General features: G+C 74.2%; 94 protein-coding genes and 1 pseudogene (2 of these 95 running past the window's edge). 48 read left to right on the top strand and 47 right to left on the bottom strand.

Translation table 11 applies throughout. The features are described 5' to 3' along the window. The 7 genes and pseudogenes from paaD to PUR71_RS41375 form a co-directional block, all read right to left on the bottom strand. Nucleotides 1-229 carry the beginning of a 1,2-phenylacetyl-CoA epoxidase subunit PaaD gene (paaD, locus tag PUR71_RS32230; protein WP_329930891.1) on the bottom strand. It extends 341 nt beyond the left edge of the window, so only the first 229 of its 570 coding nucleotides appear in the window; the start codon lies at nt 227-229; its stop codon lies beyond the left edge, outside the window. Between the two features lie 50 nt (nt 230-279). Continuing rightward, the gene (gene paaC / locus PUR71_RS32235) at nt 280-1,224 is read right to left on the bottom strand and encodes a 1,2-phenylacetyl-CoA epoxidase subunit PaaC (protein WP_329930710.1); all 945 of its coding nucleotides are present in this window, start codon (nt 1,222-1,224) and stop codon (nt 280-282) included. Between the two features lie 13 nt (nt 1,225-1,237). Beyond that, on the bottom strand, nt 1,238-1,549 hold the full coding sequence (gene paaB / locus PUR71_RS32240; RefSeq protein WP_329930711.1) for a 1,2-phenylacetyl-CoA epoxidase subunit PaaB: 312 nt from the start codon (nt 1,547-1,549) through the stop codon (nt 1,238-1,240). Further along, nucleotides 1,546-2,613 carry a 1,2-phenylacetyl-CoA epoxidase subunit PaaA gene (paaA, locus tag PUR71_RS32245; RefSeq protein WP_329930712.1) on the bottom strand — a complete coding sequence of 356 codons (1,068 nt, stop codon included), beginning with the start codon at nt 2,611-2,613 and terminating at the stop codon, nt 1,546-1,548. The genes paaB and paaA overlap by 4 nt, the downstream gene beginning before the upstream one ends. 260 nt (nt 2,614-2,873) lie before the next feature. Beyond that, nucleotides 2,874-4,187 carry a M20/M25/M40 family metallo-hydrolase gene (locus tag PUR71_RS32250; RefSeq protein ID WP_329930713.1) on the bottom strand — a complete coding sequence of 438 codons (1,314 nt, stop codon included), beginning with the start codon at nt 4,185-4,187 and terminating at the stop codon, nt 2,874-2,876. 901 nt (nt 4,188-5,088) lie between these two features. Beyond that, a pseudogene (locus PUR71_RS32255) lies at nt 5,089-5,600 on the bottom strand (LuxR C-terminal-related transcriptional regulator). Beyond that, nucleotides 5,597-6,676, bottom strand: a complete 1,080-nt coding sequence (locus PUR71_RS41375) for a sensor histidine kinase (RefSeq protein ID WP_443077646.1) — start codon at nt 6,674-6,676, stop codon at nt 5,597-5,599. Before PUR71_RS41375 ends, PUR71_RS32255 begins: the two are co-directional and overlap by 4 nt. On the opposite strand from PUR71_RS41375, the gene PUR71_RS32265 reads away from it, so the two are divergent. From PUR71_RS32265 to PUR71_RS32285, 5 genes are all read left to right on the top strand, one after another. Then, entirely contained in the window at nt 6,612-6,914 is a 303-nt protein-coding gene (locus PUR71_RS32265; protein ID WP_329930715.1) for a GNAT family N-acetyltransferase, read from the top strand. The two genes, PUR71_RS41375 and PUR71_RS32265, sit on opposite strands and share 65 nt — an antisense overlap. Then, entirely contained in the window at nt 6,914-7,363 is a 450-nt protein-coding gene (locus PUR71_RS32270) for a (4Fe-4S)-binding protein (RefSeq protein ID WP_329930716.1), read from the top strand. The genes PUR71_RS32265 and PUR71_RS32270 overlap by 1 nt, the downstream gene beginning before the upstream one ends. Nucleotides 7,364-7,491: 128 nt before the next feature. Next, the gene (locus PUR71_RS32275; protein ID WP_329930717.1) at nt 7,492-8,514 is read left to right on the top strand and encodes an aldo/keto reductase; all 1,023 of its coding nucleotides are present in this window, start codon (nt 7,492-7,494) and stop codon (nt 8,512-8,514) included. Between the two features lie 109 nt (nt 8,515-8,623). Then, entirely contained in the window at nt 8,624-9,211 is a 588-nt protein-coding gene (locus PUR71_RS32280; RefSeq protein ID WP_329930718.1) for a TetR family transcriptional regulator, read from the top strand. Between the two features lie 110 nt (nt 9,212-9,321). Continuing rightward, nucleotides 9,322-10,245: an ADP-ribosylglycohydrolase family protein gene (locus tag PUR71_RS32285; RefSeq protein ID WP_329930719.1), complete on the top strand. Its 924-nt coding sequence runs from the start codon at nt 9,322-9,324 to the stop codon at nt 10,243-10,245. Between the two features lie 58 nt (nt 10,246-10,303). Here the strand turns inward: PUR71_RS32285 and PUR71_RS32290 are convergent, their stop codons facing one another. Beyond that, complete coding sequence (locus PUR71_RS32290; protein ID WP_329930720.1) at nt 10,304-10,570, bottom strand: GlsB/YeaQ/YmgE family stress response membrane protein; 267 nt, start codon at nt 10,568-10,570, stop codon at nt 10,304-10,306. A gap of 157 nt (nt 10,571-10,727) precedes the next feature. Here PUR71_RS32290 and PUR71_RS32295 point away from each other — a divergent pair, with 157 nt between their 5' ends. Further along, nucleotides 10,728-10,889 (top strand): hypothetical protein, encoded by a 162-nt coding sequence (locus tag PUR71_RS32295; protein WP_329930721.1) that lies wholly within the window; start codon nt 10,728-10,730, stop codon nt 10,887-10,889. Between the two features lie 74 nt (nt 10,890-10,963). Here the strand turns inward: PUR71_RS32295 and PUR71_RS32300 are convergent, their stop codons facing one another. The 4 genes from PUR71_RS32300 to PUR71_RS32315 form a co-directional block, all read right to left on the bottom strand. Then, entirely contained in the window at nt 10,964-12,505 is a 1,542-nt protein-coding gene (locus tag PUR71_RS32300) for an NCS1 family nucleobase:cation symporter-1 (protein ID WP_329930722.1), read from the bottom strand. A gap of 101 nt (nt 12,506-12,606) precedes the next feature. Next, entirely contained in the window at nt 12,607-13,620 is a 1,014-nt protein-coding gene (locus PUR71_RS32305) for a TIGR03842 family LLM class F420-dependent oxidoreductase (protein WP_329930723.1), read from the bottom strand. Nucleotides 13,621-13,746: 126 nt separating this feature from the next. After that, nucleotides 13,747-15,177 carry a dihydropyrimidinase gene (gene hydA, locus PUR71_RS32310; protein ID WP_329930724.1) on the bottom strand — a complete coding sequence of 477 codons (1,431 nt, stop codon included), beginning with the start codon at nt 15,175-15,177 and terminating at the stop codon, nt 13,747-13,749. Between the two features lie 11 nt (nt 15,178-15,188). Next, a complete protein-coding gene (locus tag PUR71_RS32315; protein WP_329930725.1) occupies nt 15,189-16,031 on the bottom strand; it encodes a nitrilase-related carbon-nitrogen hydrolase in 843 nt (280 codons plus the stop codon). A gap of 504 nt (nt 16,032-16,535) precedes the next feature. Here PUR71_RS32315 and PUR71_RS32320 point away from each other — a divergent pair. The 8 genes from PUR71_RS32320 (at nt 16,536) to PUR71_RS32355 (ending at nt 25,774) form a co-directional block, all read left to right on the top strand. After that, nucleotides 16,536-19,799, top strand: a complete 3,264-nt coding sequence (locus PUR71_RS32320) for a hypothetical protein (protein ID WP_329930726.1) — start codon at nt 16,536-16,538, stop codon at nt 19,797-19,799. Nucleotides 19,800-20,144: 345 nt separating this feature from the next. Beyond that, nucleotides 20,145-20,699, top strand: a complete 555-nt coding sequence (locus tag PUR71_RS32325) for a cysteine dioxygenase (protein WP_329930727.1) — start codon at nt 20,145-20,147, stop codon at nt 20,697-20,699. Further along, nucleotides 20,693-21,079: a rhodanese-like domain-containing protein gene (locus PUR71_RS32330; protein WP_329930728.1), complete on the top strand. Its 387-nt coding sequence runs from the start codon at nt 20,693-20,695 to the stop codon at nt 21,077-21,079. The genes PUR71_RS32325 and PUR71_RS32330 overlap by 7 nt, the downstream gene beginning before the upstream one ends. Before the next feature lie 345 nt (nt 21,080-21,424). Beyond that, entirely contained in the window at nt 21,425-22,621 is a 1,197-nt protein-coding gene (locus PUR71_RS32335; RefSeq protein WP_329930729.1) for an ABC transporter ATP-binding protein, read from the top strand. Continuing rightward, complete coding sequence (locus PUR71_RS32340) at nt 22,611-23,279, top strand: ABC transporter permease (RefSeq protein ID WP_329930730.1); 669 nt, start codon at nt 22,611-22,613, stop codon at nt 23,277-23,279. Before PUR71_RS32335 ends, PUR71_RS32340 begins: the two co-directional genes overlap by 11 nt. Continuing rightward, the gene (locus PUR71_RS32345; RefSeq protein ID WP_329930731.1) at nt 23,276-23,965 is read left to right on the top strand and encodes an ABC transporter permease; all 690 of its coding nucleotides are present in this window, start codon (nt 23,276-23,278) and stop codon (nt 23,963-23,965) included. Before PUR71_RS32340 ends, PUR71_RS32345 begins: the two co-directional genes overlap by 4 nt. Before the next feature lie 135 nt (nt 23,966-24,100). Next, nucleotides 24,101-25,063: an ABC transporter substrate-binding protein gene (locus tag PUR71_RS32350; protein ID WP_329930732.1), complete on the top strand. Its 963-nt coding sequence runs from the start codon at nt 24,101-24,103 to the stop codon at nt 25,061-25,063. A gap of 141 nt (nt 25,064-25,204) precedes the next feature. Beyond that, nucleotides 25,205-25,774 (top strand): hypothetical protein, encoded by a 570-nt coding sequence (locus PUR71_RS32355; protein WP_329930733.1) that lies wholly within the window; start codon nt 25,205-25,207, stop codon nt 25,772-25,774. Between the two features lie 110 nt (nt 25,775-25,884). On the opposite strand, the gene PUR71_RS32360 is transcribed toward PUR71_RS32355, so the two are convergent. Next, entirely contained in the window at nt 25,885-27,327 is a 1,443-nt protein-coding gene (locus tag PUR71_RS32360) for a hypothetical protein (RefSeq protein ID WP_329930734.1), read from the bottom strand. A gap of 459 nt (nt 27,328-27,786) precedes the next feature. Between PUR71_RS32360 and PUR71_RS32365 the strand changes: the two genes are divergently transcribed. Next, the gene (locus PUR71_RS32365) at nt 27,787-29,532 is read left to right on the top strand and encodes a glycosyl hydrolase family 18 protein (protein ID WP_329930735.1); all 1,746 of its coding nucleotides are present in this window, start codon (nt 27,787-27,789) and stop codon (nt 29,530-29,532) included. Nucleotides 29,533-29,670: 138 nt separating this feature from the next. Here PUR71_RS32365 and PUR71_RS32370 read toward each other — a convergent pair whose 3' ends face one another. From PUR71_RS32370 to PUR71_RS32380, 3 genes are all read right to left on the bottom strand, one after another. Continuing rightward, nucleotides 29,671-31,026: a multidrug effflux MFS transporter gene (locus tag PUR71_RS32370; protein ID WP_329930736.1), complete on the bottom strand. Its 1,356-nt coding sequence runs from the start codon at nt 31,024-31,026 to the stop codon at nt 29,671-29,673. 132 nt (nt 31,027-31,158) lie between these two features. Continuing rightward, nucleotides 31,159-31,641, bottom strand: a complete 483-nt coding sequence (locus PUR71_RS32375) for a hypothetical protein (RefSeq protein ID WP_329930737.1) — start codon at nt 31,639-31,641, stop codon at nt 31,159-31,161. Nucleotides 31,642-31,973: 332 nt separating this feature from the next. After that, complete coding sequence (locus PUR71_RS32380) at nt 31,974-32,852, bottom strand: alkaline phosphatase family protein (protein ID WP_329930738.1); 879 nt, start codon at nt 32,850-32,852, stop codon at nt 31,974-31,976. Nucleotides 32,853-33,062: 210 nt separating this feature from the next. On the opposite strand from PUR71_RS32380, the gene PUR71_RS32385 reads away from it, so the two are divergent. Further along, nucleotides 33,063-34,268 (top strand): IS110 family transposase, encoded by a 1,206-nt coding sequence (locus tag PUR71_RS32385; RefSeq protein ID WP_329930739.1) that lies wholly within the window; start codon nt 33,063-33,065, stop codon nt 34,266-34,268. Between the two features lie 267 nt (nt 34,269-34,535). Here PUR71_RS32385 and PUR71_RS32390 read toward each other — a convergent pair whose 3' ends face one another. Continuing rightward, on the bottom strand, nt 34,536-34,916 hold the full coding sequence (locus PUR71_RS32390) for an ADP-ribosylation/crystallin J1 (protein WP_329930740.1): 381 nt from the start codon (nt 34,914-34,916) through the stop codon (nt 34,536-34,538). A gap of 123 nt (nt 34,917-35,039) precedes the next feature. Next, a complete protein-coding gene (locus PUR71_RS32395) occupies nt 35,040-36,227 on the bottom strand; it encodes an acyl-CoA dehydrogenase family protein (protein ID WP_329930741.1) in 1,188 nt (395 codons plus the stop codon). A 104-nt stretch (nt 36,228-36,331) separates the two neighbouring features. Here PUR71_RS32395 and PUR71_RS32400 point away from each other — a divergent pair, with 104 nt between their 5' ends. Next, nucleotides 36,332-36,706, top strand: coding sequence for a GNAT family N-acetyltransferase (locus tag PUR71_RS32400; RefSeq protein ID WP_329930742.1), 375 nt, complete (start codon nt 36,332-36,334; stop codon nt 36,704-36,706). Nucleotides 36,707-36,821: 115 nt separating this feature from the next. Here PUR71_RS32400 and PUR71_RS32405 read toward each other — a convergent pair whose 3' ends face one another. Together PUR71_RS32405 and PUR71_RS32410 are read right to left on the bottom strand one after the other, a co-directional pair. After that, on the bottom strand, nt 36,822-37,130 hold the full coding sequence (locus tag PUR71_RS32405; RefSeq protein WP_329930743.1) for an AzlD domain-containing protein: 309 nt from the start codon (nt 37,128-37,130) through the stop codon (nt 36,822-36,824). Continuing rightward, nucleotides 37,130-37,882, bottom strand: a complete 753-nt coding sequence (locus tag PUR71_RS32410; RefSeq protein ID WP_329930744.1) for an AzlC family ABC transporter permease — start codon at nt 37,880-37,882, stop codon at nt 37,130-37,132. The genes PUR71_RS32405 and PUR71_RS32410 overlap by 1 nt, the downstream gene beginning before the upstream one ends. Before the next feature lie 144 nt (nt 37,883-38,026). Here PUR71_RS32410 and PUR71_RS32415 point away from each other — a divergent pair, with 144 nt between their 5' ends. Then, complete coding sequence (locus PUR71_RS32415; RefSeq protein WP_329930745.1) at nt 38,027-38,686, top strand: helix-turn-helix domain-containing protein; 660 nt, start codon at nt 38,027-38,029, stop codon at nt 38,684-38,686. A gap of 34 nt (nt 38,687-38,720) precedes the next feature. Here the strand turns inward: PUR71_RS32415 and PUR71_RS32420 are convergent, their stop codons facing one another. Further along, entirely contained in the window at nt 38,721-40,652 is a 1,932-nt protein-coding gene (locus PUR71_RS32420; RefSeq protein ID WP_329930746.1) for a cholesterol oxidase substrate-binding domain-containing protein, read from the bottom strand. 366 nt (nt 40,653-41,018) lie between these two features. Between PUR71_RS32420 and PUR71_RS32425 the strand changes: the two genes are divergently transcribed. Both PUR71_RS32425 and PUR71_RS32430 read left to right on the top strand, forming a co-directional pair. Then, nucleotides 41,019-41,738 (top strand): carbon-nitrogen hydrolase family protein, encoded by a 720-nt coding sequence (locus tag PUR71_RS32425; RefSeq protein ID WP_329930747.1) that lies wholly within the window; start codon nt 41,019-41,021, stop codon nt 41,736-41,738. 115 nt (nt 41,739-41,853) lie between these two features. Continuing rightward, nucleotides 41,854-43,287, top strand: a complete 1,434-nt coding sequence (locus tag PUR71_RS32430) for a class II fumarate hydratase (RefSeq protein WP_329930748.1) — start codon at nt 41,854-41,856, stop codon at nt 43,285-43,287. 147 nt (nt 43,288-43,434) lie between these two features. Here the strand turns inward: PUR71_RS32430 and PUR71_RS32435 are convergent, their stop codons facing one another. Beyond that, on the bottom strand, nt 43,435-43,905 hold the full coding sequence (locus PUR71_RS32435; RefSeq protein WP_329930749.1) for an SPW repeat protein: 471 nt from the start codon (nt 43,903-43,905) through the stop codon (nt 43,435-43,437). A 185-nt stretch (nt 43,906-44,090) separates the two neighbouring features. On the opposite strand from PUR71_RS32435, the gene PUR71_RS32440 reads away from it, so the two are divergent. After that, nucleotides 44,091-44,690 (top strand): PadR family transcriptional regulator, encoded by a 600-nt coding sequence (locus tag PUR71_RS32440; RefSeq protein ID WP_329930750.1) that lies wholly within the window; start codon nt 44,091-44,093, stop codon nt 44,688-44,690. Nucleotides 44,691-44,839: 149 nt separating this feature from the next. Beyond that, a complete protein-coding gene (locus PUR71_RS32445; protein WP_329930751.1) occupies nt 44,840-46,540 on the top strand; it encodes an acyl-CoA dehydrogenase family protein in 1,701 nt (566 codons plus the stop codon). Between the two features lie 595 nt (nt 46,541-47,135). Here PUR71_RS32445 and PUR71_RS32450 read toward each other — a convergent pair. Next, the gene (locus PUR71_RS32450) at nt 47,136-47,777 is read right to left on the bottom strand and encodes a response regulator transcription factor (RefSeq protein WP_329930892.1); all 642 of its coding nucleotides are present in this window, start codon (nt 47,775-47,777) and stop codon (nt 47,136-47,138) included. A 431-nt stretch (nt 47,778-48,208) separates the two neighbouring features. On the opposite strand from PUR71_RS32450, the gene PUR71_RS32455 reads away from it, so the two are divergent. Further along, nucleotides 48,209-50,485 (top strand): GAF domain-containing sensor histidine kinase, encoded by a 2,277-nt coding sequence (locus tag PUR71_RS32455; protein WP_329930752.1) that lies wholly within the window; start codon nt 48,209-48,211, stop codon nt 50,483-50,485. Between the two features lie 181 nt (nt 50,486-50,666). Here the strand turns inward: PUR71_RS32455 and PUR71_RS32460 are convergent, their stop codons facing one another. From PUR71_RS32460 to PUR71_RS32470, 3 genes are all read right to left on the bottom strand, one after another. Next, a complete protein-coding gene (locus PUR71_RS32460; RefSeq protein WP_329930753.1) occupies nt 50,667-50,858 on the bottom strand; it encodes a hypothetical protein in 192 nt (63 codons plus the stop codon). Nucleotides 50,859-51,014: 156 nt separating this feature from the next. Beyond that, complete coding sequence (locus PUR71_RS32465) at nt 51,015-51,677, bottom strand: cupin domain-containing protein (protein ID WP_329930754.1); 663 nt, start codon at nt 51,675-51,677, stop codon at nt 51,015-51,017. Between the two features lie 45 nt (nt 51,678-51,722). After that, entirely contained in the window at nt 51,723-52,145 is a 423-nt protein-coding gene (locus tag PUR71_RS32470) for a hypothetical protein (protein WP_329930755.1), read from the bottom strand. Between the two features lie 709 nt (nt 52,146-52,854). Here PUR71_RS32470 and PUR71_RS32475 point away from each other — a divergent pair. From PUR71_RS32475 to PUR71_RS32505, 7 genes are all read left to right on the top strand, one after another. Then, a complete protein-coding gene (locus PUR71_RS32475; RefSeq protein WP_329930756.1) occupies nt 52,855-54,198 on the top strand; it encodes a phosphoribosyltransferase family protein in 1,344 nt (447 codons plus the stop codon). 207 nt (nt 54,199-54,405) lie between these two features. Then, entirely contained in the window at nt 54,406-55,620 is a 1,215-nt protein-coding gene (hppD, locus tag PUR71_RS32480; protein ID WP_329930757.1) for a 4-hydroxyphenylpyruvate dioxygenase, read from the top strand. Between the two features lie 90 nt (nt 55,621-55,710). After that, nucleotides 55,711-56,913, top strand: coding sequence for a homogentisate 1,2-dioxygenase (locus tag PUR71_RS32485; RefSeq protein ID WP_329930758.1), 1,203 nt, complete (start codon nt 55,711-55,713; stop codon nt 56,911-56,913). After that, on the top strand, nt 56,910-57,764 hold the full coding sequence (locus tag PUR71_RS32490) for a hypothetical protein (protein ID WP_329930759.1): 855 nt from the start codon (nt 56,910-56,912) through the stop codon (nt 57,762-57,764). Before PUR71_RS32485 ends, PUR71_RS32490 begins: the two co-directional genes overlap by 4 nt. Continuing rightward, the gene (gene fahA / locus PUR71_RS32495) at nt 57,761-58,981 is read left to right on the top strand and encodes a fumarylacetoacetase (protein WP_329930760.1); all 1,221 of its coding nucleotides are present in this window, start codon (nt 57,761-57,763) and stop codon (nt 58,979-58,981) included. The genes PUR71_RS32490 and fahA overlap by 4 nt, the downstream gene beginning before the upstream one ends. Before the next feature lie 188 nt (nt 58,982-59,169). After that, nucleotides 59,170-60,216 (top strand): enoyl-CoA hydratase/isomerase family protein, encoded by a 1,047-nt coding sequence (locus PUR71_RS32500; protein WP_329930761.1) that lies wholly within the window; start codon nt 59,170-59,172, stop codon nt 60,214-60,216. A 153-nt stretch (nt 60,217-60,369) separates the two neighbouring features. Next, the gene (locus PUR71_RS32505) at nt 60,370-61,155 is read left to right on the top strand and encodes an enoyl-CoA hydratase (RefSeq protein ID WP_329930762.1); all 786 of its coding nucleotides are present in this window, start codon (nt 60,370-60,372) and stop codon (nt 61,153-61,155) included. Between the two features lie 120 nt (nt 61,156-61,275). Here PUR71_RS32505 and PUR71_RS32510 read toward each other — a convergent pair whose 3' ends face one another. After that, the gene (locus tag PUR71_RS32510) at nt 61,276-63,141 is read right to left on the bottom strand and encodes an NAD-binding protein (protein WP_329930763.1); all 1,866 of its coding nucleotides are present in this window, start codon (nt 63,139-63,141) and stop codon (nt 61,276-61,278) included. A 223-nt stretch (nt 63,142-63,364) separates the two neighbouring features. Between PUR71_RS32510 and PUR71_RS32515 the strand changes: the two genes are divergently transcribed. Beyond that, nucleotides 63,365-63,964, top strand: a complete 600-nt coding sequence (locus tag PUR71_RS32515; protein WP_329930764.1) for an HdeD family acid-resistance protein — start codon at nt 63,365-63,367, stop codon at nt 63,962-63,964. Nucleotides 63,965-64,038: 74 nt separating this feature from the next. On the opposite strand, the gene PUR71_RS32520 is transcribed toward PUR71_RS32515, so the two are convergent. Continuing rightward, entirely contained in the window at nt 64,039-64,680 is a 642-nt protein-coding gene (locus PUR71_RS32520) for a DUF6461 domain-containing protein (RefSeq protein WP_329930765.1), read from the bottom strand. A 40-nt stretch (nt 64,681-64,720) separates the two neighbouring features. Next, nucleotides 64,721-66,277 carry a CoA transferase gene (locus PUR71_RS32525; protein WP_329930766.1) on the bottom strand — a complete coding sequence of 519 codons (1,557 nt, stop codon included), beginning with the start codon at nt 66,275-66,277 and terminating at the stop codon, nt 64,721-64,723. A 243-nt stretch (nt 66,278-66,520) separates the two neighbouring features. On the opposite strand from PUR71_RS32525, the gene PUR71_RS32530 reads away from it, so the two are divergent. After that, a complete protein-coding gene (locus PUR71_RS32530) occupies nt 66,521-67,216 on the top strand; it encodes an N-acyl homoserine lactonase family protein (RefSeq protein WP_329930767.1) in 696 nt (231 codons plus the stop codon). Nucleotides 67,217-67,238: 22 nt separating this feature from the next. Here the strand turns inward: PUR71_RS32530 and PUR71_RS32535 are convergent, their stop codons facing one another. After that, entirely contained in the window at nt 67,239-68,543 is a 1,305-nt protein-coding gene (locus PUR71_RS32535; protein WP_329930768.1) for a cytochrome P450, read from the bottom strand. A 372-nt stretch (nt 68,544-68,915) separates the two neighbouring features. On the opposite strand from PUR71_RS32535, the gene PUR71_RS32540 reads away from it, so the two are divergent. Further along, nucleotides 68,916-69,890, top strand: coding sequence for a hypothetical protein (locus PUR71_RS32540; protein WP_329930769.1), 975 nt, complete (start codon nt 68,916-68,918; stop codon nt 69,888-69,890). Between the two features lie 282 nt (nt 69,891-70,172). Here the strand turns inward: PUR71_RS32540 and PUR71_RS32545 are convergent, their stop codons facing one another. Further along, complete coding sequence (locus tag PUR71_RS32545; RefSeq protein WP_329930770.1) at nt 70,173-70,415, bottom strand: zf-HC2 domain-containing protein; 243 nt, start codon at nt 70,413-70,415, stop codon at nt 70,173-70,175. A 91-nt stretch (nt 70,416-70,506) separates the two neighbouring features. Here PUR71_RS32545 and PUR71_RS32550 point away from each other — a divergent pair, with 91 nt between their 5' ends. From PUR71_RS32550 to PUR71_RS32565, 4 genes are all read left to right on the top strand, one after another. Further along, nucleotides 70,507-71,070, top strand: coding sequence for a sigma-70 family RNA polymerase sigma factor (locus tag PUR71_RS32550; RefSeq protein ID WP_329930771.1), 564 nt, complete (start codon nt 70,507-70,509; stop codon nt 71,068-71,070). A 278-nt stretch (nt 71,071-71,348) separates the two neighbouring features. Beyond that, complete coding sequence (locus PUR71_RS32555; protein ID WP_329930772.1) at nt 71,349-72,743, top strand: MFS transporter; 1,395 nt, start codon at nt 71,349-71,351, stop codon at nt 72,741-72,743. A gap of 61 nt (nt 72,744-72,804) precedes the next feature. Further along, on the top strand, nt 72,805-74,226 hold the full coding sequence (locus PUR71_RS32560; RefSeq protein WP_329930773.1) for a cytochrome P450 family protein: 1,422 nt from the start codon (nt 72,805-72,807) through the stop codon (nt 74,224-74,226). 109 nt (nt 74,227-74,335) lie between these two features. Continuing rightward, the gene (locus PUR71_RS32565) at nt 74,336-75,295 is read left to right on the top strand and encodes an isocyanide synthase family protein (RefSeq protein WP_329930774.1); all 960 of its coding nucleotides are present in this window, start codon (nt 74,336-74,338) and stop codon (nt 75,293-75,295) included. Here the strand turns inward: PUR71_RS32565 and PUR71_RS32570 are convergent. From PUR71_RS32570 to PUR71_RS32580, 3 genes are all read right to left on the bottom strand, one after another. Next, nucleotides 75,280-76,107 carry an ABC transporter ATP-binding protein gene (locus tag PUR71_RS32570; protein ID WP_329930775.1) on the bottom strand — a complete coding sequence of 276 codons (828 nt, stop codon included), beginning with the start codon at nt 76,105-76,107 and terminating at the stop codon, nt 75,280-75,282. The two genes, PUR71_RS32565 and PUR71_RS32570, sit on opposite strands and share 16 nt — an antisense overlap. Then, nucleotides 76,104-77,138 carry a FecCD family ABC transporter permease gene (locus PUR71_RS32575; RefSeq protein WP_329930893.1) on the bottom strand — a complete coding sequence of 345 codons (1,035 nt, stop codon included), beginning with the start codon at nt 77,136-77,138 and terminating at the stop codon, nt 76,104-76,106. The genes PUR71_RS32570 and PUR71_RS32575 overlap by 4 nt, the downstream gene beginning before the upstream one ends. Before the next feature lie 120 nt (nt 77,139-77,258). After that, on the bottom strand, nt 77,259-78,362 hold the full coding sequence (locus PUR71_RS32580; protein ID WP_329930776.1) for an ABC transporter substrate-binding protein: 1,104 nt from the start codon (nt 78,360-78,362) through the stop codon (nt 77,259-77,261). Between the two features lie 161 nt (nt 78,363-78,523). On the opposite strand from PUR71_RS32580, the gene PUR71_RS32585 reads away from it, so the two are divergent. Then, nucleotides 78,524-79,369, top strand: a complete 846-nt coding sequence (locus PUR71_RS32585) for a helical backbone metal receptor (RefSeq protein ID WP_329930777.1) — start codon at nt 78,524-78,526, stop codon at nt 79,367-79,369. A 50-nt stretch (nt 79,370-79,419) separates the two neighbouring features. Then, nucleotides 79,420-80,469 carry a lytic transglycosylase domain-containing protein gene (locus PUR71_RS32590; protein WP_329930778.1) on the top strand — a complete coding sequence of 350 codons (1,050 nt, stop codon included), beginning with the start codon at nt 79,420-79,422 and terminating at the stop codon, nt 80,467-80,469. An 80-nt stretch (nt 80,470-80,549) separates the two neighbouring features. Here PUR71_RS32590 and PUR71_RS32595 read toward each other — a convergent pair whose 3' ends face one another. From PUR71_RS32595 to PUR71_RS32605, 3 genes are all read right to left on the bottom strand, one after another. Beyond that, complete coding sequence (locus PUR71_RS32595; RefSeq protein WP_329930779.1) at nt 80,550-82,808, bottom strand: hypothetical protein; 2,259 nt, start codon at nt 82,806-82,808, stop codon at nt 80,550-80,552. A 204-nt stretch (nt 82,809-83,012) separates the two neighbouring features. Beyond that, a complete protein-coding gene (locus tag PUR71_RS32600) occupies nt 83,013-84,584 on the bottom strand; it encodes a lipase maturation factor family protein (RefSeq protein WP_329930894.1) in 1,572 nt (523 codons plus the stop codon). A gap of 284 nt (nt 84,585-84,868) precedes the next feature. Next, complete coding sequence (locus PUR71_RS32605; protein WP_329930780.1) at nt 84,869-85,933, bottom strand: GAF domain-containing protein; 1,065 nt, start codon at nt 85,931-85,933, stop codon at nt 84,869-84,871. Between the two features lie 424 nt (nt 85,934-86,357). On the opposite strand from PUR71_RS32605, the gene PUR71_RS32610 reads away from it, so the two are divergent. The 5 genes from PUR71_RS32610 (at nt 86,358) to PUR71_RS32630 (ending at nt 91,871) form a co-directional block, all read left to right on the top strand. Next, a complete protein-coding gene (locus tag PUR71_RS32610) occupies nt 86,358-87,635 on the top strand; it encodes an acyl-CoA dehydrogenase family protein (protein ID WP_443077647.1) in 1,278 nt (425 codons plus the stop codon). Nucleotides 87,636-88,177: 542 nt separating this feature from the next. After that, nucleotides 88,178-90,433 (top strand): sensor histidine kinase, encoded by a 2,256-nt coding sequence (locus PUR71_RS32615; RefSeq protein WP_329930781.1) that lies wholly within the window; start codon nt 88,178-88,180, stop codon nt 90,431-90,433. After that, nucleotides 90,433-90,864 (top strand): roadblock/LC7 domain-containing protein, encoded by a 432-nt coding sequence (locus PUR71_RS32620; RefSeq protein ID WP_329930782.1) that lies wholly within the window; start codon nt 90,433-90,435, stop codon nt 90,862-90,864. Before PUR71_RS32615 ends, PUR71_RS32620 begins: the two co-directional genes overlap by 1 nt. Then, the gene (locus PUR71_RS32625) at nt 90,861-91,241 is read left to right on the top strand and encodes a DUF742 domain-containing protein (protein WP_329930783.1); all 381 of its coding nucleotides are present in this window, start codon (nt 90,861-90,863) and stop codon (nt 91,239-91,241) included. Before PUR71_RS32620 ends, PUR71_RS32625 begins: the two co-directional genes overlap by 4 nt. 57 nt (nt 91,242-91,298) lie before the next feature. Continuing rightward, on the top strand, nt 91,299-91,871 hold the full coding sequence (locus tag PUR71_RS32630) for a GTP-binding protein (protein WP_329930784.1): 573 nt from the start codon (nt 91,299-91,301) through the stop codon (nt 91,869-91,871). 7 nt (nt 91,872-91,878) lie between these two features. Here PUR71_RS32630 and PUR71_RS32635 read toward each other — a convergent pair whose 3' ends face one another. From PUR71_RS32635 to PUR71_RS32670, 8 genes are all read right to left on the bottom strand, one after another. Beyond that, the gene (locus PUR71_RS32635; protein ID WP_329930785.1) at nt 91,879-92,334 is read right to left on the bottom strand and encodes a MarR family winged helix-turn-helix transcriptional regulator; all 456 of its coding nucleotides are present in this window, start codon (nt 92,332-92,334) and stop codon (nt 91,879-91,881) included. Nucleotides 92,335-92,537: 203 nt separating this feature from the next. Next, a complete protein-coding gene (locus PUR71_RS32640; protein WP_329930786.1) occupies nt 92,538-94,508 on the bottom strand; it encodes a hypothetical protein in 1,971 nt (656 codons plus the stop codon). Next, nucleotides 94,505-98,404 carry a DUF5682 family protein gene (locus PUR71_RS32645; RefSeq protein ID WP_329930787.1) on the bottom strand — a complete coding sequence of 1,300 codons (3,900 nt, stop codon included), beginning with the start codon at nt 98,402-98,404 and terminating at the stop codon, nt 94,505-94,507. The genes PUR71_RS32640 and PUR71_RS32645 overlap by 4 nt, the downstream gene beginning before the upstream one ends. Before the next feature lie 4 nt (nt 98,405-98,408). Beyond that, nucleotides 98,409-99,572 carry an ATP-binding protein gene (locus PUR71_RS32650; RefSeq protein ID WP_329930788.1) on the bottom strand — a complete coding sequence of 388 codons (1,164 nt, stop codon included), beginning with the start codon at nt 99,570-99,572 and terminating at the stop codon, nt 98,409-98,411. Further along, nucleotides 99,569-104,875 carry a hypothetical protein gene (locus PUR71_RS32655; protein WP_329930789.1) on the bottom strand — a complete coding sequence of 1,769 codons (5,307 nt, stop codon included), beginning with the start codon at nt 104,873-104,875 and terminating at the stop codon, nt 99,569-99,571. The genes PUR71_RS32650 and PUR71_RS32655 overlap by 4 nt, the downstream gene beginning before the upstream one ends. Further along, nucleotides 104,872-105,729 (bottom strand): DUF4132 domain-containing protein, encoded by an 858-nt coding sequence (locus PUR71_RS32660; protein ID WP_329930790.1) that lies wholly within the window; start codon nt 105,727-105,729, stop codon nt 104,872-104,874. Before PUR71_RS32660 ends, PUR71_RS32655 begins: the two co-directional genes overlap by 4 nt. 328 nt (nt 105,730-106,057) lie before the next feature. Continuing rightward, nucleotides 106,058-106,186: a hypothetical protein gene (locus PUR71_RS32665; protein ID WP_329930791.1), complete on the bottom strand. Its 129-nt coding sequence runs from the start codon at nt 106,184-106,186 to the stop codon at nt 106,058-106,060. Nucleotides 106,187-106,196: 10 nt separating this feature from the next. Next, nucleotides 106,197-107,063, bottom strand: coding sequence for a zinc-dependent metalloprotease (locus PUR71_RS32670; RefSeq protein ID WP_329930792.1), 867 nt, complete (start codon nt 107,061-107,063; stop codon nt 106,197-106,199). Nucleotides 107,064-107,271: 208 nt separating this feature from the next. On the opposite strand from PUR71_RS32670, the gene PUR71_RS32675 reads away from it, so the two are divergent. Further along, nucleotides 107,272-108,135, top strand: coding sequence for an MBL fold metallo-hydrolase (locus PUR71_RS32675; RefSeq protein ID WP_329930793.1), 864 nt, complete (start codon nt 107,272-107,274; stop codon nt 108,133-108,135). A gap of 435 nt (nt 108,136-108,570) precedes the next feature. Here PUR71_RS32675 and PUR71_RS32680 read toward each other — a convergent pair whose 3' ends face one another. Beyond that, nucleotides 108,571-109,737 carry a CapA family protein gene (locus PUR71_RS32680; RefSeq protein ID WP_329930794.1) on the bottom strand — a complete coding sequence of 389 codons (1,167 nt, stop codon included), beginning with the start codon at nt 109,735-109,737 and terminating at the stop codon, nt 108,571-108,573. Between the two features lie 362 nt (nt 109,738-110,099). On the opposite strand from PUR71_RS32680, the gene PUR71_RS32685 reads away from it, so the two are divergent. The 3 genes from PUR71_RS32685 to PUR71_RS32695 all read left to right on the top strand — a co-directional run bounded on the left by PUR71_RS32685 (nt 110,100) and on the right by PUR71_RS32695 (nt 113,071). Beyond that, nucleotides 110,100-111,314 carry a M48 family metalloprotease gene (locus PUR71_RS32685; RefSeq protein WP_329930795.1) on the top strand — a complete coding sequence of 405 codons (1,215 nt, stop codon included), beginning with the start codon at nt 110,100-110,102 and terminating at the stop codon, nt 111,312-111,314. A 29-nt stretch (nt 111,315-111,343) separates the two neighbouring features. Further along, nucleotides 111,344-111,766: a MarR family winged helix-turn-helix transcriptional regulator gene (locus tag PUR71_RS32690; RefSeq protein WP_329930796.1), complete on the top strand. Its 423-nt coding sequence runs from the start codon at nt 111,344-111,346 to the stop codon at nt 111,764-111,766. Nucleotides 111,767-111,880: 114 nt separating this feature from the next. After that, nucleotides 111,881-113,071 (top strand): PP2C family protein-serine/threonine phosphatase, encoded by a 1,191-nt coding sequence (locus PUR71_RS32695; protein ID WP_329930797.1) that lies wholly within the window; start codon nt 111,881-111,883, stop codon nt 113,069-113,071. Nucleotides 113,072-113,120: 49 nt separating this feature from the next. On the opposite strand, the gene PUR71_RS32700 is transcribed toward PUR71_RS32695, so the two are convergent. After that, nucleotides 113,121-114,366, bottom strand: the 3' portion of a protein-coding gene (locus PUR71_RS32700) for an ABC transporter substrate-binding protein (protein WP_329930798.1). 131 nt of this gene lie beyond the right edge of the window; the window shows 1,246 of its 1,377 coding nt (coding positions 132-1,377); its start codon lies beyond the right edge, outside the window — the gene reads right to left on this strand; its stop codon occupies nt 113,121-113,123.

Below are 114,366 nucleotides of genomic sequence, written 5' to 3' on the forward strand. Positions count from 1 at the left end.
GGCGGTCGACGTCGGCGGCCATCTCGGCGACGGCCGGGCAGCCCGAGTAGGTCGGGGTCAGCCAGGCGGTCACCGCGCCCGTGGCGCCGTCCACCTCGACGCCGGCCAGTACGCCCAGGTCGGCCAGGGTGAGCATGGGCAGCTCCGGGTCCGGGACGGCCGCGGCGACCGCGCGGGCCAGGTCCCGGACGGTGGGCTCCGCCGGCGCGCCGACCGACACGTCCGCCAACCCGTCCGCCGGCGCACCCGTAGGCACGCCCGCCGACACGCCCGCGCCGGTCACCACGTCGCCCCCGGGTGGGCGCGGGCCACCACCTGGAGCTCCGCGAGCAGCGGGCCCAGCACCTCCGTGTGCACGCCGTCGCGGCCCGCGCGGCCCAGGACGGTGGCCAGCGGCGGCACCTCCGGCACGGTCAGCCCGGCCTCGGCGAGGACGGCGGCGAGCGAGCGCAGCACCGGTTCGCGCAGCGCCGCCGGGTCGGCGCCCACGCGCAGTTCCACCGGGTGCGCGGTGAACAGCTCCTCCAGCAGCGGCCACACCGCGTCCAGCCCGGCCTGCATGCGCGCCGACGAGTACGGCGTGCCGTCACCGAGGCGCAGCGTCCAGGCGGTCGCGTACTCGCGGTGGTACGCCAGCTCCTTGACGCCGCGCGCGGCGACGGCCGCGAGCACCGGGTCCGGGTGGTCGCTCAGCGCCTCGTACAGCGCGCCACGGGCGGTCGCGAACACGAGCAGGCGGGCGACCGAGTACGCGAAGTCGCCGTTCGGCGTCTCGACCAGGCGGACGTTGCGGAACTCGTGCTCCTCGCGCCAGTACGCGAAGTCGTCCTCGGTGCGCCCGGTGCCGTCCGCCTGGCCGGCCCGGCTGAGCAGCAGGCGGGCCTGGCCGAGCAGGTCGAGGCCGAGGTTGGCGAGCGCGACCTCCTCCTCCAGCTCGGGCGCGCGGGTGCACCACTCGATCAGCCGCTGGGAGAGGATCAGGGCGTCGTCGCCGAGCATCAGGCAGTAGGCGGCGAGGTCGGCGCCGTCCACGCCCTCGGGCAGGGCGGTGTCCACGCCGAGCAGCGGGTCGGCGAAGCCCGTGCCGTACGCCCAGCGGCCCTCGCCCTCGGGGCCGGGGGCGGCCTCGGAGAGGCTGAGGTAGACGTGGTCGTCGTCCGCCGAGGCGCCGTGGACGGCGGTGGTGGCGGGCGCGGTGCCGGCGGGTGCGGTGTGGTCGTGCACGGTGGTTCCCCCGTCAGATGTGCGGGACATCCTCGGGGATGTCGTAGAAGGTCGGGTGGCGGTAGACCTTGTCGCCGCTGGGCTCGAAGAACGGGTCCCGCTCGTCCGGGGTGGAGGCCGTGATCGCGTCGGAGCGGACCACCCACAGGCTCACGCCCTCGTTGCGGCGGGTGTAGAGGTCGCGGGCGGCGAGCAGGGCCATCCGGTCGTCGGAGGCGTGCAGCGAACCGACGTGGACGTGGTTCAGGCCGCGCCGGGGGCGCACGAACACCTCGTACAGCGGCCAGCCGGCCTTGCCGGCGTCGTCGACGTTGGACTCGGTCACTTTCCGTTCTCCTGTTCGGTGCTGCTGGGCTGCTGCTCGGCGGGCCGGGTTCCCGTGGCCCGGTGCTCGACGGCGCGCTTCTCGCCGGCGGCCTTCTCGGCGGCGCGCTTCTGCGCGTAGGCGGCGGCCGCCTCACGGACCCAGACACCGTCCTCGTGGGCGGCCCGGCGGCGCTCGACGCGCTGGGCGTTGCACGGGCCCTGGCCCTTGATCACGCGGGTCAGCTCGGCCCAGTCGGGCTCGCCGAAGTCCCAGCCGCCGCGCTCCTCGTTCCAGTGCAGCTCGGGGTCGGGGAGGGTGACGCCGAGGTGCTCGGCCTGCGGGACGGTCATGTCCACGAAGCGCTGGCGCAGCTCGTCGTTGGTGTGGCGCTTGATCCGCCAGGCCATCGACCGGGCCGTGTTCGGGGAGTCGGCGTCCGAGGGGCCGAACATCATCAGCGACGGCCACCACCAGCGGTCGACGGCGTCCTGGACCATCCGGCGCTGGGCCTCGGTCCCGCGCATGAGGGTCATGAGCAGCTCGTAGCCCTGGCGCTGGTGGAAGGACTCCTCCTTGCAGACCCGGACCATCGCGCGGGCGTACGGGCCGTAGCTGCAGCGGCAGAGCGGGACCTGGTTGCAGATCGCGGCGCCGTCGACCAGCCAGCCGATCACGCCGACGTCGGCGAAGGTGAGGGTCGGGTAGTTGAAGATCGAGGAGTACTTCTGGCGGCCGGAGATCAGCTTCTCGGTCAGCTCGGCGCGGTCGACGCCGAGGGTCTCGGCGGCGGCGTAGAGGTAGAGACCGTGGCCCGCCTCGTCCTGGGCCTTGGCGAGGAGGATCGCCTTGCGGCGCAGCGACGGGGCGCGGGTGAGCCAGTTGCCCTCGGGCTGCATGCCGATGATCTCGGAGTGCGCGTGCTGGGCGATCTGGCGGATCAGGGTCGCCCGGTAGGCGTCGGGCATCCAGTCGCGGGGCTCGATCCGCTGCTCGGCGGCGATCACCGCCTCGAACTGGTCCTCCTGCGTCTGCGCGGGGACCGGCTCGGCCACCTCTGCTGTCACCACGGTCCCCTCTCGCATGCCTTCGCCGTGCGTCAACCGACTGACCGTTCGGTCGGTACCATTCTGCGCGGGGAGGCGGGGCCCTGGCAAGGGATGAAGGTGGAGGGGGAGCGGGGACGGCGGGGTGTGGGGGTGCGGGAGCTTGGGTGGATGAGGCGGGAGGGCGGCGAACAGATGACAGCGAACAGATTTCAAAATCTGTTCGCTGTCATCTGTCATCCGTTCGCCGTTATCTGTTCGCCGTCATTCGTCCACTGCCGACCGCCCGCTCTCGGCCGTCAGCCCTCCGCCCGGTCCCGCAGCCGCGGGAGCGGCACCGCGAGGAGCGCGGCGAGCAGGGCGATACGGGGAGCGAGCTGATCGATCCGGATGTACTCGTGCCGGGCGTGCGCCCCGGCGCCGACCGCGCCGAAGCCGTCCAGCGTCGGGAGCCCTCGCGAGCCGGGCAGGTTGGTGTCCCCGGCACCGCCCGCCGGACCCCCGTCGAGCTGCTGCCCCAGCACCGCCGCGAGCGACCGGACGTGCCTCAGCAGCGGGTTGCCCGAGCGCTCCGGCCACGCCGGTCGGCTCGACAGCACCTCGGTGCGCACCCGCGCCCCCGGCCGCAGAGCGGTCAGCCGGGCCAGGTTGTCGAGCGTCCGGCGCTGCGCCTCGGCGGTGGAGAAACGCAGGCCGAGCTCGGCCTCGGCCCGCCCCGCGACGACGTTGGCACGCGAACCGCCGCTGATCCGCCCGGCGTTGAGCTCCGTCCCGGGTTGGCCGGCGAGTCCGCGGACCACGACGAGCTGGTCGACGAGTTCGTCGACGGCCGACACCCCGTCGCGGGAGTCGTTACCCGCATGGGCCTCCCGTCCGGTGACGGTGAGCCGCACCCGGCTGCTGCCGCGCCTGGCGGTCTTGAGCCGACCGTCCGGGTGCGGCGGTTCGAGACCCAGGACGGCCCCGGCGCCGCGCAGTTGGCGCTCGACGAGGCGCCGCCCGTCCGGGCTGCCGACCTCTTCGTCGGACACCACGACCACCCGCACGGTGCGGTGCGGTCGTTGTCCGAGGTCGGCGAGCAGCGCGAACGCGCCTTCCAGGACGGCGAGTCCGCCCTTCATGTCGACGACGCCGGGACCGGTCAGCGTGCCGTCCCGTTCGGCGACGGGCCAGTCGGCGAGGGTGCCGACGGGCCAGACGGTGTCGTGGTGGCCGACGATGAGGAGGTGGGGCAGGCTCTCGTCCTGTCCCTCCCACTCCAGGACGAGATGGTCGCCGGCCGGTCCGGGTTCGCGGCGCGCGGTGGCCCCGGTGGCACGGAAGCCGGAGGCCAACTCCTCGGCGAGGGCGTCGAGTCGGGGAGCATCGCCGCTCGGGGACTCGATCCGGGCGAGGTCGGCGCAGCGGCGCCGGACGCCGCCGGCGAGGGTCCGGGCGCGGGTGCTGAGGGCCTGCGGGAGTCCGGGGAGGGCCGTTGTGGAGGCGGGTTGGGCAACGGCTCCGGGCCGGGCCTCGGTGGCGGGGGCCTCGGTGACGCGAGCCTCGGCGCGAACCTCGACACGGGCCTCGGACCGAACCTCGGACCGGGGCTCGCCCTCGGTGGCGCCGGGCACGATCGCCCTCCCGGTGGCCCGCACGGAGGAGGCCGCCTTGGGTGCCGGCGCGGAGGCTGCCGTGGACGTCGCCCTTGGCGCGGACTTCGGGGCGGTCGCGGCAAGTGCGGTCGCGGTGGGAGAGACCGTGGCCGATGCAGGTACGGGTGCCGCGGGTGCTGGCGCGGCCGACCCGGTCGTGGCGGACGTGGTCATGGCAGGTGCGGTCGTGGCGGACCCGGTCGTGGCGGACCCGGTCGTGGCGGACGCGGTCGTGGCGGACGCGGTCGCGCGCGGCGACCCGACGATCTGGGGACTCAACGCTCGCCTCCTCGGCCGCCGCCGGTATTCAGCGGCCGCACCGGCCGGCCGGTCCATCCGGCGTGCCGGACCCGGGCGGGTCGGGCCGGGCGGCCGCGATGGCGGGCGATCCGTCCGGACGGCCCGTCCGGCCCAAGTGCGGTGGAACGGCTGGTCGGCATGCTTGGCATTGCGTCCTCCTCGCTCGATCCGGTGGCTCCGGGTCGCCCGGTGCCCCGTGGACGGCGGCTTCGTTGCGGCGGGCGCGGAGAGCGCCCCGCAGGGAAGCCGAGATGTGAGCCTAGAAGAACCGTTCGGTTTCCTGCGAGGTGGCCCTGCTCCCAGCGTGCCGGGCCGGTCCCAGCCCCGGGCACCCGTCGGGGAGGCGGCGGACGCTCGGCGTGCGGGCCCGGTTCGGCGCGCGGACACGGTCGCCGGATCGCGTCCACCTCCACCATGGACCCGCCGCCGCGCTTCGGCAGCGCAAACCGCCAAGGCGCCGCATTTCCACGCCGGATGGGTGACCCGGGCTCAGCGCACGGTACGAATCCGGGGCGCGACCAGGGGCATCGGGGTCACCCGCCGGGCCGGGAGCCGGAGGCGGTGCCGGGACGCGCCCGGCTCAGGCGCCGTCCGCCACCAGCCCTGCGTCGCGTGCGATCAGTGCGGTCTGGACGCGGTCGCCGACGCCGAGGGCGGTGAGGATCCGGCTGACGTGCGCCTCGACGGTGCTCTCCCGCATCCCGAGGACGCCAACGATCTCGGCGTTGGAGAGTCCGTCGGCGAGTTCGCGCAGCACGTCGGTCTCGCGCGGGTGAGCCCGGCGACCCGGTTGCGGGCGGCGACGGACCGGGGCGCGGCCGCGCGGTGGTAGCGGTCGATGAGACGGCGGACGGCGGACGGGTGGAGCACGCCCTGACCGTCGGCGACGACGTGGATGGCCGGGGTGATCTCGGTCGTCGCGGTGTCCTTGAGCAGGAAGCCGTCGGCGCCCGCGGCGAGCGCCCGGTAGACGTATTCGTCCAGGTCGAAGGTGGCGAGCGCGATGACGCGCAGGGCGAGGTCCTGGACGAGCAGGTCGACGAGGCCGAGCCGGACCAGCACGTCGTCGACGACTACCCTCGTGCGGATCACGGACGTCCTCGGGCAGCGGGATCGGGGCGGGGGACGGACCGGCCGGTCCCTTTGTCCGGATCCGGTCTGCCTGGCACGGGCCCGGCCGAAACCCACCCGGCGGAATCCAGCCCTTCGGCGCCCGGCTCGGCCGAAACACGACAGTCCGGACCCCGTCCGTCCGCAGCCGTCGTGACCACTGCGACCGCTCCGACCTCGGCGGCCTGCTCGGCCTCGCCGAGCCGTTGGGCGCTGCTGCACCCGGACCGTTGCGGACCTCGACAGTGGTGGCCGGGGCCCCGATAGCCGAACCGGACGGTGACGGGCGCGGTGTCCCCGCGCTTGCGGGCGTTCGTCAGCGCCTCCTGGACCGGCCGGTGCACGGCCAGCCGGTGGGTGGTCGGGATGCTCTCGGGGTCGCCGAGGAGGGCGAGTTCGACCTCATGCCCGGCCTCGACGACCTCGCCGACCAGTGCGGTGAGATCGCGCAGGACGCCGGCGTGCAGCACGAGGAGGCTCAGGCGGTGGGCGAGTACGTCGTGCATCTCCCGTGCGATGCGGGCCTGTTCTGCGGATCTGGTCCGCTCGGCGTGCAACTCCCGTTCACGACTGAGTGTTTCGACCAGCTCGCGCAGGGTTCGAATCACGAAGCGGCGCCCGTTCCGCCAAAGTCCGACGGACAGCGCCGCGGCCTGGAAGGGGAGTTGGGATCCGGCGGTGACGACCCGGCCGACCAGCGTGTCGGGCAGTGTCGCGTCGAGGACGGAGATCGTGGCACCACCGGCGACGACTGGCCCTACCCGACCGAGACAGGCGAGGCAGTAGACGCTGCCTCGGGACGACCTTCGTCCGCGCCCTCGATTCCGGACGGACGGCCCGGAGGACGGCACCGCACCCCGGACCGCGCCCTGCGGCCGGCGAGGAGGACACGGCCGCCGGATCCGGCGAACCGACGGGCGACGCGGCTCCGGCCGCTCGATGATGGACCGGGGCCGCGCCCGGCCCCGCGATCCCGGCAGCGAGGAGCCCACGATGACCCTGTCCGTACGTGACGCCGAGGAGCGGAACCGCTTCGAGGCCTGGGTGGACGACCGCATGGCGGGCTTCGCCGAGTACCTGCGCAGCGACAACCTGGTGGTGTACCCGCACACGCTGGTCGAACGGGACTTCGAGGGACAGGGCGTCGGGGGTGCGCTGGCCCGCGCCGCCTTGGACGACGCCCGCGCCCGGAACCTGCCGGTGCTGGCGACCTGCCCGTTCATCAAGGCCTGGATGCTCCGCCACCCCGAGTACGTGGACCTCGCGTACGAGAACCGCAGCCGGGTGAGCGACTGATGGGCGGCGACGGAACCGCTGCGCGCGGCCCGAAGGCCTACGAGGCAGCGGGAATCACGGTGACGTTCGACGCGGGGATCTGCCGGCACGCCGCCGAGTGCGTGCACGGGCTGCCGGCGGTCTTCGACACCGGCCGGCGGCCGTGGATCTCCCCGGGCGCCGCGCCTGCCGGGGAGGTCGCCGAGGTCGTGCGACGCTGCCCGACCGGGGCGCTGCGCTATCGGCTCGCGGACGGTGGAGCGGAGTCGCCGGACCGGCCGACAACGGTGGTGCGGACTGCGGACGGGCGGTTGCTGCTGCGCGGTGAGCTGCGCGTGGCGGGCCCGGACGGCGCGGTGCGGGAGACGCCTCGGGCGATGTTGTGCGGCTGCGGACGCAGCGCCGAGCAGCCGCACTGCGACCGGAGCGGCGCGTGCGGGGGCGGGGGCGGGGCGGCGGGTGACGAGTAACAGATGACAGATTTCAGATAACAGATGACAGCGAACAGATTTTGAAATCTGTTCGCTGTCATGCCATAGTGGCACCCGGGTCATTTCGTCCATCGCCTCCCGGCGCCGTACCGACCCTTGGAGCCCTCATGTCTGCTTCCGACCGCACCCCGAAGCCCGCGCAGCGCGCCCTCGGCGCCTCCGGCCCCGTCACCTCCGCCCTCGGTCTCGGCTGCATGGGCATGTCCGACCTCTACGGCCCCGCCGACGAGTCCGAGAGCATCGCCACGATCCACGCCGCCCTCGACGCGGGGATCACGCTCCTCGACACCGGCGACTTCTACGGCATGGGCCACAACGAGCTGCTGATCCACGACGCCCTGCGCGGCCGCGACCGCTCGGACGTCCAGATCAGCGTCAAGTTCGGCGCCCAGCGCGACCCGGCCGGCCAGTGGGTCGGCTACGACACCAGCCCCGCCGCCACCAAGACGGCACTGGCCTACACCCTGCGCCGTCTGCGCACCGACTACGTCGACATCTACCGCCCGGCCCGCCTGGACCCGAACGTCCCGATCGAGGAGACGGTCGGCGCGATCGCGGACCTCGTCAAGGCCGGCTACGTCCGCCACATCGGCCTGTCCGAGGTCGGCGCCGACACCCTGCGCCGCGCCGCCGCCGTGCACCCGATCAGCGACCTCCAGATCGAGTACTCGCTGCTCTCCAGGTCCCCGGAGGCCGCCGTCCTCCCCACCGCCCGCGAGCTCGGCATCGGCATCACCGCCTACGGCGTGCTCTCGCGCGGCCTGCTCAGCGGCCACTGGAACTCCGACCGCAGCCTGACCGGCACCGACTTCCGCGGCCGCAGCCCGCGCTTCCAGGGCGACAACCTGACCCACAACCTCGCCCTCGTCGAGGCGCTGCGCGCCGTGGCGACGGCGAAGGGCGCGAGCGTCGCACAGGTCGCCATCGCCTGGGTCGCCTCGCGCGGCGAGGACGTCGTCCCGCTGGTGGGCGCCCGCCGCCGGGACCGCCTCACGGAGGCGCTCGGCGCGCTCGAGGTCGAGCTCACCGCCGCCGACCTCGCGGCCATCGAGGCGGCCGTCCCCGCCGGCTCGGCGGCCGGCGACCGGTACGCCGCCGACCAGATGGCCAGGCTTGACAGCGAGCGCTGACCGGCCGAACACCCCCGGCCGGACCGCCGCACGCCGCCCCCACCCCGCCCGCACCGCCGCCGCCGCCCACCCCCACGGCGGGCGGCCCTCCCGTAAGGACGTACCTCCCGTGACGACGGACACCACCCTCACCGCCGAGCAGATCCTGATCGCGGCGGAGGACGTCCTGCGGCGGTTCGGCCCGGCCAAGGCCACCGTCGTGGACGTCGCCCGGATCCTCGGCGTCAGCCACAGCAGCGTCTACCGCCACTTCCCCAGCAAGGCCGCCCTGCGCGAGGCGGTGACCCAACGCTGGCTGGACCAGGCGCACTTCGCGCTCGCGAACGTCTCGATCGAGGGCGGCCCGGCCGAGGAGCGCCTGCACCGCTGGCTGGTGACGCTCTTCGCGGCCAAGCGGAAGAAGGCCCTCGACGACCCGCAGCTGTTCGCGACCTACATGGTGCTGGTCGAGGAGAACAGCGGGACGGTCGAGGCGCACATCGAGACGATGGTCGGCCAGATCGCGCAGATCGTCCAGGACGGCATGGAGAAGGAGGAGTTCAAGCTCGCCCACATCCTGACGACGGCGCGCGCCGTCTTCGACGCCACGGCGCACTTCCACGACCCCGCCTATGCGGGCGAGTGGTCCGACCCGAAGGCGAACGAGCGCTTCGAGGCCCTCTGGACGCTCATCCTCAACGGCCTGCGCGCCAGGTGAAGGCGCACGTCCGGGCCCGGGCGGGCCGGCGCCGAAACGTAAACCGGTGGCCGGTCCGCCCGGCCTTCGGGCAGACTGCCGCGCATAGTTGATCTCACCTGGAGGACGACATGCGCGGGGACACCACCGGACCCGCTCTGGACAGCCTGCACGGCCTCGCCCTCGGCGACGCCTTCGGCGACCGCTGGTTCTCGGTGCCGCTCGACGAGGCGCCCGCCGCGTTCGCTGCGCGCCTCGCCCGGCCCGCGCCGTGGCGCTGGACGGACGACACCGCGATGGCCCTCGTCCTCGTGCGCCATCTGGCGACTCATGGCGAGGTCCGGCAGGACGTGCTGGCAAGGGACTTCGCTGCGGAGTACGCCCGCGAGTACGGGCGCAAGTACGGCCCGTCGATGCACCGGGTCCTGCGCGCCATCGGTGAGGGCGAGGACTGGCGCACCGTCACCTCGGCCCAGTTCGACGGCCAGGGCTCACACGGGAACGGCACCGCCATGCGGGTCGCACCGCTCGGCGCGTGGTTCGCGGACGACCTGGACGAGGTGGCCCGGCAGGCCGAACTCCAGGCGCTCACCACGCACTTCCACCCGGAGGCCGTCGCGGGCGCGGTGGCCGTCGCACTCGCCGCGGCGCTCGCCGCCCGCAGCCGGGGCCAGAACCCGCCCTACCGCGCCGAGTTGCTATCCGAGATCGCCGGGCGACTGCCGGACAGCGACGTGCGGTCCGGCCTGCGGATCGCCGCCCGGCTGCCGGAGCAGACCAGTGTCCGGCACGCCGCGAACGTGCTCGGCTCGGGTTTGCGGCTGTCCGCGCCGGACACCGTGCCGTTCGCGCTCTGGTCCGCCGCCGGGCACCTGGACTCGCTGCCCGACGCCATCTGGCACACCCTCGAAGGCTGGGGCGACAGGGACACCACCTGCGCCATCGCCGCCGGGGTGGTCGCCGCCCGGACCGCTCTCGCCGGTGTCCCCGCCGCCTGGCTCACCGCCCGCGAGGACCTGCCGGACTGGGTCGCCGAGTTGGCGGCGACCCTCTGAACGGCTCGACACCCGGCCGCCGGATGGCGCCGCTCGGCGGCCGTCGGGCCGGGTCACGTCAGCGCCGGGAATTGCCGAACAGCAGCCGGTAGGCGATCAGCAGCACGAGCGCGCCGCCGATAGCCGACGCCCAGGTGGCCAGGTCGAAGAAGTGCGTGGCCACCGGCCGGTGCAGGAATCGCGAGGAAATCCAGCCGCCGACGAAGGACCCGGCGATGCCGATCAGGGTCGTCACGATCAGGCCGCCCGGGTCCCGCCCCGGCAGCAGCAGCTTGGCGAGTCCTCCCGCGATCAGGCCCAGCACGATCCAGGCGACGATGCTCATGTGCCCTCCCGTTCTCCAGCGGACGGCCCCGTCCGACCGCTCTGCCCGTACGGACGCGTGAGGACGGTCCGCCGGTTCCATCACACGCGAGCGGCCGCAGGGTGGGCACGCGGGCTCGACACCCTCCCGGCAGGGCGGCCGCGCCGGGATACTGCCCATGCGCATCCTGATCGCCACCGCCGCTCCCGGGGCGACGCCGCCCCCCTTCACGGGGCTCGGCACCCGCCTGCAGGCGGCCGGTCACACGGTCGCCGTCGCCACGCACACCCGATTCGCCGACCAGGTGCGCGCCGCCGGGCTCGAATTCGCCCACTGGTGACCCGGGCGGCAGGCGACGGAGGACGGCCGACAGGCGACAACTGACAGATAACAGATTTCGAAATCTGTTATCTGTCAGTTGTCGGCTGTCAGTTGTTCGCCGCCGACCGGCCGGCCCCTCCCCCGCCACCCCAGCCCCACGTACAGCACGAACGACACCGCGAACCCGACCGCCCACCCGTAGTCGGCGAGCGGCTTGAGCACCGGCACCAGCCCGTCCGCCGGGAACGGCCCACCGTGTGACCCGCCGACCGCCAGCAGGCCGCCGACCACGAGCGCGGCCACGGCCCGCCAGTTCCACCCGCCCGCGTACCAGTACGCCCCGCCCGGTCGGTACAGATCGGCGAGCCGCAGCCGGGTGCGGCGCAGCACCCAGTAGTCGGCGATGAGCACCCCGGCGACCGTGCCGAGCAGGCCGCCGACCACCCCGAGCCAGGTGTAGATGTACACGTGCGGGTCGGAGATCAGCTTCCACGGGAAGATCGCGATCCCGACGACGCCCGTCACGAGTGCCCCGGTCCGGAAGCCTACGTACTTGGGGGCCAGATTGGAGAGGTCGTAGGCGGGCGAGACGACGTTGGCGGCGATGTTGACCGACAGCGTCGCGACCAGGACGGTGAGCAGCGCGAAGAGGAGGCCGACGGGGTTCTCCATCTTCGCGGCGAGTTCGATCGGGTCCCACACCGGCTTGCCGTAGACGGCCTGCGAGCCCGAGGTGACGAGGACGGAGAGCAGCGCGAAGAGCGTCATCGTCGTGGGCAGCCCGAGGGCCTGGCCGCGGATCTGGGCGCGCTGGCTGCCGCCGAAGCGGGTGAAGTCGGGGATGTTGAGCGAGAGCGTCGACCAGAACCCGATCATGCCCATCAGTGCCGGGAAGAAGACCTTCCAGAAGCCGCCGCCCCAGCCGAGTTGGGACGGCTGGTCGAGCAGTGGCCCGAGCCCGCCGGCCTTGAGGGCCATCCAGGCGAGGAGCGCGAGGGCGCCCACGATGACGAAGGGCGCGGCCCAGTTCTCGAAGCGCCGAAGCGTTTCCATGCCCCGGGCGATGATGGCCATCTCGATCAGCCAGAAGGTGAGGAACGAGAGCCACTGCGTCCACGGGTAGCCGCCGAACTCGCTCGCGGTGCGCCAGGATTCGCCCAGGAGTTTGCCCGCGAGCAGGAAGATGCCCTCGCCGCCGATCCAGGTCTGGATGCCGAACCAGGCGCACGCGACGGCGGCCCGGATGAGGGCGGGCAGGTTGGCGCCGCGCAGTCCGAAGGAGGCGCGGGCGAACACCGGGAACGGGATGCCGTACTTGGTGCCTGCGTGTCCGGTGAGGAGCATCGGCGCGAGCACGATGAGGTTGGCGAGGGCGATGGTGAGGACGGCCTGCTTCCAGTCCATGCCGAGTGCGACGAGGCCGGAGGCGAGCGTCCAGGAGGGGATGTTGTGGGCCATGCCGACCCAGAGGGCGAGGAAGGTGTAGGTGGTCCAGGTGCGCCGCGCCACCGGGACGGGGCGCAGGTCGTCGTTGGTGAAGCCGTTCGGCGGCAACTCTCCGGCGGACGGGTCGAGTTCGACCCGTCCGTCGGAGTGCCGCAGTTGTCCGCCGCCGGTGGTCGCGGTGTCGGCCATGGGTGACTCCCCTATCCCGTTCCCGGTGTGGTCCGTGCAGGGCGCGACAGCCTTCAGTGCGCTGACTCGACGGCGCGACGGCGCGACGGCGCGGCCACGCGTCACAACTGCGGGATGACGTCCGTCCCGTAGGCGTCGATGGTGGCCTCGACGGCGTCGTGCATCGCGTAGACGGCGAACTGGTCGACGCCCAGCGAGCGGAGTTCCTCCAGCCGCGCGAGTTGCGCCGCCGGGGGCCCGATGAGGCAGAAGCGGTCGACGATCCCGTCCGGCACGAAGGCGGTGTCGGGGTTCCCGGCCCGGCCGTGGTGGCTGTAGTCGTAGCCCTGGCGGTCCTTGATGTAGTCGGTGAGGGCGTCGGGGACGACGTCGGAGTGCTCACCGTAGTGGCCGACGAGGTCGGCGACGTGGTTGCCGACCATGCCGCCGAACCAGCGGCACTGCTCGCGGGCGTGGGCGAGCGCGGCGGGCGAGTCGTCGGCGGTCACGTAGGCGGGCGCGGCCACGCAGATGGTGACGCCGTCCGGGTCGCGTCCGGCCTCGACGGCGGCGGCCCGCACCGCCTTCACCATGTACTCGGTGAGGTAGGGGTCGGCCAATTGCAGGATGAATCCGTCGGCTTGACGCCCAGTCAGTGCCAGCGCCCTGGGTCCGTACGCCCCCATCCAGATCGGCAGGGACGCGCCGGGCTGCACCCACGGCAGGTGCATCTCGGTGCCGTCCACTTCGACGGTGCGGCCTTCGGCCAGCTCCTTGATGGCGTACATGGCGTGGGAGAGCCGGTCAAGGGTGGCGGGGCGGCGGCCGGCGACGCGCATGGCGGAGTCGCCGCGTCCGATGCCGCAGACGGTGCGGTTGCCGTACATGTCGTTGAGGGTCGCGAAGAGGGAGGCGGTGACCTCCCAGGTGCGGGTGGAGGGGTTGGTGACCATCGGGCCGACGGTCAGCCGTTCGGTCTCGGCGAGGATGCGGCTGTAGATGACGAAGGGCTCCTGCCACAGGACGCAGGAGTCGAAGGTCCAGCCGTGGCTGAACCCGGCCCGTTCGGCGCGGATCATCCGGTCGACGAGCAGGCGGGCGGGCGGATCGGTCTGCAGGACGAGGCCGATGTCCATCGGTGGCTCCAGGAATGGGACGGGGCCGCCGCCCGGGGCCGGAAGGGGCCCGGGCGGCGGCGGACGGACCGGAGAACGGGGAACGGGGAACAGGGAAGGAGAGGGGAGGCCGGGAAGTGGGCGGTGTCAGACCAGGTACTGGCAGGTGTCGCGGCGCAGGAAGGTGCCGTGTCCGGCGCGCCCGAGCCATCTGCCGCCGTCGAGGACGACGGTGCCGCGCGAGAGCACCGTCCGCGCCCGGCCGGTGAGTCGGCGCCCCTCGTAGGCCGAGTAGTCGACGTTCATGTGGTGGGTGGCGGCGGAGACGGTCTGCACCGCAGTGGGGTCGTAGACGACGATGTCGGCGTCGGCGCCGGGCGCGATGGTGCCCTTGCGCGGGTGCAGGCCGAACATGCGGGCCGGCGTGGTGCACGCGATCTCGATCCAGCGGCGGCGGGTGATGTGCCCGTCGACGACGGCCTGGTGGAGGAGGTCCATCCGGTTCTCCACGCCCGGCAGGCCGTTGGGGATCTTCGAGAAGTCGCCGCGCCCGAGTTCCTTCTGCCCGGAGAAGCAGAACGGGCAGTGGTCGGTGGAGACGACCTGGAGGTCGTTGGCGCGCAGCCCCCGCCACAGCGCCTCCTGGTGCTCGCGCGGCCGCAGCGGCGTGCTGCACACGTACTTGGCGCCCTCGAAGCCGTCCGCGCCCTCTTCGGCGAGGTTGTCGGTGGAGAGGAACAGGTACTGGGGACAGGTCTCGCCGAAGACGTTGAGCCCGGCGTCGCGGGCCCGGGCGATCTCGGCGAGGGCGGAGGCGGCGGAGACGTGGACGACGTAGAGCGGGCTACCGGCCACCTGCGCGAGCTTGATGGCCCGGTGGGTGGCCTCGGCCTCCAGGAGTTCGCGGCGCACCTCCCCGTGGTAGCGGGGCGCGGTGTGCCCGGCGGCGAGCGCCTGTTCGACGAGGACGTCGATGGCGATGCCGTTCTCGGCGTGCATCATGACGAGTCCGCCGTTGGCGGCGCCGCGCTGCATGGCGCGCAGGATGCGGCCGTCGTCGCTGTAGAAGACGCCGGGGTAGGCCATGAAGAGCTTGAAGGAGGTGGACTCGCCGGAGTCGACGAGCGCGTCCATCTCCTTGAGGACGCCGTCGGTGACGTCGGAGACGATGGTGTGGAAGGCGTAGTCGACTGCGCAGTTGCCGTCGGCCTTGGCATGCCAGGCGTCCAGGCCCTCGCGCAGGGAGCCGCCGACGGGCTGGACGGCGAAGTCGACGATGGTGGTGGTGCCGCCCCAGGCGGCGGCGCGGGTGCCGGTCTCGAAGGTGTCGGAGGCCGCGGTGCCGCCGAAGGGCAGTTCCATGTGGGTGTGGGCGTCGACGCCGCCCGGGATGACGTAGTGGCCGGCGGCGTCGATGACGGTGTCGGCGGTCCAGTCCTCGGCCGCCGAGCTGCCGGTGGTGGCGAGGGCGGCGACGCGTTCGCCCTCGACGAGGACGTCGGCGTGGAGTTCTTCGGTGGCGGTGATGACGAGGCCGCCACGGATCACGGTTCGGCGGCGGGGGTCGGGAGTGGTCATCGGGATGCTCCTCAGGCCTCGGTGAGCGGTCCGTAGGCGTCGGGGCGGCGGTCGCGGTAGAAGGCCCACTGCTGGCGGACCTCCTCGATCAGGCCGAGGTCGAGGTCGCGGACGACGAGTTCCTCCTCCTTGTCGGAGGCGACCTCGCCGACGAACTGGCCGCGCGGGTCGACGAAGTAGGAGGTGCCGTAGAAGTCGTTGTCGCCGTACTCCTCGGTGCCGACGCGGTTGATGGCGGCGACGAAGTACTCGTTGGCGACGGCGGCGGCGGGCTGTTCGAGCTGCCAGAGGTAGGCGGACAGGCCGCGGCTGGTGGCGGAGGGGTTGTAGACGATCTGGGCGCCGGCGAGGCCGAGGGCGCGCCAGCCCTCGGGGAAGTGCCGGTCGTAGCAGATGTAGACGCCGACCTTGCCGACGGCGGTGTCGAAGACGGGCCAGCCGAGGTTGCCGGGCTTGAAGTAGTACTTCTCCCAGAAGCCCTTGACCTGCGGGATGTGGTGCTTGCGGTACTTGCCGAGGTAGCTGCCGTCGGCGTCGATCACGGCGGCGGTGTTGTAGTAGACCCCGGTCCGTTCCTCCTCGTAGACCGGGACGACGATCACGAGGCCGAGCTCGCGGGCCAGGTCCCGCATGCGGCGGACGGTGGGGCCGTCGGGCACCGCCTCCGCCCAGCGGTAGTGCTCCGGCTCCTGGACCTGGCAGAAGTAGGGGGCGTTGAAGACCTCCTGGAAGCCGATGATCTTCGCGCCCCGGGCGGCGGCCTCGCGGGCGTACCGCTCGTGGAGGGCGACCATGCTCTCTTGGTCGCCGGTCCAGCGGGTCTGGACGAGCGCGGCACGGACGATCTGCGACATGGGTACCTCCGCAACTCCGCGGTCCGGCGGGGAGCCGGGCCTGCGGTCTGAGGGTTGACGGGGTGGCTCTGGCCTGCGGCACGCAGGCTGGTCCGCGGGGTCGCGGCACGGTCTCCGCGCGCCTTCCCGCGCACGCTCGGCAGGCGTGGCAGGGCGTCCGCGTGCGTCCACGCGGAGCCGCGTGCGGCGGCGTGCGTCTACGTGCGTAGAAAGAGCGATCTGTCGACCGTAGGCCGGGTTCGGTGGCCTGACAATACGTTGGGGCCAACCCGTCCGGGGCGATCTCGTTGCGCGGACACGCGGGTCCCCCTGGACGGGATGAACCGGTCATCTACCCCGGGAGTGCGCTCCTTACTCATTCGAGTGAATCCGGGCGTTCCGGGTGCCGGTTCCGGCCATGGTGGGTAAAACGCGCGTGGACGCCGCCTCGGACCGTTACGGCGCGGCGGCGCAGCGCGACTTCGCCCGCCGGCGCGGGGCCCGGGGATCAGGGGGGTGGCAGGCATGACGACGGCTCTCGGGAGGGCGGTGCGCAAGGCGCCGCCCGGGCGTGGTCCCGGCCGTCTGCTCGCGTGGGCGCGGCGGGCGGATCCGCCGGCCGCCCCGCCCGCCGTGCCGGCGTGGGCGGGGCTGCTGCTGGCGCTCGGCGCGCCGGTTCCCGTCGCGCTCGGCGGCCTGCTGTTCCGCCGGGTGGCGCCGCCCGATGGGGTGGTGACACTGCGGCTGGCGGGTTCGCGGGCGGGCGCGCTGGCGGCGCTCGGCGGCCGGGCCGAGGACGGGCCGGCCGCGCTGCGGGCCGACGCCTGGCTCACCGGGGGCGCCGCTCTGACGCTGGCCGCCGCCGCGCTGCTCGGCCTGTACGTGTTCGGGCGGGCGCGCTGGCGGCTGACGGCGCTCGCCGCCGGGGGCGCCGGGCTGCTCGCGGCGGGCTGCGCCTTCGCGGCGGACGTACTGCTCGCCCGCGCCCTGGACCGCCCGGACGGCTCGGACGCGCCGTTCGCCGTCGCCTCCGGGCTGGCCACCACGGCGTGGCTGCTGCTCCTGCCGGCCGGAGCCGTGGCGGCGGGTGCGGTCGCCGTCACCGCCGTCCGCGCCGTGCGCGGGCTGCGGGTCCGTCCGCCCGCCCCGGACCCGGAGGCCGATGCCGGAGCGACCCCCGACGACTCCCCCGATTCCCCCGACCGCCCCGCGCTGATCCCGCCCCGGCCGGTCGTCACCGCGCACGGCGCGCTCTGGCCGGCGCCGCACACCGTCGCACCGGCCCCCCGTCGCGAGGGGCTCGCGGACGCCACCACCCGTACGGGCCAGTCCCGTTGGCGCGACGGCTCCCGGGTTCCGCCGGGGCGCGAGCCCGCCGAGCTCGGCTTCTGCGCCTCGGGCGGCGGCATCCGCTCGGCCTGCGTCACCCTCGGCGCGCTCCAGTCGCTTCGGCCCTGGCTCGGACGGGCGCGGTACCTGGTCTCCGTCTCGGGCGGCGGCTACGCGGTCGGCGCGATGCAGCTCGCGCTCTGCGACTCCGCGCCCGGCGCCCCGGTGCACGCCGTCTCGGGCCTGACGGCCGACACCGTGCTGGAGCCCGGCTCCCCCGAGGAGGACCACCTCCGCCGCCACAGCAAGTACATCGCCGACGGCTCGGGCGAGTGGCTGATAGCCCTCGGCACGCTGCTGCGCGGCGTGATCTCGGCGTTCACGCTGCTGCTCGCCGCCGTCCTGGTGGTCGGCCTCGGGCTCAGCCGGTTCTACCGGCTCGTGCCGCTCACCCCGCTGGACGGCCTGGCGGCGGCCGGACTGCGCACCGGCGCACCGGGATCGCCGGGAGCGCTCGTCCTCCGCGCGCCCGCCATCGCCGCCCTTGCCGCCCTGCTCGTCGCCGCCGCCACGTGCTGGCTGCTCTCGGTGCTCCTGTTCCCCCTGCTCGGCTGGGACGCCGCGCTCCCGCGTGTGCTCCGCCGGCTCTTCCAGGGCAGCCTCGCGCTGGCCGCGCTGGTGGCCGTCGGCGTCCTCGTGGTGCCCGCGCTGGCGTGGAGCGCCGTGCGCCTCCGGACGGCGCTGGCCGCGGGCCCGCGGCTCACCGGGGCCGGGCTCGGCCTCACCGTCGCGCTCAGCTACCTCGCCCTGCTGCTCGGCATACTCTGGCGCGACCGCCGGACGATCCGCCGGGGCGCGGCGGCGGTCGCCGGGGCGCTGCGCGGGGTGGGCCGGTTCGGCGCCGGCCTCACCGCCGACCTCCCCCAGTACGTGGTGGTCTGGGCGGCGCTGGCCGCCCTGTCGGCCGGATCGCTGCTCGCGCTCGGCTGGGCGGTCGCGACCGGGTACGCGTGGCCGACGGCCGTCCAGGTGGCGCTGCCGCTGGTGCTCGGCGCGGTCGGGCTCAACCTGGACCAGACGTGGATGAGCCTGCACCCGTTCTACCGGCTGCGGCTGGCAAGGGCGTTCGCGGTCCGCCGGGTCTCCGAGGGCGGCGCGGTGGTGGCCCGGCCTTACGACTTCTTCCGCGAGGAGACGTGGCTCAGCCACTACGGCGCCCGGCACCCGGACTTCCCCCAGGTGATCTTCTCGGCGGCGGCCAACCTCTCCGGGGACACCCGCACCCCGCCGGGCCGCCGGGCGGTGTCCTTCACGCTGTCGCACGACTACGTGGGCGGTCCGGACGTCGGCTACGCCCGCACCGACCTGCTGGAGCGGCGCACCCGGCGGCACATCGCCCGGGACCTCACCGTGCAGTCGGCGATGGCCGTCTCCGGGGCGGCGTTCTCGTCGGCGATGGGCCGTCAGTCCAAGGCCTACCAGGGGCTGTTCGCGGTCACCAACGCACGGCTCGGCACCTGGCTGCCCAATCCGGCCGTCCTCGGCCCCGGCTGGTGGGGCGCGCCGGACTGGCGGCGCCCCGCGCAGCCGGCCGTACGGCGGCTGCAGTACCAACTGCGGGAGCTGACGGGGCGGTTCCCGATGGACGACCGGTTCCTGCTGACCACGGACGGCGGGCACTACGAGAACCTCGGCCTGGTCGAGCTGCTGCGCCACGGCGTCCGGACGGCGGTCTGCATCGATGCCAGCGGCGACTCCGGGTACGCGGCCAACCTCGCCGCCGCGATCACGCTGGCGCGCGAGGAGCTGGGCATCGTCATCACGCTGCGCCAGCCGGAGGTGCTGATCCCGGGGAGCGCCGCGGAGCAGGCGGCCCAGGCAGCACAGGCAGCGCAGGCAGCACAGGCGACGGGTGTCGACGGCAGACCGGCGGCGAACGGGCCGCCGCCGTTGCGGGGGCTCGCGGCACAGCTCGCGGCGCGCCTGTCGGAGCGGGCGGTGATCACGGGGGACGTCCACTATCCGGCGCCGCTGGCAGGTCTCGCCGGGGAGGGCGGATCCGACGGGAGCGATGACGCCCGGCACGGCACGCTGATCGTCGTCCAGGCCGTCCTGACCGCCGACATGCCGTACGAGCTGTTGTCCTACGCGGTGGGCAACGCGGCGTTCCCGAACGACCTGACCAGCGACCAGTGGTTCGACCACCGGCAGTTCGACGCCTACCAGACACTGGGCCGCTTCCTGGGCGACCAGGCGGCGCCGCTGATCGAGGCCGCCCTGGCGGCGCGGCGGGCGACGGGCGGCGCGGCGGGGCCCGTACCGACGCAGTCGCCCGGCGGTGGCGGTGCGGGCCGATCGGCCGTCAACCCCCCCGGCACCGCGGCGGCCGGCCGAGGGGTGACTCGGGCCGGGGCGTCCGGGGACGTGAGGGGCGAGGGGAGCGGGATGTCCGATGCGTGAGCGGCTTCCGTCCGGGGTGTGGACGGACCGCGGGTCCCGCTTGACTCCCGCCACGCGGGTCGGGAAGGATCCGGAGCATGGATTCCGGCACCGCCCTGGTCTGCCGCCTGCACGTCGATCTGCGACGCCAGGCGAGCTCCATGTGTGCCTGTTGACCTTGCCGCTCCGCGGCGGTACCGCCCTGTGACGTCTGCCAGGGCCCGCGCCGCGCACCCGCAGTTCTGAACCCGCCCCCGCCCGGTGTACTCCGCGCGCTGCCGTGCCGTTCCATCGGCACCGCTGCACCGCGGCTCCCGGACTGCGGGCGCACCCTGCCGACGTTCCCGCCGCACCCGAGGACGCCCCATGAGCCTGGACCTCGCCCCCGACCGTCCACCCACCGCCGTCACCGAGGCCGCCGCCGTCTCCGGTGACGTCGCCGTCTCCGCTGCCGAAGAAGCCCGTGCGCCGCTCACCCCGAACGCCCTGCGCGCGATCGTCCGCGAGCTGGCCGAGCGGCCCGACCAGTGGATCCACCACGTCCGTCTGTCGACGGACGAGCGCTGGTACCGGCGCCTGGTGGCCGACGACGACCACGAGGTGTGGCTGATCAGCTGGCTGCCCGGCCAGTCCACCGGCTTCCACGACCACGGCGGCTCCCGTGGTGCCTTCACCGTCGCCCTCGGCGAACTGGAGGAGCTCTCGCTCGGCGGCCCGGACCAGGGCCTGCTGATCCGCCGCGTCCCGGCCGGGACGGCCCGCGCCTTCGGCCCCGAGTACGTGCACGACGTGCGCAACACGGCGTCCGGCCCGGCCGTCACCCTGCACGCCTACTCGCCCCCGCTGAGCTCGATGGCGCACTACGACCTGCGGGCCGGCGGGCTCGTCCGCACCTCGGAGGAAGGACCGCAACAGTGGTGACCACGATCGACGACCTGGTGGAGCGGGCCCGCGAAGGCGTGTACCGCCCGCGCGCCCGGGAGGCGTACCAGGCCCAGCTGGACGGCGCGCTGCTGGTGGACATCCGTCCGGCGGCGCAGCGGGCGGCGGAGGGGGAGATCCCCGGGGCGCTGGTCATCGAGCGCAACGTGCTGGAGTGGCGGCTGGACCCGACGGGCAGTCACCGGATCCCGCAGGCGTCGGGGTACGACGTCGAGTGGATCGTGGTGTGCTCGGAGGGGTACGCGTCGAGCCTGGCCGCGGCGTCGCTGCGCGAGCTGGGGCTGCACCGGGCCACCGACCTGGACGGCGGCTTCGTCGGCTGGGCGGCGGCCGGGCTGCCGACCCGTCAGGGCGGCTGAAGCGCGGCTGAAAAGCCGTCGTACGGCGGACGCCACGGCGGGCGAACGACCCGCGCGGCTGACCGGCTTGACGCTCCGGCGGGCCCTGTCGCGCCGGCCTCGCCCCACGTGCCAGGTGGTAAATCACGGACAGGAGATAATGCAGGTCATAGTCTGATCAGAGTTTCCGCCGGTCCGAAGCTGGGCAGCCACGCGGGCGGAAGAACGCCCGGACAGGAGATCCGACAGACACCACCGCGGTCCGCACCGCCACCGTTTGTCGACGAACCGCCATCAACCGAGAGACCGACGACAGACCGACCAACGGCGCCGCCACCGAGGGGCGCCCGGACGAGGAAACCCCCCGTGATCAGATTCGACGGCGCCGGCAAGCGCCACCCCGACGGCACCATCGCCGTCGAGGGCCTCGACCTGGACGTGCCGACCGGACGGATAACCGTCCTGGTCGGACCGTCCGGGTGCGGCAAGACCACCCTCCTGCGCATGGTCAACCGGATGGTCGAGCCCACCTCGGGCCGGGTGCTGCTGGACGGCGCGGACGTCGCCGGGCTGGAACCCGCCAAGCTGCGCCGCGGCATCGGCTACGTGATCCAGCAGGCCGGACTCTTCCCGCACCGCAAGGTGATCGACAACGTCGCCACCGTGCCCTACCTGCTCGGCTGGGACCGCAAGAAGGCCCGCGCCCGCGCCGCCGAACTGCTCGACCTGGTCGGGCTCGCCCCCGAGACCGCCAAGCGCTACCCGTTCCAGCTCTCCGGCGGCCAGCAGCAGCGCGTCGGCGTGGCCCGCGCCCTGGCCGCCGACCCGCCCGTGCTGCTGATGGACGAACCGTTCAGCGCGGTCGACCCGGTGGTGCGCGCGGGGCTCCAGGAGGAACTGCTGCGCCTCCAGTCCGAACTGCACAAGACGGTGCTCTTCGTCACCCACGACATCGAGGAGGCCGTCCGGCTCGGCGACCAGGTCGTCGTGCTGCGCGGCCAGGGCCGGATCGCCCAGCTGGCCGACCCGCACACCCTGCTCACCACGCCCGCCGACGATGACGTGGCCGCCTTCCTCGGCCGCGACCGCGGCCTGCGCGGTCTCGGCCTGCGCCCCGCGAGCGCCGTCACCACCCGCCCGCTCGCCGGCGGACTGCGCTCCGGCGGCTGGGAACTGGCTCTGGACGACGAACGCCGCCCGATCGGCTGGATCGACCGCGCCGCCCCCACCGTCGAACTGCGCCCGGCCCCCGGCTACCGGCCGGACACCGACACGCTGCGCACCGCGCTGGACGCCACCGTCCTCTCCCCCGCCGGGGTCGCGGTGGCCCTCGACGGCGACGGCCGGGCCACCGGCACCGCGGACCGCGAGGCCGTCCTCCGTGCCCTGACGGCTCCGGGCGGCGCCGCCGAGGCCGGCCCGAGCGGTGCCGGGATCCTCACGAAGGACGAGGCGAGCAGCGCGCACGACGTGACGCGGAGCGCGAAGCACGAGGCGAGCAGCGGGCCCGACGGGGCGAGCCGCGCGAAGGACGGCGAGGACGGGGCCACCGGTGGACGATGAACCGATCGTCCGCTGGTACTGGATCGGCGACCACCTCGGCTACCTCGGCAGCCTGCTCGCCGACCACGCCGTGATCGCCCTGGTCCCGGTGCTCATCGGCCTGCTGGTCGCCGTCCCGCTGGGCCTGGCCTGCGCCCGCTTCCCGCGCGTGTACCAGCCGCTCGCCGCCGTCTTCAACATCGTCTACGCGCTGCCCGCCGTGGCCGTCTTCATGCTGCTCATCCCGTACACCGGTCTCGCAACCCAGGCCACCGTCATGATCCCGCTCACCTTCTACGCGCTCGCCGTGCTCCTGCCCACCACCGTGGACGGGCTGCGCGCCGTGCCGGACGCCGTCCGGCAGGCCGCCACCGCCATGGGCTACGGGCCGTGGCACCGGCTGACCGCCGTCGAACTGCCCGCCGCCGTGCCGTACCTGATCGCCGGACTGCGGGTCGCCGCGGTGTCCAGCATCTCGCTGGCGAGCGTCGGGGCGCTGGTCGGGCGCGGCGGGCTCGGCTACCTGTTCATGGACGGGTTCCAGCGCACGTTCCCGACCCCGATCGTGGCCGGCATCGCGCTGATCGCCGCGCTCGCGCTGACCGTCGACCTGGTCCTGGTGGCGGCGCGGCGGCTGCTCGCGCCGTGGGCCGTCCGCGAGAAGGGAGCGGGCCGGTGAACTGGCTCTCCTGGCTGAGCGACTTCTTCTCCGATCCGGACCACCGCAGTGGTCCGGACTCGATCGCGCACCGGATCGCCGAGCACCTGGCGTTCTCCGGCGAGGCGTTGCTGTTCGCCGCGCTCGTCGCCGTCCCGCTCGGGTTGCTGATCGGCTACACGGGACGCGGCGTCACCGCCGTCACGGCGCTGGCCGGCTTCGCCCGCGCGCTGCCCACCCTGGGGCTGGTCACGCTCGCGGTGCTGCTCGCCGGTGTCGGCGACACCGCGGTGCTCGTCCCGCTGGTCGCGCTCGCGGCGCCGCCGCTGCTGGTCGCGGCCGTCGAGGGCGTGCGCGGCACCGACCCGGACGTGCGCGACGCCGCGCGCGGCATCGGGCTGACCCACCCGCAGGTGCTGTGGCAGGTGTGCCTGCCGTCCGCGGCGCCGACGCTGCTGGCGGGCTTCCGCACGGCGGCCGTCCAGGTCATCGCGACCGCGACGGTGGCCGCGTACGTCGGGCTCGGCGGCCTCGGCCGGTACGTGTTCGACGGGCTGGCCACCCGCAAGTACGCGGTGACGGCGGGCGGCGCGGTGCTCGTGGTGCTGCTCGCGGTCGCCGCCCAGCTGCTCTTCGTCCTGCTCACCCGGTACGCGCTGCCGCGCGGGGTGCGCGCCCAGCGCCGGGGCACCGACCGGGCACGCTGACCGGGGACCTCTGACCTGGGCCCTCTGACTTGAGCCCTCTGACTTGGGTTCGCTGTGCTGGACTCGCTGATGCGGCGCCAGGGCCGGGCCCTCTGAACCTCCTGTCTCCATCGTCTCGGAAGGACACCTGTCACCATGTCGACAATCCGCAGAACCAGGCGCGCCGCCGTCCTCGGCACCCTCGCCGCCCTCGCCCTCGGCGCCACCGCCTGCGGCTCCTCCGGCGGGGACCCGCTCGACGGCGGCTCGTCCTCGGCGGCGGCCGGTGGCGCGAGCACGGCCGCGGCCGGGAGCGGGGGTGCGGGCGACGGCGGGACCGTCGTGGTCGGCTCCGCGAACTTCCCCGAGAACGTGTTGCTCGGCTCGATCTACTCGCAAGCGCTCAAGGCCAAGGGCGTCAAGGTCGAGGAGAAGTTCAACATCGGCAGCCGCGAGGTGCTCTACGGGCAGTTGCAGAGCGGCAACCTCACCGTCCTGCCCGAGTACAACGGCGCTCTGCTCGCCTACCTGGACGCCAAGTCGACCGCCACGGCGAAGGACGACGTCAACGCGGCGCTGGCCAAGACCCTGCCGGCCTCGCTCGGGATCCTGGACTCCTCCCCCGCCGAGGACAAGGACTCCCTGAGCGTCACCCAGGAGACCGCCGACAAGTACGGGCTCAAGACCGTCGCCGACCTGGCCGCCAAGGCGGGCGAGTTCACGATCGGCGGGCCGCCGGAGTTCAAGTCCCGCCGCGAGCAGCAGTTCAAGGACGTCTACGGGCTGACCTTCAAGGAGTGGAAGCCCACCGGGGACACGACGGCCAACGCGCTCAAGGACGGCGCCGTCCAGGTCGGCAACGTGTTCACCACGGACCCGAAGATCGTCCAGTTCAAGCTCGTCCCGCTGGCCGACCCCAAGGGCGTGTTCGGCGCGCAGAACGTCACGCCGCTCGTCAACAAGGCGGGCGTCGGGCCGACGGCGACGGCCGCGCTCAACGCGGTGTCGGCCAAGCTCGACACCGCCGGGCTGACCGCGCTGATGAAGCGTGTGTCGGTCGACAAGGAGGACCCGTCGGCGGTGGCCAAGGACTGGCTGAAGGCCAACGGGCTGGGCTGATGGATTTCGGGTGACAGCTGACAGATAACAGCTGACAGATAACAGATTTCAACATCTGTCATCTGTCAGCTGTTCGCCGCCCCCTGTTCGGCCCCACTCAGGGCCTTCCCTCTCGCGCCGCGAACATGACAGTGTGACGCCATGCGCACTCGTCTCCTCGCCGCCACCCTCACGGCTTTCGCCGCGGTGAGCCTCGCCGCGTGTTCCAGCTCCGGCTCGAATTCCGCCTCGGGCTCCGGAGCGGGCAGCGGCACCTCCACCTCCGCGGCCGCCTCCCCCACGTCGGCCGCCGCCTCCGCTGCCGCGACGCCCGCCCCCGGAACCGCCTCGCCTACGGACGCCCCGACAGGCGCCCCCACCGCTGACACGTCCGGCGGATCCGGCGCGGCCGGCGGGCCCGCGCCGGCCAAGCCCGCGCCGCCCACCGACGCCGGAATGCCCGCCAAACCGGGCAGCGACGTCACCGCCAAACTGGTCGCCGCGCTGGACGCGATCGACCCGGCGATCGTCGGCGGCAAGCCCGACCAGGCCGTCGACCGGGCCCGCAACCAGTGCCAGTCGATGTACCAGTTCCCCAAGGACAAGGCGAAGCTGGTCGAACTGGCGAACCAGCGCTTCACCGCCCCCGACCACCCGCAGGGCTTCGGCCCGGACAAGGCCGCGAAGATCAACGAGGCCCTGCGCGCAACCCTCTGTCCGCCTCCGGCCTGACCCGGCGCGACACCCCCGAACGCCCGGCGTCCTGAGCGCCGGGCCGCCGTGGCCGCGCGTCGTCAGCAGACGCGCGGCCGCGGCACCTCAGACGCCTGCCTCCAAGTTCCCTACGGGAAGCGGGAGCTGGGCACCGGTCCGCTCGTGCGGCAGCGGTCGCGCGGGCCGTCCAGCCAGCGCTCGCGCACGGCGCGGGCGAAGGCCGCCAGCCCCTCGTCCGGGTCGGGCGGGGTCTCGCCGTCACCGCCGTCCGGCGCCGGATCGGCGGCCAGGATCTCCGCCGCCAACTCCTCGGCCGGACGCTCGTCCGGCTCGGCGCCGAGCATCCGCCACGGCGGGGCGACGGTCTGGCCCAGCAGGCCACTCACGTCCGCGGTGACCGGCGGCGTCTCGGTCCAGCAGGTCGCGTGTTCATACAGCACCTCGCCCGCGGAGCGCGTGCGTAGCGCTGTCAGCGCCTGCGGGCCGATGCCCTCGACGTCGCTCAGGTCGTAGGCCACGACCACGGTGTCCCCGGTGCCTGGCTGGTACGGCCGGGCGGGCAGGCCGAGCAGGTCGGCGGCGGCGAGCCCGAGGGCGCGGTCGGCGCGGCCGGGCAGCAGCGAGACCGACTGCGGGCGCGCGCCGGCGGCGTCCAGGATCAGGCGCAGCCGCTCCAGCCCGTGCCGGCACAGCCCGTAGGAGTCCTGGAGGAAGGCGTAGCGGCCGGTCATTCCCGCCGCGAACCCGTACGGGGAGAGGGTGGCGAGCAGGCCGCCGGTGAGGGTGAAGTGCCAGCCGCGCAGGTCCTGACGGCTCAGCGGCTCCGTGGTTGGCCGGGCGGCCCCGGCAGCCCCCGCAGCCTCGGCGGCCGCGGCGTCCTCGACGGCGTCGGCGCGGCCCAGGGCGCGGCCCAGGCGGTCGGCGGCGGGGCGCCACTGGTCGTCGGGGGCGGAGATCCGGTCGAGGGTGGCGCGGGCGGTGGTCCGGTCGCCGGCCATCAGGGCGTTGTAGGCGAGGAGGTAGCGCTCGGGCCAGTCGCGGAGGACGGGCTCGTGGGCCTGGAGGGCGGCGGCGGCCTCGGCGTGCCGCTCCTCGTCCTCCAGGGCGGAGACGAGTTCGTCGAGGATCGGCAGGCGGTTGTCGGGGCGGGGCTTGCCGCGGCCGAAGAGGCCGCGCTTGGTCTTCTCGCCCTCGCGGACCTCGGCGGTGGCGATGCGCAGGGCCTCGGCGAGGGCGGGCGCGGCGAGGAAGGCGGCGCCGCGTTCGACGCAGGCGTAGCCGTACTTGTAGAGGGCGACGGCGTCGGGGGCTCCGGCACCCGTGGCACTCCCCGCGGCCGTCCCGCCCACGGTGGCCGTCCCGCCCACGGTGGCTGTCCCGCCCGCAGTGGCGAGGCGGGCGGCGGCCTCGGCCAGGTCGTCGAAGCCGCTGTCGGCGGCCAGCCGCTTGACCAGCGGGGCGACCTGGGCGGCGGGCACGTCGTCGGCGAGGGTGCGCAGTTCGCGCAGGACGGCCTGCGGGTCGCCGGCTTCCAGGTGACGCCAGGCTTCGTCCAGCGAGGGGGTCGTCACAGGGGTGTTCCTCCGGGGTGGGTGTGGTGCCGTGTCGGGCGTCCTGTCGGACAAGGGTCCGATCCTCCCGGACGGGGTTCGGTGTCCACAATCCAATAACCGGCGCAGGATCCCGCCACCCGCTTCCATGGGTTCCGGGCGCCGCCGGGGTCGTGTGGTGACGAACTGTAAGGAGCCTTGACAGAGGAGTGGTCTAGTCCAACCATAAGCATGTCGATCCGACCGGGATGCACTGTGGGGGTGTGACCACCGGCGGCTGAGGCACCGCCCTGCCCTCCTCCGCTCCACCCCCGAACCCGCCCGGCGTGCGCGCGTCCGCACCACCCGCACCGCCGTTCGCCGCCGCGCGAGTCCGTGGAAAGCGCCTGCCCCGAGCACGCCGATCCGTTCCCCACCGCGCGCCCCGTACATCCCTGCGCCTCCCCAACGTCCTGCCCCACCATGTCTGTTGGAGAATCGATGCGTCTACGCAGAACCATCCAGGCGGCCCTGACGGCCTGTGCCACGCTGGCCGCCTCGGTCGGCCTCGTCGCCGCCGGGACGGGCTCCGCCCAGGCCGCGACCCCGCTCCCCGCCCGGGTCTTCGCCCCCTACTTCGAGTCCTGGACAGGCCAGAGCCCCGCCACCCTGGCCGCCCAGTCCGGCGCCAAGTACCTGACGATGGCCTTCCTCCAGGCCTCCGCCAAGGGCTCGTGCACCCCGTACTGGAACGGCGACACCGCGAAGCCCGTCTCGTCCTCCACCTTCGGCGCCGACATCGCCACCATCCGCGCCAACGGCGGGGACGTGATCCCGTCCTTCGGCGGCTACACGGCCGATCACAACGGCACCGAGATCGCGGACAGTTGCACCGACGTCAACCAGATCGCGGCCGCCTACGAGAGCCTCGTCACGACGTACGACATCAGCCGGATCGACCTCGACATCGAGGACAACTCGCTCACCGACCCGGCGGGCATCGACCGTCGCAACAAGGCGATCAAGCTGGTGCAGGACTGGGCCGCGGCCAACGGCCGGTCCGTCCAGTTCTCCTACACACTGCCGACCACCACCAGCGGGCTCGCGGACAACGGGCTCGCGGTGCTGCGCAGCGCGATCGCCAACAACGCGCGGATCGACGTCGTCAACATGATGACCTTCGACTACTACGACGGCGCCACGCACGACATGGCGGCCGACACCCAGACTTCCGCGCAGGGCCTGTACAACCAGCTGGCGTCGCTCTACCCGGGCAAGTCCCCGGCGCAGCTGTGGGGTTCGATCGGGATCACCGAGATGGTCGGCATCGACGACTACGGCGCGGCCGAGACGTTCACCGTGGCCAACGCGACGACCGTGTACAACTGGGCCGCGTCGAAGGGCATCAACACGCTGTCCTTCTGGGCGCTCCAGCGCGACAACGGGGGCTGCCCGGGCACGGCCGGGAACGACTCTTGCTCCGGGATCACCCAGAACACCTGGGACTTCACGCACATCTTCGCGCCGTTCACGAGCGGCACGCCGGCGACGAACGACTTCTCGGTGGCCGTGAACCCGAACTCCGCCACGGTGGCGGCCGGTTCTTCGGCGTCCGCCTCGATCGCGACGGCCGTGACGTCGGGTTCGGCGCAGAGCGTCAGCCTCTCGGTGAGCGGCGCCCCGGCGGGCGTCACAGCCACCGTCAACCCCGGCAGCGTCACCGCCGGCAGCAGCGCCACGCTCAACCTCACCACGACGGCGGCGGCCGCACCCGGCACGTACCCGCTGACGGTGAAGGCGAGCGCACCGTCCGGCACGCACACCGCGACCTACACGCTGACCGTCACCGGCACCACGCCGCCTCCCGGCGGTCTGGCCAACGGCGGTCTGGAGAGCGGCAGCCTCGCCCCGTGGACCTGCCAGAGCGGGGGCGCCGTGGCGAGCACCCCGGTCCACTCCGGCTCGTACGCGCTGCGGGCGGCGCCGTCCGAGAGCCAGACCGGGCAGTGCACCCAGACCGTCACCCTGAAGCCCAACACCGGCTACACGCTGAGCGGCTGGGTGCAGGGCAACTACGCCTACCTCGGTGTCAGCGGCGGGGCGAACGCCAGCACCTGGACGAACTCCGCCGGTTGGACCAAGCTGAGCGTGCCGTTCACCACCGGCGCCACCGGCACCGTGACGGTCTACCTGCACGGGTGGTACGGGCAGGGGAACGTGTACGGCGACGACTTCGCGATCGACTGACGGACACGGCCAACCGGTAGCGGATGACGGGTGACAGATAACAGCTGACAGATGACAGATGACAGATGACAGATTTCAATATCTGTTATCTGTCAGCTGTTCGTTGTTCTCCGTTCTCCGTCCAACCGCCCACCGCCCTCAGCCCGCCCGGCTCCCCGGATGCCCCGCGCTCTCGGCCCGCGCCCGCCACGGCCGGCACAGCGCCACGTACGCCATGCTCGCCAGCACCGCGCTCGACAGCACGACCACCGCCAGCAGCGCCGCCGACGGCCGCCCGCCCAGACTGCTCAGCGGCGCGACCAGCGCCCCGCACAGGAAGTTCCCGGTCCCCAGCAGCGCCGAAGCCGTCCCCGCCGCCTGCGGCTCGACCAGGCTGAGGGCCTGCGCCGCCGAGTTCGGCAGGATCATCCCCATGCTGCCCATCATCACGAACAGCGCCGGACAGACCCCGAGCAGCCCGAAGTCCCACACCGTCGTCACCAGCACCAGCACCACGCCCGCCGCCACCGCGACGCCCAGCCCCGCCAGCATCAGCGCACTCGCGGTGAAGCGCCGCGCCAGCACCCGCCCGTTGATCTGCGTCATCGCGACGATGGCCACCGAGTTGAGCCCGAACAGCAGGCTGTAGGTCTGCGGCGACACGTGATAGACGTGCTGCAGCACCGTCGACGACCCGCTGATGTACCCGAACAGCGCCCCGAACCCGAACGTGCCCGTGAGCATCAGCCCGAGGAACGGCAGGTCGCGCAGCAGCCCGCCCATCGTCCGCAGGGTGGACCCGAACCCGCCGCCGTGGCGCGCCCCGGCGGGCAGCGTCTCACGCAGCGCGCCGAACGCCACCAGCGCGAGCAGCAGCCCGAGCGCTGTCAGCGCCCCGAAGGTGCCCCGCCACGACGTCACCCGGAGCAGCTGCGCCCCGATGATCGGCGCGAGGATCGGGGCCAGGCCCGATATCAGGGTGATCGAGGCGAGGAACCGGAGCATCGCCACGCCCTGGAAGCGGTCGCGGGCGACGGCCCGTCCGATGACCAGTCCGGCGGCCCCGGCCGTGCCCTGGACGAATCGGGCGCCGATCAGCAGCGGCAGGTTGGGCGCGATCACGCACACCGTGCTGGCGAGGGTGTAGGCGACGAGCCCGGCGAGCAGCGGCGGGCGGCGTCCGAAGCGGTCGCTGAGCGGCCCGAACAGCAGCTGGCCGGCGGCCACCCCGAACATCGAGAACGTGAGGGTGAGCTGCACCGCGGCCGGGTCGGCGGCGAGGTCGTCCGCGATCGCGGGCAGGCCCGGGAGGTAGAGGTCGGTGGTCAGCGGGCCGAGCGCGACCAGGCCGCCGAGCACGGCGACGGTGCCCCGGCCGGGGCCCGCCGTGGCCGCTGACGCCCTCGGTGTCGCTGGTGCCGCCGAGGCCTCGGCGGGGGACGACGACGGGTCGGAGGTGCGGCCGGGTGTCTCGTCGGACGGGCCGGCGCTCGGGCCGGGGCCGGGGCCAGGCATGGGGCTCCCTCGCTGGACGGGCGGGACGGGGCGGGACGGGTTTGTCCACGCTCCGTCCTATCTCAGCCCCACCCCGTTCCGACAGCGGGGGGCACCGAACCGGTCACCCGTCCGCCCCGGCGCCCCCGCGCCTCAGCGCTTCGCCGGGTGCTCCGCCCGCATGGCCGCCTGGACGGCGGCGCCGTCCTGCCAGGCGTAGAGCTGGTTGCCGGAGAGCACCACGTTGTAGTGCCCGCAGGTGCCGGTGACCTTGCCCGCGACGTCCCCGGGGAACCAGCCCGCCCGGAGCGACTCCGGCACCGGGTGCACGCCCTTGCCGGTCAGCCCGGTGGTGCAGCCGGCGGGCAGCCTCCCCTCGGGGAGGGTGGCGCGCAGCAGGCGGTCGTCGCCGGTGGTGGACATCAGGTAGCGGACACCGGAGGCGTTGTCGGGCAGCCAGCCGGGCATCGAGTGGCGGTCGGCCTTGGCCTCGCTGCCGGTGGCGTACGAGACCTGCTCCTGGTGGCGGCCGTCGTACCACTCGGACACGCGTGGGCCGATGACGACGGCGGCCACGGCGACGGCCATGCCCGTCCCGGCGACTCCGAGCGCGACCTTGCTCACGATGCCCTTCATGTCCGCCTGCCCTCTCCCTTGCGGTTTCCGAGTCCGTTGTCGGTGTGGGTGTCGAGTGTTCCGCTGCGGCCCGTGGTGGTCCTCCGGCCGGTGCAACCATCCTGGCCCGCGCCGGAGGGCCGGAGCGTCACCACGAGGTCGCGATCACGCCTCCATCCCACGGGGTAGCCTCTCCACCTTCAGACGTACGCGCCGCCACCCGCGGGCGGTGGGCGCCGGGCCGCCGGTGCGCGCCGAAGCGGCGCCGGGGTCCCGATAGAGCGTCGCTCAAGTCCGGCCCGGGCGCAGCCCGGTGTGCTGCACCCGGGGCACCGGGCCGTACCGCACACCCGTCAGACGGCGGCGGGCACCGGCCGGGAGACGGGGAACGGGCGGCCGTCGAGGGTCCAGTGCGGGTCGATCGGGCGCAGCAGGGAGGCGTACACCTGGGCGGCGACGTCGGGGTGGCGGATCTCCCCGGTGGGCGGGCCGGCGGGGATGCCGTGGCCGGCGCAGGCTACCCAGGCGGTGCGCTCCTCGGTGGTGCGGCCGCCGTGGCCGCCGGCGTCGACGTGGCCGTGGTCGGTGACGACGATGACGGTCCACTGTTCGTCGGCGTGGGTGGCGCGGCCGCGGACGGCGTCGAGGAGGCGGCCGAGGCGTTCGTCGGCGTTGCGCATGGCGGCGCGGTACTCGTCGCCGCAGCCGAGGAAGTGGGCGGTCTCGTCGACGGCGCCGAGGTAGACGAAGGAGGCTTCGGGGTCGGCGGTGGCGAGGACGTGGACGGCCTCGCGGGTGACCTCCTCGTCGACGCTCTCCCAGGCTTCGGGGGTGTCCTCGGCGGGGGCCACGTAGGAGAGGCGGCCGGGGGCGCGGAAGAGGGGGCCGCCGGACTCGTTGATCATCAGCGGGTCCCAGCCGGCGGCGACGAAGGTGCGGCGGCGGTCGCTGCGGTTGAGGCGGGTGGCGAAGTCGGGGAAGACGTCGAGGCGGTTGCCGGCGAGGTGGTTGCCCCAGACGCCGTGCTTGGCGGGTTCGACGCCGGTGACGATGGTGGCCCAGCAGGGGCCGGACATGGTGGGGGTGGTGTCCGCGACGGTCACGGGCACGAGGAACCCGGCGTCGGCGACCTCCGTGAGCCGCGGCATCGGCACGTGGTCCAGGTAGTCGTACCGGACGCCGTCGATGCCGACGACGAGCACGCGGGGGCGGGGCCACGGGGCAGCGGACATGGCGGTTCCCTAAGAATGTGAGGCGGTCCGGGAGGACCGGGTGTGGCTGATGGCGGTTTGCCGTTGATGGCTCGGAAGGAATGGCCGCCCGGTCCTCCGGGACGCTCCGACCACTGATTGAGAACTGCGGTCATCGCTGGTTAGGGACCTGTCGGCGGAGTGTTCTTCGGACCACGAGGTACTGGTCACGAGGGATACGGAGCGACGGGCTTGAGCACGGCTCACGAGCGGATATGGGTCGGCATCGACGCCGGCGAGGGGCATCACTGGGCGGTCGCGGTCGATACCGACGGCGAGACCGTGTTCTCGACGAAGGTGATCAACGACGAATCGCAGATCCTCCAACTCATCGAGACCGCTCGGGAGAAGGCCGGCGAGGTGCGGTGGGCGGTGGACATCTCCGGCCGGGCCTCCACGTTGCTGCTGGCCCTGTTGGTCGCCCACGGCCAGCAGGTGGTCTACGTCCCGGGCCGGACGGTCAACCGCATGTCCGGCGCCTACCGGGGCGAGGGCAAGACCGACGCCAAGGACGCTCGGGTCATCGCCGACCAGGCGCGGATGCGTCCCCGGGACTTCGCGCTGCTGAGCGCGCCTCCGGAACTGGTCACCGCGCTGCAGCTGCTGACGAACTACCGGGCTGACCTGATCACCGACCGCGTTCGGCTGGTCAACCGGCTCCGGGACCTGCTCGTGGGCATCTGCCCGGCCCTGGAGCGTGCCTTCGACTACTCCGCGGCCAAGGGTCCGGTCGTCATGTTGACCGAGTACCAGACCCCGGCCGCTCTGCGGCGGATCGGCGTCAAGCGGCTGGCGACATGGCTGGAGCGCCGCAAGGTCCGAGGAGCCGACACCGTCGCCGCGAAGGCGGTGGAAGCCGCCCAGTCGCAGATGATCGAACTGCCCGGTGAGAAGCGGGCTGCGAAGCTGGTCTGCGACCTCGCCCACCAGTTGCTGGCCCTGGACGAGCGCATCAAGGACAACGACCGGGAGATCCGCAGCACCTTCCGCACCGACAAGCGGGCCGAGATCATCGAGTCGATGCCCGGCATGGGCCCCATCCTCGGCGCCGAGTTCGTCGCCATCGTCGGCGACCTGTCCGGCTACCGCGACGCCGGCCGCCTCGCCTCCCACGCCGGCCTGGCCCCAGTTGCCCGGGACTCCGGCCGCCGGACCGGCAACTACCACCGGCCCAAGCGCTACAACCGGCGCCTGCGGCACATCTTCTACCTGGCCGCACAGACCGCCATGATGCGGCCCGGCCCGTCCCGGGACTACTACCTGAAGAAGCGCGCCGAGGGGCTGCTGCACACCCAGGCCCTGCTGGCGCTCGCGCGCCGCCGGGTGGACGTGTTGTGGGCGATGCTGCGTGACAAGAGGCTGTTCACCTCCGCCCCGCCGGTCACGCAGGCGGCTTGACACGATCATTGAGGTTCCTTTCGGTCGTGCACACCCGGCGCGCGCCCGTCGAGGGCGCTGCCGACCGCGCCATGGTTCACCGCCCGCCGTACTGGTTGGTGTCCGGTCACGGAACGGGCGGTGTCCGCAGAATGTCGGGCGGCTGTCCTGGTCCCCCGGCGGTCGGCGGGGGACCGGGACAGCGGGAGCCTCAGGCAGCGGGGGATCAGGGCAGCGGGGGATCAGGGCAGCAAGGGATCAGGACAACTGGCGCCAGCACGGCCGGCGTCAGGACTGCGGCCGGAACTCGTGGACGACCTCGATCCGGCCCACGATGTGCCGATTGAACTCGGCCAACTCCTCCGCCGGCACCCAGAGTTCGATGATGGTCCGGCCGCCCGCCCGCTGGACTGGGTACCGGGCGAGGAAGGCCGTCTCGACCTCGAAGCGGGTGACGTAGCCGACACCGGAGGCCGGGACGTTCCAGTCGCGGGCGATCCGGATCGCGTAGTCCTCGTTCAGGACGGGGTAGAAGATCGGCTGCTCGGGCAGCCGGGGCGGCCAGGCGCGCCGGTCGGCGGCCTCGACCAGGGCCAGTTCCTCGGGGCCGGTCGGGCGCCAGAGGGTCGTGGTGGCGGTCGGGGTGCTCTGCGTGGTCTGGCCGTTCATGGCAGGGGACGGTAGCCGAGCCCGCTCGGGCCCGGCCACCGCGTTTCCCGCGGCCCGCGTCCGGCTCACCGGACGTCAGCGGCTCAGCGTCCGCCTCCGGCTCCGGCTCCGGCTCACCGCTCGTCAGCGGTAGGCGGACTCCCCGGTGATCGCCTCGCCGAGCACGAGCGTGTGGATCTCGCTGGTGCCCTCGTAGGTGAGCACCGACTCCAGGTTGTTGGCGTGCCGCAGCACCGGGTACTCGGTGGTGATGCCGTTGGCGCCGAGGACGGTCCGGGCGCTGCGCGCGATCTCCAGCGCGGTGCGGACGTTGTTGAGCTTGCCGAAGCTGATGTGCGGCGGACGGGCGGCGCCCTCGTCCTTGAGCCGGCCGATCCGCAGCGCGACCAGGTAGGACTTCTCCACCTCCAGCATCATCTCGACCAGCTTCTGCTGGGTCAGCTGGAAGCCGGCGATCGGACGCTCGAACTGGATGCGGGTCTTCGCGTAGTCCAGGGCCGCGGTGTAGCAGTCGCGGGCGGCGCCGACGGTGCCCCAGAGAATGCCGTAGCGGGCCTCGTTGAGGGAGGACAGCGGGCCGCGCAGGCCGACGACCCCGGGCAGCACGGCATCGGCCGGCAGCACGATGTCGTCGAAGGCCAGCTCGCTGGTGACGGAGGCCCGCAGGGACAGCTTGCCGTGCACGTCGGTGGCGGTCAGGCCGCGGGTGCCCCGCTCCACGAGGAAACCGCGCACGCCCTCCTCGGTCTGCGCCCACACGACGGCGACGTCCGCGATGCTGCCGTTGGTGATCCACATCTTGCTGCCGGACAGCACCCAGTCGCCGCCCTCGCCGCCCTTGCGCACCGCCCGGGTGCGCATGTTGGCCGGGTCGGAGCCGAAGTCCGGCTCGGTGAGGGCGAAGCAGCCGATCAGCTCGCCGGCCGCCATGCCGGGCAGCCAGCGCTGCTTCTGCTCCTCCGAACCGAAGGCGTGGATCGCGCGCATGGCGAGCGAACCCTGCACGGAGACGAAGCTGCGCAGCCCGGAGTCGGCGGCCTCCAGCTCCATGCAGGCGACGCCGTAGGCGACCGCGCTCGACCCGGTGCAGCCGTACCCGTCGAGGTGCATGCCGAGCACGCCGAGGGCTCCGAGCTCGGGGGCGAGTTCGCGGGCCGGGAACACCCCGCGCTCGAACCAGTCGCCGATGTGCGGGCGGATCCGCTCGTCGGCGAACTTCCGCACGGTGTCGCGGATGAGCCGCTCCTCGTCGGTGAGGAGGTCGCCGACGGCGAGCAGGTCGGCCGGGTCGATCCGGGTCGGCTTCGTCATCGAAGCTCCTTGGGGTCTCGGTGGTCTCGGCGGATGACGGGATACCGGGAGTATTCCGCACCCGGTGGGGCGGCGGGCGGGCACGAGCGAGTGAGGAAAACGACATGCCCGGTGGCGGATACGCGGTCGGCGAGGTGACCGCGGAGGAGCTGCGCGGCGCGGCGGACGAACTGGCGGGACTGCTGGTGGAGACCGTCCACGACGGAGCGTCGGTCGGGTTCCTGGCGCCGTTGGAGGCGGCAGAGGCCGCGCGGTGGGGGCGGGCGCTCGTGCCGGACGTGGCGGATGGGCGGCTGGTGGTGTGGGCGGCGCGGGCGGCGGCCGACGGGCGACTCGCGGGGACGGTGCAGCTGCAGCCGGCGACGACGGCCAACGGGCGGCATCGGGGCGAGGTCGCGAAGCTGATGGTGCACCCGGCGGACCGCGGGCACCGCCTCGCCGGGCGACTGCTGGCGGCGGTGGGGGCGGGTGGAAGGTGATGCGGGTGACGGGTGATGGATGGCGGCAAACGGCGAACAGCAAACAGATAACAGATTTCGAAATCTGTTATCTGTTCGCTGTTACTTGTTCGCCGTCACATGTCGCCCACGGGGGTCAGCCCACACCGCACAGCCGCAGCACCGCGGTCGTCGCCGCTCCCGCCACGACGACGGCGGGGAACGGGGCGCGGCGCACGGCAAGGACCCCTGCGACCAGGACGCCCGCCGGCCGGGCCCACCCGGCGAAGCCGTGGCCCTGCGTGAGCGCGCCGGTGGCAACCAGGGCGACCAGCAGCACGGACGCAGCCACGGCCAGCAAGTGCCGGAGCCGATCGGACATTTCGAGCCGGTGCCCGAGCAGCGGCCCGGCGAGACGGAAGGCGTACGTGCCGGCGGCGAGCAGCAGCACGGCATACAGCGGCATCAACGGACTTCCTCCTTAACGCCGCTGGGCCGACTCTCCCCAACGGCCACGTCCTCGACTCCCGTCGACCGCGACTCCCCCTCCGCCGAGGGCCTCCCGGCGAACAGCAGCCCGACGAGCGACAGCAGCACCGGCAGCCCGGCCGGCAGGTAGGGCGTCGCCGCGACCGCGACCACCGCACCCACCACCGCGGCCGTGCGCGTCCGACGGTCACCCAGCGACGGCAGCACCAAGGCGAGCAGCACCGCCGGGAAGGCGGCGTCGAGGCCGAGCGCGTCGGTGTCGCCGATCAGCCCGCCCGCGGCCGCGCCGAGCACGACGGAGACGTTCCACACCACGAACAGCGCGATCCCGCACAGCCAGAACGCGGCCCGTCGACGGCGGCCGTCGGACTGCTGCAGGACGAAGGCGGCACTCTCGTCCGTGATGAGCTGGGCACCGAACAACCTTCGCCACCAAGGGCCTTCGAGCACGTCGGCGACGGTGAAGCCGAACGGCAGCAGACGGGCGTTGAGCACCAGCCCGGTGACGACGGCCGCGAGCGCACCGCCGCCGGACAGCACCACGCCGATGGCGGCGAACTGGGACCCGCCGGCGAAGACGAGGAGGGACATGGCGATCGGCACCCACAGCGGCAGGCCGCCGGAGACGCTGATCGCACCGAAGGAGGCGCCCACGAGGGCGTCGGCCAGGCAGACCAGAGCGATGTCACGGAGAGTGGCAGACTCCAGTGTTCGGAGGAGCGAACGCATGTCCATTAGAATGAACCCGCAGCCTGCCGTTCGTCAAGCCGAACTATTGGACCGCCAAACCGAACGATGCGAGGCATGGGAGCATGGGCGCGGCCGACCAGGCACACGGACCGCAGGAGACGCGAGGAAGCGTGAGTGGACAGCATGAGTGACCCGAGCCCCACCCCCGCCGCTTCGGCCGCTTCCGCCGGACCCGGGGCGGGCTCCGACGGCGGCGCCGGCACGGGCTCCGGCGAAGGCTCGGGGGCGGCCTCCGGCACGGAGTTGATCGGCCTGATCGCCGCGTCGATCCGGCGCGAGCGCGAGCGCAGCGGTCTGTCGATGGCCGAGCTGGCCCGGCGGGCGGGCATCGCCAAGTCCACGCTCTCGCAGCTGGAATCGGGCGCCGGCAACCCGAGCGTGGAGACGCTGTGGGCGCTCGGCGTGGCACTGAACGTCCCGTTCAGCCGGCTCGTCGATCCGCCGCGGCCCGCGGTACGGGTGATCCGGGCGGGCGAGGGCCCCGTCACGCACTCGGAGCGGGCCGACTACGCGGCCACCGTGCTGTCGTCCTGCCCGCCGAACGCCCGGCGCGACATCTACCGCATCGAGGCGCAGCCGGGCGAGACCCGGGCCTCCGACCCGCACATGCCCGGCACGGTCGAGCACGTGATGCTGGGCGCCGGCCGGGCGCTGGCCGGGCCGACGGAGGCCCCGGTGGAGTTGGGCCCGGGCGACTACGTGAGCTACCCGGGCGACGCCCCGCACGTGTTCCGCGCGCTCGCCCCGGACACCCTGGCGGTCATCGTCATGGAACACATCTGACGGGCCGTCACTGCCGCGCGGGAATGGGCGGCGGCTACTTCAACAGGCCGTCCAGGAAGGGGTTTCCGAACACCCGGTGCGGGTCGTGCCGGTTCAGGACGGCCACCGCCTCGTCCCAGCCGGGCCCGCCGCCGTCGCGCAGGCTCGCGGGGATGACCCGGCCGAGGACCTCCGGGTCGGACCAGGCCGCGTCGGCGGTGTAGGCCCAGCCCTTCGACCACTCGACGCGCAGGCCGGCCCGGGTGCCGTCGAAGGTGCGCAGCAGCCACTGTTCGAGGTCGCGGGCGAAGGGTTCGAGGCCGGGGGTGCCGGGGAAGGCGAGGACGTCGAGCCAGACGGCGGTGTCCCACTCGGGGCGGTCCGGGCGGGGGCGCAGCGCCGAGAGCAGTGGGGGCCGGGCGCCGGGGACGCCCGCGTAGGCGGGGTCGTCGAGGCCGGTGACGCGGATCTCGACCGCGCCGTTCACCGGGAACTCACCGCGCGCCTGGTAGTCGGCGAGCAGTTTCCGGTACTGGGCGGCGAATTCGCTGACGACCCATTGCAGGTCGGCGCGCTTGCAGAGGATCGCGTAGCCGTTGGCGGTGACCCGCAGGGTGGTGGGGCGCACGTAGTGGAGAAGGGCTCGGGAGGGGCCCCAGAGGTCGGAGCCGAGTCCGCCGGCGAGGAGGTGGGTGAGGAGGTCACCGGTGAGCAGGTCGCGCAGGAGCCCGCCGGTGAGGAGGACGTCCGTGAGGTCGCCGGTGAGGCCCACCTTGGCCACGAGGTACTGGAGTTGGCCGAAGAGCGGGGCCGACGCCCAGGCGCCGGAGACGATTTGGCCCGCGAGCCGGGCGACGGGCTCCGGAACGTTGTCCGAGAAGGGGTAGTTGTAGGGCTGGTCGACGGCGCGGGAGGCGAGCGGTTCGGCCGGGGCGATGCTCCAGGTCTTGAGCCAGGGGTACTCGGTGTAGGCGAACCAGATGGCCTCGGCGCGCCCGTCGCGGTCGACGAAGTCGGCGAAGGTGCGCGGTCCGCCGCCGCCGAGCAGGCCGCCCAGGAGCCCGCCGCCTGCGCCGGTGTCGCCGGGGCGGGCGAAGAGTTCGCTCGCCGGGACGTCGAGGCGGCTGACGCAGCGCAGCGGCCGGTCGGCGCCGGCCCGCAGGACGACCTCGGTCAGGAACGCCCGGCCGAGGTGGACCAGGAAGGCGGCGCTGTCGGCCTCGGAGCGGTCGAAGGTGCGCAGGGCGTAGCGGCCGGTGGCGGGGTCGAGGACGACGGCGGTGAGCCGGGTGACCTGGTTGCTGACCGATCCGTAGCCGTGCCCGTCCCGGCGGGTCTCGCCGGCGGCCGGGACGGCGCTCCCGTGGCCGCCGATGGCGAGGACGCCGCCGACGGTGAGCTCGCCCGGCGCCGGGCAGGCGGTGAGGCCGAGGCCCCGGCCCGCCAGGTGGGCGAGCAGGTCTTCCATGGTGGCACCGGTCTGGACGCGGACGGTGGTCGGCGAGTGGGCGGTGATCGCGGTGAGGTGGCGGCTGGTGTCGACGAGGAGCACCCGGGCGCTGTCGGGGGTCCCGTCGGCGACGGTGAGCGGTGCCCAGGTGTGGCGGTAGCCGGTGGCGCGCAGGCGCCAGCCGTTGGCGTGTGCCCAGTCGGCGAGGGCGGGGACCTCTTCCGGGGTGCGGGGCGCGCACGTCCACAACTGGTCGGTGCGGATCTCGCCGGACCAGTTCTGGAAGACGCGCTGGTAGAGCTCGGTACCGGCGGGCAGGCCGGGCGGGACGGGTGCGGCGGCCTCGGCGCTGTCCGGGCCGACGGTGCCGTGCAGCAGCCAGGCCCCCGCGCCGATCGCCGCGGACGCGCCGAGCAACTGCCGCCTGGTCAGGCCGCCGCCGTGCGCTCGCGTCCCGTCCGCGGCGCCCGGGTCCGTCGCCCGCGCCGCTTCGGCATCGCGGCCGTCGCCGGCTCCGCTCCACGGTCCTGTGGTCATCCGTCCGCCCCCTGAGCTCGTCGCCCGGGTGTCCGCTGTCCGTCCCGGGTCCGGGCAGGAGCGTACGAAGGGCCGGACGCCCGTTTGAAGCGTTCCCGTCGCTCATTCACCCGTACGAGTGATCATGGCCCATGCCAATGCGCGACGGCCAGGGCCACCGGAGCCGCCCCGGGCCCGTCAGCGCGTCCCCGGGGCATGTCGGCGCGACGAGGGCGGCCTCGGCGTACCGCTGCCATTGCAGCGGCCGACCGCCATCCCGTCACGCCTGCCTGCTCGCTTGCCCGGCCGCTCACCCGAACCCTCTTGGCAGGTCATCGGACGACCACATACGTTGATCTTTTCCACTTCGCGCCCGGGAGCACCGCCATGCCCGCATCCGTGACCGTCGCCGTCGCCCAGCCCGTCTGCGAGGAGCCCGGCCGGCCGGACACCGTGTCCGGCAACGTCGCCCGGCACGCCGAGGCCGTCCGGGCGGCCGGAGCACGGCTCGTGGTGTTCCCCGAGCTGTCGCTGACCGGCTACGACCTCACCGCTCCGACCCTCGACCCGGCGGACGCCCGCCTCGCGCCGCTGGTCGCCGCCTGCGCCGCGACCGGCGCCACCGCGCTGGCCGCGGCCCCGGCCGCGGACGCCGACGGTCGGGAGTACATCGCGACCCTGGCGGTCACCGGCGAGGGCGCCGCCGTCGTCTACCGGAAGATGCGCCTGCACGGCGAAGAGCTGAACCGTTTCACCGCCGGGGACGCGCCCGTCGTGCTGGAGCTGGACGGGGTCAGGCTCGGCCTCGCGATCTGCGCGGACGCCGCCGATCCCGCGCACGCCGAGGAGACGGCGGCCCTCGGCATCGACGCCTACGTCGCGTCCACCCTCTACGGTGCCTCGCCCGAGTCCGCCGCCCGCCGCGACGAGCACCTCGGGGGCCGGGCCGCCGCCCACGACGTCTGGGCGGTCCTCTCCACCAGCGCGGGGGCCAGCGGCGAGTTCCCGGCCACCTCGGGCGGCTCGGGCTTCTGGGCTCCGGGCGGCGCGCCGGTCGTCCAGGCCGGCAGCGCGCCCGGCGAGGTGGTCCGCGCCGAACTGCCGTAACCCCCGGGAGTGAACTCGCGGGCCGACGGAAATACCCGGGGCCCGCGCGCGGCTGTCAGGATCGGAGACCGGGACGGGGAGGCCGTTCGGGACCGTTCAGGAGGTGCAGCACGCGATGGGTGATCAGCAGGGCCACGGCGAGCGGGCCGACAGGACCAAGCAGGGCGAGGGCTACCGCGTCGAGCACGACTCGATGGGCGAGGTCCGCGTGCCCGCGGCCGCCAAGTGGCAGGCGCAGACGCAGCGGGCAGTGGAGAACTTCCCGGTGTCCGGGCAGCGCCTGGAGCGCGCGCACATCGCCGCGCTGGCCCGGATCAAGGCCGCGGCGGCGCGGGTGAACGCCCGGCTCGGCGTGCTGGACGACGAGACGGCGGCGGCCATCGCGGCGGCGGCCGAGGAGGTCGCGGACGGCCGCTGGGACGGCGAGTTCCCGGTGGACGTCTTCCAGACCGGCTCGGGCACCTCGTCCAACATGAACGCCAACGAGGTCATCGCGACCCTCGCCGCCGAGCGGCTGGGCCGGCCCGTGCACCCGAACGACCACGTCAACGCCAGCCAGTCGTCCAACGACGTGTTCCCGTCCTCGATCCACATCGCCGCCACCGCCGCCGTCACCCACGACCTGATCCCCGCGCTGGAGCACCTGGCCGAGGCACTGGAGCGCAAGGCCGCCGAGTTCGCGCAGGTGGTCAAGTCGGGCCGCACGCATCTGATGGACGCCACGCCCGTCACGCTGGGCCAGGAGTTCGGCGGTTACGCGGCCCAGGTGCGGCACGGCCGCGAGCGGCTGCTGGCCACGCTCCCCCGGGTCGCCGAACTCCCCCTCGGCGGCACGGCGGTGGGCACCGGCATCAACACCCCGCCCGGCTTCCCGGCCGCCGTGATCGAGGAGGTGGCCCGCGCCACCGACCTGCCGCTGACCGAGGCCCGCGACCACTTCGAGGCGCAGGGCGCGCGCGACGCCCTGGTCGAGCTGAGCGGTCAGCTGCGCACCGTCGCGGTCGGGTTCACCAAGATCGCGAACGACCTGCGGTGGATGGGCTCGGGCCCGCGCACCGGCCTCGGCGAGATCAACCTGCCCGACCTCCAGCCCGGTTCGTCGATCATGCCGGGCAAGGTGAACCCGGTGCTGCCCGAGGTGGTCCTGATGGTCGCGGCGCAGGTGGTCGGCAACGACGCGACCGTCACGCTGGCCGGCGCGAGCGGCAACTTCGAGCTGAACGTCATGCTCCCGGTCATCGCCCGCAACGTGCTGGAGTCGGTGCGGCTGCTCGCCAACGGCGCCCGGCTGCTGGCCGACCGGACGGTGGACGGCATCACCGCCAACGCCGAGCGGGCCCGGGAGTACGCCGAGTCCTCGCCGTCGGTGGTCACCCCGCTGAACCGGTACATCGGGTACGAGGAGGCGGCGAAGGTCGCCAAGCAGGCGCTCTCGGAGCGCAAGACCATCCGTCAGGTGGTGCTGGAGCGAGGGTACGTGGAGGAGGGGAAGCTCACCAAGGAGCAACTGGACGAGGCTCTGGACGTGCTGCGGATGACCCGGCCGTAGCGGACACGGTTGCGGCGGACGCGGTTGCGGCTGGCGTCGCGGTTGCGGCTGGGGTCGCGGTTGCGGCTGGGGTCGCGGCGGGCGTGCGCCGGGGCGCGGAGGCGGCGGGCCGCCGTTCCGTGCCCCGGACGCGGGCTGCGGGGAAGGTCAGCCCTTGGCGCGGCCGGCCCGGCCGAGTCGCATCGCTGCTCCGTTCGACGTGATCGTGGCCATCGAGATCGCCGCGAGGCCGAGCAGGAACATCACGGCGCCGACGATGACGCAGGTGACGATGTTCTTGCCGTGCGCGACCGATCCGGAGACGGCCCAGGGGGAGATGATCGTCCAGATGCCGAGCGCCGCGGCCGCCCAGGCCCGCGCGTGGGTGCGCTCGTAGGCCGACCCGTAGCCCGCCATCAGCAGGGTGTAGGCCAGACCCACGATCAGGCAGGTCACGGTGAGGGTGCTGAAGGCGGTGAAGCCGACGATCCAGGGCGATGCGGCCAGGAACAGGCCCGCCAGGACGGCCAGGGCCTCGATGCCCTGGGCACGCGGGGTCGAGGTGACCCGCTCGTAGTGTTCACGTAGTTCGACGATGTCCGGATGGTGCTCCATGCCCATCGGGGTGTGGGTTGACACCGATACCACCTCCTGTGGTTCGGATCGTGAAAGGCGCTTGCCCCGTACCCATTCTGGCGCTTCTCGAACGTTTTGCACCCAATAGTCCGAAAAGGTCGATAACCATCCGGTCACGGCGGTGACCTGCGTCTCACCGCTCCGATGCGCCATTGCCTATGCAACTCGTTGCATAGCAGGATGCGGGCATGGCACTGGAGCACGCGATCCTCGTCTCACTGCTGGAACAGCCCGGCTCCGGCTACGAGCTGGCCCGGCGCTTCGATCGCTCGATCGGCCGCTTCTGGACCGCCACCCACCAGCAGATCTACCGGGTGCTGCGGCGCATGGAGGCGGACGGCTGGATCGCCGCCGAGGAGGTCGCCCAGGACGGCCGGCCGGACAAGAAGGTCTACTCGGCGGCCGGTCCGGGCCGCGCCGCGCTCGCGGACTGGCTCCGCGAACCGGTCGAGCCGGAGACCGTCCGGCACGAGCTCGCGGTGAAGATCCGCGCCGCCGCCTTCGACGACCCGGCCGCGCTGATCTCCGAGGTCGAGCGCCACCGCGACGGCCACGCCTCCCTGCTCGCCCGCTACCTGCACGGCGAGCAGCGCGACTTCCCCGACCTCACCGCGCTCGACACCGCCCAGGAGCTCCAGCACGTGGTACTGCGCGGCGGCATCGAATACGAGCGCATGACCCTCGCCTGGCTGGACGACGTGCTCACCACCCTGCACCGCCTCGTCGCCGAGGGCGCCGGCCCTGACGACGCGACAGGCAACGGGGGGCGGACGGCGGCGGACAGATGACGGCCGACAGATGACAGAAGACAGATAACAGAGTTTGAAATCTGTCATCTGTTCCCTGTCGCTCGTCGGCCGCTCCACGCCATCCCCCGCTTCCTCCCCTCGCCCCACCCCACAGCCACTTCCACACCCTCGACCCCCGGGAGCCCGTGATGCTCTTCAACCCGCGTACGTACGACCCCGCGCAGTTCGACGAGCCGACCCGCCGGCTGCTGCGCGCGACCGTCGACTGGTTCGAGTCGCGCGGCAAGAAGGCGCTGATCGACACCTACATCGACCGCACCTGGTACGCCGACTTCCTCGAATTCGCCGCCAAGGAGGGCCTGTTCGCGGAGTTCCTGACCCCGTCCGCCGCCGACCCGGACAAGCGCTGGGACACCTCCCGCATCGCCGAGCTGAACGAGATCCTCGGCTTCTACGGCCTCGGCTACTGGTACACCTGGCAGGTCACCATCCTCGGCCTCGGCCCGGTGTGGCAGAGCGAGAACGAGGCCGTCCGCGCCCGCGCCGCCCGCCTCCTGACGGAGGGCCACGTCATGGCCTTCGGTCTCTCCGAGCGCACCCACGGCGCCGACATCTACTCCACCGACATGATCCTCACCCCGGACGGCGAGGGCGGCTTCACCGCGACCGGCCCGAAGTACTACATCGGCAACGGCAACGTCGCCGGCCTGGTCTCGGTGTTCGGCCGTCGCGCGGACGTCGAGGGGCCCGAGGGCTACGTCTTCTTCGCCGCCGACAGCCGCCACGAGGCCTACCACCTGGTCAAGAACGTCGTGAACAGCCAGATGTACGTCAGCGAGTTCCGGCTGGAGGACTACCCGGTGCGCGCCGAGGACGTCCTGCACACCGGCCAGGCCGCGTTCGACGCCGCGCTGAACACCGTGAACGTCGGCAAGTTCAACCTGTGCACGGCGTCGGTCGGCATCTGCGAGCACGCCATGTACGAGGCGGTCACGCACGCCCACAACCGCGTCCTGTACGGCCGCAAGGTCACCGACTTCCCGCACGTGCGCCGCGAGTTGACCGACGCGTACGCCCGCCTCGTGGCGATGAAGCTGTTCAGCGCGCGGGCCGTGGACTACTTCCGCACCGCCTCCCCCGAGGACCGCCGCTACCTGCTCTTCAACCCGATGACCAAGATGAAGGTCACCACCGAGGGCGAGAAGGTCATCGACCTCATGTGGGACGTCATCGCGGCCAAGGGCTTCGAGGCGGACACCTACTTCGACAAGGCCGCCAAGGACATCCGCGGCCTGCCGAAGCTGGAGGGCACCGTCCACGTCAACCTGGCGCTGATCCTCAAGTTCATGGCCAACTACCTGTTCGCCCCGGCCGATTACGCGCCCGTGCCGACCCGCCAGGACGCCGCCGACGACGTCTTCCTGTTCCGTCAGGGCCCGGCCCGCGGCCTCGGCGCGATCCGCTTCCACGACTGGCGCACCGCCTACGACCGGCACGCGCACCTGCCGAACGTCGCCCGCTTCCGCGAGCAGGCCGACGGCTTCTGCGAGCTGCTCCTCACGCACGCGCCGAGCAAGGAGCAGCAGGCCGACCTCGACTTCCTGCTGGAGATCGGCCAGCTGTTCGCGCTGATCGTCTACGGCCAGCTGGTGCTGGAGCAGGCCGAGTTGACCGGCCTGGAGGCGGACGTGCTGGACCAGATCTTCGACGCGCTGGTGCGCGACTTCTCCGCGCACGCGACCGAGCTGCACGGCAAGGCCTCGGCCACGGAGGAGCAGGCCGCCTGGGCGCTCGCCCACGTGCGCCGGCCGGTGGCCGACGCCGAGCGGGCCGCGAAGGTGTGGGCGCGCGTCGAGGCGCTGTCGGGCGCGTACGAGATGCAGCCGTAGTCCTGCGGACGGCTACGCAGGACCCGGGGGTGCCGGTCGGCGGACCGGCGCCCCCGATCGGCCTTGCGGGCCGGACAGGTCAGCTCCCGTCGGCCGAGAGCGTCCGGAGCGCGTGGGCGATGGCGTCGGTCATCCGCCCCAGCAAGGTGTCGTCGGTGGTGGCGCCGGTGCACACCCCGCGTGGCGGCAGGCGTCGAACGCCTGGCCGCGGTGCCGCCCCGCTTGGTGGCCTGGTCGGCCGTCTTGGTGGGGTCGGCGCGGCTGAACAGTCCGCCAACGCGGATGCCCTTGTCCTGGAAGGGCGCGTGGTCGGAGCGCCCCTCGCCCTCGAAGTCCTGCTCGGTGGCGGTGCCGCGGGCGGCGAACCGGTCGCGGAAGAGGGCGTCCAGGGCCGGGTCCTGGCGGTAGGTGAGCAGCCGGGGCTCGGCGAGCCGATCACGTCGAAGTTCAGGCAGGTGTCGATCACCGAATGGTCGTCGATGGAAAGGCCGTTGGCGTGGGTCCGGGAACCGACCGTGCCGTTCTCCTCGGCGCCCCACGACGCCGGTCGGCCGTCGACCGGCCGCAGCACTCTGCCGTCGACCGGCCGCAGCGGTCAGCCGTCGCCGAGGCCCATGTCACGCGCGCGGGCCACCGCCTCGGCGCGCGTGCCGACGTGCAGCTTCTCGAAGATGTGGGTCACGTGGTTGCGCACCGTCTTCTCCGCCACGACCAGTTCGCGGGCGATCCGCCGGTTGTCCAGGCCCCGCGCGACCAGGTCGAGCACCTCGGCCTCACGGGCGGTCAGTTCGGGGAACAGCTGCCCCGCCTCTCGCATCCGCGCGCCCGCCAGCAGGTCGGCGATCCGCCCCGCGACCTCGCCGCCGAACACCGCTCCGCCCGCTGCGACCGTCCGCACCGCGTGCAGGACCTCTTCCCGGCCGGCGCCCTTGACCAGGTAGCCGCGGGCGCCGGCCTGGAGGGCGGCGAGGAGGTTCCCGTCGTCGTCCGACATGGTCAGCATCAGGACGGGCGGCGCCTGCTCGCGCCCCGACAGCGCCCGGAGGGCTTCCAGGCCGGAGCCGTCCGGCAGCGAGAGGTCCATGATCACGACGTCCGGCACGGACCGCTCGACGGCGCCCGGCACCTCGGCGATCCGCTCGGCCTGCGCCACGACGGAGATGCCCTCGGCGCTCTCCAGTGCCGCCGTCAGGCCCTCGCGGAACAGCGGGTGGTCGTCGACGACCAGGACGCGCACGGGCCTGACGCCCTGCGGCTCGCCGGGCCCCGGCCCGCCGGGCGGCGGCTCCTCGGGCGGCGCTCCCTCTGACGGCGGCTCCTCGGGCCGTGGCGTGCCGGGCTGCGGCAGCTCCGGCTCCGGCGCGTCGGGCTGCGGTTCGTCCACCCGGTGTTCGTTCACCCGACCGACGCTACCAGCGACGATCCGGTGACTTTCCGTGACATGCTCCGAGGGTCATCCGGGCGGCTGACCGGTCGGGCCGGAGCGGCGCGACACGGGCAGGGGCGCGCTCCGGGCCGCGGACGAGACCGCTGCCTCATGCGCCCGGGACACCGGGCCGCCGAGGCTGGAACGCGGTCCTCGGAGCGGCGACCACCCGTCGCCGTCCCCGGGCCGGAGCCCCGAGCACCCGAAGCCCACGTCCACCTTCGAGCCTCCGAGGCGGTGCCATGACCACGGTGTCCTCTCCCCGGCCGCGGACGGCGGCCCGGCAGCAGCTCACGGCGGCGGCGGTCGTCACTGCGGTCTGCCTCGTCGTCGCCACCGCCTGGATCTGCTACGTGCTCGTGCACCTGGGGGACCCGGGCGTCGTCACGCCCAGGAACGAGCTCGGCATCCTCATCTACGCCCTGCCGACCGCCGGCGCCGGGATGCTGCTCCACGCCCACCGGCCCGGCAACCCGCTCGGCTGGGTCATGCTGGTCTACGCGGTCACGCTCGTCCTGCCCAACGCGGCGGCGGCGCCGGTCACCGTCCAGGTCGCCGACCCTGGCGTCGTGGGTGCGGCGGCGGTGTTCCAGGTCCTCTGCGACACGGTCAACTCCACGCTCTTCTACGTTCTCCCGCTGTGGCTGCCCGCCGGGCGGCTGACCACGCGCCGCTGGTGGTGGTACATCGCCGCGGTCGCGCTCTGGGTGCTGCCGGGCTCGCTGTCGTTCCTCGCCAAGCCCGAGGTGTTCGACCGCCCCAACCCGCTCGCGGACACCCCGCCCGCCCGGTTCTTCGGAGCTCTCGGCGAGCACCTGTACGGGTCCTCGGACGCCGTCAACTACCTGCTCATCGGGATCGCCACCGTCGTCCTGCTGACGCGGATCCTCCGACCGACGGACGTACCGACGGACGTACCGACGGACGTATCGGCGGCCACACCGGCCGCGGGGCTGCGGCGGTCCGCCGCGCGGCACCGCGCGAACGTCTCCGCGATGCTCGCCGCCTACCTGTTCTGGGCCGGCATGCAGGACTTCTACCGGCGGATGTACCGGGAGGCGTTCTGGCTCAGCTACGCGCTCTTCGCGGTGGCCGGGCTCGCGTGGGCGGTCGCCGTCGGGTACCTGGTCGTCCGCGACCGCGGCTGGCGGCTCGACCGCGCCGCGCGCAGTGTCCTCAGCGGGCTGCTGCTGGCCTCCGGGATCACCGCCCTGTTCGTGGTGCTCGCGGCCGTCCTGTCCGGCTGGCTGGCACCGGGCCGCGGTGGGCCGGCGCTGGTGCTCATCGCCCTCGTGTTCACGCTCGGTGCCGGACTGCCCCGGGCCACCCGGTGGGCCGTCTCCCTGGTGGACCGGCTGTACTACGGCGAGCGGGCGCAGCCGTACCAGGTGCTGCGGCGCCTCGCGGGGCAGGTGCGGCAGGTCGTCGACCCGGAGGAGCTGCCGTCCGCGCTGTGCGCGACGGTCGCGGAGGAGCTACGGCTGCCCGGGGTCGCGCTCACCGTCAGCACGCGGGCCGCCGGGCGACGCCCGCTCGCCTCGGTGGGGCGGCTGGACGGACGGGCGCAGGGCTTCGCGCTGGTCCACCACGGCGAGACGATCGGCGAGTTGACGGTCGGGCTGCGGAACGGCGAGGAGCGGTTGGAGCCGAGCGACGTCGACATCCTGCGCTCGCTGGCCGACCAGGCCTCGCCCGCGGTCGCGTCGCTGCGGCTACAGGAGGACCTGCAGGCGAGCCGGGAGCAGATCGTCGCGGCGCGGGAGGAGGAGCGGCGCCGGCTGCGCCGGGACATCCACGACGGACTCGGTCCGGTCCTGGCGGGGCTACGGCTGCGGGTGGACAACGTGGCTTCCACTGCTACGACTTCGGCCTCGGCGGCGTCGGAGGCCTCGGGAGATGCCGGGGCGCCAGAGGTGCCGGGGGCGCCGGGGGCGTCCGGCCCGGACGGCGGCCTCGGCGGGACGCTGCGCGGGATCTCGGCCGACCTCGGGATGGCGATCAGGGAGGTGCGGCGGATCACCGAGCGCCTCGGGCCCGCGCCGCTGGGCGAGTTCGGGCTCATACGGGCGGTGCGGCAACTGGCCGACACGTTCAGCGGCGCCGGGCTGACCGTGACGGCCGACGTGTCTCCGGACCCGCTGCCCGAACTGCCGGCGGCGGTCGAGGTCGCGGTGTACCGGATCACCGCCGAGGCCCTCACCAACGTGCTCCGGCATGCCCGCGCACGCCATGCCGGGGTGACGCTCCGAGTGGACGCGGAGGCCGTCACCCTGGTCGTGCGCGACGACGGAGTGGGGCTCGTCGGGGAGATGGCCCGTGCGGTCGGCGGGGATGGTCCGGGCATCGGGGCCGGCGGGGTGGGGCTGCGGTCGATGGCGGACCGGGCCTCAGAGATCGGGGGCAGCTGCACCGTCGGACCGCTTCCTGAGCACGCGGGCACCCAGGTGCTGGCGAGGCTGCCGCGCTCACCCTCCAGCGCACGCTGCGTGGAAGGATCGGGTTCCGCTCAGGAGACGTGACGGGGCCGCTTCGGGGCCGTTGGGGCCGTTGGGGCCGTTGTTTGGGGCTGCTAGGGCCGTGGGGCCCGTTGGGGCTGTTGAGCCATTGGGGCCGCTCGGCCGGCTGCCCGTCACACCCCTTCAGGGCCCTCGGTGCGGGATGCGCCGAGGGCCTCCAGGGGATCGGGAACGTGGCCGGCTGTCAGGTGTGGCCGGGCTTGCACTTCTGGCCGAGCTGGCAGCCGTGCGGCGACTCCCCGGTGCCCGGCGCCGAGCCGGTGCCCGGCACCGACGCCGACGGTGAGCACGCGCTCTTCAGCGCGACCGCTGCCGCGATGGCGCCGACGGCGGCGCCGGCCACGCAGAGCGCCTTCGTCGTGGTGTTCGTTGCCATGGTGGTACTCCCGCTTCTTCCGAACCGAACGGCCGAGTCCATCGACCCCTCACCCACCACTGTGCGCACGCGTGCGCCCCGGCCGCATGGGATCGCCGTCCCGTTCCGGTCCCAGAGGACCGGTCCCAGCCTGGGCAGAGGAAGGGGCGGCGATGCTCAGTGCGACCGACAGGAGCGCGGCCGGTCGCCGTCGACGAGAAGGCCACCCGAGGGGGCCGGGTACCAGACGCGGCCCAGAAGCACCGTGACCGGTCCTTGCGGGTCGGCCCGGAGGCCGTGGGACTCCCCCGCCCGGATGTATGCCAAGTCACCGGGAAAGAGGGCGGCCTGGCCGTTCTCGCCGACCAGCGTGCCGGTGCCGGACAGCACCACGATGAACGCATCGGACGCCGAGTGGCGCAGGGGCTCGTGTCCTTCGCCCGCAGCGAGGGTCACGGACGTGACGGCGACGCCCTGCCAGGCGCTCCGCTCCGAGGAACTACTGCGCTGGGCCGGGATGTTGCCGGGCTCCTCGACCCGTACCGGCTGGACGGTGAGGATGGCGGTCGGTGCGCCCCGGAGGGCGGTGAGGTGGCAGGCACTGCCGGGCGGGTGGCGGAGCGCCTCGCCCGGGCCGAGGATCCGGCCGGCCGCTTCGAGGCGGCCGGCGAGCAGGACGGTCACGAATTCGGCGTCCGCCGGGGAGCGCTGCTCGACGTGGGCGCCGGGCGGCAGCGTCTCGATGGTCAGGCCGGCGAGTACGGGCGGGCGGCGCCTCGGGTCGATCGGACGCTGGAAGGCGGGCGCGGTGCGGGGCACGGCGGCGGGGACGAGGATCACGCGGATCGCCTCCGGGAATCGCTGGGCGGGCGAACGGTAGTGGGGTCAGGGGTGGGTGTGACGCGCTCGGCGACATTCGGCACGACGGCGGGCGAGACTCTCTCGTGTCCCTGCGGTGGGGCGGGGCGCGGCGAGGGTGAGGCAGAGCAGTTCCACTCCGAGCGGCCCGGCCTCGAGGTGGAGCGGGCGGCCGCGCAGGGCCAGGAGGAGGTCGCCGTCCGAGGCCAAGTGGTTCGGCCCCTCGACCTGTTGGCCGACGGTGACGGTGCCGCGCAGCACGTGGAGGACGGCCTCGGGGTCGGCGCGTCCCGGCAGGACGTGGCGGGCGCCGGGGCTCAGGCGCACGTGGTCGAAGGACTCGCAGGCGCTCGTGAGCATGTCGCGGCGCGCGAGGCAGCGGACGCGGACGCGTTCGCCGTTCGGGCCGAGGATGACGGCGGCGGAGGACGTCGCGCTGGAGACGATCACCGGGGTTCGCCTTCTTTCGGGGCTCGGGCGGGGTGGGGGACGGCGAGGACCGCGTGGAAGTACTCCATCCCGGCGATGCCGGCGGTGACGACGGTCCGCGTGCCGAGCGGGAGGGTGAGCGCGGTGCCCTCGACGAGCGGAATGCCGGTGTCGGCGACGGACGCGGCCTCGGCGACGGCAGCGGCCTCGGCGGGGGCAGCGGTCTCGGGAGCGGCGGCCAGGCCGGAGCCGGCGGTGATGTAGAGCAGATGCTCGACGGCGTCGGCGATGACCTCTGCATTGCCCCTGGGTCGAGCCGCTGCAGGCCGACGCCGCGAAGAGGGCCGGCGAGGAGTCGGCCGGGGTTGATCGCGCCGCCGTGGCGCAGGTCGATGAGGACGGTGCCCGGCATTTCGGGCCTCCTTCGGGTCGCGGCCGGCGCCGGCGGCCCGCCTTCGACACTCACCGTCCGCCGCCCGCCGTCCCGGCCGCACGGGGGCCTGGTCCCGTGCGGTTCCCGTCCCGCGCCCGGGGCGCGCCCAAGGCAGTCCCGGGCAAGGAGCGGGGCGAGGGCGGGACCGGGCGTGGGACGGGAACCGCAAGTCGACGGCGAACAGGTAACAGCTGACAGATAACAGATTTCGAAATCTGTCATCTGTCAGCTGTTACCTGTCGGCCGCCCACCCCACCGCCGCCCACCCGACGTACCGTGGAACTCGGAGGCTGCGAGATGCACGTCACCGGTACCCACTTCACCGACCGCACCGACGCGGGCCGCCGGCTGGCCGCCCGTCTGGGGCACCTGGACGGCGCGGACGCGGTCGTGGTCGCCCTGCCGCGCGGCGGGGTGCCCGTGGCCGCCGAGGTCGCCGCGGCGCTCGGCGCCCCCCTGGACATCTGCGTGATCCGCAAGCTCGGCGTGCCCTACCAACCAGAGCTCGGCATGGGCGCCATCGGCGAGGGCGGCGTCCGGGTCCTGAACGACGAGGTGATGCGCCTCGGCGGGATCACCCCCGACCAACTCGCCGACGTGGAGCGGCAGGAGCGCGCCGAGCTGGAGCGCCGCGCCCGCCGCTACCGGGACGGCCGCCCGCCCGCCGACCTGCGCGGCCGGACCGTCATCGTCGTCGACGACGGCATCGCCACCGGTTCCACCGCCCGCGCCGCCTGCCGGATCGTCCGCGCCCGCGGCGCCGCCCGCGTGGTCCTCGCCGTCCCCGTGGCGCCCCGGGACTGGACGGACCGCCTGGCCGATGTCGCCGACGAGCTCGTCTGCGTCGCCACGCCGTCCCCGTTCTTCGCGATCGGCGAGTTCTACGGCGACTTCTCCCAGACCGGCGACGCCGAGGTCCTCGGCCTCCTGGCCGACGCCCGCGGCGAGCACCCGCCCGCGCCCGTCGCCGTCGACCGCGACGTGGAGCTCTCCGCCGGCGGCGTGCACCTGACCGGCCACCTGACCGTCCCCGCAGGCGCCCGCGGCATCGTCGTCTTCGCCCACGGCAGCGGCAGCAGCCGCCACAGCCCCCGCAACCGGCACGTCGCCCGCCACCTCAACCGGACCGGCCTCGCCACGCTGCTGTTCGACCTGCTCACCGCCGACGAGGAGCCGGACCGGAGCAAGGTGTTCGACGTCGCCCTGCTCGGCTCCCGCCTGACCGCCGTCGCCGAGCGGCTGCCCGCCCTGGAGGCGGCCGGGGCCCTGCCGATCGGTCTGTTCGGCGCGAGCACGGGCGCCGCCGCCGCGTTGCGCACCGCCGCCGCCCTCGGGTCCGCGGTCGGCGCGGTGGTGTCCCGCGGCGGCCGCCCGGACCTGGCCGGCCCGGACACCCTAGCCCGGGTCACCGCTCCGACCCTGCTCGTCGTCGGCGGCCTCGACGGCACGGTGATCGACCTCAACCGGCGGGCGCAGGCCCTGCTGCGCTGCGAGAGTGAACTCGCGGTGGTCCCGCACGCCGGCCACCTGTTCGAGGAGCCGGGTGCGTTGGACCAGGTCGCCGGGCTGGCCGGGGACTGGTTCCGGCAACACCTCCGGACACCGGGCGGCCCCACTGCCCCGGTTACGCAGAGTTCGTGAATCGGCCCCGATCGGCAGAACATATTGCGCAGTCGTTCGCAGCATTTCCTGATCAGCTTGTACACATTGAACAGTGAAAAACCGACCTGTTGCCCAACCCCCCGGACAGGAGCAAGCTCTGCGCTCAGTCGCACCGCCCACCCCATCAGCGGCGCGGCCGCCTCAAGCGGACGCCTCAGAGCCGAGGCCCAGAGTGGAGGAAGACCGATGACCCCGCAGTCCCAGGCCCTTGAGCTGACCCCCGAGGAGCGCGAGGCCGGTCTCGACGCCGACCAGCTGCGCCGCCTCGTCGGCCTCGTCGAGCACGACCCGGCCACCGACCCGTTCCCCGTGACCGCGCAGGACGCGGTCGTGTTCGTGGTCGGCAACGCCACCCAGACGGCGCAGTTCTACCAGGCCGTGTTCGGCATGGAGCTGGTCGCCTACTCCGGCCCGGAGACCGGTCGCCGCGACCGCAAGGCCTTCGTGCTCCGCTCCGGCTCGTGCCGCTTCGTGATCAAGGGCGGCGTCCAGCCGGACAGCCCGCTGCTGGACCACCACCGCCGCCACGGCGACGGCGTCGTCGACCTGGCCCTGGAGGTGCCGGACGTCGACAAGTGCATCGCGCACGCCCGCGCGACCGGCGCGACCGTGCTGGAGGAGCCGAACGACGTCTCGGACGAGAACGGCACCGTGCGCCGCGCCGCGATCGCCACCTACGGCGAGACCCGGCACACCCTGATCGACCGCTCCCGCTACCACGGCCCGTACCTGCCGGGCTACGTCGTCGCGGAGAGCAAGGTCAAGCACCCGGAGGGCTCGCCGAAGCGGCTGTTCCAGGCGCTGGACCACGCGGTCGGCAACGTCGAGCTCGGCAAGATGGACGAGTGGGTCTCGTTCTACAACCGGGTCATGGGCTTCGTGAACATGGCCGAGTTCGTCGGCGACGACATCGCCACCGACTACTCCGCGCTGATGTCGAAGGTCGTCGCGAGCGGCAACCACCGGGTGAAGTTCCCGCTGAACGAGCCGGCGATCGCGAAGAAGAAGTCGCAGATCGACGAGTACCTCGAGTTCTACACCGGTCCGGGCTGCCAGCACATGGCGCTCGCCACCAACGACATCCTCACCACCGTCGACATCCTGCGGGCGCGCGGCGTCGAGTTCCTCAACACCCCGGACGCGTACTACGACGACCCGGAGCTGCGCGCCCGGATCGGCAAGGTGCGCGTGCCGATCGCGGAGCTGAAGAGCCGCGGCATCCTGGTGGACCGCGACGAGGACGGCTACCTGCTGCAGATCTTCACCAAGCCGATCGGCGACCGCCCCACCGTGTTCTACGAGTTCATCGAGCGCCACGGTTCACTCGGCTTCGGCAAGGGCAACTTCAAGGCGCTGTTCGAGTCCATCGAGCGCGAGCAGGAGCGCCGCGGCAACCTGTGAGGGTGCAGGGGCCCCGGAGCACGGGGTTCTGAACACGGTCGACGCACCGTGAGCACGAGCGGCTGAGCACGGTCGAGGAGGAGCAGGGAGATGGCGTACTACCGGCAGCTGGGCAGCATCCCACCCAAGCGGCACACGCAGCACCGCACACCCGAAGGCGGGCTGTACTACGAGGAGTTGATGGGTGAGGAGGGGTTCTCCTCCGATTCCTCGCTGCTCTACCACCGCGGCATCCCGTCCGCCGTGGTGAACGCGGTGCCGTGGGAGCTGCCGGACCAGTCCACGGTGCCCAACCATCCCCTGCTCCCCCGCCACCTGAAGCTCCACGAGCTGTTCGCCGGCCAGGAGTGGAAGGCCGCGGACGTGGTGGGCAGCCGCCGTCTGGTCCTCGGCAACGGCGACGTGCGGATCTCGTACGTCGCGGCCGGGGCGCCGAGCGAGCTGTACCGCAACGGGCTCGGCGACGAGTGCGTGTACGTGGAATCGGGTTCCGGCACGGTGGAGACGGTCTTCGGCGCGCTGGAGGTCGGCCCGGGCGACTACGTGATCATCCCCCGGGCGACCACGCACCGCTGGGTGCCCTCCGGGGAGGAGCCGCTGCGGGCGTACTGCATCGAGGCGAACAGCCACATCACGCCGGTCAAGCGCTACCTCTCCAAGTACGGCCAGCTGCTGGAGCACGCGCCGTACTGCGAGCGGGACTTCCGCGGGCCGGTCGGGCCGCTCGTGGTCGACACTCCCGGGGACGTCGACGTGCTGGTCAAGCACCGCGGCCCGAACGGGATTTCGGGAACCCGCTACACCGTGCCCCACCACCCGTTCGACGTGGTGGGCTGGGACGGCTGCCTGTACCCGTACGTCTTCAACATCCGGGACTTCGAGCCGATCACCGGACGGATCCACCAGCCGCCGCCGGCCCACCAGGTGTTCGAGGGCAACAACTTCGTGATCTGCAACTTCGTTCCGCGCAAGGTGGATTACCACCCGCTGTCGATCCCGGTGCCGTACTACCACGCGAACGTGGACAGCGACGAGGTCATGTTCTACTGCGGCGGCGACTACGCGGCCCGCAAGGGCTCGGGCATCGGCCAGGGTTCGATCTCGCTGCACCCGGGCGGCCACACCCACGGCCCGCAGCCGGGCGCGTACGAGCGCAGCATCGGCGCGGAGTTCTTCGACGAGCTCGCGGTCATGGTGGACACGTTCCGCCCGCTGGAGCTGGGCGAGGGCGGCCGGGCGAGCGAGGACGCCAACTACGCGTGGACGTGGTCGGGCCGGGGGCCCGGGCGATGAGCGCCGCAGGCTCCGCGATCCCGGACCTGTTCCGCGGCCTCTTCGACGACGCGGCGGTGTTCCCGCCGGGGAACCTGCCGGTCGCCGAGGCGGTGCCCGCGCACCGCGCCCACCGCACGGCCTGGTACGCCGACGCGGTCGGCCCGTTCCTGTGCGGGGCGGGTCGGTTGGGCGAGCTGGCCGCGGCGGTGGAGGGCACCGGGCCGCTCAGGGTCGGGCTGGTGCTGCCGGGGGGCAGTGCCGAGCTCGGGCCGGCGCTCGCCTCCGCCGCGCCGTTCGAGGTCGCGGGCGTCGAGCTCGCGACCCGGGACGTGCACGAGGCGGTGTCCGAGCTCGACCGGCTGCTGCCGCCGGACGTGCCCGCCGCCGTCGAACTGCCGCGCGAACTCCTGCACGGGGACGGCCTGGACGAGACCCTGGACGCCCTGGTCGACAGCGCCTACCGGGCGAAGTTCCGCACCGGCGGGGTCGTCGCGCAGGCGTTCCCGGGCGAGGACGAGCTGGCCGCCTTCCTCACCGGCTGCGCCCGGCGCGGCCTGCCGTACAAGTGCACCGCGGGGCTGCACAACGCCGTCCGGCACACCGATCCGGTGACCGGTTTCGAGCACCACGGCTTCCTCAACGTGCTGCTGGCCTCGCAGGAGACCGACCGCGCCACGGCCGCCGAGGTGCTGGCGGAACGCGACGGCCACGTGCTGGCGAAGGCCGTCCAGGCCTTGAGCGCGCACCAGGTTACGGTGATCCGCAACTCGTTCACCGCGTTCGGCACCTGCAGCATCGCCGAACCCCTGGACGACCTGGCCGCGCTCGGCCTGCTGTCGCCCAGTCCACTTGTCCAGGAGGACCGTTGAGCACCCCCCGCAGCTGGCTCGCCAGCGCCCAGGACTCGCCGTTCGGCGTGCACAACCTGCCGTACGGCGTCTTCACCGCCGCCGACCAGCCCGGGCGGCGCCGGATCGGCGTGCGCGTCGGGGACTTCGTGCTCGACGCCGCGGCCGCGGCCGAGGCCGCCGGGGCGCCGTCGGTACTGCTGGCCGCCGACTCGCTCAACCCCCTGATGGCGGCGGGGCGTTCGGCCTGGACGCAGGTGCGGGCCGACCTCACGCTGTGGCTGACGGACGAGTCGTACCGCGAGGCGTTGACCCCGGCGCTGCTGCCGGTGGGCGACGTCGAGCTGCACCTGCCCTTCGAGGTCGCGGACTACGTCGACTTCTACGCGAGCGAGCACCACGCCACCAACCTGGGCCGGATCTTCCGCCCGGGCTCGGAGCCGCTCACCCCCAACTGGAAGCACCTGCCGATCGGTTACCACGGGCGGGCGGGGACGGTCGTCGTGTCCGGCACGCCGGTCGTGCGTCCGCACGGGCAGCGCAAGGCGCCGGCCGACGCGGCGCCGTCCTTCGGGCCGACGCGCCGGCTCGACATCGAGGCCGAGGTGGGCTTCGTCGTCGGCACGCCCTCCACGCTGGGGCGGCCGGTCACCCTGGAGGACTTCCGCGAGCACGTGTTCGGCGTGTGCCTGGTCAACGACTGGTCCGCGCGCGACATCCAGGCCTGGGAGTACGTGCCGCTCGGCCCGTTCCTCGGCAAGTCGTTCACGACGTCGGTCTCGCCGTGGATCGTCCCGCTGGACGCACTCCAGCACGCCCGGGTCAGTCCGCCGGAGCGGGACGTCGAGCCGCTGCCGTACCTGGACGACCGGGGCGGCGAGCCGTGGGGCCTGGACCTGGCGATGGAGGTCCGCCTGAACGGGCACCTCGTCTCCCGGCCGCCGTTCGCGTCGATGTACTGGACGGCACAGCAGCAGCTCACCCACATGACGGTCAACGGCGCGTCGCTGCGCACGGGCGACCTGTTCGCGTCGGGGACGGTCAGCGGGCCGGAGCCGGACACCCGGGGTGCGCTGATCGAGCTGACGTGGAACGGCGAGGAGCCGTTGAAGCTGGCGGACGGCACGACGCGGACGTTCCTGGAGGACGGCGACGAGGTGACCATCACCGCGACGGCCCCGGGCCCGGACGGGACGGTCGTCGGCTTCGGCGAGGTGACGGGGCGGGTCGAGCCGTAGTCGGCGCGTCGGCGGGTCGCGGGTCGTGTCCAGGTCGGGGCGTACGGCCGGCGGGTGACGGCGAACAGCTAACAGATGACAGCTGACAGATTTCGTCTTCTGTCAGCTGTCATCTGTTGCCCGTTCGGCCTAGTACGGTGGGCGGCAGGGACGGGGATCTTCGACACCGACGAACGGGAGCGGGCCCGATGAGCCGCGAGGTGCAGGACTTCCAGGACGGCTGGGTCGGACGGATCGTGCTGAACCGGCCGAGGGCGCTCAACTCGCTCACCCACGACATGATCACCGCCGTCCGGGAGGCCGTGGACGCCTGGATCGCGGACGGCACCGTCCGCACCATCGTCCTGACCGGAGCCGGCGAACGCGGCCTGTGCGCCGGCGCCGACATCCGGGCCATGCACGACGACGCCAAGGCCGGCGGCGCCGGCGCCCGGGCGTTCTTCCGCGACGAGTACCGGCTCAACGCCCTCATCGCCCGCTGCCCCAAGCCGTACGTCGCGGTGATGGACGGCATCACGATGGGCGGCGGCGTCGGCCTCTCCGCCCACGGCTCGGTGCGCATCGTCACCGAACGTTCCGTCATCGCCATGCCTGAGACCCGGATCGGCCTCGTGCCGGACGTCGGCGGAAGCGGCCTGCTGGCGCACGCGCCGGGCGAGTTGGGCACCCACCTCGGCCTCACTTCCGCGTCGATGGGCCCCGGCGACGCCCTGCTGTGCGGGTTCGCGGACCACTTCGTCCCGTCCGCGAAGATCCCGGACCTGCTCTTCGCCCTCGCGGCCGCCCCGGACGTGGAAGCCGTGACCGCCGCGGTCGCCGCCGAGGCCGAACCCGCGCCGCCCTCCGCCCTCGCGGCCCAGCGCGAGTGGATCGACGCCTGCTACGCCGCCGACACGGTCGAGGAGATCGTCGAGCGCCTCCTCGACTGCGGGGTGCGGGAGGCGAAGGAGGCCGCCGAACTGGTCCTCGCCAACTCGCCGACCGCCGTCAAGACCACCCTCGCCGCGCTGCGCCGGGCCCGGTCGCTGCCGTCACTGGAGGCGGTGCTCGACCAGGAGTACCGCATCTCGTGCGCGGCGCTGGACAGTCATGACCTGGTCGAGGGCATCCGCGCCCAGGTCATCGACAAGGACCGCAACCCGCGCTGGTCCCCCGCCACGCTCGCCGAGGTGACGGAGGCCGACGTGGCCCGCCACTTCACCCCGCGCGAGGGTGACGAGCTCGGCCTGGCCTGACCCGGCCCGCGCCCGCGCCTTCCGGTCGCGTGGCCGGACCCGTGACGACTGTCTCGCATGCCAAGACTGGCGCGAGGCGGGGCGCTTCGTAGATCGTTGGGTGGTCAGGGCGCGCCCGTGCGGCGCCGAGCAGCGGAATGGGAGTCGACGGCGATGACCGAGACCGAGACCTACGAGACGATCCTGGTCGAGCGCAAGGGCCGGGTGGGGCTGATCACGCTCAACCGTCCGAAGGCGCTCAACGCGCTGAACACGCAGCTGATGAACGAGGTCGTCGAGGCCGCGACCCGGTTCGACCGGGACCCGGAGATCGGCTGCCTGGTGATCACCGGGTCGGAGAAGGCCTTCGCTGCGGGCGCCGACATCAAGGAGATGCAGGGCAACCAGTTCCCGGACGTCTACCTGGACGACTGGCTGGGCCCGTGGGACCGGCTCGGCCAGCTGCGCAAGCCGGTCGTCGCGGCGGTGGCCGGCTTCGCGCTCGGCGGCGGCTGCGAGCTGGCGATGCTGTGCGACATCCTGCTGGCGGCCGACACCGCGAAGTTCGGGCAGCCGGAGATCAAGCTCGGCGTCATCCCCGGCATCGGCGGCTCGCAGCGGCTGACCCGCGCGGTCGGCAAGGCCAAGGCCATGGAGCTGTGCCTGACCGGCCGGATGATGGGCGCCGAGGAGGCCGAGCGCGCCGGCCTGGTCTCCCGGATCGTCCCGGCCGACCAGCTGCTGGCGGAGGCCCTGGCCACGGCCGAGACCGTCGCGGCGATGTCCGCCCCGGCCGCGATCATGATGAAGGAGAGCGTCAACCGCGCCTTCGAGACCACCCTGGCGGAGGGCGTCCGCTTCGAGCGGCGCCTGTTCCACGCGGCGTTCGCGACCGCGGACCAGAAGGAGGGCATGAACGCCTTCGCCGAGAAGCGGCCGGCGGCGTTCATCAACCGTTGAGCACGGACGGCGCGCCGCTCGGCGCGGGGCGGGGCGGCGGACACCTGACGGGCGACAGATGACGGCGAACAGATAACAGATGATGAAATCTGTCACCTGTTATCTGTTCGCCGCGCTCCGTCAGTCCCCCTCCGCCAGCACCATGTTGAGCCGGGCGAACCCGCTGCGGGTCGCGGCGACGACGATCCGGTCGCCCGGGCTGAGGCGGCGGGTGCGGTCGGCGTAGTTCCACTGCAGGTGCGGACTGCGGGCGACCCGAGCGGCGATCACCCGGACGCCACCCGGGTCCTCCAGGTCGTGCCGGTTCATGCCGATCAGCCCGCTGCCGTCCTCCACCGTCAGCTCCGCGATCAGCAGCACGTGCCGGAACACCGAGAGGGTGCCCAGCACCTCACGTCCCATCAGGGCCGCGGCGAACGCGGGCGCCGCCAGGTAGGAGACGGACCGGGACGCCGCGTTGTCGAGCGTGGCGTAGAAGTGCCCGGCGAAGTCGTCGTCGAACAGCCGCACCACCACCCGCACTTCGGGGTTGCCGTGGCGCGCCTCCAGCGCCGCCTCCAGGTTGGTCGCGTCGTCGCCGCTGACCGCGACCACCGCCCGGCTGTGCTTGAGCCGGGCCCGGCTCAGCTGCTCTTCGAACGGACCGTCCCCGAGGACGACCGGGATGCCGAGCGCCCGGACGGCGGCGATGCCGCGCGCCTGCGGGTCGCGCTCCACGCACACCACCGGCACGCCCATCTCGTGGAGCTGGCTGGCGACGCGGGTGCCGACGTTGCCGAGGCCCACGACGATCACGTGCTCCCGGGTGCCGGCGCTCGGGTTGCGGGCCTGGCCGCGCCGCCCGGAGGCGAGCGCCTCGACCACGATGGCGGTGGCGACCGGAGCGAACGTGATCCCGCACAGCGTGATCACCACCTGGGCGACCCGCTGCCACACGCCGCCCGTCCCCGTCCCGGCGGCGAGGTCGGCGGGCTGGTCCGGCTGGGCCGCGCCCGCGAGATCGAGCAGGGAGATGTAGACGGTCCAGCCGAAGTCCCGGCTCAGGTACCAGAGGACGGAGAAGGCCATCAGCACGGCGGCGAGCGCGACGAGCAGCACCAGCCGCATCCGGGCGCTGGTGAAGTAGCGGGCGGTGTCGAGCAGTCGCCAGCGCAACCGCCGCACCCAGCTGATCGGTTCGCGCGGTTCGACCGGCAGGGCCTGGAGGGCGGCGATCCCGCCCTCGTCCTCGACGGCCCCGGACACCGCTCCGGCGGCGTCGACCGCCCCGTCCGGCCGGTCGGCTTGGGCCGGGCGGCGCGGGGAAGGGACCTCGCCGCCGCCGGCGCGCACCGGTCCGTCGTCCCCGAACTCGCTCGCGAGCCGGACGAACTCGGCCGAGTCGCCCTCCTGTTCGGGCATCAGCCGGATCCTGCTGACGTCCTGGCGGTCGATGCGGTCGGCGACGATGCAGAGCCGGTCAGAGGTGATGGCCTCGTCGAAGGCGATGTGCAGGAAGCGTCCGCCGACCGCGACCGAGTTGGGCCGGCCCAGCGCCGCCGCCGCGAAGGCCGGGGCCGCGGTGGCGGAGCCGGAGAGCGCGGCGCCGTTCCTGAGGAGGCGTTCGATGTTCTCCCCGAGTCGCTGGTTGAACATCCGCAGGACGATCCGGATGTTCGGGTTGTGGCCCTGGGCACTGAGCGCCGCGTGGATGTTCTCCTGGTCGTTGCCCTCGACGAGGGCGAGGCCACGCGCGGTCTCGATGGACACCGCGCGCAGCGCCTCGTCGGTGATGCTGCTGTACTCGACCACGGCCGAGACGCCGGTCAGCTGCTCGATCCGCGGCGCGTGGTCGCGGTCGCGGTCCGCGACCAGCACGACGACCGGGACCTCGTAGTGCTCGACGAGTTCCAGGACCAGCCGGTGGGCCAGCGCGTTCCCGCCGCAGACGACGAACTGCTGGCTGATCGGCTCGACCGGAGGGGTCCCCCACCCTTCAGAAGTCATACCGACGGATGATATCGACGCCAGGTGTTCGGAAGGTGTCGTTCCGGGAACCGCGGGGCCCCGAACGGCGGTACCGCACGGGCGGTTCGCGGCCTGTGCGTCGAGGGTGGGTGTCGTCCCCCATCCGCTTCCGACGGGTCACCGACCCATCACCGGGGTTCGCGACCCGTGCCCGGCTCGCCCCGGCCCGTTCCCGGCTTTCCCGGCCTGAGGAGGCACCACCGTGGTTCCCCCGATCATCACCCCCGACGGCACCGAGGTGAAGGGCCCGCTCGGGCTGCTCGCCAAGGCCGCGTGGCGGGTCCTGCTGCTCGCCGGTCTGGCCTCGCTCGGCCTCGGCGTCGCCGTCTTCGTCTGGCCGCGCGAGACCCTGCTGGTGGTGGGCGTGCTGTTCGGCCTCTACCTGCTGGTCATCGGGATCGTCCAGCTGGTCGCGGCGTTCGGCACCCACGCCACCACCGCGCTGCGGGTGCTGGCGTTCATCAGCGGCGCGATCTGCGTGCTGCTGGGCCTGCTCTGTTTCCGCAGCGCGGCGCAGTCGCTGCTGCTGCTCGCGCTCTGGATCGGTATCGGGTGGCTCTTCCGGGGCATCACCCAGCTGGCCGCCGCCTTCTCCGACCCGGACATGCCCGCGCGCGGCTGGCAGGGGTTCGCGGGCGTGGCGAACACCCTGGCCGGTGTGCTGCTGATGGTGTGGCCGGTCGGTTCGATCACCGCACTGACGGTCCTGGCGGGCTGCTGGCTGGTGATCCTCGGCCTGATCGAGATCGTGACGGCGATCCAGGTGCGCGGTCGGGCGAAGCGGATCCCGGCAGGCGTGTAACCGGACACGCCCGGGCGTGTCCGGTCCTGGCAGCGTGTCCGGACCTGGAAGCGCGTCCGGACCTGGGAAGCGCGTCAGGGCCTGCGCGCGTAGCCGATCCGGAAGGTCGCGGCCTCCAGGCGGTCGGCGCCGATCCGGACGTCCGTCAGCCGCTCGGCGAGGGCGAAGGCGGACTCGGTGTTGAGCTCGGTGTTCTTGTCGTCGTGCCGGAACCCGCAGTCCGTGAGCAGCTCCGGGATGCCGGGGGCGTCGGCGTCGGTGCCGTGCCGCTGGTCGGGGAAGAGCGGTTCGAACTGGAGCCGGCAGGTCGCGCCCTCCCACCAGTTGAAGTGGTCGACCGCGTTGACGTTGCGGAAGTGGGAGACGGCGCGGGTGCCGTCGGCGAGGCGGGGCAGGAGGTCCGGGAGGCTGCCGAGGTAGCCGTAGGGCTCGACGGCGAGGGCCCAGCCGTCGAGCTCGGTGACGGCGACGAGGAGGCGGTCGGCGTACTCGTGGTCGTCGAACAGGGCCGCCGCCGTCTCGTCCTCGCCGTCGTCGAAGGTCTCCCACGCGGCGACGACGGCGTCCAGGCCGGTGACCTCGCCGCCCGGGGCGGCGTCGAAGCGGCGCAGCAGTTCGTCGGCGCCGAGGCCCTGGACGTGCGTCAGGCAGTAGGCCTCGCCGAGCACGGGGTAGCGCTCGGCGAACCAGGTGAAGTCGGTGGCGTGTGCGGTCATGGGGTGATGCTGCCAGACGGCGGTGACATCGGTGACATCGTCAGAGCCAGGTGGGCCGGTCGGTGCCCCAGCGGCCGGGCGGGCGGGACCAGTTGGTGGGCGCACCGTCGTAGGCGATGGGCGGGAGGGCGTGGCGCAGGCGTCCGTAGGCGGAGTCGGTCGCGGCGAGGTACCGCGCCGGGTCGTAGGTGGCGGCGGAGGGCGAGCCGGCTGGGCCGGTGTGGTCTTCGGCGCGCGCGATGTCGTGGAGGAGCCAGGAGGCGGTGCCGGCGAGGGAGAAGCGGAGGTGGCGGCCGCCGGGGCGGCCGGTGCGCTGCTCCGTGAGGGAGCGCAGGACGGCGGCGGCGATGAGGTAGCCGGTGCCGTGGTCGAGTGCCTGGGCGGGCAGGACCCCGGGGTGGCCGCCCTTGGCGGTTCCGGGAGCGGCTTCGGGGGCTGTTTCAGGGGCTGCTTCGTGGGCGGCTTCGGGGGCTGCTTCGTGGGCGGCGATGCCGACGCCGGCCTGGACGAGGCTGTCGAAGCCGCGGCGTCCGGCCCAGGGCCCTGTCCAGCCCCAGGCGCACAGCTGGGCGACGATCAGGCCCGGGTGGCGGTCGAGGAGGGCGTCGGGGGCGAGGCCGTGGGCGTCCAGGGCGCCGGGGCGGTAACCGGTGATGACGGCGTCGGCGGTGGCGAGGAGTTCCTCGAAGGTGGCGTGGTCGGCGGGGTCGGCGAGGTCGAGGCGGGCGGAGCGCTTGCCGAAGCCGGTGTCGGCGTGGGCGTCGTCCGCCTCGGGGAGGTGGGGGGAGTCGATGCGCAGCACGTCCGCGCCGAGGAGGGCGAGGGTGCGGGTGGCGACCGGGCCGGCGATGACGCGGGTGAGGTCGAGGACGCGGATGCCGGCGGCGGGCAGGGGAGCGGGGCCGAGCGAGCGGGGTGCAGCAGGATTCGGGCCGTTCGTTCCGACTACTCGTGTCTCGATCAGGGGGTGCGTGGTGTTGCTCACCGGCGCGACGGCCACCGCGAGTGCTCCCGCCTCGTACGCGCGTTCCTGGACGGCTTCGGCGGGCTGTTCGCTCAGTACTGCCGCGAGCTGCTGGGGTCCGGCGTCGGCGGGCAGGCCGAGGGCGGAGAGCAGCCGGGTGCGGTGGTGCGGGTAGTTGGCGTGGGTGCGGATCCAGCCGTCGGCGGTGCGCCAGAAGCCGGAGTGCGGGGCGAAGCTGACGGGTGCCCGGCCGTCGACGGTCAGGTGGCGTTCGCTGACGAAGGCGGTGGCGACGGCGCCCTGGTCGATCCGGACGGCGGGGACGGGGCCGCCGGCGCGGTGGGCGGCGAGTTCGGCGGCGGCGAGGGAGCAGGCGGCGACGGTGGCCCGGGCGAGGCGGCGCACGGGCAGGCCGGAGGGCAGGACGGTGTCGGGGCCGTGGAAGGTGACCCGGTCCAGCAGGTCGGCGGGGCCGCCGAGGGCCGCCCAGGCGTGCGCGGTGGGGCCGTCGGCGTCGACCGGTGCGTGGGCCGTCGGGTTCTGCCCGAGTGGCGTCGGCCCGGCGGTCGTCGACCCGTGGGACGGCTGAACCGCGGTGAACTGCTGGGCTGGCGGCATCGGACGCTCTGTCATGTGCGGCATTGTGCTCCGCTTTCCGGGCGTCCGCCGTGACGATCGCCACCCGCCTCGCTGGTTTGCCGCTTCGCCCGCCAGGCCCTGCTCATCGGCGGGCCCGCTGCTGGCCGCGGGCCCGCGCTGATCGGCGGCCCGTGCTGACCGGCAGCCTTTGCCGATCAGCGGATTGAACACGGACCGCCAAAGGGTAGGGTGCCGACCGGGCGCCGACGCGGCGCCCTTACGCGTCCGGGGGCCTGAATGCACGCGATCCGCCGTCTCGATCTGGGCTACGTCGTCCGGCCGGCCGCCGAGGCCGGTGGGCCGCAGCCGCGCGTCGAACCAGTGCTCGCCTACCTGGTGCGGCGTCCCGAGGGTCTGCTGCTGTTCGACACCGGCGTCGGCGGCGGCGATCCGGAGACCGAGGCCCACTACCGCCCGGTCCGCCGCCCGCTGCCGGAGGCGCTCGCGACGGCCGGCGTCGCGCTCGGCGACGTCGACCTGGTGGTCAACTGCCACCTCCACTTCGACCACTGCGGCGGCAATCCGCTGCTCGCCGGTACGCCGGTGCTCGTCCAGGCGGCGGAGCTCGCGGCGGCCCGCGCGGGCGACTACACGATCGACGCGCTGGTCGACTTTCCGGGCGCGGACTACCGGGTGCTGGACGGCGAGGCGGAGGTCTGGCCAGGCGTGCGGGTCGTGCCGACGCCCGGGCACACCACGGGGCACCAGTCGGTCGTCGTCGAACGCCGGGACGGCGCGGTCGTCCTGGCGGGTCAGGCGTACGACTTCGCGTCCGGTTACGGGTCGGCCGTGCTCGCCCGGCGCGCGGCCCTCGACGGCGTCGCGCAACCGCTGCCCGACTACCCGCGGTGGCTGGACCGGCTGGCCTCGTTCGGGCCGCGCCGGGTGCTGTTCGCCCACGACAACGCGGTCTGGGAACCGTCGGCCGGGTAGGAGTCCGCGGGGCTCGGACGGTTCAGAAGGTGAAGCGCAGCGACCGCACGCGGTTGTCGAAGCTGGACGGGACGAGATCGGGCCCGCCGACCGACCGCAGTCCGGGCAGGCGGGTGAACAGTTCGCGGAACAGCACCTTCATCTCCTGCCGGGCCAGGTGCGCCCCGAGGCAGTAGTGCGGACCGCCGCCGCCGAAGCCCAGGTGGGGGTTGGGGGTGCGGGTGATGTCGAAGGCGTCCGGGTCGGCGAAGACCGTCTCGTCGCGGTTGGCCGAGCCGAAGAAGAGGACGGCCTTCTCGCCGGCCCGCAGCAGCGGTCCGCCGGGTCCGCCGAGCTCGTGGTCGACGGCCAGGGTGCGACGGAACTGGATGATCGGGGTGGCGTGCCGGACCATCTCGTCGACCGCGCCACCGAGCCGCCCGTCCAGGTCGTCGAGGAGCAGGGCGCGCTGGTCGGGGTGGGCGGTGAGCAGGTGGAGGCCGTGGGCGAGCGCGTTGCGGGTGGTCTCGACGCCGGCGACGAGCAGCAGGGAGAAGAAGGCGCCGAGCTCGCGGCCGGTGAGGCGGCGGCCGTCGACGTCGGCGGTGACGAGGGCGGTGATCAGGTCGTCGGCGGGTGCGCGGCGGCGACTGCGGCCGATCGCCGCGACCATGAGCTGCATCCGGGCGAGCGCCGCCAGTCCGCGGCCGGGCACGCGCAGGCGGCGCAGCGGACGGGCGACGCCGGTGTGTTCGGAGGCGTGGTTGACCTGGTCGAGGATGGCGCGGCGGGGCCGCTCGGGGATGCCCATCATGTTGCAGATGACCTGGAACGGGAGTTCGGCGGCGACGGCGGTGACGAAGTCCTCGGGGCGGTCGCGTTCGACGGTGTCGACGAGGCGGGCGGCGACGTGGCGGATGTCGTCCTCGGCCTTTGCGAGGAGGCGGGGGGTGAAGGCGCGGGAGATGACGCGGCGCAGCTGGGCGTGACGGGGGTCGTCGAGGTTGACCATCGAGTCGCCGAACAGGGCCCGGACCCAGCGGGGCGGTTCGGGGGTGGTGACGCCGGGGGCGCTGCGGAAGACGGCGGGGGTGCGGCTGGCCTCGACGACGTCGGCGTGGCGGACCAGCGCGTGGTAGCCGCGGCCGCCGGCGCGGTCGCCGACGTAGAGGGGGGCGGGGCGGCGGCGCAGTTCGGCGAAGGCGGCGGCGCGGGTGGGGGCGGGGAGCTGCCAGAAGTCCGGGTCGGCCAGGTCGGGGGTGCCGCCGGTGGCGGGGCCCGGACCGGCGGCGGGGCCCGGACCGAGGCTGACCCTGCCGGATGCCGGCCGGCCGGTCGTGGTGTCCATGGCCTGGCCTCCTGGTGGTCGGACTGTGCTGACGCTGGTACCGGGGTGTGCGCATCGTGCGGGGTTGTGCACATTTAGTGACCAGGCGACGGGAGATGTCAAATCACCCCGATGGTCGTACGAGCAGCTGTTCGGCTCGTGGGCTCGTGGGCTCGTCGGCTCGTGGGCTCGTCGGCTCGTCGGCTCGTCGGCTCGTCGGTCGGTAAGACCGGCCTGGCCTGCCGGGGCGCGTGGGACCGGGCCGGATGCGGCGAGGCCGGCTGGCGGCCTCTTGAGGACGGCGTCCCCGGGACGCGGCCGGGGATGGTCTCACGCGGCGAAACCGGCCGATACCGGAGGGTGCGGTACGGGCCCGGGCCGACGGGTGCGACGATGAGTGCCATCGTGATGACCGACCGGATCCGCTCACTGCGCGCCGTGGTCTTCGCCGCGCTGTGCGTGGCGCTGGCCGCCGCGGCGCACGTCGCCATGGGCGGGGCCGGGGTGTCGCCGCCGGTCCTGGTCGGCGCGTGCGGCGCGGTCCTCGGCGTGACCTGGCTGCTGGCCGGGAAGCGGCGCGGGCTCGGGGTGATCAGCGCCTGGATGGTCACGGCGCAGACCGCGCTGCACCTGCTGTTCGAGCGGGCCGGCGCACTCGCGCCCACGGGCGGCGGGCTCGGCCGGCTCACCGGCCCGGACTGGGCCGCCCTGCTGCTGTGCAACCCGCGGGTGCCGAGTGGGCTCTCTCCCGCGGACCTGGCCAGGATGGCCGGACTCGATCCGGACGCGCCGCCGGCCACCGGGCTGCACACCCTGGCCGGGCTGCGCCACGGTGCCGGTTCCGCCGCCGCTTCGGGAGCCGGTCTCGGCGACGGCACCGCGATGGACATGACCGGCATGGCCGGGATGGACGGCATGGGCGCCATGCCCGGGTTGCCGAGCATGGCGGGCGTGTCAGGCGTGTCCGGCGTGTCAGGGGTTTCGGGGGTTTCGGGGCTGTCCTCGGGGCCCGGCATGACCGACGCCTCCGGGCAAGCCGCGGCCGCCCACGGCATGGCGCACGGCATGACCCACGGGATGTCCGTGGGGATGGTCGCCGCCCACGTGCTGGCCGCGCTGGCCTGTGCCTTGCTGCTCTGGCGCGGTGACGCCGCGCTGGTGCGGATCTTCGAGTTGCTCGGCGCGCTCGGCGCCGTCGTCGCGGGCGCTCTCCTCGTCCCGCTGCTCACCCTCTTCGCGCGGCCCTTCGCCTTCCGCCCGCCGACTCCGCCGCGGCGCACCGCCGGGCGGCCCAGGCTGCCGCGACAGGTGCAGCTCACGCACGCCGTCGTACGGCGCGGACCGCCGGCGCTCGCCCTCGCCTGCTGACGCGCCCGTCCCCCACGTTCCACTCGCCCCACCGGTCGGCCACTGCCACCGGGGGCACCGTGACGGGCAGGTCGCCCTGCCGTCCGGCCGAGCGCGCTGCGCCGCCGGGCCGCCAGGGCCCGGGCCCAAGCCTGCCGCCGCTCCCCCGTGGGTGCGGTGTGCGGCGCGGACGGCCCATGGACGCTTGCGGCGCCGCTCAGGGCGGCGCCGCTCCCAGCCCTTCTCCCAGGACCCTTCATGCCTGATCACGACGGCGCACCGGCTCCGGCCGGTGCCCTCGTCCTACCGCTGCGGGCCGCCCGGCCCGTCCTCCTCCAGCCGGGCCAGCAGGCGCGCGGACCAGTCCGCCGGCGGGCCGTCGGCCGCGCTCGCCGCCACCCCGGCACGCAGACGCCTCGCCTGCTCCAGCCAGTCCCGGCAGCCCGCGCAGCGGGCGACGTGACCGTCCAGCCGGCTGTCCGGGAGCCCGGCCGCCTCGCCGTCGAGGCGGGCGGACAGGGCGGTGCGGAACTGCGCGCATCTCATATGGTCATCGTCCCTCACGGCTTGGACGGGCGGCGCGGCCGGGCCCGCCGGGCCACCGGGTGGCCCCACGGGCGCCGGGGCGGGGGCCGCCGTGGATGACGACGAGCTCACCGCGCTCGCCCTGACCGCCCGGGCCGGACGGCCACCGGACGTCGAGGCCTTCATCCGCGCGACCCAGCGGGACGTGTGGCGGTTCGTCGCCCACCTCACCGACGTGCAGTCCGCCGACGACCTCGCCCAGGAGACGTTCCTGCGGGCGCTGCGGAGCCTGCCCGGGTTCGCGGGACGCTCCTCGGCCCGAACGTGGCTGCTGTCGATCGCCCGGCGCACCGTGATCGACCGGTACCGGACGGCGGCCGCCCGGCCACGCCTGGCCGCGCTGCCGGACTGGCAGGAGGCGGTGGAACGGCAGGGCTCGGGGCCGGCGGCCGGGTTCGAGGACGGGATCGCGCTCGACGACCTGCTCGACCGGGTGCCCGCGCAGCGGCGGGAGGCGTTCGTGCTGACGCAGGTCGTCGGACTGAGTTACGCCGAGGCCGCCGAGGTGGCGGGCTGTCCGGTCGGCACCGTCCGGTCCCGGGTCGCCCGGGCCCGGGAGGAGCTGATAGCTCGACTCCGGGCGGCCGACGGCGGGGAGCTCGCGGCGGCTTGCTGAGCGGGGCGGTTTGGGCGAGGGCTGACAGCTGACAGATTTCAGCTGACAGATAACAGATTTCGAAATCTGTTATCTGTCAGCTGTCAGTTGTTCGCCGCCCCGCCCCGCTCCGCCGCGACCCGGACCCGCCCCACCCCGCGACCCGCCCCACCCCCTCGTGCCGGTTTCGGAAAAATTCCTCCAAGTGTTCGGGAACCCCGCCCCCGTAACCCCCGACTGCTGTATCGGACTCCGCCGCCCCGGCGGACTCCGGTACGCAGCGGGGAACGGAGGACGCCATGGCCGCGCAACACGGCCTGCCCGAAGTCAAGTTGAGGCACAGCACGGCCAACCAGGACGGTCCGGCGGACCGGTGGAGCCTCGTCGTCGTCGCCGGGCTGCTCTCGTTCGTCGCCATGCTCGACATGAACGTGGTCAACCTCGCGCTCACCGACATATCCGCCGGCCTGCACGTCTCCCCCGGCGTCGCCCAGTGGGCCGCGCTCGGCTACCAACTGCCTCTCGTCGCCCTGCTGCTGCCCGCCGGGCGGTGGCTGGACCAGGTCGGCACGCGCTCGGCGCTCCTGCTCGCGGTCGGTTGCTTCGCCGCGTGCAGCGCGCTCGCCGCCCTGGCCCCGTGGGCGGGTTGGCTCATCGCGGCGCGCTTCGCCCAGGGCGCCTTCGGCGCGGTGCTGTTCGTGCTGATGCCGGTGCTCGCCGCCACCGCCGTCCGGCCCGAACTGCGCGGGCGGGCCATGAGCGTGCCCGCCACGCTCGGTCCGCTCGGGGCCGTCACCGGTCCGGTGATCGGCGGCCTCCTGCTCGACCACGTCGGCTGGCGGGCCGTGTTCCTGGTCAAGCTCCCGGTCTGCCTCGCCGCCGCGCTGATCGTGCTGCGCCGCGCCCCGCGCACCGGCGAACTCTCGCCACCCGACCGCGGTTCGCTCGGCGACGCCGCCCTGATCGGCTCCGCCGTCGCCTCCGTCCTGCTCGCGCTCACCCTCGCGCCGAAGGCCCCGCTGTGGTTGCTGCTCGCGCTGCCCGCCGCCCCGCTCGTCGCCCTCTGGCTGCGCCGCCCCGGCGGCCGGCCGGTGGCCGAGACGCTGCGGGCCGCCGGCACCACCGGCGCCAGCGCCTCCGTGCTCGCGCTCGCCGCCGGCTTCGCCGCCTGCCACTATCTGCTCGCCCAGCACCTGCGCGGCCAAGAGGGCGAGAGCGCCACCCGCACCGCTCTCACGATGCTGGCCTTCCCGCTCGGCATGGTGGTGGCGGGCCGCTTCGGCGGACGGCTCGCGGACCGCTGGGGCACCCGGCCGACCGCGCTGACCGGCGCGGCCGTCACCACCCTCGGCCTGCTTCTGCTGCTTCCCCTGGACGACGGCTGGACCAACGCCGACATCGCGTGGCGCCTCGCCCTCGCCGGAACCGGAATGGGCCTCAACGGCGGCCCCACCCAGGCCCTGGTGATGTCCGCCTCGCCGCCCGGACGGCTGGCCACCGCCGGCTCCGCCGTCCAGCTCGCCCGCAGCCTCGGCTTCGCCCTCGGACCCGCCCTCGCCACCGCCGCCACCCTGACCGGCGACCGCGCGACGACCGGCACCCGCGCCGGGATCGCCCTGGCCGTCCTGGCCGCCGCGAGCGCCGTCGCCCTCCTCGCCCTGCACCATCGCCGCGCGCTCCGCGCGAAAGCGTGACACGGCCACCCAGACCCACCGCCGCCCCCTGGCACACCGTACGACCGGAGGCTCACCGCACATGACCGACACGGACACAGACTTCGACCCCTCTGCCGTCCCCGCGCCGGACCCAGCCGCCCGCTGCCCGTTCGGCCACGGCCTCCCGTCCGACAGTGACGGCAACGTCAGCGGCAGCGGCAGCGGCAGCGATAACGGCAACGGCAACGGCGCCCAACTCGCCTCCCCCGTACCGCTCTACGGGACGGAGTACAAGCGCGACCCGTACCCGCTGTACCGGCGGATGCGCGAGGCGGGGCCCGTCCACCGGGTGGAGTTCCCGAGCGGCATCCACGCCTGGCTGGTCACCGGCTACAAGGCCGCGCACGCGACCCTCAACGACGGCCGGCTGGGCAAGAACCACGCCCTGGGCAACGAGAACTGGCGCCGGCTCGCCTCGATCATGCCCGAGCCTCAGCACTCGCAGCTCCAGGTGCACCTGCTCCACCAGGACCCGCCCAAGCACACCACGATGCGCAGGCTCGTCGTCGACGCCTTCGCGCCCCGCCGGGTCGAGGCCCTGCGGCCGCGGCTCCAGGAGCTCGCCGACGCCCTGGTCGACGAGCTGCCCGCCACCGGCGGAGCCGATCTGGTCGCCGGGTTCGCGGCGCACTTCCCGTTCCGCGCGCTCGCCGAAACCATAGGCCTGCCGAGCGAGTTGGCCGTGCGCTTCGACCGCGACTGGGGCAAGGTCGTGCAACCGGTCGGCCCGCTCGACCCCGGCCGGCCCGCGTACGAGGCGCGGCTGCGCGGCCTGCAGACCTACATCGCGGACGTCGTCGAGCACAAGCGCGCCCGCTACGACCCCGCCCGGGCCGAGGACGACCTTCTCGGCCGACTCGTCGCGGCCCGTGACGCCGGCGAGGTGAGCCGCGAGGAGCTCGACTCGATCGTGTTCCAGCTGCTGGTCGCCGGACAGGAACCGGTCACCAACCAGATCACCACCATGCTGATCACCCTGCTGCGCCACCCCGAGCAGCTCGCCCGGCTCGTCGACGGCATCGCCGTCGACCCCGGGGCACTCGCCCGCGCGGTGGAGGAACTGCTGCGCCACGACGCCGCCTTCGAGCTCACCACCTGGCGCTTCTTCGCCGAGGACAGCGACCTGTTCGGCACCACCGTGCCGGCCGGCGACTCCGTCATCGTCTCGCTCTGCGCCGCCAACCGGGACGGCGAGCAGTTCCCGGACGCCGATCGGCTCGACTTCGACCGCACCCCGAACGCCCATCTCGCCTTCGGGCACGGCATCCACTACTGCCCCGGCGCCGCCCTCGCCCGCGCCGAACTCCAGGTGGCCCTGGGCACGTTGCTCACCCGGCTCCCCGGGCTGCGCCCCTCCGGTCCGGCCGAGGGCGGTAACGGCCTGGACGCCCTGCCCTGGATCCCCGCCGTCCTGGCCCGCGGCGTGAACGAGCTGCCGGTCGCCTACGACAGGCGCGTCTGACCGCCGGCCCGAGCCGCGGCCCGCAACCCGCGGACCGTAGCCCGCGATCCGCAATCCGCAGCCCCACAGCCCCACAGCCCCACACGAAGACGTCCCGTGGAGGACCACCATGCCGCCCGTCGGCACCATCACCGCCACCGCACCCGAAGCCGCATACGAGACCGCCGAGCACCTCGCCGCCCGCATCCTCGGCCTGCTCCTCCCCCACCGCCGCGCCTCCGACCCCGAACTCGCCGCAGCGCCGCACCACTTCCCGCTCCAACTGGCGCAGCTCACCGACTTCATCGCAGCCGGCGAGCCGATCGTGTTCACCCTGCCCGGCTTCCCCTGCAAGTCGCCGAACCCGGCGAAGGTGCTCGGCCACCTGCCCGACGAGGGGGAGCGGCTGTCGCTGACCTTCCTCAACACACTGTGCGAGCGGATCGGCGCGCTCCACGCGCCCGGTGCGCGGATCCTGATCTGCTCGGACGGCCACGTCTTCGGCGACCTCATCCACGTCCCGGACGACCACATCGACGAGTACTCCGACGCGCTGGCCGCGATGATCGAGCGCGAGGGCCTGCGCCACCTGGCCACCTTCGACCTGCGGGCCGTCCTCGGCGACCTCCCGTTCGACGAGAAGCGCGCCCGTGTGCACGCCCGATATGCGCCGAGCCTCGAGGAGTTGCGCGAGCAGGTGCTGACGGACGAGGAGACCCTGCGGCTCTACCGGGGCATCACCCGGTTCCTGACCGAGGACACCGTCGGCTTCGGCGGCACCAAGTCGGCCCTCCAGCGCGAGTGCCGTCGCCGCGCGTACGGGGTGATCCAGCGCAGCCGTGCCTGGGGGGACCTCATCGCCGAGCACCATCCGGACGCGTTCCGGCTGTCCATCCACCCGCAGCGGGCCGGCGCGCCGAAGTTCGGCATCCGCCTGCTGGAGGCGTCGGACGCGTGGACGACGCCGTGGCACTCCTCGGTGCTCCACCGGGCGGACGGTCGCTGGGAGTTGCTGCGCAGCGCGGAGGCCGCGGAGCTCGGGCGGCTTGTCGAGCGGGACAGCCGCCCGAGCCACTACGAGGCCGTCTGAGCCGCCACCGCGCCGTCCTCGGTCGACAGCACCGACGGTGAGGCGGGCGTGCGGTGGTCGAAGGCGATCAGCGGGTCACCCGTGAGCGGGTGTTGGACCACCGCCGCCCGCACGCCGAACACCTCGGCGAGGAGGTCGGCGGTGAGCACGTCACGTGGCGCGCCGGAGGCCACGAGGGCGCCGCGGTGCAGGACGTGCAGGCGGTCGCAGACCGAGGCGGCGGCGTTGAGGTCGTGCAGCGCGACCAGGGTGGTGCGGCGCTGTTCGCGCAGGAGGGCCAGGAGTTCGACCTGGTGGCGGACGTCCAGGTGGTTGGTCGGTTCGTCGAGCACGAGGACGTCAGGCTGCTGGGCGAGCGCCCGGGCGAGCAGGACCCGCTGGCGTTCGCCGCCGGACAGTTGGGCGAACCGGCGGCCGGCGGCCTCCGTCATGCCGACGCGCCCGAGGGCGTCGGCGACGATGCGGTGGTCCTCGGCGTCGTCGGCGGCGAACGGGCGCTTGTAGGGGGTGCGGCCCATGGCGACGACCTCGCGGACGGTCAACTCGAAGTCGCCGCCGCGTTCTTGTGGCAGGGCCGCGACGTGCCGCGCGGATTCCGCCGGGGAGATCGTGTCCAACTCCCGTCCGGCCAGCAGGATCCGCCCCGCGCTCGGCCGCAGGTGCCGGTAGACCGTGCGCAGCAGGCTGGATTTGCCGCTGCCGTTGGGTCCGACCAGTCCGGCGATCTCGCCCTCTTCGGCGACGAGGTGGACGCCGGCCACGACGGTGCGCCCGGCGAGGGCGATGCTCAGGTCTTCGACGGCGATCCTCAATTGCGCTCCAGTCGTCGGTCCAGCAGGTAGAGCAGGGTGGGGGCGCCGAGGACTGCGGTGACGACGCCGATGGGCAGTTCCTGGTTGTCCAGGGCGGTGCGGGCGAGGGTGTCGACGACGACGAGCAGCAGGGCGCCGGTGAGGGCGGACAGCGGCAGCAGGCGCCGGTGGTCGCCGCCGACGAGCAGCCGGCACACGTGCGGGACCATGAGCCCGACGAAGCCGATGGCGCCGGAGACGGCGACCAGCACGCCGGTGAGGACGCTGGTGACGACGAAGACCTCGCGGCGCAGCCGGGTGACGTCGACGCCGAGTCCGGCGGCGGTCTCGTCGCCCATGAGCATGGCGTTGAGTGCGCGGGCGCGGGCCTGGAGGAGGGCGAGGCCGAGGGCGACGGCGGTGGCGGGGAGGGCGAGTTGGGCCCAGACGGCGCCGCCGAGGCTGCCCATGAGCCAGAACAGGACGCCTCTGGTCTGCTGTTCGTCGCTGGTCTGCAGGACGAGGTAGCTGGTGATGCCGCCGAGGAACTGGGCGATGCCGATGCCGGCGAGGACCAGGCGCAGCGGGGAGAAGCCGCCGCCGCGCCGGGCGAGGAGCCAGACGAGGGAGAAGGCGGCCAGGGCGCCGGCGAAGGCGGCGAGGGAGACGGTGAGGCCGAGGGCGCCGGCGAAGGAGAGCCGGAGGCCGAGGGCGGTGCCGAGGACGAGGGTGGCGACGGCGCCGAGGGAGGCGCCGGAGGAGATGCCGAGGAGGTAGGGGTCGGCGAGGGGGTTGCGGACGAGGGCCTGGACGGCGGTGCCGACGAGGCCGAGTCCGGCGCCGACGACGGCGGCGAGCAGGGCGCGGGGGACGCGTAGTTGCCAGACGATGAGGTCGCGGGTGCCGGGTTCGGGGGTGCGTCCGGTGAGCCTTCGGGCGATGACGGACCAGACTTCGCCGGGCGGGACGTCGACGGCGCCGAGGGAGACGGCGGCGGTGAGGGCGAGGACGAGGGCGGCGGTGAGGGCGGCGGCCAGCGGCCCGGCCCGCAGGGTGCGGGCCGGGCGGTCGGTGGCGGTTGCAGCGGCACCGGAGGCAGCAGTGGATGCGGCACCGGTTGCGGCCGCGGTCCTGCCGGGGGCCTCGTCGGTGGCGGACGACGGAGTCACCTTCTACTGACCGTTCTTGACGAGGTCCGGGTGGACGCTGGCGGCGATCTGCCGGACGGCGTCGGCGTTTCGCACGCCCGCGATGGTGGTCACCTCGGAGCCGAGCCGCACGAAGTGTCCTTCCTGGACGGCCTTGAGGCCCTGGGTGGCGGGGAAGCCCTTCAGGAACGCCTCGGCGTCGTCATAGGCCTTTCGGGTGGCTTCCTCGCTGCCGCGGTTGCGGACGGACAGCTGGATCCAGTCCGGGTTCTTGGCGACCACGTCCTCCCAGGAGCCGGGCTTGAAGTCGGCGTCGCAGTCGGCGAAGACGTTGCGGGCGCCCGCCAGGGTGATCACGGCGTTGGCGACCTGGCGGCCGCAGACGGCGACGGGCTGCTTGGTGCCGGCGTCGAAGTCGAAGACGAAGTAGCTCGGGCGCCGCTCCTGCGGGACGCCGGCGAGGGCGGTCCGCACGTCGCCTATCCGCTTCTCCATGCCGGTGACGAGTTCCTCGGCGCGGGCGGCGGTGCCGGTGACGGCACCGAGGCGGCGGATGTCGTCCTCGATCTGGGCGAGGTCGGTGCGGGGTGCCTTGGCGGCCTTCGGAGTGCCGGCGCAGGCGGTGGAGAGGAGGTAGACGTGCTGGATGCCGGCGGCGGTGAACTCCTCGGGGCTCGGCCCGGTGGCGCCGCCGCCCATCATCGGCATGGCGCCGAACGTGTCGACGTAGAGGTCGGCGCCGGAACCGAGGAGCTTCTCCTTGGGGATGGCGCGGTCGCCGAGGACGGGCACCTTGGCGCCCTGCTCGGCGAGGTCGGCCGGGAGGCTGCCCCTGCCGGGCGGGAATCCGGTGCCGATCAGGCGGTCGCCGGCGCCGAGCCGGAGCAGCATCTCCAGGCCGGCGGCGTTGCTGGTGACGATCTTCGACGGGGCCTTGGCGATGGTGGTCTCCTGGCCCGCGCAGTCGGCGACCTTGACCGGGAAGGAGCCGGCGGACGCGGCCTTGACCGTCACCTGCGCGTCCGCTCCTCCGCCCCCTCCCCCGCTGCTTCCGCAGGCCGTGGCCGTGGCCGTGGTGAACAGGGCGACGACGGCCGCGACGGCGCGGGCGGCGGTGCGAGGGCGCATGGGAACTCTCCTGGTGGGTGCTCGTTCTGGGGCCCGTCCTGCGGACCCGGACCAGGTAGTCGGCCGGTTCGCGCGGCGGGTTCCCGCGGATCTCCGCGAGTTCGGCGCCGGGCTGCGTCCGCACGGCGCCGACGTCGGACGGACCGGCGTAGGCTGGCGCGATGGCCGGACCCACCGTCCCGCGGGATGATCTCGACCTGCCCGTCCGGCTCGGCCCGGGCCCGGTGCGGCGGGTCGTCTCGCTGGTGCCGTCGCTGACCGAGTCGCTCGCCGCCACCGATCCCGCGCTGCTGGCCGGAGCCACCGACTGGTGCACCCACCCGGCCGGACTGGACGTGCCGCGGATAGGCGGCACCAAGAACCCGGACGTCCCGCGGATCCTCGCCCTCGCCCCGGACCTCGTCCTCGCCAACGACGAGGAGAACCGGCGCCCGGACCTCGACGCACTGCGGGCCGCCGGCGTGCCGGTGTGGGTGACCGACATCCGCACCGTCGACGACGCGTTCCGCTCCCTGGACCGGCTGCTGACCCTCGCGTGCGGACTGCCGAGGCCGCAGTGGCTGGACGAGGCGCGGGCGGCGTGGCGCGGGGTGGACGGGCGGTGGAACGAGAAGGGGACGGACGGTCCGCGGGCGATCGTGCCGATCTGGCGCCGCCCGTGGATGGTCCTCGGCCGCGACACCTTCGCCGGGGACGTGCTGCGGCGCCTCGGCGTGGGGCTCGTCCACGCCGACCACGCGGAGCGCTACCCGGCCGTCCCCCTGCCCGAACTGCTCGCCGGCGCGCCCGACTTGGTGGTCCTGCCGGACGAGCCGTACCGGTTCACCGCCGAGGACGGCCCGGAGGCGTTCCCGGGTGTCCCGGCGGCGCTGGTCAGCGGACGCCACCTGACCTGGTACGGGCCCTCGCTCGCCGAGGCCCCGGCAGTGCTCGGCGCAGCGCTCGGCACGGCGCTCGGCACGGCGGTTGAGCACCCGTTCGTACGGGGTGGGAACACGCCCCCGTAGGATGACCGCCACTCGCCGGGACCATCGGCGATCAAAGGGGGGAACCACACATGGCAGTGAGCACATCCCGGCGTGCGCTGGTGATGGTCTCGGCCGCGGCCGTCTCGACGGCCGTCCTGGCCGGGTGCGGGAGCAAGTCCGTGACCGCCGACGCCCATGCGGCGCCGAGCACGACGGCGCTGACGGCGAGCGCCTCGCCCAGCGACACGGCCGGCGCGAGCGCGTCCGCGAGCCCGTCCGCGAGTGCGACGCCGTCGCCCGGCGCGAGTGCGGGCGGCAGCCCGAGCGCGAGCGCGTCGGCGGGCAAGTCGACCAAGGCCGGCCCGAGCCCGAGCACGAGCCCGACCGCGAGCGGTGCCAAGCCCGCTGCGGCCAAGCCGTCCACCGGCGGCGGCGCCGAGAAGGCGCCCGCCCCGGCCGCCGCCCCCGTCGCCGCGGCCCCGGCGCCGACCGCCAAGCCCGGCCCCGTCGCTCCCCCGCCGCCGCCCGCGCCCGAAGGCCCGCACGCCCCGCCGCTGCAGAGCGCATGCAAGCCGAGCAAGCCGCAGCCGGACGAGGCCAAGGACGCGGTCGCCGCGGCGCTCACCGCCGCGGCCGGCCAGGCCCGTACGCTCACCCTCAGCAGCGGAGGCACCGACAGGCTCCCTCCGCTGCCCGTCAACCTGGTCAAGGCCATCGCCTGGCAGGAGAGCGGCTGGCAGTCCGGCATCCTCGCCTGCGACGGCGGGATCGGCACCATGCAGGTCATGCCGAACACCGTGAGCTGGATGAACACCAAGTTCGGCACCGCCTCCGACCCCAAGACCCTCGCCGGCAACGTCCAGCTCGGCACCCAGTTGCTCGACTGGCTGGTCGCCTACTTCGGCGACTCCGGTTTCGGCGGCACGTACGACCTCTCCCCTGACCCGGCCACGGGGAAGACCCCGCTACTCGACCTCGTCATCTCCGCCTACAACGCGGGCGCGGGCAACGTCCACTACAACACGGCCACCGACCCGGCCACCGGCGAGACCGTCGGCAGCCTCGTCATCCCGAACCCGGGCTACGTCGCCAACGTCAAGGCGCTCCTGGCGAGTCAGCCCTGGAACAAGGCCGGCTGAGGCCGTCCCGGCAGCAGAACGCCGAGGGGCCCGGAACGCCGATGTGCGTTCCGGGCCCCTCGGGCGTGTCAGTGATTCCGTCAGCCTCGCGCGGCGGTGACGGCGGCGCCCAGCGCCTCCTTGATGCGCGGGCCGAGACGGGCGAAGCCCAGCTCCTTCATCGCCGCGCGCAGCAGTTCATCCTCGCTGCGCTCGACCCCGTCGCCGTCCACCCAGCGGACGACCGCCAGCAGTTCATCCGCCGAGTAGGCGGTCACGGGCCGCCCGGGCGTGACGTCCGGCTTCGCCGGGCGACCGGCGGACTCCTCCTCGACCGGCGCTGCCTCGGCGGCGGGCTCCTCCTCCACCTGGGCCGGAGCCTCGGCGGCCGGCTCGACGGCGGGCTCCGGCTCCTCCGCCACCTCGGCCTCGACTGCCACCAGAGCCTCAACGACCTCGGCGATCTCGGGCGCCTCGGCGACCGGCTCGGGAGTCGACTCGGCGGAAGCCTCGGCAGGGGCCTCGACCGCAGCGATCGGCTCGACCTCGACCTCAACAGCCTCGGGCTCGACGGCTTCGGGCTCAACGGCCTCGGGCTCAAAGGCTTCGGGCTCAACGGCTTCGGGCTCAACGGCCTCGGGCTCGGCGGCGACGGTCGCCTCCGGCTCCACCGCCTCTGCCTCGGTGCCGGACTCCTCCTCCACCACGGCGGGAGCCTCGACGACGGCCTCCGGCTCGTCGGCCATCTCCTCGACAGCCTCCGCCGGCTCGGCGGTCACCTCGGCCTCGACGGCCACCGGCTCCTCGACCTCAACGACCTCAACCTCAACGGCCTCGACCTCGACCTCGACCGCCACCTGGACGGCAGCCTCGGCGATCTCCTCGACCACGGCCTCGGCCTCGACGGCCTCGACCTCAACTGCCTTGTCCTCAACGGCCCCCACCGCCTCGGCAGTCGTCTCCGAGACGACCTCCGCCGGCTCGGCGGTCACCTCGGCCTCGACGGCCACCGGCTCCTCGACCTCAACGACCTCAACCTCAACGGCCTCGACCTCGACCGCCACCTCGACGGCAGCCTCGGCGATCTCCTCGACCACGGCCTCGGGCTCGACGGCCTCGACAGCCTCGACGGCCTCCGGCTCCTCGGCGTCGACCGGCGCGTCCTCCGGCCCGACGAGCGCGGCAGCGGCGGCGGCCACGAGGTCGTCGGCCGCCGGGGACGGCGCCGGGAGGGACACGACGGACGACTCGTCCTCGGTCACCTCCTCGGTCTGCACCTCGGCCACCGGCTCCACCGAAGCCTCGGGCTCGGTCACGGCCCCGGTGACGGCCTCCGGCTGGGGCTCGGTGACGGCCTCGGCCTCCTCCCCGACAGCGACAGCCGCAGCCGCGGGTGCCTCCGCCAGCCCGTCGCGCTGGCCACCCGCCAGGGCCTGGCGGGCCGCGTGGGCGGCGTAAGCGGCCTCGGCGGTGCGGCGGTCCGCCTTGGCGGCGGCGAGTTCGGCGAGCAGGTCGCCGAGCCCGGCCTCCTCCAGGGTGGTGCGCAGGCTGTGGATCGTGGGCAGGCGGTAGAGGGTGCCCTCGTCGGCGGCGAGGCGTTCGACGAGGTCGACGAGCTCGGTGAACGGCAGGCCGTCGAGGTCGTGGTCGGGCAGGACGCGGGCGAGTTCGCGCAGGCCGGCGTTGATGGCGTCGAAGGTCTGGGCGGTGCGCTCGACGAGGCTGCCGTCGCCGGGGGCGGTGGGCAGGGTGCCGGAGGGGGCGAGGGCGGCCCAGGCGCGGCGCTCGATCTCGGCGGAGGCGAGGGCCTCGTGGAGGTCCTCGCGGCGGGTGCGGCGCTCGGTGGCGAGGGCGGCGGCCTGCTTGCGCAGGGCACGGGCGCGCAGCCAGGAGAGCTTGATGCCGCGCTCGCGGCGCCAGGCGCTGTCGGCGGTGGCGGCGGTGAGGGCGTCGAGGTCGGCGTCGTAGGCGGCGGCCGTCAGGGTTGCGGCGGTGCGGTGGACGCGCTGGAGGAGTTCGACGAGGAGCACGGTCTTGGCGACGGTGTCGGGTTCCTCGAGCTTGGCGTCGCCGGCGAGCGCGGTGACGGCCTCCCAGGTGCGGGTGAGGTCGTGGCCGCGCAGTTCGGCGAGGGCGCTGCTGGCGGCGCGGGCGTCCTCGGGCGTGGCGACGGTGTCGAGGGCGGCGTACCAGGCGTGGGTGTCGGCGGTGAGGGTGAAGGCGCCGAGTTCGGCGTAGCGGCCGAGGTCCTCGCGGAGGCCGGGCTCCGCGGCGGCGTCCTGGGGGTCCTTGACGTCTGCGGCGTCGGCGACGTCCGCCGGGTCGGCTGCGTCGGCGTTGCGCGAGTGAAGCACTGTCATGTGAGGTCCGGTTCTGGGCGACGGCGGCGGGGCTGGCGGCGAGGGGGTGACGGACCGATTGCGCGGGGTGCCCCGGGGCCGGGGCGGGGGGCGCGCGGTCGGGCCGCCGGTTATGGACGCCCAGAATACGGGTGCCCGTTCGAGCCTTGCACGCACCCACCGCCCGACGGGCCGGTGTCGCGTGCCATGACGCCCGGCTGGGCGCTACTCGGGAGGGCCGGGCGGGTGGCCGTCGGCGGGGCCGGGCGGGTGGTGGTGTCGGCCGTCCGGGCGACGGAGGCGGTCGAGGGGGACGGTGCGGGTGTGCCGGGCGGGCGGTGGTCGGCGGCCGGGGGGCGGGCGGTGGCCGGCGCGGGCGAGGGCGGCGAGGTCGACGGGGGCGAGGTACTCGGAGAGGGGGGTGCGGTGCCACCAGGCGCCGGTCCGCCGTAGTTCGCGCCATCCGGTGAACCGGTAGAGGTGGAGGGTCGCCCGGACGTGGGTCGGCGGGGCGTCGGGGAAGGGGTTGTGGCGCAGCAGGCGCAGGGTGGCGGGGTCGCCGGTGAGGAGGCGGGCGGCGAAGGGCAGGAACCAGGGCCGGGCGTAGCCGGGCGAGATGCCGGCGAACCACATGAGCCAGTCGAGGCGCAGGTGGTAGGGGGCGTACTGGCGGGGCAGTCGGTGGACGTCACCGGGTTTGCCCTTGAAGCCGTACTCGTGCCAGACCGTGTCGGGGGTGAGGACGGGTTCGTCGGTGCCTTCGACGACGACTTCCTGGCGGACGCGGTTGATGCTGCCGAAGGCGCCGTAGGTGTTGACGAGGTGGAGCCGGTTGAAGGAGCGGTTCATGACCTGGCCGCGGGAGAGGAGGTTGCGCACGGGCCAGTAGCTGAGGACGGCGACGGCCGCGGTGAGGGCGAGGACGAGGGCCTCGTACCAGGCGGGGGTGGCGGGGTAGGTGCGGGTGTGGAACGGCAGGCCGAGGCGGGTGGGGTCGACGGCGGCGATGGCGAGGGCGATGGTGAGCCAGTTGAGCCAGGCGAAGTTGCCGGAGGCGATCAGCCACAGCTGGGTGGCGGTGATCAGGCAGGCGGCGTAGGTGGCGACCGGCTGTGGGAAGAAGAGGCCGAGCGGGACGACGAGTTGGACGGCGTGGTTGGCGGCGGTCTCGACGCGGTGGAGGGGGTCGGGCAGGTGGTGGAAGAACCAGCTGAGCGGTCCGGGCATGGGCTGGGTCTCGTGGTGGTAGCGCAGGCAGGTGAGGTCGCGCCAGCAGCTGTCGCCGCGGATCTTGATCAGTCCGGCGCCGAACTCGACGCGGAAGACCAGCCAGCGCATCAGCCACAGGACGGGGGCGGGCGGGGCGGTGTCGGCGGTGCCGAGGAAGGCGGCGAGGAAGCCGGCTTCGAGGAGGAGGGACTCCCAGCCGAAGGAGTACCAGGTCTGGCCGACGTTGACGATGGAGAGGTAGAGGACCCAGAGCAGGGCCCACGGCAGGGGGGAGGCCCAGAGGGGGAGGGTGTCGCCGAGTCCGGCGGCGAGGGCGGCGGCCGCGGCGGCTCCGGTCCAGGCGACGGCGGCGAAGTAGCGGTCGCTGTAGTGGAAGTGGAACAGGCTGGGTGAGCGGCGGAAGGGGACGCGGGCGGTGAAGCGCGGCACGGGGAGCATGCCGTCGCTGCCGATGAGGGCGCGGAACTGGGCCGCGGCGTCGAGGAAGCCGATCAGGTAGAGCCCGGCGAGCATCCGCTGGACGAGCAGCCGGCTCGGCCAGTAGTCGGGGGCGGCGAACCAGTCCATGCGGCCCATGCCTACCACCGCGGGCGGCCGGTCGGGCCCGAACGGGCGGGCGGGGGCGGGCGGTTCACCCACTCGGTGGCAGGGGCGGCGGCGTACGAACGGCAGTGGGGCGGGGAGCCTCTCCTCGGGGGTGAGAGGCGCCCCGCCCCACTGGACGGTCCCGGCTGTTCTCGGCGGTGCCGGTCTTCTCGGCGGTGCCGGTGGTGTCAGTGCTGCCGGTCTGCTGCCGGTCTTCACGGTACTGCCGGTCTTCTCGGCGGTGGGGCGGACGGCCGTTCGGGCGCTCAGCCCGGCAGGACCATTCCGCTCTCCCCGACGATGCCCGGGCGGCCGGCGGATCCGTTCTGCTGGAGCCGGTCGACCAGGAGGGCGGCCAGCGTGCCGAGTTCCTCCTCGGTGCGGGACTGCGCGGTGACGTCCATGCCGACGGTGAGGACGCCGTTGACCTGGCCGGTGCGGGCGGTGCGCATCGGGGTGCAGGTGAAGCTGAAGATCTGCTGCCCGCGCTGGTCGGGACGCCCTGACTGGATCCGGACGTCGCCGAGGACGGTGGTCCGTCCGGTGTGGTAAGCCTCGGCTACGGCCTGCTGGAGGCCGGCCGCGCCGAGCTGCGGGTACGCGGCACCGATCGTGCCGTACGCCACCGGGGCTCCGAAGGTCTCGGCGTGCTGGGCGTTGGCGTAGCGGATCTCCTGGCCGGGGCCGTCGGTCAGCATGATCGGGAAGGGCGAGCCGTCGAAGGCGGCGAACATCTCCTGCTGCTGGGCGAGCAGGGTGTCGCGCAGCCGGATCTCGGAGAGGAGGGCTTCGGCGAGGTGCTGGATGTCGCGCAGGCGCTCACGGCCCCACTGGCGGGGTTCGCGGTCGAGGACGCAGACGGTGCCGATGACGGTGTTGGTGTCGTCGACGAGCGGGGCGCCCAGGTAGGCCCGCACGCCGAGTTCGTCGACGACCGGGTTCCCGGCGAACCGGGGGTAGGCGAGGATGTCGTCGAGGGCGAGCGGGGAGCGCTGGGCGACGACGTGGGGGCAGAAGCCGTGACTCAGCGGCATCTCGCGCGTGGGGAGGTCGAAGGCGATGCCCCGGTCGGCCCAGGAGGCGCCGTCGTCGGAGGCCGTGTCGGAGGAGTTTGGCGGGATGTAGAGCCCCCGGAACATCTGGCGCTCGTCGTTGATGAAGTTGACCATCGCGATGGGGGCCCGGGTGATACTGGCCGCGAGGTGGGCGAAGCGGTCGAAGGCTTCATCCGCGGAGGGTTCGTTGAGACCGAGGGTGCGCAGTCTGCGGGTGCGCTCGGACTCGCCGGCGGCACCCGGGAACTGGCCTTGAGTGCTCATCACATCAGTCATGGCGCACATGTAATCAGACATCCGGGGGGTTCGGCGCCCCCGGGCGGGGTCGTTCTGCTTGCTGATGGACAGTCAAAGCTGCATGTGAGCGGCCGCTCAGCAGGTTGCCGCATGGGCGAAGATCACTTCCCATCCGGCCACAGGGTGAAACCAAGCGAAATTCGGACGATCTTTTTCGCGCCAATCCAAGATCGGCTCTGGGTGACTTCCTTATGCCCATATGACAATGAGCCCTGCCGAAGACACGGACGGTAGCCCCAACCCTCGGGGAAACCGGCCGGAGTTCCGCACGCACCGGTTGCGAACGGGCGAACGAGGGGCAACCGGCCGCCACCCACGACCCCACGACCCCACACAGCGGCGGCCGGCGCGGGATCGACGGCACGGACGGAGGCACGACACCCCGGAACGAGAGGACCCCGGCATGACCATGGACTACTTCACCGACGAGCGCCACGAGAGCCTGCGGGCGGAGGTGCGCGAGTTCGCGGAGAAGGAGATACGTCCGCACGTGGCCAGAATGGAGGCCGACCGGCAGGTGGAGTTCGAGCTGTCGCGCGAGATCGCCCGCCGGGGCTGGATCGGTGTGACCATCCCGCAGGTCTTCGGCGGGCTGGGGCTCGGGCACCTCGCCAAGACCGTCATCGTCGAGGAACTGGCCCGGGTCAGCGGTGCGATGGGCGCCGTCGCCCAGGCATCGCAGCTCGGCGTGGCCAAGGTCCTCCACTACGGCTCGGACGCCCAGCGGCGCAAGTGGCTCCCGAAGTTCGCCACCGGGGAGGCCCTGCCCACCATCGCCGTCACCGAGCCGGAGTCCGGCGGCCACGTGCTCGGCATGACCGGCACCGCGCGGCGCGAGGGGGACGAGTACGTCCTCAACGGGCGCAAGTGGTTCGTGGGCAATTCCCACATCGGCGACGTCCACGGCGTCGTCCTGCGCACCGGGAAGGGCAGCCGGGGACTGTCCGCGTTCCTCGTCGAGAGCGACCGCCCGGGCTTTCGCACCGGCGCCCTCGGCTCCCAGAGCGGGCTGCACGGCTTCAGCTTCGGCGAGATCGTCTTCGAGGACTGCCGCATCCCCGTGGGCAACCGGCTCGGCCGCGAGGGCCAGGGGCTGGACGTCGCCTACTCCTCCTCCACCCTCTACGGTCGCCTCAACCTGGCCGCCGTCGCCCTCGGCATCCACGTGGCGATCGTCGAGGACACCGTGCGCTTCGCCGAGGAGCGGGTGCTGTACGGCAAGCCGCTCAACCAGCTGCCCAACATCGCGCTGAAGCTCGGCGAGATGCAGTCCCGGCTGATGACCGCCAAGCTCGCCGCCTACCACGCCTCGCACCTGCTCGACCACGGCAAGGCCTGCGACGCCGAGCTGATGAACGCCAAGCTCATCAACACCGAGTACGCGCTCGACTCGGCGCGCAACGCCATGGAGATCCACGCCGCCCGCGGCCTGCACGCCGACTTCAACATCGAGCGCTACCAGCGCGACGCCACCCACGTCTACCCCCCGGCCGGCACCTCGGACATCCAGCGGCTGCGGCTCGGGCAGATCGCCTCGGGCACGTACGGCAAGCAGTGGTCGGCGGAGCTGTCCGGGCCGGCCAGCTGGGCGTGGACCGAACTGGCGCAGCGGGAGGCACAGCTGGAGGAGGAGGCCGAGCGCCGTGGTGGAGAGGTGATCACGATGCCGCTGGCGGGATAGCGGCCGGGACCGGCACCGCCGTCGACCCCGATCGGACCGACCACCCCTGTTCGCCGGTCCGCCCACTCGTCGACCGTCCGCCGACGCACCCCCCGCCGTTCCCGCCATGACTTCCGACGCCGGAGGCGGCGATGTCTCCGTCGCCGACCCTTCAGCATACCGACGTTTGACCTGTTCCTGACGGCTCCGCGAGAGGATCCCCCGACCTCCCGCGGAGCCGTCCCGCTCGCCGGGAAAGCCGTTCGACCTGCGACGATCCGTCACCAGACGATCTTGCGCGAGGTGTTCACTTCTGCCATCAGCCGGTCACATATCGTCAGTTGATGTTGCAATGAGGGCACCTGGGGCTGGTAGCGTTCCTGCCGTCGGCGGCCGTGCTGCACCCCGCCCGGACACTGACACCGCGTCACCCTCGTGACACCGCGCCATGATCGTGACACTGCGTCACCCCCGTTCGGCAATCCCGGCCGTGGCGCCCCGAAGCCCCGGCCGGACCGCGCGCGGGCCACGACCGCCTGTTCGGCCCAGCAACAAGGAATCAGATGCCAGGCATATCGGCCCCCCGCACGGGCCACCGCGCCGGCCGGTCCGGCTCCCTCCGCAGCTCGCTCCTCGCCCTCGTGCTGGTCCCCAGCGTGGGCCTCGCCGCCGCCTGGGGCTACGCCGCCTACCTGCTGCGCGACGCCGGGCAGAACACCGCGCTCGCCGCCGGCAGCGCCGTCGTCGCCCTGGTCCTGCTGGTCAGCCTGGTCCGCGGCGTCCGCGCCGCCCGCTCACTGTCGGCCCGCCTCGCCGGACTGCGCGCCGACACCCTCGCCCTCGCCCAGCAGGAACTGCCCGCCGTCGTCGGACGGCTGCGCTCCGGCGAGCCCGTGCCCGTACCGCCCACCTGGTCCCCGTCCCGGCGCGCCGGCGACGAGGCGCAGCAGATCGCCGACGGCCTCGCCGCCGTCCGCCAGGCCGCCGTCGCCGCCATCGTCCACCAGGCGCAGGGCCGCGAGGGCACGAAGAAGGTCTTCCTCAACATCGCCCGGCGCACCCAGATCCTGATCCACCGGCAGATCAGCATGCTGGACGCCCTGGAGCGCGAGCACGAGGAACCCGAGCTGCTGCGCGAGCTGTTCGCCGTCGACCACCTCGCCACCCGCATGCGGCGCAACGCCGAGAACCTGGTGATCCTCGGCGGTGCGCTGCCCGCCCGCCGCTGGCGCAACGCCGTGCCGGTCGTCAACGTGCTGCGCAGCGCCGTGTCGGAGACCGAGAACTACTCGCGCGTCGTGGTCCAGGGCGTGCCGCGCGCCTCCCTCAGCGGGCAGGCCGTCGCCGACGTCATCCACCTCGTCGCCGAACTGATCGAGAACGGCACCACCTTCTCGCCGCCGTACACCCAGGTGCAGGTCTCCGCGCAGGAGGTCCCGAAGGGGCTCGCGGTCGAGGTCGAGGACCGCGGCCTCGGCATGGGCGAGGAGGAGTACGAGCGGCTCAACGACTACCTCGCCAACCCGCCCGAGCTGGACGTCTCCGCGCTCGGCGACGACCTGCGGCTCGGCCTGTTCGTCGTCGCGCGCCTGGCCGCCCGGCACGAGATCCAGGTGACCCTGCGGCCCTCGCCGTACGGCGGCACCCGGGCCGTGGTGCTGGTGCCGGCGGTGCTGCTGGAGAAGGCCGAGCAGCCGGCCGCGGTGCCCGGACTGCCCTCCGGCGCGCGCGTCACCCGCACGCCCGCGCCCGGGCCGCGTCCGGCGGCGGAGGACGATCTCGGCGTGCTGGAGGCGGAGTTGGTGGACGACCTCGGCGTGCTGGAGGACGTGACTCCGGGCGGGGGCGAGAGCGGGGGGCACTCGGGGGGTCAGGGGGCTCCGGTGTCGTCCATGCCGCCGGTTCCGGCGGTGCCTCCCGTGCCTTCGATACCCCCGGGCGCCTCGGCACCGCCGGTCGACTCCGCGCCGTCGGCAGTTCCGGTGCCTCCCGTGCCGCCCACGCTTCCGGTGCGTCCGGTCGGCGGTGACTCCAAGTCCGCCATCAGCGAGCTCCTCGCCCAGTACCCGGTGGACGACGACCGGGACGACGCGCAGGCCGTTCCGCCCGCCAACGGCGGCCTGACCGTGGGCGCTTCGATACCCGGCCTGCCCGGCGCCGTCGTCGTCCCGCGGCCCGTGTACCCGCGCCCGTACGACGACATGGGCGAGAACCTCGCCGACGGCGCTGGTGGCGCGGGTGGCGCGGGTGGCGCGGGTGGCGCGGGTGGCACTGGTGGCGCCGGTGACGCGGCCGACGGCGACCTCGGCACCGTGTCCGCCGACCGGATCGCGCCCACCCACGAGCGCGCGGCCGACGCCCCGTTCACCCACGGCCCGGACGGCGAGCTGCGCACCCCGCGCGTCCTGCCGCAGCGCGTCCGCAACGCCAGCCTCGCCGAGCAGTTGCGGGAGGCCAACGCCCCCACCGGCACGGCGGGCCTGACCGGCCCCGTCGCCCCCGCGCCGGCCCCTCGGTACGGCGGGAACGACGGCGGGAACGACGGCGGCAGCGTCTACAGCGACTTCGACTTCAGGAACGCCGGCGCCCCCACCGGGGCCGACGAGCCGTCCCCCCAGCGCTCCCGCGCCACCATGGCCGCCATCCAGCGCGGCACCCGGACCGCCCGCGCGTCCGTGCCCGTAGCGGGCCCGACGGCCGCTCCGGGCACGCCCGCCACGCCCGCCGCACCCGCTACGCCCATCGCGCCGACCGCACCCACCACACACCCCGCACCGGCCGCGCCTCCCGTCGCCAAGGAAGCCAAGGAACAGCAGTGATGACGCAGCACACCGACACCCAGCGCGACCTCAACTGGCTGCTGGACCAGCTGGTGGCGCGGGTACCCGAGACCCGGCACGCCATCGTCCTCTCCGAGGACGGCCTGCTGGTCGGCATGTCCCAGGGCCTGGACCGGGCCGACGCCGAGCACCTGTCCGCCGTCGCCTCCGGCCTGCAGAGCCTCGCCCGCGGCGCCGGCCACCGGTTCAACGGCGGACGCGTCCGGCAGACCGTGATCGAGATGGACCAGCTGTTCCTGTTCGTCACCACCGCCGGGCAGGGCGCCCGTCTGGCCGTGCTCACCAGCGAGCAGGTCGACGCCGGGCTGATGGCCTACGAGATCAACATGCTGGTCAAGCAGGTCGGCCAGTACCTCACCGCCGCGCCGCGCAGCGACGCCGGCCAGGTCGGCGTGGGCGGCGGTGCGTGACCGCCGACGCCGACGAGGCCTGGTTCTTCGACAAGGACGCAGGCCACCTGGTCCGTCCTTACGCGATCACCAACGGGCGCACCGGCCCGGTCCGGGACGGCTTCGCGCTGATCACGCTCGTGGTCACCGCCGACCCCCGCACCGACACCACCCGGCTGACCCCCGAACCGGCCGCGATCATCGACCTGTGCCGCGAACGGCCGCTGGCGGTGGCCGAGATCGCGGCCACGCTCGACCTCCCGGTGAGCGTGGTCAAGGTGCTCCTCGACGACCTGGCCGAGGCCCGGCTGATCCTCACCCGCGCCCCGGTCCAGCTCGCCGAGGCGCCGGACATCTCCCTGATCCAGGCCGTGATCGAAGGGGTCCGCCGGCTCTGACCCGGCGGCGACGGCCCCCTCGCCCAGCAACTCCCACTCCCCTACCAGGAGACCGAATTGACGACCCAGAGCCTCGTGCCGGGCGCGGTCAAGATCCTCGTCGCCGGTGGCTTCGGCGTCGGCAAGACCACCATGGTCGGCTCGGTCAGCGAGATCGAACCCCTGCAGACCGAGGAGCGGATGACCCGCGCCAGCATCGGGGTCGACAGCCTCGAAGGCGTCCAGGACAAGTCCACCACCACGGTGGCCATGGACTTCGGCCGCATCACCGTCCGCGACGACCTGGTGCTCTACCTCTTCGGCACACCCGGGCAGTTCCGCTTCTGGTTCATGTGGGACGACCTCGCCCTCGGAGCCCTCGGCGCGATCGTCCTCGCCGACACCCGGCGGCTCGAAACCAGCTTCGCCGCCGTCGACTTCTTCGAGCAGCGCGGCATCCCCTTCGCGATCGGCGTGAACTGCTTCCACGGCCGCCGCGACGCCACGCCGGAGGACGTCCGCCGCGCCCTCGACCTCGGGCCCGAGGTGCCGGTCGTCCTCTGCGACGTGCGGGAACGGGCCTCCAGCAAGGAACTCCTGCTCGCCCTGCTCGACCGCGTCCACCGTGACGCCCTCGCCGGGCTGCGCTGACGCCGCCTCACCTGGTGGCCGGCGCCTCCAGGTTCGCGAGCGCACGGACCAGCGGAGCCAGCTCCGGGACCTCCACCGCCCGGGCCAGCGTCGCCTCGAGGGTCGCGTCGTGCACCGGGCGGGCGGCGGTGAGCAACTCCCGACCTTCCGGTGTCAGTTCGGTGTAGATCCCGCGGCGGTCGTCCGGACAGAGGTAGCGGCCGAGCAGGCCGCGGCCCTCCAGCCGCGCCACCAGGCGGGTGGTCGCGCTGCTGCTCAGCGCCGCCGCCCGGGCCAGCTGCTGCATCCGCATGTGCCAGCCGTCCTGGCGCGACAGCGCGTCCAGCACCGTGTACTCGACCACCGAGAGCCGGTGCTCCGCCTGGAGCGCCTTCTCCAGCGCCGCGTCGATCAGGCCGTGCAACGCGGCGAGCGTGCGCCAGCCGCCGGCCCGGATCTCGGCGGCGTCGTCGCGGATCCCCATGGCTCGACTCCCTCTCACGCGGTGCGCTCGCTCGTTCGTTCGCTCAGTATGACAGCCGGCGCTGGTTACCCGTCCGTGCAAATAGCCGGCGTCAGGCGTCGGGGTGGGGGTGGGTCCCGACGGCGCGGGCGCGCGGGGAGCGGGACGGGGAGCCGCAGGGCGCGGGGCCCGGGTGAAGAGGGTGGCGTGGGCGAGGGGTTCGGTCATGCGCGGGCCCCGGGTGGGGTCCAGGCCGCCTGGCAGAGGGCCGTCGCCAGGGCCTCGGTGTAGTGGGCGGCGGCCAGCCAGGCGGTGGTGAACGTGCTGTGGTCGTCCGGGATCACGCGGCCGAACACGTCCCGGCGGTGGTCGGTCGCGGCGGTGCGCAGTGCGTCGAGGAGGTCGGCGGCGGTGGGCAGGCCCGCCTCGCGCAGTCGGGCGCCGTCGGTGGCGGTCGTGCTCGTGCCCGGGGTCAGGGCGCTCCGGCCGGAGGTGACGGCCTGCTCGATCCGGCGGCCGAGCAGGTGCACGGGCGGGTCCAGGGGGTGGGCGGGTACGTCCAGGGGCGTGGGGGCGACTGCGGTCGCGGGAACGTCGGCGGCTTGGAGGCGTTCCAGGCCGAGGTGGACGCGGCCGGCCCGGTCGGCGGGGAGGGCGAGCGTCGGGCTGTCGGCGGGCGCCCCGGCCTCGGCGGCCGCCGTGCCGATGGCGAGCAGCCGCAGTGCGGGACGGGCCGCGCGCTCCAGTCGGCCGATCACCCGCAGCCGCAGGCCGGGGGCGGCGGCGAGCAGGGCCAGGTTCGCGCGGTGGGCGAGTCCCGGGTGGTCGTGGGCGGCGCGCAGCGCGACCACCGGGCCGTCCTCGCCGCAGCGTGCCAGGAGGCACTGTGCTCCCCCGGGCGTCGCAGCCGCAGCCGCCGAGGTGCGGCCGTCGGGCCTCTGGCCGTCGGTCGTCTGGCCGCCGTTCGCCGGGTCACCGTTCGCCGGGCCCAACAGGGTGACGTCCAGGAACAGGAGGTCGCTCCCGGCCGGGCGCGCCTCGTACGGGACGGCCTGCGCCGCGAGCGCGCGCTCCACCTGGACGGAGACCGGTTCGGCCCAGAGGCGGGCGACCGGCTCCGCCGTCCACGCCGCGCCCGTGGCCCGGACCGCGCGCACGGCGGCGCCGGCCCCGAGCCGTCCGCTCGCCGATCTGGTGGCGCCCTGGACGGCCAGCCCGGCTCGCGTGAACTCGCGGTGGCTCAGCGAGGTGTCGCCCAGCCGGACCGCCCGGTCGCCCGCCCCGACGGCCTGCGCGGCCGCCGCGTCGGCGTCGGCGTACGGCAGCACCTCGGCGACGGTGCTGAGCCGGCCGGCCGCGTCCACCGCCCAGCTGAGCACGCCCGCGTGCGTGGCCGTCAGCACCGGCTCGGCGAACAGGCCGTACAGGCGCAGCCCGCCCGCGTCGCCGTACGCCTGGCGGGCGGTGCCGCGCAGTTCCGCGACCGGGACGCGGGCGGTGGCGCTGGCGGGGCCGGTGGCGGGGTCCGCGGTGAGGCGGCGGGTGAGGGTGAGGAGCTCCCGCAGGTCGGCCATGAGCTCCGCGAGCCGGTGGTCCGGCGCGCCGGAGCGGGCCGAGCGGATCCGCGTCACCACGGCGACCGCCACCGCGGCCGGGCGGTACAGCCCTGCCGCGCGGGCGACGTGGGCCGCCCGCAGCAGCTCCGCCTGCGCGACGGCCCCCGCCCCGCTCGTGCCCGCCGCCAGGGCGGCGGACGCGGCGTGGTGGAGGTGGCGGGCGGCGGCCTGCTCGGCGGGGGTGAGGGCGTCGTCGTCCGCCGTCCGTTCCGTGGGGGCGACGGATGCGGCGGGTGCGACCACGGGTTCGTCCGCCTCGGCCTGCTCGGGGTCGTCCTCGGCGCCGGCCAGCGGGCACAGGGTGACCGCCGCCGCCCGGTGCACGCACGCCGGGGCGAGCAGGCAGCCGCACTGGACGTCGGACGGGTCGGTGAGGACCCCGCCCGGGGCGCGGAGGACGAGCACCGTCTCCTCGTCCACCTCCACCCGCCACTCGTCGCCCGAGCCCGTCACCGGACGCTCCGCCAGTTTCGCCGCCGCGCCGTCCAGCCGCTTCTGCAGCCGGGCGCTCAACCCCGCGACCACCTCGGCGACCACCACGGGGCGCACCCGCGGCCACCCGATCGACCCTGTCGTCATCGCACCTTCTCCCCCACCCAGCGGGCCAGTTCCAGCGGACTCAGCGCCGCCACCGGCATGCCGGCCGCGACCAGTTGACCCGCGACCGCCGTCGAATACCGGGCCGCGCCCGTGTCGTCCAGCGCCGCGCACCCGAGCACGTGCACGCCCGAGTCGACCAGTGCCCGGGTCTGCGCGAGCAGCGCGCCGACCGGGCCGCCCTCCTCGAAGTCGCTGATCACGGCGACCAGCGTGCGCGACGGCACCGTCACCAGCTCCCGTGCGTAGCGCAGGCCGGAGGCGATGTCCGTACCGCCGCCGATCTTCACCTCCAGCAGCAGGCTCAGTGGATCCGCCACCCGCTCGGTGAGGTCGACGACCTCGGTGGAGAAGGCGACGAAGTGCGTGCTCAGCGACGGCACGCCGGCCAGGATCGAGGCGGTGAGCGCGGCCCAGACCGTGGACGCCTCCATCGAGCCGGAGACGTCCACGACGAGGATCAGCCGCCAGTGCGCCGCCTTCCGCGCCCGCGTCCGGAACACCGGCCGGTCCGGCACGATCATGGTGCCGCCGTCCGGGGCGGGGCGGGCGGTGGCGAGGTTCGCACGGATGGTGCGATCGAGGTCCAGCCCGCCGCCCGGGCGGCGGCTCGGACGCGGCAGGCGGATGCCGGTCAGCGCGGGGCGCAGCCGGGTCGCCAGTTCGCGGGTGAGCTCCTCCACCAGGCGCCGCACCAGCGGGCGCAGCCCGGCCACCCGTGCCTCCGGTAGGCCGCCGGCGTGCTCCAGGACGGTGCGCAGCAGTTCGACGGACGGGTGGGCGGCCGCCGGGTCGATCGCCTCCAGGACGTCCGTGCGGCCCTGGGCGACGGCCGCCGCCAGGACCTCCTCGCGGATCCCGGGCCCGAACAGCGCCGACAGTTCCTCGGCCCACTCGCGGACTCCCGGGTACGGGGCCTCGCGTCCGCCCCGGCGGCCGCGGCCGTCCAGGCCGGGGCCGGAGCCCTCGCCCCGGCCGGTGCCGTACAACTCGTCGAGGGCGGTGGCGAGACGGGCGGCGCGGGCGCTGCGGCCGGAGTCGCCGGGGCGGCCGAGGAGCAGGCGCCAGCGTTCGGCGGGGGCGAGGGCGTGGCGGGTTTCGGGGAGCCGGGGCGGGGGTGGGGACTGCGGGGTGGCAGCGGGGAGGGCGGACGGGGCCGGGAGCAGGCCGAGTTCGCCGAGCACGGTGCGGGCGGCGAGGTCGGCCCGGGCCCATGTCGCCAGGACGGCGGGCGGCACGGCCTCGGGCAGGTCGACGAGCCGCGTGCCGAGACGCTCCTCGACCAGCGCCAGCAGCCGGTCGCGGGCGGCCGGGCTGAGCGTGTCGAAGCCGCCGCGCAGGGCGGGCAGGCGGTCGAGGAAGGCCTCGTCGGGCAGGGAGATGACCCGCTCCAGGACGGGTTCGAGCGCCTCGGGCGCGGTGGCGAACAGCCCCTCGGCGGCCGTCAACAGCCCGACCAGCGACCGCGCGAGGGCGTGGCGCGCCTCCGGAACGGTCGCGCCGTCGACCCACGACGCGGCCCGGCCGCCGAGCTCGTCGGCCGGCTCCTGCCCGAGCAGGACACGAACCGCCCCGGCGGCACCCCGCACCAACGGGCTCCCACCGGCGGCGAGTTCACGCAGCACGTACCCGAGCCGGATCCCGCCGTCGAGGTCCGCCCGCCGCGCCAGCTCCACCAGGGCCCGCGCGTCCGCCGGATCGTCGGACCCGCTCAGCCCCTCCAACTGCCGTACGGCAGCGGCGATCAGGAGGTCGCTGACGGCGGCCGGCGAGGCATGGAGGTGGGAGGAAGCGTCTTCGGGGGACGGCATGGAGGGGTGGTGCTCCGGCAGCGCAGGGCCGCTGTGCGGGATGAGCCCGCCGGGAGGCGCCACGCGGGGGTGGGCCGGGGAGGGGGCGGCCGGAGACGAGGCGGCTGGTGCGGGCCCGGCGCCGAGGTCGGCGTCACCGGGCGCCGGCACGCCGGGCGCGGCGCCCGGAGCGGCCTCGGGCTGCGTGCCCGGCGCCGTGACGGCGGCCGGGGGTGCGGCTTCCGGGGCAGTGTCTCCTGTCCGTCCCCGGTCGGCGTCCGGTGGGGTCAGGCTCACCGGGAAGTGGCCGGCGGACAGGCGGTCCAGGGTGGTGAGGGCATCGAGGAGGTCGGGGAGGGTGCCGGTGGTGGGGAGGGTGGTGGCGAGTTGGGTGAGGCGGGTGCGGGTGAGGGCGGGGAGGTCGCAGGCCGCGGCGTCGGAGAGGCCCTGGATGACCTCGCGCGGGGTGGGGCCGTCGGCCTCCTGCTCGCGGCGGAGGCGGTCGCGCAGGATGCCTTCGGCGGCCTGGGCGGGGGTGACGCCGCGGGTGCCGGCGACGGTGAGCATCGCGGCGGTGGCCGGGGTCCAGTGCAGGCGCCGGCGGCTGCCGAGGGTTTCGGTGCCGCCGGGGCCCGTCGAGTCGACCCGGTCGGCGTAGGGGACGCCGCAGGCCGCGAGGCGGTTCAGCAGGGTCTCGCGGCGGCGGTCGAGGGGGCTGCGCAGCGGGTCGAGGCGCAGTTCGCGCGGGCCCGGGTCGGCGGGGCCGGGCAGGCCGAGGGTGCCGGTGAGGGTTTCGACGGCGGGGCCGAGGCCGCTGCGGGGTGCGGCGGGGGTGGCGCGGCCGGTGCGGGTACCGACGAGGACGCGTTCGAGGGCGCGGGCGACGGCCCGGCCGCGGCCGAGGGGTTCGCCCTGGGCGAGGACGGTCTGGACGGCTTCGACGAGTTCGCCGCGGCCGGGGGCGGCGAGGCCGCGCAGGCGGGCGAGGTCGCCGGCGAGGCGGACGATCTCGCGGGCGTCGGCGGGGCCGGAGGGGTGGTCCTGGGTGCGCAGGGCCTCGGTGATGCGGACGGCGGTGGTGGTGAGGGCGGCGGCGAGGCGCTCCGGGTCGCCGGCGGCGTCGAGGACGGTGTGCTGCCACTCCGGGTCGCGGATGCCGGCCGGGTAGCCGGAGCGGGCGTCGAGGAGCGGGTACGTGTAGGGGATGAGGGAGACGACGTGGGCAGGCACCTCCGCGCCCGGCAGTTCGTCATCGGCGTGCGGCCCGTCAGCATGCGGCCCGTCCGCGTGCGGCCCGTCAGCACGCAGCCCGTCGGCGTACGGCCCCTCGAGCAGCGCCGGTGCGTGGAAGGCGCCGATCACGGCGGCGACGCGGCGCCCGCCGGCCGAGGCGGCCGCGATCCGGGCCCGCATCCAGGCCTCGCGCCGCAGGTCGTACGGGTCGACGCCGGGGCCGGTCTCGGCGTCGCGGCGCATGGCCCAGCCGACCATCAGCGCCGCCCGGCGGACGGCCTCCGGGGCGGAGCCGGGGGCGGCGGTCTCGACGAGGCGGTCCCAGAGGTCCTCGTCGCTCTCGCGGCCGGTGAGCCGTCGGCGCAGGGCCTCGGTGACGGACGGGACGACGGCCGGGCCGCCCGCGGAGCGCTGCCCGTCCCCCCGGTGGGCGAGCGGCAGGTCGCAGGCGACGGCCTCGACGCCGTTGCGCCGGGCCCAGCGCAGGGCGGCGAGCTCCGGGGAGAAGTCGGCGAACGGGTAGAAGGCGGGCCCGTCCCCCGGCTCGGCGGACGGGTCGGCGGGGGCCGCCGCGAGGGCGACCGGGGCCTCGGTGGCCTCGTCCGCCAGGTGACCGAGCCAGGGCTGGAACTCGGCGGGGAGTTCGACCAGCACCGCCTCGGGCCGGGCGGCGTCGAGCAGCGCGGGGACGACCGCGCTGAGGGACGGCGCGTGGTGGCGCACGCCGATCAGGTAGGGCCCGGGCCGTTCGGTGCCGGCGGCGGCCAGGCGGGCCGCCGCCTCCTCGACGACGTGCCGGTGGCCGTCGAACTCGCCGGCACCCGTGGGGGTTTCGGGCATCACCGCGCTGCTCATCGGCTCACGCCTCCAGGGCCGGGCGCAGGTCCCACAGGGTGCGCCAGGTGGCGGCGCCCTGTTCGGCGCGGCGCCGCACCGGCCCGTCCCAGTAGCCGAGCAGCCGGGCGGCGTCGGCCGGGTCGTCCTTGCGCACGACGCCGATCAGCTGGCCGGGCAGGCGGCCGAGTAGGTCGCCGCCGTCGGGCAGGTAGGCGGCGGTGACACCGAGGGCGGTGGCGACCGAGACGGCCTCGGCGGTGCTCATCACCGTGGACGGCCGCTCGACGTCCCAGCCCTCGGTGGAGCGGCCGGTGCGCAGGTCGCGGAAGGCGGTGACGAGCGCCTCGAGGACGGCGTCGTCCACCGTGAACGGCGCGCCCGCGCGGACGACGGCGGCGGTGGACTGGCGGCGGACCAGGTCGACCTCGGCGGCGAGGCTCGCGATCGGGCCCACGGTCTCGAAGTTGAACCGCCGTTTGAGGGCGGCGGACATCTCGCTGACGCCCTTGTCCCGCAGGTTGGCGGTGGCGATCAGGGTGAAGCCGGGGGCCGCGTGCAGTTGGGCGTCCGGGGTGCCCGCGAGCTCCGGGACGGCGATCCGCCGTTCGGAGAGCAAGGAGACCAGGGCGTCCTGCACCTCGGGCAGACAGCGGGTGACCTCCTCGACCCGGGCGACGGCGCCGGCGGTCATCGCGGTGAGCACCGGGGACGGCACGAGGGCCTCCCGGCTGGGGCCCTTGGCGAGCAGGAGGGCGTAGTTCCAGCCGTACTTGAGCTGGTCCTCGGTGGTGCCGGCGGTGCCCTGGACGGTGAGCGCGCTGGTGCCGCACACGGCGGCGGCGAGCAGTTCGGAGAGCATCGACTTGGCGGTGCCGGGCTCGCCGACGAGCAGCAGGCCGCGCTCGCCGGCGAGGGTGACGACGCAGCGCTCGACCAGTGCCCGCTCGCCGACGAACTTCCGCTCGATGACGAGGCCCTTGCGGCCCGCCTTGAGCTTCTCGCCGTCGCTGCCGAGGACGAAGGTGACGACGGCGCGCGGGGTCAGCCGCCAGCCGGGCGGGCGCGGGCCGGAGTCGTGCGCGGCGAGGAACTCCAGTTCGGCGGCGTACTTCTCCTCGGGCGGCGTGATCTGACGGGCGGGCGCGTCGGCAGGAGGCGGGGTGGGCGTCGTGGCGGGGGCGGTCATCGGCGGGCCTTCCTGCGGTTCGCGGTCTGGAGCTGTTCGTATCCGGGGGCGTCGCCGTCGACGGTCCGCTGCCAGGCGCGGACGAACAGGTCCGGGACGGGCTGGTGCGGCAGCGCGGGGCGGTAGGTGCCCAGTTCGTAGAAGCCGGCCTTCCAGGTCTCGGCGGGCAGGGCGGGCGCCTTGGCCTCCTGCCAGCCGCAGGGCAGGAAGAGCGTGCGGCCGGCGCGGGCCCGCCTGGCCTCCATGACGAGGTCGGTGGCGGCGAGTTCGGCGCGGGCGCGCTTGAGCCGGGCGGGCTTCCAGCCCGTCCAGCGGGCGGCGTTGCGGTCGGTCGGGTCGGGCAGGGCCAGGAGCTGGAGGTAGAGCGTGGCGGCGTCCTCGCCGAGGCCGTGGGTGCGGGCCGCCTCGGTGACGAGGGCGGGCACGGAGAACTGCGGGTTCTGCAGCCACCGGGCGTCGCCCTCGGCGGAGCCGGTCGGCTCCGCGGGGGCGGCCAGCGCCTCCGGTTCGCCGCCGAGGACGGCCGCGATGGCGCGGAGCTCGCTCGCGAGCCCGTAGCCGGCGCCCAGCCCCTCCAGCAGTTCGAGCACCTGGTCGTCCGCGCCGGTGAGCCCGGCGGGGCGCAGCAGGACCCGCTCCATGGTGCCGCCGCCGGGGGCGAGGACGAGGGCCGGGCCGCAGCGGACCAGCCCGTCGGGGTCGGCGCCGCCCTCGGCGGGCAGGCCGAAGTGGGAGCGGAGGATGACGGCCAGCGACTGGCCCTTGGCGGTCTGGAAGAGGTTGAAGTCGAACAGGAGTTCCGGGTCCGCGAGGCGTTCGCGCAGGACGGTGGCGGTGCGCGGCAGCAGCGGGCGCAGCGGGCTGTCGGCGGGCAGGTGGTAGACGAGCCAGCGGAGGGCGTCGATGGCGCCGCGCAGCACGCCGAAGCCGGGGACGGCGGCGGGGTCGGCCGCGACCATCTGCTTCATCGAGCCGTCGGGGGTGGTGGTGAGGCGGAAGGTGGTGGTGCGGCTCAGCCAGGGCGTCCGGTCGGGGTTGAGGACGGCCTCGACGTGTTCGACGTCGACGCCGGTGACGGTGGCCTGGGCGTCGTCGGGGAGGGTGACGAGCCGTCCGAAGTGCCGGATCCAGGCCTCGGCTCCGGCGGTGAGGTCGGGGCCGTCGGTCCAGAGGGTCTTGGGGTCGGTGGGCAGCAGCGCCGTCCAGACCTCGTCGAGTCCGGCGCGCTCGCGCCGGCGCAGCCAGTCGCGGGCGGCGGTGGCCTCGGCGGCCTTGAGGCCGAACTCCGGGAGCCGGTCGGCGGGCAGCACCGGGCCGTACCACTGGAAGATGCCGGGCGCCGCGGCGAGGACCAGGCAGGCCCGGGCCGTGCCGGTGCCGGTGAGCTCGCCGAAGGCCCTGGCCCTGGCCGGGTCGACGGGGACGGGTCCGTGCAGGGCGAGGACCCGCCGGAACTCGGCGATCCAGGCGGCGTCGAGCCGCTCCTCGGTGGTGCGCTCCGCGATGGTGGTGAAGTGGTCGACCGGGCCGAACCGGCCGCTCGGGTCGTGGTCGACGGCCAGCCAGTGCGCGTGGTCGCCGCGGTTGTCGCGGTGGCCGAGGATGACGACGGTGCGGTCGCCGTGGCGCAGCACCTGGCCCTGGCGGTGGGCGGTGGGCCGGCCGGTGGTGGTGCGCTCGGTGGGCTCGCTGAGGACGATCTGGCGCAGGGTGGCGCCCCGGTCGGCGAGCGGGCCCCTGGCGAGCTCGCCGAGCAGGAGCACGAGGGTGGAGCGGTGGGCGGGTTCGGTGAGGGGGGAGGCCGCGGCCTGGACGAGGAGGTGGAGCCGGCCGAGCAGGAGCAGCCACGCGTGGTGGATGTCGCCGCCCTTGAGGTCGACGGAGGCCGGGCTGCTCCAGCCCTCGGCGGTGGCCGGGGGCGGGTCGGCGAGGACCGCGGTGACGGTGCGCAGGTTGTTCAGCACCTTCCAGGTGCTGGGGGCGCCCCACGAGGAGCCGTAGCGGTCGACGTCGGGCACCCAGCCGCTGACGGCGGCCTGGAGTTCGGCGTCGCGGCCGTGGTCGGGCCGGTGCTCCGGGGGTGCGGCGGCGGTGGCGGGGCGGGCCTCGGCCTCGGGCTGTTCGACGAACCGGGCGACGCGCTCGAGGAGTTCGGCGGCGATCCGGGCGATTCCGGCGACGCCGGCGAGCAGTCGCGCGTCGGTGATGCCGGGCAGGGCGGCGCCGACGGCGTGGACGGGCAGCCGGCGGCGGGCCCCGCTGCGGTGGGCGAGCTTGCGGCGCACGCCCTGGACGGTGATCCAGCGCTGCTCGGCCTCGGGCACCGGCTCGACGTCGGTGGGCCAGGTGATGTCGATCAGGGCGGCGGCCTGCTCGGGGGTGACGGCGCGCAGCACGTGCGAGCCGGCCTCGTCGCGGGGGCGCAGCGCGTGCCAGTGGTCGAGCGGCGGGACGAGTCCGGTGCCGGCGGCCTGGAGGTCGCCGGGGCGGCAGGGGCTGAGGTCGACGGTGCGGGCGTGCTCGGCGGTGGCGACGTCGGGGCCGAGGTCGGGCAGGGCGAGGGCGAGGTGGTCGCGGATCGACCTGGTGACGACCGGGCCCGTCGGGGTGGCCGGGGCGTTCTGCCCCGGCGTCGCGCCCGTGCCCGGCAGGGTGAGCCGGCCGACGGGGACGACGTTCGGGTGGGCGCCGTTCAGGGGCATGACGATCGTGCGACCGTCGGCGGTGACGGTGGTGACGGTGCGCCCGGTGGCGACGCGGACCCAGCTGCCCAGCACGGTGCCGTCGGTGCCGAAGGGCGTGTGCTCCAAGCCGGGCTGGAGCGGCAGCAGCCGCGTGCGGTCGAGGTCGAGCGTGCCCGCGGCTGCCGAGGCGGCGATCACGGGCGGTTCGGCGGCGCGGCCGAGGGTGCCGGTCGCCGGGTCGAACTCGTGCAGCGCACGGCCCGTCGGGCCGTGCCGCAGCGTCCAGTGGCCGGTGCCGTCGCCGAGGACGGGGTGTTCGGCGGGCATCCGGGTGTCGCCGGTGTGCAGCGGGCGCTCGCCGGTGGTCCGTCCGCCGCCGGGCAGCGGGAGGGAGGGGGCCTCGGGGTGCCGGTCGCCGTAGAAGTACCGGGCGATGGTCTCGCCGCCGAGGTCGAAGGTCTCGGCCGGGCGGCCGGACCAGTAGGCCCGCTGCTTGCCCTTCTCGTGCCAGACGACGAGGAGTTCGCCGTCGACGAAGCGCAGCCGGGGGCGGTTCCAGTGTTCGAGCTTGGGCAGGCGCAGGGTGTGCTCCAGCACGATGCCCTGCGGGCCGACGACGACGGCGCGGTCCAGGCGGGCGAGGATCAGGTGCGGCCAGGCGTCCTCGACGATCAGGCCCTGCAGGGTGCGGGCGCCGGGGGTCTTCTCCGGGCCGTCGTCCTGGCCGGTGGCGGTTCCGGGGTTAGCGGCGGTTCCTGGGCCGGTGGCGGCTGAGGTGCCGGTGGCCGGCGGGTCGGCGAGCTTGTCGAGCGCCTCCTCCAGGGCGGGCCAGCCGAGTTCGTCCAGGATGCCGGCGCCGAGCGCGCGGGCGAGCAGTCCGGCGACGTCGAGGGCCGCGATCCGCTCGGCGGCGGCGGGGGAGATCGACCGCAGCACCGAGCGGTACGGGGAGAGCGAGCGCACGAGGTCGGCGGCGCCGGCCAGGCCGCGGGCGGCCGCCACCTCGTCGGCGCGTTCGTCGGCCCACTCGGCGAACAGCTCGCGCAGCAGCGGCAGAGCGGGCAGCTGCTGCTGCACGGCCGTCTCCCACGCCGAGGGCGTCGCGGCGCGCAGCACGCCCCGGAAGCGGGGGTCGGCGGCGACGGCGGCCAGGTCGGGGCCGGTGGCGCCGCTGTGGCGGGCCCAGCCGGTGAGGTCGAGGCCGAGCCCGGCCGGCGGGTCGGCGACGGGCACGCCGTCGGCCAGCAGCCGCTCCAGGAGGTCGAGTTGGGTGGTGCTGCGGCGGATCCCGGTGAAGAGGTCGACCGGGGTGCCGTCGGCGCGCAGCCGCTCGGCCATCCGGCCCGCGAGCGCCACCGTGGCGGCGCAGGTGGGCCGGGAGCCCCAGCCGCGGCCGAGGTGGTCGGTCCAACGGCGCAGCCAGGCGGCGGGCGCGGTGTCCTCGGCGCCCTGCGCGGCCCGGATGCCCTGGGTGTCCTCCGGGGGCGGGCCGGTGAGCAGGCTCTCGGCGCCCGTCTCGGCGAGCACGGCCAGCCAGGCGGCGTCGTGCTCGGAGGCGCCCGAGTTGCTGCCCGCCGTGGGCATCAGCTCCAGCAGGCGGACCCGCACCGCCTCGTCACGCTTGCCGAGGGCGACGAGGGTGGCGTGCCAGGACTTCCAGAACGCGGCGGGCGCCCGGTTGGCCGCCGGTGCCGCCAAGAGCTCGGCGAGCAGGGACTGTTCGTGCTCCTCCCGGTCCAGCCCGGCGGCCTTCACCAGGGCGCGGGCGTCCTCGGCGACCCCCGCGTAGGGGGCCATGCCGGCGGCGGCGCGCTCGGTGCACAGCTGGCGGAAGCGCTGCCAGGCCGTCGCCGCGTCGAGCCGGGTGGCGAGCGACTTCACGTACTGCCGCAGGGACTTGACGGTGAGCGCGCCGGCCAGGGCGAACTCCAGGAAGACGGCGCGCAGCCGCTCCTCGTCCACTTCCAGGCCGTGCGTGCGCTCGGCCTCGCGGGCCTTGCCGAACCAGCTCGCGGCGTAGGTCTGGTTGCCGACCCCGAGGAAGATCCGGCCGACCTCCTCGCAGAAGGTGGGCAGGAAGTGCGGCACGGCGCGGCCCAGGCGTGCGGCGAGCGCGTCGAAGCCGTCCTTGGCGGCGCCGGGCTTGGACTTGGCCTGGCGGGCCAGCCGCTCCAGTTCCTTGACCAGGGCGAACGCGTGGTGCCCGTTGGCCGGGTCGTGGACCAGCGCCCACGCCGGGAAGCCGAGCGCCTCCTGGCGCACCTGGCCGACCTCCGCGGGCTCGGCCCGCGGCGTGAGTCCGAGGAAGTCGACCGCGAGGTCCTCGGCGGGGCCGAGCGCGCCGGGCACCAGCCGGACGATCCGGCGGCCGTCGAGCGCGGGGTGGGCGTAGGTGCGGGCGGTCAGCACGTCCGCAACGCTGTCGGCGCGGCCCGCGCCTGGCACGGTGCCGGCCGGGAGGACGGCGCCGGCGTCGAGCAGCCGCTCGTAGGGGGCGGCGCCGTTCGCGTGGGCGCCGTTCGAGCCGCGGCCGTGCGAACCGGGGCCGTTGGATCCGGGGCTGGCGGACCCGAGGCTGTTGGACCCGGTGATGGAGCCGTTCACGCTGGTGGCGGTCATGCCGCGACCTCCCCTTCGATCGTGCGGCCGGCGTACAGCGCCGCGGCCATCCGCATGCCCTCGGACCACGCCACCGGGCCGACCTCGGCCAGTGGCAGCGCCCGGCCGTCGGACCACGCCCAGCTGAGCGGGCCCGTCTCGCACTCGTCGTACTCGTAGTAGTCGCCGACCCACAGCCGGGCCTCGACCGTGCGGCCGCCCTCGACCACGGGCACGACGGCGCTGCCGCCGCGCACGCGGTAGCCGAGCCGGGCGCACCGGCCGACGAGCTCGCGCAGCTCCTTGTAGCGCCCGCCCGCGTAGGCGGTGACCTCGGTGCCGGCCGGCACCTCCTCCGGCCGGTGCCAGACCTCGCGGTAGAGCTGCTGGACCCGCTGCGAGACGCCGAGTTCGACCGCGAACTCGCGCAGGTCGTCGAGGTCGGCGAGCAGGACGGGGTGGGGTATCCGGATCTCGCCGTCGGCGAGGCGCACGGTGTCGCCGTCGAGGTCGACCAGTCCGAGCCCGCGCTCGGTGTCGGCGTCGCGCAGGAACCCGGCGACCTCTCCGTCGGCCCCGGTGACGACCAGGTCCCGCAGGACGGCGCGCCAGGACTCGTCCGCCCACACCGCGGTGACCACGGCCGCGGGCACGGGCAGCGAGCGCACCATCCACCGCTCGACGTCCTCCAGGCAGCGCCGCTCGTGCGCCCCCAGCCACTCGGCGAGCTGCCTCAGCTGGGTGACCACCGGATCGTCGCCGAGCTTCGGCGGCACGGCCTTCAACTGCCGCCCCGCCGCGTTCCGGCACAGCACCGTGCCGTCCCCGTCGAGCGCGACGCGGTACCCGCCCGCACTCGTCTCCACCCATGCCACGGCCGTTCTCCTCCCACCTGTCGGTCAGCGATGGGAGGAACGTAGCGAGGCCTACTGACAACGCGACGTCCAGGGGCCCCAGCTCCCCGACCTGCGGAAACCAAACCCCTCGAACGAGTGAACGATCCCGGGAGGTGGCGGGGAGATCCGGCGGGGAGATCCAGCAGGGAGATCGGCGGGGACAGCGCGCCCAGGACGGCGGCCCGTCAGCGGGGGCGCGGGCGGGGGACGGTGACGGGGGCTCCGTAGGTCGGGGCGGGGAGGACGTCCACGTCGACGTCGGGCAGGGCGCGCACGAGGCCCGGCTCGACCACCTCCCTGGCGGGGCTCAGGCGACGACGGCACCGTCGCGCAGGGCGACGAGCAGGTCGGCGTAGCGGGCCCGCGCCGCGAGGTCGCGCAGGACCATGACGACGGTGCGCTCGCCCGCGGCGGCCTCGCGGACGGGTTCCGGCACCCCGGGCCGGTCAGCCCTCCGGGGAGGAGCCCTCCGCGGGCCCCAGCCCTGTGCGGGCCAGCCAGCGGGCGGGGGCGGAGAGCTCGCGGCGCGTCGGCACCAGGGAGCGGTCCGTCCAGATCCGGTTCACCGTCTCCGTCCCGCCCGCCTCGACCAGCGTGCGCACGAACCGCACCGCCTGGTCGTGGGTGTCCGGCTCGGCGCGCACGCCCGGCAGGCGCGACAGCAGCCGGGCGGCCCGGGCCGTCTTGCGCTCCCCCACCTGGTCGCGGTCCATCAGACGGCGCGTCGCCCAGCGCGCGTGCCCCTCCCACAACGCGCCGAGGACCGGGTCGTCCTCCCGCGTGCCGCCGGACGTCCGGTGCAGCAGCAGCGCCTCGACCGCGTCCGCGCCCGGCCGGGGGCCGCCCGCGCGGATCTGGGCCTGGTGGGTCAGCAGGTGCGCCAACACGGCCCGCAGCGGGGCCCGCTGCGGCGCCCCGGCCAGCAGCGCCGGGGCCAGCAGGAGCACCCACCGGCCCTCCTCGTCCTGCACCACCCGGCCGGAGGGCACGCAGGTGATCCTGCGATCGGAGTCCGCCGACGCCGGCCCCTTGCGCAGCGCCGCCTCGGCCTTCTCCCGCTGCACCGGGTCCGCGACGGCCGCCAGCGCCTCGCCCGCGAGGACGGTCTCGCAGACCCTGCGCACGTACGCCTCGCGGCGCCGCGCGAACGCGTCCGGGTCCACCAGCGCGAGGCGCACCCCGGGGCCGAGGTCGAGGCCCGTGGTCTCCTCGACGGGGCCGGCCAGTTCCCCGGTCAGGGCGCGGGCCGCCTCCGCCAGGGCGTCCCACGCACCGCCCGCCTGCTGTTCGACGACGATCTCGATCTCGATCACGAAGCGGAACTGTACGTCGCCCGGAAAACTCTTCCCACTCGGTCCGCCGGAGCGGCCGGAAACCGGCGCCCGGGAAGCGGTCCCCGGGCCCTCACGAGGGCGCTGCGCCGCCGTGCTAGCGTCCCGGTGGCGGCGCACCGGCGCGACCGCCCCGGACGAGACGTGCGCCGTACCCGGCCCGACAGGACGACGCACCGGAGGAGGCGTCATGCCCGAGACCGAGCGGACCGTCCCGGTGCCGCGACCGCTGGACGTGCGGTGGATCCACGGCTCGCCGTCGGCCAAGCACGACACCGGGCCGGAGATCCAGGTCCACGCGTACGACGAGCACACCGTCGTGCTGCGGCAGAACAAGGCCGTGCACTACGAGGCGCCGTTCCTGTACCTCCTGTTCGGCGCCGAGCGGGCGGTGCTCCTCGACACCGGGGCGACGGCCGAGGCCGCGCACTTCCCGCTGCGGGCGGTCGTCGACGAACTGATCGGCGCCTGGCTCGCCCGCCACCCGCGGGAGGGGTACGAACTGCTCGTCCTGCACACCCACCCGCACGGCGACCACGTCGCCGGCGACGCCCAGTTCGCCGACCGCCCCCGCACGACGGTGATCGCCGCCGACCCGGCCGCCGCCTGGCCCTACTTCGGCTTCGACGCCGACCCGGACGCCGTGGCCCTCGTCGACCTCGGCGGCGGCCGCGTGCTGGAGTGCCTCGCCACCCCGGGCCACCACCCGGCGGCCGTCACGTACTACGACCCCTGGACGGGCCTCCTCCTCACCGGCGACACCGTCTACCCCGGGCGGCTCTACATCGACGACTGGCCCGCGTTCACGCGCAGCATCGACCGCCTGGTCGCCCTCGCCGACCGCCGCCCGGTCACCCACGTGCTCGGCTGCCACATCGAGATGACCACCACCCCGGGCGTCGACTACCCGATCCGCACCACCTACCAGCCCGACGAACTCCCGCTCCAGCTCACGGTCGCAGACCTCCACGACATCCGCACGGCCCTGACGGCCCTGGCCGGCACCCCGACCCGCCACGCGCTCCCCAACCTGATCCTCTGGCCGAGCGAGTAGTCGGTCCTCGTAAGGGATCAGCCCCGACAGGCCGAGTCCGAAACCGAACGGGTCGAGGACGCGGTTCGATTCACGGCTCCTCCCGGCCCGGCGCGCACGTGCACGCGATCGCAGACCTCCCGGCGCCACCGCGTGTGCCTGTCCTGCCGGGTGTCGACGAAGCGCCACGGCGCGGCCGGGCGGGACGGGTGTCCGCGCTGCGGCGGGCAGTTGACGGACGCCGGGCACGACCTGGAGGTGCGGGGAAGCGCGACGACGCCGGCCGGCGGACGCTCACGGCGCTGCTGCGCGCGGGCGTGACGTTCCACTCCTCGTGCTGCGAGGGGCGCGGCCCGCGCCCGTGCACGCCGCGCGAGGTCCGCGAGGCGGCCGGCCGCCTCGCGCGGCACCGGCCCGGCAGCGGTGCGGAGTTGACCGTCCGGGATGTCGGCGGGCTCAGTGCGCGGCGGCGGGAGCGGGCGCGAGTCCCGCGCAGCCGCGCAGGCCGTCGCGCCGCTTGAGCGCGGCGTCGGCGGCGGCGCCGGTGACGGGCACCGGGACGCCCCGGTCGTCGACGGTCGCCGGGGTGAACGCCTCCCCGGTCACCCGTCCGTCGCCGGTGACGGTCAGCGTGGTGACGCCGGTCTCGTCGGAGAACGGGTAGTTGGAGGTGCCGTACCAGAGGAAGTTGCCGAAGCCGTACCCGATGTATGTGGTCCCGAGCATGCCGGAGCCGACCATCGTGTGGGCGTGGGTGCCGACCACGGCGGTGGCGCCGGCGGCGGCGAGCTTCTTCGCGATGGAGGTCTGGGCGGCGGTCGGGCAGGCCTTGCCCTCCTCGCCCCAGTGCAGGTAGACGAGGACGACGGAGGCCTGGCGCTTCGCGTCCTCCACCGCCTTGACGACGGCGGGGACGTCGAGGGCGGAGGCGATGCCCGGCTTGGCGGCGCCGGCCCGCCACTTCTGGTTGGTGAGGTCCTCGATCTGGCTGGCCGCGACCACGGCGACCTTCACGCCGCGCACCGTCGAGACGTACGGCGCGTACGCCTCCTTGGCGGTGCGGCCGACGCCGATGACCGGGACCGGCGCGGAGTCCTTGGCCGCGAGGGTGTCGGCGAGGCCGTCGGCGCCGAAGTCGACGGCGTGGTTGTTCGCCATGGAGACGACGTCGACGCCGGAGGCCTTGAGGGCGTCGAGCGCCTTGGGCGTGGTGCGGAAGGTGTAGAGCTTGGGCTCGGGGGCGCCGCGACCGGTGATCGCGGTCTCCAGGTTGAGCACCGACAGGTCGGCGTCCGCGAGGGTCGCGGAGATCGGGCCGAGCGGCGGCTCGGGCGGCTGCACGGCGAGCCGGGCCTCCGTGCGGCCCTCGAAGTGGACGTCCCCGGCGAAGGCCACCCGGATGGTGCCGTCGAGCCGGGGCGCCGTCGGCTTGGCCGTCCCGGGTGCGGGGGCGGCCGCGGAGGAGGAAGCGGTCGGCTTGCCGGAGGCCGCGGCGGACGGGGCGGCGGCGGACGGGGCGGACGCGGCTGCGGGCGCCGGATCGTCGGGCCCGCACGCGGCGACTCCCGTCAGCCCGAGCAGCAGCGCGGCGCAGGCGGCGGCGGACGAGACGGCACGGCGCATGAGTGGTTCCCCCCGAGATCAACACCAGCGGCAATACGACGCAGTAAGACAGCACAGCGACACAAGAGCGGTCAGCCTACGTCACGGACCCGTGCGGTTTCGGCACCGTTCGGACACAGTGCGGACAAGACCGAAGCCGGAACCCACGCGCCCCGCCTGGGTCGGCCGGGCGCTCGTCGACCTCGGCCACCATCTGCTGCGCGCGGGTGTCCGCGGCGCGACCGGACCGGCGGGAGGGTGACGCGGGAAGAAGCGCGCGCCGGCGAAGGACGAACCCGTCCGAGGAGGGGCCGCGCCCGGCCCGGTGCGCCATGCTGAACCCCGACACCCGCCATCCAGGACCCCGGAGCCGCACCCCTCCCATGGACACCACCACCACGGACGACTTCACCCCCGCCGAACGCGCCCGCGGCCGGTCCCTGCGCCGCGCCCAGCTCCCCTGGGCCCTGGGCGGACGGCTGGCCGGCCTCGCGCTCACCCTCGTCCTCGGCCTCACCCCCGCCGGGGCGGGCCTGGTGAGCACGGTCGGCGGCTGGTTCGGCGGCTCCCGCACGGCGCAGGTCCTGGCGGGCGCGGCGGCGCTCGTCGTGCTCGGCCAGGTGGCGCAGCTGCCGTTCGGCGCCGGCGCGCGGACCGTCCGGGCCCGCTACGGGCTGGTGACGCAGGGCTGGGCGGGCTGGGCGCTGGACGCGGTGCGCGGTCTGGCGCTCGGGCTGGTGCTGGTCCTGCCGCTCGCGCTCGGGCTGTTCGCGCTGACGGCGTGGTCGCCGGAGCACTGGTGGGTGCCGGGGGCGGGCGCGGCGGCGCTGCTCGTCGGGGCGCTGTCGTTCCTGCACCCGCTCGTGGTCGAGCCGGTGTTCAACCGGTTCACCCCGATGCAGGAGGGGCCGCTGCGGACGGCGCTGCTCGCGCTGGCGCAGCGGGACGGCGTCGGCATCCGCGACGTCCTGGTGGCGGACGCCTCCCGGCGGACGACCGCGTTGAACGCGTACGTGTCGGGGCTGGGCGCCACCCGCCGGATCGTCGCGTACGACACGCTGCTGTCGACGGCCGAGCCGCGCGAGGTGGAGCTCGTGGTCGCGCACGAGCTCGGGCACGTGAAGCACCGGGACGTCCTGACGGGCACCGTGCTGGGCGCGGCGGGCGCGGCCGCGGCGGTGGTGGTGCTGGGCCTGCTGAGCACGTGGGGGGCGCTCCTGACGGCGGCCGGGGTGGTGGACGCGGCGGATCCGCGGGCGCTGCCGCTGCTGGCGGCCATCGGGGCGCTGCTGGGTGCGCTGTCGGGGCCGGTCCAGTGCGCGGCGAGCCGCCGGATCGAGGCCAGGGCGGACCGGCACGCCCTCGAACTGACGTCGGACGCCGAGCAGTTCATCGCGATGCAGCGCAGACTGGCACTGGCCAACGTCTCCGATGTCGACCCGCCCCGGGTGCTTGAGCTACTGTTCGCCACTCACCCCAGCGCGACCCGCCGGATCGCCGCCGCCCGCGCGTGGCGGGCCGGGGGCGCGAGGGCCGGCGGGGCGGCGGGTGGACCGACGGGCGGACCGGCGGGCACTCCGCCCGAACCCGTTGTATAGTGCAACAAATCTCGAGGAGGTAGGACGCCGTGCCCGGCCGCCAGACGTCGATCGACACCATCCAGCGCGAGCTGACCGCCTTCGCCCGCCGCGCCCGCCACAAGGCCTCGCAGCTGCACCCGGACCTCTCCCTGGTCACCTACAGCATCCTCGACCTGATCACCGAGCGCGGCGGCTGCCGGGCGGCCGACGTCGCGGCGTACTTCATGCTCGACAAGTCCACCGTCAGCCGGCAGGTCACCGCCCTGGAGCGGCTCGGCCTGCTGCGCCGCGAGACCGACCCGGACGACCAGCGCGGCCAGATCCTGCGCGCCACCGAGGCCGGGCTCACCCTCCTGCGGGACGCCAACGAGCAGCGCCGGCTGGCCTTCACCGAGCGCTTCACCGACTGGTCCGACGCCGACGTCGCCCGCTTCGCCGACTACCTCGCCCGCTACGGCGCCGAGGGCTGACCCTCCCCAGCCCCGGGCCCATCCCCGCCCCCCGGGACACCCCCGGATCCCTCGTGCCCTCCCCTCCCGCCGCCCGGGGTGCGCCGCACCGCCCCCACGGTGTACAGAGGAGAGGTGCCACTACGGCAGCGAGACCGTGACCCGCGCCCCCGCGACCGCCGCCGACCGTGGCGGCCCGACCGCCGCGCGCTGACGGCGCTGCCGCTCGCGCTGATCGTCCTCATCACGGTCGTCGACATCCTCTCCCCGCCGGACATCCACCTCGGCCCGCTGCTGATCGTCACCCCGGCGCTCACCGCCTCCCTGGCCGGCGCCCGTGCCACCGCCGGCGTCGCCGTGCTGGCGCTCGCCGCGCTCACCATCGTCGGCACCGTCCGGGAGGGCGGCATCACCAGCGCGAACATCGAGACCCAGCTCGGCGCCCAACTCGCCGTCTCGGTGCTGATCGTCGCGCTGCGGGTGCTGCGCGACCGCCACGAGCGCGAGCTGGCCCGGGTCCGCTCGGTGTCCGAGGCCGCCCAGCGGGTGCTGCTGCGCCCCCTGCCGGACCGGATCGGGCCGCTGCACCTCGCCTCCGTCTACCTCGCCGCCGAGGCCGAGGCGCAGGTCGGCGGGGACCTGTACGCGGCGGCCCGCACGCCGACCGGCACCCGGCTCCTGGTGGGAGACGTGCGCGGCAAGGGCCTGTCCTCGCTCGGCGACGCGGCCCTCCTGCTCGGCGCCTTCCGCGCCGCCGCCCACCTGCACGCCGAGCTGCCCGGACTCGCCGCCTACCTGGACGGCAGCGTCTGCTGGGACCTCGCCCAGCTCAGCGCCCAGGCGAACCGCCTGCGGCTCGTCGGCGGGTCCGGTGACGGGCCGCCGGAGGAAGCCGGGGCGGACGACAGCGGCGAGGCCTTCATCACCGCCGTCCTGCTCGACATCCCCGACGACGGCACCGAGGTCCGCCTGATCGACTGCGGCCACCCGCCGCCGCTGCTGCTGCGCGCCGACGGCATCACCCCGCTGGCCGCCGACCACCCTGCGCCACCGCTCGGCCTCGGCGAGCTGGCCCCGGGCGAGTACCGGGTGGAGGTGTTCCCGTTCCGGCCCGGCGACCGGCTGCTGATCTACACGGACGGCGTGATCGAGGCCCGGGACGCCCGCAAGCGCTTCTACCCGCTCACCGAGCGCGTCACGGCCTGGCAGTCCGACCGCCCGTCCGTCCTCCTCCACCGCCTGCGCCGCGACCTGCTGGCCCACGTCGGCGGCCACCTCGACGACGACGCGGCGATGGTCGTGGTGGAGCGCCTCCCGGACGAGTAGCGATCAGGGCTTTTGATCAGGCCTTGATCAGGACTTGATCAGGGCTTGATCAGGGCTTGTAGGGCAGCTGGGGCACGTCGTAGCAGGTCGTCGTCATCGACGGCACCTGGGTGACCCAGCCGCCCGCACCGCCCCCGGCCGAGTCCTGCCAGCGGGCGGCGTTCAGGCAGGCGCGCACCGGGCCCGCGGGCGGCGGCTGGGGCACGAAGGAGGCGGGCAGGATCAGGCCGTGCGCGTCGTACGGCTCGGCACGGTTCATGAACGCCTCCACGCACGCCCGGGTGAGCGCCGCGCCGCAGGAGTCCATGGCGTCGGTGAGCCACTGGGCGCCCGCCCAGCCCTCCAGCTCCCAGGCGGACAGCTGCGCCGCCCGGTCGGGGTAGTAGCGGGCCATCGCCGTCCGGAAGTCGCGCACCGCCGGGTACTGCAGGTCCTCGTAGTTGAGGCTGGACGAGGTCGCCCAGAGCGCGTTGCGGCAACCGGGTGAGGACCGGTAGTCGGTGCGCACCGACTCGGACCAGTTCTGCACGTTGGTCACCTTCGCCGTCACCCGCACCCCGGCCTCGTCCAGGGCGCGGCACAGCGCCGCGTTGCCGCGGGTGTCCATGGCGTCGAAGAGGAGCTGCGAGCCGTCGGCCCGGACGGCGGCGGCGACCGCCTGGAAGTCCGGCAGCGCGAAGTCCACCGTCTGGAGCAGCACCCGGTAGCCCTCCGCCTCCAGGCCGGCCTTCAACTGGGCGGCGTAGCGGGCCGAGTCGGCCTGGTTGTAGGCGACGACGGCGGCGCTGGACGTGCCCAGGCGCTCCTTGAAGAAGCGGAACACCTCGGTGCTCTGGTAGAGCGTGCCGTTCCAGCCCACCGACCGCCCGTCGCGCGGGGCGGCGCTGCCGTAGATGCCGTACAGGTGCGGCCAGCGGTCGTAGGCGGTGCCGATCGGCTGCCCGCCGACGTCCGGCACCGCCTTGCCGCTGACGTACGGCGCGCCCGCGTAGTCGAGGACGCTGCCGCTCGCGAAGGCGAAGACGTGGGCCTGGTCGATCAGGCGGTGGACGCAGTCCTGGTTGCCGATGCCGCTGCCGGCGTCGTCGCACGTCACGAGGCGCACGGTGCGCCCGTGCAGGCCGCCGCGGTCGTTGAGGGCCTGGAAGAAGGCCTGGGCGCCGTAGCGCGGGCCGCTGAACACGTCGCTGCCGACCGGGCTGGTCAGCGACGTGACGATGCCGATCCGGATCTCGGCGGGGGTGACGCCGGTGTCCGGGGCCGGGTTGGTACCGGGCCCGGACACCGGACCGGAA

Origin of the sequence: Streptomyces sp. SP17BM10 (genome assembly GCF_036322405.1) — a bacterium.
In the GTDB taxonomy this organism is placed as follows: domain Bacteria; phylum Actinomycetota; class Actinomycetes; order Streptomycetales; family Streptomycetaceae; genus Kitasatospora.

Excerpts from the sequence above, each read along its gene's own strand:
- paaA (WP_329930712.1), bottom strand. The coding sequence starts at position 2,613 with ATGCGAGAGGGGACCGTGGTGACAGCAGAGGTGGCCGAGCCGGTCCCC.
- PUR71_RS32265 (WP_329930715.1), top strand. The coding sequence starts at position 6,612 with ATGACCCTGTCCGTACGTGACGCCGAGGAGCGGAACCGCTTCGAGGCC.
- PUR71_RS41375 (WP_443077646.1), bottom strand. The coding sequence starts at position 6,676 with ATGCGGTCGTCCACCCAGGCCTCGAAGCGGTTCCGCTCCTCGGCGTCA.
- PUR71_RS32270 (WP_329930716.1), top strand. The coding sequence starts at position 6,914 with ATGGGCGGCGACGGAACCGCTGCGCGCGGCCCGAAGGCCTACGAGGCA.
- PUR71_RS32275 (WP_329930717.1), top strand. The coding sequence starts at position 7,492 with ATGTCTGCTTCCGACCGCACCCCGAAGCCCGCGCAGCGCGCCCTCGGC.
- PUR71_RS32285 (WP_329930719.1), top strand. The coding sequence starts at position 9,322 with ATGCGCGGGGACACCACCGGACCCGCTCTGGACAGCCTGCACGGCCTC.
- PUR71_RS32290 (WP_329930720.1), bottom strand. The coding sequence starts at position 10,570 with ATGAGCATCGTCGCCTGGATCGTGCTGGGCCTGATCGCGGGAGGACTC.
- PUR71_RS32295 (WP_329930721.1), top strand. The coding sequence starts at position 10,728 with ATGCGCATCCTGATCGCCACCGCCGCTCCCGGGGCGACGCCGCCCCCC.
- PUR71_RS32300 (WP_329930722.1), bottom strand. The coding sequence starts at position 12,505 with ATGGCCGACACCGCGACCACCGGCGGCGGACAACTGCGGCACTCCGAC.
- PUR71_RS32305 (WP_329930723.1), bottom strand. The coding sequence starts at position 13,620 with ATGGACATCGGCCTCGTCCTGCAGACCGATCCGCCCGCCCGCCTGCTC.
- hydA (WP_329930724.1), bottom strand. The coding sequence starts at position 15,177 with ATGACCACTCCCGACCCCCGCCGCCGAACCGTGATCCGTGGCGGCCTC.
- PUR71_RS32315 (WP_329930725.1), bottom strand. The coding sequence starts at position 16,031 with ATGTCGCAGATCGTCCGTGCCGCGCTCGTCCAGACCCGCTGGACCGGC.
- PUR71_RS32320 (WP_329930726.1), top strand. The coding sequence starts at position 16,536 with ATGACGACGGCTCTCGGGAGGGCGGTGCGCAAGGCGCCGCCCGGGCGT.
- PUR71_RS32325 (WP_329930727.1), top strand. The coding sequence starts at position 20,145 with ATGAGCCTGGACCTCGCCCCCGACCGTCCACCCACCGCCGTCACCGAG.
- PUR71_RS32350 (WP_329930732.1), top strand. The coding sequence starts at position 24,101 with ATGTCGACAATCCGCAGAACCAGGCGCGCCGCCGTCCTCGGCACCCTC.
- PUR71_RS32355 (WP_329930733.1), top strand. The coding sequence starts at position 25,205 with ATGCGCACTCGTCTCCTCGCCGCCACCCTCACGGCTTTCGCCGCGGTG.
- PUR71_RS32365 (WP_329930735.1), top strand. The coding sequence starts at position 27,787 with ATGCGTCTACGCAGAACCATCCAGGCGGCCCTGACGGCCTGTGCCACG.
- PUR71_RS32370 (WP_329930736.1), bottom strand. The coding sequence starts at position 31,026 with ATGCCTGGCCCCGGCCCCGGCCCGAGCGCCGGCCCGTCCGACGAGACA.
- PUR71_RS32375 (WP_329930737.1), bottom strand. The coding sequence starts at position 31,641 with ATGAAGGGCATCGTGAGCAAGGTCGCGCTCGGAGTCGCCGGGACGGGC.
- PUR71_RS32380 (WP_329930738.1), bottom strand. The coding sequence starts at position 32,852 with ATGTCCGCTGCCCCGTGGCCCCGCCCCCGCGTGCTCGTCGTCGGCATC.
- PUR71_RS32390 (WP_329930740.1), bottom strand. The coding sequence starts at position 34,916 with ATGAACGGCCAGACCACGCAGAGCACCCCGACCGCCACCACGACCCTC.
- PUR71_RS32395 (WP_329930741.1), bottom strand. The coding sequence starts at position 36,227 with ATGACGAAGCCGACCCGGATCGACCCGGCCGACCTGCTCGCCGTCGGC.
- PUR71_RS32400 (WP_329930742.1), top strand. The coding sequence starts at position 36,332 with ATGCCCGGTGGCGGATACGCGGTCGGCGAGGTGACCGCGGAGGAGCTG.
- PUR71_RS32405 (WP_329930743.1), bottom strand. The coding sequence starts at position 37,130 with ATGCCGCTGTATGCCGTGCTGCTGCTCGCCGCCGGCACGTACGCCTTC.
- PUR71_RS32410 (WP_329930744.1), bottom strand. The coding sequence starts at position 37,882 with ATGCGTTCGCTCCTCCGAACACTGGAGTCTGCCACTCTCCGTGACATC.
- PUR71_RS32415 (WP_329930745.1), top strand. The coding sequence starts at position 38,027 with ATGAGTGACCCGAGCCCCACCCCCGCCGCTTCGGCCGCTTCCGCCGGA.
- PUR71_RS32420 (WP_329930746.1), bottom strand. The coding sequence starts at position 40,652 with ATGACCACAGGACCGTGGAGCGGAGCCGGCGACGGCCGCGATGCCGAA.
- PUR71_RS32425 (WP_329930747.1), top strand. The coding sequence starts at position 41,019 with ATGCCCGCATCCGTGACCGTCGCCGTCGCCCAGCCCGTCTGCGAGGAG.
- PUR71_RS32430 (WP_329930748.1), top strand. The coding sequence starts at position 41,854 with ATGGGTGATCAGCAGGGCCACGGCGAGCGGGCCGACAGGACCAAGCAG.
- PUR71_RS32440 (WP_329930750.1), top strand. The coding sequence starts at position 44,091 with ATGGCACTGGAGCACGCGATCCTCGTCTCACTGCTGGAACAGCCCGGC.
- PUR71_RS32445 (WP_329930751.1), top strand. The coding sequence starts at position 44,840 with ATGCTCTTCAACCCGCGTACGTACGACCCCGCGCAGTTCGACGAGCCG.
- PUR71_RS32455 (WP_329930752.1), top strand. The coding sequence starts at position 48,209 with ATGACCACGGTGTCCTCTCCCCGGCCGCGGACGGCGGCCCGGCAGCAG.
- PUR71_RS32460 (WP_329930753.1), bottom strand. The coding sequence starts at position 50,858 with ATGGCAACGAACACCACGACGAAGGCGCTCTGCGTGGCCGGCGCCGCC.
- PUR71_RS32475 (WP_329930756.1), top strand. The coding sequence starts at position 52,855 with ATGCACGTCACCGGTACCCACTTCACCGACCGCACCGACGCGGGCCGC.
- hppD (WP_329930757.1), top strand. The coding sequence starts at position 54,406 with ATGACCCCGCAGTCCCAGGCCCTTGAGCTGACCCCCGAGGAGCGCGAG.
- PUR71_RS32485 (WP_329930758.1), top strand. The coding sequence starts at position 55,711 with ATGGCGTACTACCGGCAGCTGGGCAGCATCCCACCCAAGCGGCACACG.
- PUR71_RS32490 (WP_329930759.1), top strand. The coding sequence starts at position 56,910 with ATGAGCGCCGCAGGCTCCGCGATCCCGGACCTGTTCCGCGGCCTCTTC.
- PUR71_RS32500 (WP_329930761.1), top strand. The coding sequence starts at position 59,170 with ATGAGCCGCGAGGTGCAGGACTTCCAGGACGGCTGGGTCGGACGGATC.
- PUR71_RS32505 (WP_329930762.1), top strand. The coding sequence starts at position 60,370 with ATGACCGAGACCGAGACCTACGAGACGATCCTGGTCGAGCGCAAGGGC.
- PUR71_RS32510 (WP_329930763.1), bottom strand. The coding sequence starts at position 63,141 with ATGACTTCTGAAGGGTGGGGGACCCCTCCGGTCGAGCCGATCAGCCAG.
- PUR71_RS32520 (WP_329930765.1), bottom strand. The coding sequence starts at position 64,680 with ATGACCGCACACGCCACCGACTTCACCTGGTTCGCCGAGCGCTACCCC.
- PUR71_RS32525 (WP_329930766.1), bottom strand. The coding sequence starts at position 66,277 with ATGACAGAGCGTCCGATGCCGCCAGCCCAGCAGTTCACCGCGGTTCAG.
- PUR71_RS32530 (WP_329930767.1), top strand. The coding sequence starts at position 66,521 with ATGCACGCGATCCGCCGTCTCGATCTGGGCTACGTCGTCCGGCCGGCC.
- PUR71_RS32535 (WP_329930768.1), bottom strand. The coding sequence starts at position 68,543 with ATGGACACCACGACCGGCCGGCCGGCATCCGGCAGGGTCAGCCTCGGT.
- PUR71_RS32540 (WP_329930769.1), top strand. The coding sequence starts at position 68,916 with ATGAGTGCCATCGTGATGACCGACCGGATCCGCTCACTGCGCGCCGTG.
- PUR71_RS32545 (WP_329930770.1), bottom strand. The coding sequence starts at position 70,415 with ATGAGATGCGCGCAGTTCCGCACCGCCCTGTCCGCCCGCCTCGACGGC.
- PUR71_RS32555 (WP_329930772.1), top strand. The coding sequence starts at position 71,349 with ATGGCCGCGCAACACGGCCTGCCCGAAGTCAAGTTGAGGCACAGCACG.
- PUR71_RS32560 (WP_329930773.1), top strand. The coding sequence starts at position 72,805 with ATGACCGACACGGACACAGACTTCGACCCCTCTGCCGTCCCCGCGCCG.
- PUR71_RS32565 (WP_329930774.1), top strand. The coding sequence starts at position 74,336 with ATGCCGCCCGTCGGCACCATCACCGCCACCGCACCCGAAGCCGCATAC.
- PUR71_RS32580 (WP_329930776.1), bottom strand. The coding sequence starts at position 78,362 with ATGCGCCCTCGCACCGCCGCCCGCGCCGTCGCGGCCGTCGTCGCCCTG.
- PUR71_RS32585 (WP_329930777.1), top strand. The coding sequence starts at position 78,524 with ATGGCCGGACCCACCGTCCCGCGGGATGATCTCGACCTGCCCGTCCGG.
- PUR71_RS32590 (WP_329930778.1), top strand. The coding sequence starts at position 79,420 with ATGGCAGTGAGCACATCCCGGCGTGCGCTGGTGATGGTCTCGGCCGCG.
- PUR71_RS32595 (WP_329930779.1), bottom strand. The coding sequence starts at position 82,808 with ATGACAGTGCTTCACTCGCGCAACGCCGACGCAGCCGACCCGGCGGAC.
- PUR71_RS32600 (WP_329930894.1), bottom strand. The coding sequence starts at position 84,584 with ATGGACTGGTTCGCCGCCCCCGACTACTGGCCGAGCCGGCTGCTCGTC.
- PUR71_RS32605 (WP_329930780.1), bottom strand. The coding sequence starts at position 85,933 with ATGACTGATGTGATGAGCACTCAAGGCCAGTTCCCGGGTGCCGCCGGC.
- PUR71_RS32610 (WP_443077647.1), top strand. The coding sequence starts at position 86,358 with ATGACCATGGACTACTTCACCGACGAGCGCCACGAGAGCCTGCGGGCG.
- PUR71_RS32615 (WP_329930781.1), top strand. The coding sequence starts at position 88,178 with ATGCCAGGCATATCGGCCCCCCGCACGGGCCACCGCGCCGGCCGGTCC.
- PUR71_RS32620 (WP_329930782.1), top strand. The coding sequence starts at position 90,433 with ATGACGCAGCACACCGACACCCAGCGCGACCTCAACTGGCTGCTGGAC.
- PUR71_RS32635 (WP_329930785.1), bottom strand. The coding sequence starts at position 92,334 with ATGGGGATCCGCGACGACGCCGCCGAGATCCGGGCCGGCGGCTGGCGC.
- PUR71_RS32640 (WP_329930786.1), bottom strand. The coding sequence starts at position 94,508 with ATGACGACAGGGTCGATCGGGTGGCCGCGGGTGCGCCCCGTGGTGGTC.
- PUR71_RS32645 (WP_329930787.1), bottom strand. The coding sequence starts at position 98,404 with ATGAGCAGCGCGGTGATGCCCGAAACCCCCACGGGTGCCGGCGAGTTC.
- PUR71_RS32650 (WP_329930788.1), bottom strand. The coding sequence starts at position 99,572 with ATGACCGCCCCCGCCACGACGCCCACCCCGCCTCCTGCCGACGCGCCC.
- PUR71_RS32655 (WP_329930789.1), bottom strand. The coding sequence starts at position 104,875 with ATGACCGCCACCAGCGTGAACGGCTCCATCACCGGGTCCAACAGCCTC.
- PUR71_RS32675 (WP_329930793.1), top strand. The coding sequence starts at position 107,272 with ATGCCCGAGACCGAGCGGACCGTCCCGGTGCCGCGACCGCTGGACGTG.
- PUR71_RS32680 (WP_329930794.1), bottom strand. The coding sequence starts at position 109,737 with ATGCGCCGTGCCGTCTCGTCCGCCGCCGCCTGCGCCGCGCTGCTGCTC.
- PUR71_RS32685 (WP_329930795.1), top strand. The coding sequence starts at position 110,100 with ATGGACACCACCACCACGGACGACTTCACCCCCGCCGAACGCGCCCGC.